The organism is Mucilaginibacter pankratovii, assembly GCF_014773265.1.
Taxonomy (GTDB): Bacteria; Bacteroidota; Bacteroidia; order Sphingobacteriales; family Sphingobacteriaceae; genus Mucilaginibacter; species Mucilaginibacter pankratovii.
In genome coordinates, this window is the sequence record NZ_JACWMY010000007.1 from 173,014 (window position 1) to 288,356 (window position 115,343).

Here is a 115,343-nt window from a genome sequence, read left to right on the forward strand (position 1 = left end):
TAAATATTTAAGCCACGCAGACCTGAGGTCGCTTGAAGGGCATACCAATAAACCGTTAGGCATTTTGCAACAAAACACTGCCGACCTGCGCCAACTGCGTGAAGAAGGCCAACTGGATGTTTTCAGCCATGTGCAATTAAACAACACCATGGTAAACTTTACCAATTGGATGGGTATGGCCGAACGTATTAAAAGCACGGTGTTCCCGGTTACTTACAGGCTGTTTCTGCACACGATCATCTATGTGTTTATTATAGCGCTTTCTATATCATTGCGTAACGTGGCCGGTTATTTCGAGATCCCGTTGTTGCTTATTATCGCATCATTCTTCTTCCTGCTGGAGCGCACTGCTACGCATCTGCAAGATCCGTTTAGCAACAAACCAACCGATACGGCCATGACGGCTATCGCCACCACTATAGAGATCAATATTAAACAATTGCTGAAGGAGACAGATGTACCAAACCCGCATCCGGCTAACGAGTTTTATTTGATGTAAACAACCTTAATTAAGATGAGAAACTGGCTTGGCCTTAAAACCTAAATCCTACGGTGATGTAGCTTAAATACCCATCAGAGCTTTTACCCAGAACGGCCTGCAGCAGGAAGGCGTTGTAAGGGGTGAGGAAGATGCCGCCGCCGTAGGTATCATGTATGGTATTGGAGTTTTCGCCTTTGAGCCACACGCGCCCGGCATCGTTAAAGGCTACCAGGCCGAACGATGAGGCTAATACATAGGCATTGAAATTGAATAGTTTGGCGCGCAGCTCCAGGTTATTATAGGCCACCGTGTGCCCTATAAAACGGCTGGTGTGAAAGCCCTGCAAGGTTAGCCCGCCCAGGTTCATCATCTGGAAGAACTCGCCATTGCCCACAATATGCCCGGCGCCGGTGCGGTTGGCCAGCACAATGGTAGAGTCTTTTATCGGAACAAAAAAGCTAAAGGTAGATAGGATGGAAGCGCTGCTATGCCCGCCCACGTTGAGCCCGGTAAGGCCGTTTACCGTGGTGCGCCATGTTACGCCTTTGCTGGGGAAGGTTTGGTTGTTACGCGTATCGTAAACAGCCCCGCCAATAACGCCCTCGTACAGTTTGGCGTTGAAGAGGCGTTCTTCGGGGTGTTCCTGGTCGTACTGTTTAAAAAAGTGATCGGAGTTATGCGCGCGCGATGCGGTATAGAACTCGGTGATAAGACCGCCGCTTAGCTGCCATTTATCAAATTTATGCGCCAGGCGAACGTCGGCAACCGCATAATCGTAGCGGTTGCGGTAGTAGTAAAATTCCTGGTGGTCGTCATATTCGCCCACGTTGCCCAGGCCGAAGAAGTTGTTGGTGTTGCGCGGGCCGCGTTCGGTAACGTTTACCAGCAGATCTGTTTTGCCCCAAACGCTTTTAAAAATGCCGCTATAGGCCACAATGAACGATTTCTTACTGAGCGTATAGTTCACCTTCAGTTGCTGTGTGTTGCGGTAAGGATCCTTACGGAAACTGTATTGCGTAAGCCCAAGGCCGCCTACCAGTTGCAGGCCATCCTCGGTACTGTAACCAATGCCCACAATGGGCGTGTAGGTGGTGTACTTGTTTTCGGGGCGTTTGTAAGCGTTTATGGCGGTATCGTTAGATAATTTAAGGTGCGCTTCGCTGGATGTTGGCAGGCTGTTGCCCGGGCCGCGCAGATCGTAAACGTAAAGGTTTCTGCGGTTGTTCAGCGCGGTATCTATATGGTAAGTGTCGGTATCGGTGCCGCCTATCATGCGCACCTTAATGGGCGTTGGGTTACTGCCGGTAACGTCAAAACTGTTTTTACCGCCTAACCCATACAGGCGCACATCCCTGGTAACCTTATCTTTAAATGTGCGCTGGTAAATAACCTTGCCAGTGCTGCCATCCTTTTTTATCTTGTTAATGGTGACTTCTACATCGCCATCCTTTTGGGTGTTAATGGTAAAATGCTCGTCCTTGTCCGATGCGGGTACATCCACTATCTGCGCCAAAAAACGGTAGTACTTCATGGCGTATTTTTTAATACCGTCGCGCCGTTTAAAAAATGTTTTAAGGATGCGCGGGCCCGATACTGCATACACATTGGCCGGCATCAGCTTTACGGCGCGGGTAACCAGGCTATCGGTAAGCGTTTTTTGCACGTAGGCTATCTCGTCCTCCCAGTCCTTCTGATTCAGCTGGTTCAAAAAATACAGGTCGAAGCTAACGGTGTTATAGTTCCACAGGTCCACCCGGCGGATATGATCGGTATAGGGTTGCAGGTTGGGTTTGGCCAGGGCCATTACAGTAAAGATGGCGCCACCGGTGGTGTAAAAAACCTTGTCGCGGTCGCCGGGGGTGGGCTCGTAAATGTTTTTGGCAGAGTCGTTGCCCCTGGTCCATTTCCACTGGCCGCCGTGGCGGTCCCAATCGCCCATGATCATATCCAGGATCCGTGCGCGGAGGATGAGTTTCTGGTCGGCTTTTTTATCGTTATCCTCTTCCAGTTTCTCCTGTACTTTTTCGGTTTTATAATCTTTGCTGCCATCTGCAGGGCCATGTTCTTCAAACATGTAAATATGGTTGGCAAACTCGTTGCGGTATTTGCCTAATTGCGGGTCATCGCCCAGGTAAACCATGCGCGGGTTGCTATGGTTAATGCCCAGCGCCTGCGCCATAGGCGGTACCGCCAGTGCCGACCATGGGTGGCCGATGGAGCCGGCATCCAGCATAATATCCTCTACCAGGGTGTTCTTGTAGATCTTTGGCTGATCGCGCGAGGTGGTTTTGTTGGCCGACCGCAGCACCCATTTGCGGCCCGATGAATCCTCCAGTTGTAACGAAGTAGTTTGGTTGCCGCCGCCAGTACCGGTGATTTTTAAGCCGCCTTTTTCTTTATCGAGGTGGAACACCGGCATCTTTACCTGCTGCGCCCAAACCTTGCGGTAATTGGTACCCAGGAAGAACCGCGTTACTTTGCCGGCTTTATCAAATTTGGGGTTAATGGCGATGGTGATACTATCCGGCAGGGCTACCTGCTGCGAAAAGGCAAGATGCGTTAATAACAAAAACAGGGCGCTTACAAATAGCCGTTTATAAGTCATAGGTAATACGGGGGCGTTTAGGAACTAAAGGCAGGCTACATAATATACGCTATGCGCGTTTGTTATGTAACCTTGGTAAAGGTACAATTTTGTTACGGGAAGGTAAAGGGAGTATTAAGTCTGGAGTATTAAGTCAAAAGTTCGGAGTATCGCATAAAAAAAGCCCCAAAACATTTTAACAGACCCCGTAAATCCATTATATTTAAAACGTTAAACTAACCTTATTGCATGAAAAAACTTTACGCCCTCATTGTTTTCTTAGGCCTTTGTATAAATGCTTCCCTGGCGCAGGATAGCACGGCCCTGAAGATCGCTGCCCTCGAAAAATCATTCACCTATCAGCATGGCACCATCAAAATTGGCGATGGCATTGCCACGGTAACCGTTCCAAAAGGGTTTAAATACCTCGATTCGGTACAGTCGCTAAGGGTACTTACCGAAATTTGGGGCAACCCCAAATCGCCCAACATGACCTTAGGCTTCATCCTGCCCGAGGCGCAGGGTGTTGTGGCCGGCGGCTATGTATTCAACATTCAATATGATGCCATCGGCTACGTAAAAGACGACGATGCCAAAGACGTTGATTATGATGAGATGCTTACCAACCTGAAAACGGAGACCGTTGAAGAAAACGCCGAGCGCCAGAAAGCCGGGTACGAGCCTATCACCATTGTTGGCTGGGCCGCCAAGCCGTTTTATGATGCCGATAAGCACATCCTGCATTGGGCCAAAGAAGTTAAATTTGGTACCGATAGCTTAAATACCCTCAACTATAACGTGCGGGTATTGGGCCGCAAGGGCGTGCTGGTATTAAACGCCATAGCCACCATGAACGAAATAGCACCCGTAAAAGCCGATGTGCCGCACGTGCTTACCATGGTTGCATTTACCGATGGCAACAAATACACCAACTTCGATTCGGGTATTGATAAGGTAGCCGCCTGGACCATTGGTGGCCTGGTTGCCGGTAAAATACTGGCCAAGGTTGGCTTTTTTGCCCTTGCTGTTAAATTTTGGAAGCTGATAGCTCTGGCTTTTGTGGCGGTGGGCGGTGCCATCAAAAAATTCTTCACCGGCAAGAAAAATGCAGCGCCCCTTACTCCGGACGAGGAAGAAAAAGAACCCGTAGCCGCGTTTGAATCGCTTGGCGACGACGCGGAAGAGAAAAAGGAAGAAGATAAACCGGTAGTATAATCATATCTGTTTTAAATAACATGCCCGGGTTTTGCAGAAAAGCCCGGGCTTTTTTGTAAAAATATTGAGGGTTAAGCAAACCCGGGAGATTGGGCATGTGGTAACTCAAAACTAAATCCTAATTTTAGGGTATCTAATTCGTATATCATTAAACACCTATACTATGCTACCGGTATCCTGTAAAAAACTTTTATTAAGCTTTGGCGTGTTATCGGCTATGGCAGTTACACCTGCTGTTGCCCAGCAAGCGGGCGCACCTGTAGAGACCAAATCGCCCAATAGTGACTATAAATCGGCTGTTGCCGGGCAAACCCGCGCACCGGGCGTAAAAACCCAAACTGCCATAACCGCAACCGTTTTGGCCAGCGACCTGAAAAGTCCATGGGGCATCTGCGTGCTGCCCGACGGGCGTTTCCTCATTTCCGAAAAGGTAGGCACCATGCGCATCCTGAAGGCCGATGGCAAACCCGATAAAAAAATAACAAACCTGCCTGCCGTAGTGGCGCAGGGGCAAGGCGGTTTACTGGATGTGAACATCGATCCGGATTTTGCCAAAAACCGCATGATATTTTGGGACTACGCCGAAGCCGGTACCGACGGCAATGTATTGGCCATAGCCAAAGGCAAATTAGCTGCCGACGAAAGTTCGATAGAAGATATCCAGGTGATATACCGCGCGCGCCCGGCCTACCGGGGCACGCTGCAATATGGCTCGCGCATTTTGTTTGATAAGCAGGGTAACCTGTTTGTAAGCACCGGCGAACGCTCGGGTGCCGATATCCGCATGAAAGCGCAGGACCTGGATGCCGCCATTGGCAAGGTGATCCACATTACTAAAAACGGCTTGGCTGTTGCCGGTGGCCCTTTTGCCAGCAAACCCGATGCCCTGCCCGAGATCTTCGCCTACGGTTTCCGTAACCCCGAAGGCATGACGTGGAACCCTGTTACCGGCGAATTGTGGGAAGCCGAGTTTGGCCCGCGCGGCGGAGATGAGATCAATATCATCCGTGCAGGAAAGAATTATGGCTGGCCTGTGATTACTTATGGTATAGAATACAGCGGCGATAAAGTTGGCGACGGCATCCAGCAAAAAGAAGGCATGACCCAGCCCATTTACTACTGGGATCCAAGCATCTCGCCGGCAGGTATCGCCTTTTATACCGGCACCGCCATCCCAGAGTGGAAGAATAACCTTTTTGTAGGCGGTTTAGGTGGTTCGCACATTGCCCGCCTGCTAATAGTCGATAATAAAGTAACCGGCGAAGAACGCCTCTTCCGCGATAAGAAAGAACGCTGGCGCGCCATTACCAACGGCACGGATGGTGCCTTGTACGCCGTAACTGATAGCGGGAAGCTGTACAGGATTGGGAAGTAGGTTGGTGAGTGGTGAAGGGGGAGTAGTTTCTCTACCATCCGTATTTAGATATAAAAATAATGAGATACTTATTAATTTTCTTCGTCCTTTCTTCAACCGCCTCTTTGGCGCAGGATCATAAAATACAAATAGCGGCTTTCCGCGAAAAGTATAAGGCTGATTTTTTGGAGGATAAAAACTCGCCGCTGAAAAATGAGGACCTGCAATACCTGCGCTTTTACGATGCCGACAGCACCTACCGCGTGGAAGCCAAAGCACTGGTAGTGGCCAGCGCGCCCACTTTTGTAATGCCCGTTTTTGCAGGTACCGGCAGCGAGTATGTAAAATACGCGACGCTAAGCATGCAGGTAAACGGCAAGCCGGTAACACTATCAGTTTATCGCAACACCCAGCTCGCGAAGATCCCCGCTTACGCCGACTACCTTTTTCTGCCTTTTACCGATGAAACCAACGGACAGGAAACCTACGGCGGCGGCCGCTATATCGACCTTCGCGAAGGGGATTTTAAAAACGGTAGCGTAATTATCGATTTTAACAAGGCATACAACCCGTATTGCGCCTTTGCAGGCGGCTACTCCTGCCCCAAACCACCTGATGAAAATCAACTAAAAATTGCGATAGCCGCAGGGGAGAAGAAGTTTGCTAAGGAGGTTGGGCATTAAGCAGTTAGCCTCACTAAGCTATCGCTATCGTATATTTAGCTATCATGTTTCCTTTTTCATCGTGCGATATCTGCATCAGCAGCGTATCGCGCCGGTGGCTGTCTTTATCGCCTCTTAGTTCAAAATCCTGCGCCAGGGTAACCGGGTTTGGGCCCCTGGGGTAAAGCGGGTGCTGGTAAACTTTATCTTCTACCTCTTTAGGGAAGAAAAAGTTGGTGGTAAGCGGAGCCTTGCCCTCAACACGTACCTTGGCGTGCAGGTGGGTAAGGCGACCATTGTACCAGCCGGGAAATATGGCATCAAACCGAACTTTGCCCTTCTTATCTGTTACCTGGTAACCTCGTAGCCAGGTTTCGCCAAGTGTTTTTTCCTGCTGATAATCTGAGTAATGGCCGTTATTGTCGCACTGCCAAATATCTACTATGGCGCCGGCTATGGGCTTGCAGTTGCTATCTTCCACCTTAAACAGGTAGGTAACGGGCAGTCCTTCTTTATGCTCGGCAATGTTGGGGCGGTTTAGTTTTTCGTCTTTATAGTAAGGCCCTTCGGGTACTGTTGGAGTGATAGGGTCGCCGCAATCGGTTAAAATAGCCGCCTTTTTTGATGACGAGAACACTGCGCCTAAAAACGTTAGTCCCAAAGCGGCTAAGAAGTTTGCTCTTTTCATGATCGGGAATTAGGGGGTAAATGGGTTGCCCTAATTTAAACATGTTTGCCGGAAATAAAAGGGGGGATAGATATTTAACAGGAGGGGAGGGCGCGCGTTCTTTATTCATTTGTAACGACAAATAAACCAATGGTTAATATTAATATTAAATTAATGTCTTTTTGGTTAATTTGCGACACAAAACCATCTTACATGAAAAAACAACTTATTAGCAACTACTTAGTTTTAGCATTATGCCTGGTGTTCTCTGTTAACGCCCGTGCCCAATTTGGTGGCCTTGGAAAAAAACTGCTGGATAAAGGCACCGAGGTAGTCTCCGGCGGCGGACTGAACAAAATATTGAAACAGCCGCAAGCCATCACCACCAATTTTCAGGACGTTGATAAGAAAGGCTCCAAGCCGCCTTCATTCACCGAAGGGCAACAACCACAGCCTTTGTACCTGTTACCTAAAGCCCCAACCGGCGGCTTTAAACTTTGCGAAGGCTTTTACGAAATGACCAACAAAAGCTATTGCCTGCACGCCGGTACCCGCGGCCCCAGCAGCGGCGATGGTTATATGCTGGCACCTGTATTGGGCCCCAAAAAGGATGTGGTTATCCTGATCCTGAAAAATGCAGAGAAGCACCCCGAGGTTACCCAACACAGCATCCAGGTATTGCTTTGGGCCATTATTGCCCGCACGCGCTTTGTTGATATGGGTAACGATATAAAACTCACCGCAAGCGCCCTGCTTACCCCTCAGCAACTGCTGATGCTGGAAGGCGGTGCACTTGGCGTATTGCCGGCAAGCCTGATGGATAAAGCCAAGGACCAACTGCCACCGGCGGTGCAAGCTGTATTTGAAGCGGAGAATAACATCCGCAGGCTTGCGGCATCGGGTTCGTCATCGTACGAGGAAATGGAAAAATACGCCATCATTGCCGGCCTGGCCCCGCAGCCCGACCCGGAGGTTCCATCGGGTATATGGAGCCTGCACCCGGATGGGTATTATATCCGCTTTATCCCCAGCGGCTACTCGGTTACCAAAACACAAATTTATGTGCCCAAAGAGCTTGTGGCCAGCAAACCAGACCTGGTGTACGATGCCCCCAACGGCATTGCATGCCCCGCAAATGTAGGTTCGCAGCGCCTCGCGCAAACCAACGAACCCCTGCACCCCGATTACACCCAAAAGCTAAAAACTGTTTGCTTTAGTAAATAAGCATAACCGCCGGGCAGTGATGAGCTGCCCGGCGGTTTGTTTTTTATGCGATTAAGCTGAAAGCTTAAATATTTTAGGTCGAAGTTGCGCTGCGCTAAACTTCGACCAGTAGGAGCTACTGTTTCTTCATTTTCGAAATGCTGCTGTTTTTCAATTGAGCTGCCTGTTTCCGCATATCGTCTAAGGAAAGTTTGGGTTTTTTTGAGTTAGCTGTTTGTGCTAGTTTGTTCATCTCTGAGAATGATATCCTGTAATTCATCCTTGATGGTTTTCATTTAAACAATATTCAAATATAGGCTTTTGGAAACATTTAATAAATAGCGAGATCTATAGGTTTGTACGTCGCTTTTAAGCCAGGTGTGGGTACTTGCGTCAAAGTTATGCTGCGCTAAACTTAGCCCAGTGGGATAAACTACCTGATGAATTTACAAGTCAACACTTTTCAAAGCGAAAGTTGACTTATCAATCTGCATTTTTTTGAATCTTATCCATTTATGTCGTGCTTTTTTTACCGCCTTTATTTGCTTTTCTATATCCTTATCTTTTACCTTACAACCGAAGACAATTTCTTTCAGCTGTTCTGATTCAAAACTAACCTTGTCTGGCAAATCCCGACCAATTGCTCTTATTTCAGATTCATATTCCCAGCAAATTGATTTCCTCGTCAGCCAATAATGAAACATTTGATCGGTGGGGATTAGCCCATCAAGCTTTTCGATTTTTGAAATATAATTGACAGGATATATATTATATTGATCAGACATTAACGGTAACTCAAAACCGCAACAGATACCACGATGCATATCTCCATAATGTGACCACATAAGCGTGTCGGCATTCTTAGTGGAAAAACAACATATTTTGAATTTCTTCTTTTCTAACTTTAAGACCTCGGCGTACGAATATTTCTTTTTCGCGGTTCTTACTAGCTCTCTGCGTTGTCGGCGATTAAATTCTCTCCCTGTATTTTTGGCATATTCATCCAAACGAGCCGGATCTATATTGATGTTTAATATTTCTTCATTGCAATCGAATGGGTCATTGAAATCCAATGGGTTAGTGAACTTTAATGTCTTTTCCTCTATAATATATTTTGCGGCAGTTGAGAAACTGGCATACTTATATAATAATTTTTGATTCAATGCAGATTGTAAATTCTGCCTTGAAATAACTTTCAAATCCTCAGATACAAGTTTTTCCATATTTATAAAATTAAATTCAACTATCGCTTTTTCTTTCGATATTAGAAAACCATAACTAAAATAATTCACAAAAGGCTATTCATGATTTGTTACGACTGGACAAAATTTAGGAATTCTACCATTTATCAAGATATACTTAATACTTGGGAAAAGATGCTTAACAACACTAAGTTAAAAGAACAGGATTATCAATACTATCTACAAAACCATCCCGCAGTTTTTTTGACAGTAGCCGAATCCTATCTTGTGATATCAAGATTAAAACTTAGCTCTAATTACGAAACTGACTTTGTAGTTGTTAAAGAAGGTTACAGCAATGGTACAGAATATGAACTTGTTGAAATTGAAAGCCCTCATACAAAGTTATTTGACAAAGCCGGTAAACCTTCCGCAAAATTTAATGCAGCACTTCAACAAATACGAGATTGGAAAAGGCTTTTGATAAATGACAAGCCGCTTTTTTACAGAACCTTTCCGACAGACAACGCCAAAATTATTCGAGATAGTAAACTTAGTTTCAAAATAATCATTGGGCGCAGAACAAATGACCTGGAAGAGCTGGAAAAAAGACGACAGATAGCGGAAGAGAACGGTATTGAAATTTTGTCTTTTGATCGACTGACAGATATTGCTCAATGGCGCGTACATTATTTTGATCAGGCCCGAATTTATTCCGGTCAAATGGATTACGAACCTTTCTATAAAAGAAATGCTTTGGGTAACCCGTTTTTTAAATGTATGACCGATGCTGAATGGCGACTAATATGCAGAAAAGGGCATCATCATTTTTATTCAGGACTTTTAGACGAAATACTGCAATGCCGAAGTTATAATGAACACTTCGATCGGTTTAAAGAACTGGGGCACGATTTTATTAGCATTTAATCCCCACTCACTGGTCGAAGGTTGTAACTTCGAATAAAAACATAGGCTTCCAGCTTAACCTCCCTAAACCCGATAGCAGCGTAAAGCCCGCTTCTATCAGCGGCTTGCAGCGAATAGCGGGGCAGAACCTAACCTAAGTATTGCTGCCCCTGCTTTTCTAAACAATAAACACACATACAGCCTTGTATAGTGGATAACCTCTCCCTGCCTTTGCGCTCCCTTCGACAGGCTCAGGATGACAACCCGTGCCCTCCCCGGGGAGGGATTTTAGCTGCGACGGCGACTACCAGGCTAATCCCGTGTGCAAACTGCCAACCGCCCACTGCAAACTGCTCATCAATCCTCCGGCTTCTCCCTTGGGTCCGCCATCCTTACAATACGTGGCTGGAAGCTGGCCAGCACTTCCACCAGGTCCTGCTGCGCGGCCATTACCGCGTGGATATCTTTGTAGGCCATTGGGGCCTCGTCCACGTCGCTGCCCATCAGGGTAATGCGCTTGTCGATGAGGTTGGCAGCAATGGCTTCCCTGTCCAGCGTTTTAATGGCGGCGCTCCGGCTCATTAAACGGCCCGCGCCATGGCTTGCCGAGTTGATGCTGGTGGCATCGCCTTTACCGCGCACCACAAAGCCGGGGGTGCTCATGCTGCCGGGGATAATGCCCAGCACACCTTCGCCCGCGGGGGTTGCACCCTTGCGGTGTACCATCACTTCGGTGCCGTCGGCCAGTTGTTCCTGCCAGGCAAAGTTGTGGTGGTTCTCTATCATCATTACCGGCGCACGGTTAAGCGCGCAGGCAATTTTATTGTGGATCTCGTGGTGATTGGCACTGGCGTATTCGCCGGCCAGGTTCATGGCAATCCAGTATTCCTGCCCTTCGTCCTTATCCAGGTCCAGCCAGGCCAGGTGTTTAGCCTCGGGCGGCAACTTGGTTTTGGTCATGGCTATTTTGCTGTAGTAGTCGGCCACGCTGCCGCCAAACCCGCGCGAGCCGGAGTGGGAGAGCAGCGCCAGGTACGTACCCGCCGGGATGCCGTTTAAAACGCCGTCGGCAATGGTCAGTTCGCCCCATTCCACAAAGTGGTTGCCGGTGCCGCTGGTACCCAGCTGCGCGTAAGCTTTATCCTTCAGGTTGCGGATCACCTTGGTTTCGCCCCATGTTTTGCTGTCGAACAGCGAACTGTCATGGTGCGTTTTGGTGGTGCAGCCAATCCCGAAGTAAGTGTTTTTCAGCAACAGGCTTTTCAGCAGGTCGGTTTCAAAATCTATCATGCTGGCGGGCAGATCAAAAATGCTAAGGCACATCCGGCAGGCAATATCCACACCCACTGCAAAGGGGATAATGGTATTGGCCGTGGTGGCCAGCACGCCGCCAATAGGCAGGCCGTAGCCCTGGTGTGCATCGGGCATCAGCGCGCCGGCGACAGCTATGGGCAATTGGATAGCTGTTTTCATCTGTGCCAGCGCGCCTACCTCAATATGTTCTATCCCAAAAACCGGGAACGTTGCGATCTCTTCTTTCAGCTTAAAAACGGTACGGCTTTGTTTTAAAAACTTGCCTTCCTTGCGCAGCTGTACCACGGTTTCGGCCAGGTTTTTAAACTTGCCGCCTTTTTTAAGCGCGTAGGGCATAGGGTCGTCTATCAGCGCTTCCAGGTTAGCCAGGATCTGGGTTTTATCCATCACGCCGTGTTTAAGCAAGCCGTTAGCTACGCGGCTAAAATTTTCTAATATTTTAACATCATTAATGCCTAAGGCCTTTAATTCGTTGTTGCTTACTTTTTCTTTTTCCATTGTATCAAATTCGTTAATCTACTCACCCCGGCAACGCTCCGCTGGCCGACCCTCTCTGCTCCGCAAAGAGGGTGTTAGCTGCTTTTTGCTCCTCTCTTTACGAAGTAGAGAGGGGGTGGGGGTGAGTTGACAGTACAAAGAAATATACGCACTGCGCAATCTATTTGCGCAGTAGAAAATAAATTGATAATATTATAAAAAAATGTTTGCCGAACCCGGATGATATAAATCCGAAATCGAACATCCGAAATCCGAAATCAAAAGATGCCTGTAAACCGCAACGCCCTTATCCGCTACCGCACCATCGACCATTGCCTGCAGAACCGCCGCCGCAAATGGACGCTGGAGGACCTTATCGACGCCTGTGCCGACGCTTTGTACGAGTACCAGGGCATCAATACCGGGGTGAGCCGCCGCACCATACAGGCTGATATTGAGATGATGCGCAGCAATAAGCTGGGTTACGAAGCACCCATCGTGGTGGTGGATAAGAAGTATTATACCTATGAAGATAAGAACTACAGCATTACCAACAGCCCTTTAAACCAACAGGACATGCAGGTACTTACCGAGGTGTCGGATTTGCTGAAGCAGTTTAAGGGCTTCGGGCATTTTGCGGATATCAACGAGATGGTGAGCAAGCTGGAGGACAAGATCTACACCCAGAAAACCCAGAGCCCACCGGTGATCGATTTCGAAAAGAACGATAACCTGAAGGGTTTGGAATGGATAGAGGTGATCCGCAAGGCTATTGTGGCTAAGCAAACGCTGTGCATTACCTACCAGTCGTTTAAGGCGCGGGATGCCAGTACCTTTTGCTTCAGTGCGTATTTACTGAAAGAGTACCGCAACCGCTGGTTTGTGCTGGGGCAGTCGCACGCACGTAACTCGCCCATGCTTACGCTGGCTTTAGACAGGATAAAAACCGTTGAAGAACACGAAGAGGGCTACCGCGAAAACACCCGTATAGACCTCGCCACCTATTATAACGATGTGCTGGGCGTTACCAAAAGCCCCGGCCAGCGCGATAACGAGGTGGTATTTTGGGTAGACGATGCCAACGCGCCATATGTAGTCACCAAGCCACTGCATCACACCCAAAAGCTGCTGAAGGAGCAGGACGGCGGCAAGATCTTCAGCATCCGTGTTATTATGAACTTTGAGCTGGAGCGCGAGCTGCTGGGTTTCGGCGCTAAGCTGCGTGTATTAGGTCCGCGTACGTTGGTTAGGCAGATAAAGTCGCAGTTAAGCAAGGCGCTGGATCGATACACCATCGAACACAGATCGCCGGCTGCTGAGCCCGACGATCAGTCGAGATCGTAGGAGAGGTAATACTCGCCAGGTGTAGAGCTTGTGCGGATGCTGATGGTGATCATGTGTTTTATTTGGGTGATGGCCTGCATGGGGTCGACATCAAAGGGGAGTTCGCCGGATTCGGTAAAAACTACGCCGCGGACAAAATGCTCCTTCGTTTTGCCCGAGAAATTGTCCGCCCTGTTCACCCCTCGCGCATATTCTGCCGGTAAAGTGCTGCGGGTAGCGGCTTCCAGCTCATCAAATTTTTTGTTTGCCGCGGTAAGGTCGGTATAGGCAGGGAAATTGCAGGCATAGGTAGAAGAGCCGCTCATTACACTTATTTTGCATTCGGCCTCGTTAAACAATTTAACCGTTGGCACAAAGCTGGCGCCCATAAAGCTGTTTGTCTGGCTCAGTTTTACAAATTCATACCCCAGGAATTTTTGCCCAAGAAGGTACTTCAATTTATCGCTAAAGTTGGTAGTGGCTGTGTTGCGCACCCTGTCGGCACCTTTTCGGTATAGGTACAGGTCGAGCGAGAATTTGCCGGTAGCGCCTTTTTCTTTGGTAGAAAATATGAAGTTGTACTTTCCTTTAAATGGTGGGCGAAAAGGTAGTTTAAGCATGCTGCCTTTGGTTTTGCTAAAAACCCGCTCATCTTGTTTAAGAGAAATTCTGCCCAAAGAATCCTGCACGCCAAGCAGCACAACAAAATCATTGGAGCGATAAACGATGAAAGCCGCGTCCCCGGCCTCGAACGGCGCGGCCAACGATTGAAAGTATTTACCATCGCCAGTTTGGGTGGATGCGGCGGTGAATTCGGCATCAAAGCGCTGGTGCAAAAATGGCTGGTTTGGCGCCTGGCCAAAAGCGAGGCTTGCAAAACAAAGCAGGATGGGGAGCAGGGATATTTTCATGTGCTTAGGGGTGAGGGTTGTTAAGCTAAAGATACCCTGATAAGGACAATATGGCAATAGTACAGATGTAGTATTTGTAGGGCTGTACAGGGAGTAGTCCCTGAAAAGATTTGTGAAGTGTGCCCAGAACGAGATTCGAACTCGTACATCCTTGCGAATGCCACCCCCTCAAGATGGTGCGTCTACCAATTTCGCCACCTGGGCATTTTAAAAAAGATTTGAGATGTGAGATTTTAGATATGAGATAAGCTTGTAATTAAGCACTATATCTTATAAGACCAAACGATCAATATGAGATGTAAGTGATGAGCAAAACTCATATCTTACATCTCATATCTCACATCTAAAAAAATGGATGTGCCCGAAGAGAGACTCGAACTCTCAAGAGACAATTCTCAACGGCTTCTGAGACCGCAACGTTTACCAATTTCGCCATCCGGGCAATAGAACGATTTTCCCGTTAAATGTGTGCAGGCTTGCGGCCCTTAACACATTGCGGGCTGCAAATATAAAAGAATACACCATCCAAATAAAAATAAATGCAAAATAACAGGGAAATCGTTTTTGGAACTTTTAGAGGCTTATTTAGAGGTGATCCATTTTAAATTACGCTTGTTCGGGCTTGTTCGGGCTGTTCGGGCTCCATGTCGAACGCGAACAAGCCTGAAATTATTGCCAAAACCCATTCTGTTGGTGGTTCTGTTTTAAAGCGATTCTCTGCAAAATAAGCTGCGTTTTGCAAATACAATGGTAAAACCTACCTTCGGACTAACCAATTATTACACTACATGATCAAAAGAACTTGCATGGCGCTGCTGTTTACCATGGTATGCGCGCTTACCGCTTCGGCACAAAAAGCCGACGCTATTTTAGGCAAATGGATAAACCCAAGTGGCGAAGGCCAGGTGCTTATCTTTAAAAAAGGGGATAAATATTATGGCAAACTTGCCTGGATGAAAGAGCCAAACGATGCCAGCGGCAACCCCAAGCTGGATGGCCTGAACCCGGATAAGGCCCTGCAATCGCGCCCAAAACTGGGGATAGAACTATTGAAGAACTTTACCTTCGATGGCGACGACGTTTATGAGGGCGGCACCATCTACGATCCCAAATCGGGCAAAACCTATAGCTGTAAAATGACAATAAAGGGCGATATTCTCAAAATTCGTGGCTATATTGGCATTTCGCTATTTGGGCGAAGCGAAAACTGGGCACGTGTAAAATGAAACTGAAAACTATCCTTTGCGCCGCACTGCCGGCATTGCTGTTCATCGGCACAAATTTAAAAGCGCAAACCATTAAGCTGGTACACGAGGGTACCCGCATTAGTATGCGCGGCCTATCCGTGGTAGACGATAGTACCGCCTGGGTAAGCGGCAGCAGCGGCAACGTGGGCATTAGTAACGACGGTGGTAAAACATGGGCATTTCAGCAGCTGAAAGGTTACGAGAAATTCGATTTTAGGGATATCGAGGCCTTTAACGCCAAAGAAGCAGTGATCATGAGCTCGGGTACGCCGGCGGTTATCTTAAAAACCGTTGATGGCGGTGCCACCTGGCAGGAGAAATACCGCAAAACCGATAGCGTATACTTTTTAGATGCCATGGATTTTGCAGATAAAAAACACGGCTTTATTATGGGCGACCCAATAACAGACAAATTCCTGCTGCTGGAAACCAAAGATGGCGGCGAAACCTGGGCCGAAATGCCAAACGCTCCAGCCGCTTTGAAGGGTGAAGCTGCCTTTGCTGCGAGCGGCACCTGTTTGCGGGTGGATAAAAAAGGTATCTCTATTGTTACCGGCGGTGCTGCCAGTCGTGAGTTGACTTTTAATTACAAAACACCCAACATGTGGGTAGCCCGCGACCTTAAAGTATTGCACGGCCAACAAAGCCAGGGCGCTTTTTCTGTTGCTAATGGAACGGGCCGGGTTATCGTGGGCGGCGATTATGCAAAGCCCGCCCGTACCGATTCGATAGCGGAATATTATGGGACAAACAATGGCTATCCTGGGACTCAATGGAAACTCTCTGCTACAAACCCCGTGGGCTTTCAGTCGTCGGTGGAGTATATAAAGGGTGATACTTTTCTGTCTACCGGCACACCGGGAAGCTGTATAAGTACCGATGGCGGCAAAACATGGGTTAAAATTGACGATAAAAGCTACAACGTTTGCCGCAAAGCAAAGAAGGGTAACCTTGTTTTATTTGCCGGCGATAGGGGCAAAATAGGAATTTACACCCCTTAAATACTGATAATGAAAGCCTTATTTTTTACTTGAAAATAATTTTAAAATAGACTTGCAGGCAATGTATTATCGGCGTATATTTGCACCACTTAAAACGGAAACGCTTACAGTAGCGAAACAAGTTGAAAAGATGATTCCGTAGCTCAGCTGGTAGAGCATAACACTTTTAATGTTGGGGTCCTGGGTTCGAATCCCAGCGGGATCACGAATGTAACACCCTGTAAATCAAGCATTTACAGGGTGTTTTCGTTTAAAATCAACCACTAATAAATGCCCTTATTATTGCTCAATAAGTCCATTTTCACCTTCAAATAGCCGCTTTTTTAATAAAAAAAAGCGTGATCCCATCCATTTTTAACCTCTTTAAAATCACATTTCAAAAACTACTTAAATATCTAAAAATCAAATACTTATTTCTAAAAATCTGATTATTTATTTATGATCCCGTGTGATCCCGGTGGGATCACGTCCTTTCGAAAAAAGACCTGTCCAAAACGGACCTTTTCTGTCCAAAATATGATTTACAAAAAATCAAATCTGACTAAATCATGTCAAATCAATTTTTATCCATTTGGTTGAGTATAAATCGCCATCACTTTTGGGCACCAGTTAAGTAAAAAAGTGGTTATGAAATGATAGTTATTACAATATTACCTCCCCTATTTCTATCCCGATTAACCGAATTTGTTGGTTATGTTTCGGCTGAACATGAAAAACAATCAAAATATATCTTTGCTTTTTTGGCATAGAAAATCAAAACAAGATAAGAATGGCTACGCTCCAATTATATGTCGAATCAGTATTAAAGGCGGACCTAAAGCGGAGATTGCGATCGGTAAAAAAGCACATTTTGATGAATGGGATCTAGACAACAAGAAAGCTAAAGGCAAAGACAAGGAAACCAAGGAAATAAATCTTAAAATCAGCGAATTGACGGTTGATTTAAATCGGTATTTTATATTTCTACAAGGTCGGTACGAGAAAATCACAGCATTAATGCTTAAGAATGTTTACTTGGGTAAACCAGCGAAACAGCAGAAAGTAGTTAACAAAAGCGAAAAACTTATAGAAAAGAAATCATCAATCCCCACCCTTTTGCAAACGGTCAATATACATATTACAAATTTTGAAAAGATGGTTGAAAAGGGACTGCGGTCTAAGGAAACGCTAAAACAATGGAACTCAACGAGAACGAAATTGCAAGAGTTTTTGCAATTTAGATATGGCGCCTTTGACATGAACCTCGACAAAATCAGACATGCTTTCGCCTTCGATTTTTACCTGTATTTAACCACCGAACAGAAAAAAGTAATTAGGGATGCATCGGCCAAAAATCACATCAAAAAAACAAAAAGCGTATTGAACTTTGCGGAACGAAGTAACTGGATTAATAAAAACCCACTCCTACAGTTTAAGTGCAGAACCGAGGAAAACGAAATTGAACCATTGGAGATTGTAGAGGTAGAAAAGATATGGAGGAAAAAGATTCCTATACGTCGCCTGGCTGAAGTGAGGGATGCTTTTATCTTTCAGTGTTTCACAGGATTTGCTTTTCAGGACGTATATGCACTAACACCTGGAAATATAACCGTGGTAGGTGTAGCCAGAGAACGTTGGTTGATTAAAGACAGAGGGAAAACCGGAGTTATCGAGATGGTGCCAATCATGCCGATTATCGAAGAAATACTTTCGCGTTATGAAAATCATCTCTGCAGAACCGAGCACGGACGGCTAATACCGATAAATAGTAATTATCGTTACAACTGCTATTTAAAAGAACTTGCAACGATTTGTGGCATAAACAGGGATCTCAACACACACCTTGCAAGACACACTTTCGCTGATATCATGTTAAATATATTGGAATTTTCGCTGGCAGAAGTGAGCAGAATGCTCGGTCATAAAACAATCCGGACAACCCAACGCTACGCACGTGTTGGGAAACAATTGATTAGTAGAACTTATGCTAACCGGAGAAAAATTTTATTTACAAAAGATGGGCAACTGAGACAAATAGGTTCATTGAAGCGATAAAATTAATTGGTTAATAACTAAGCAGTCTGCAGTGTGTTCGAAGGCTATTTTGATATCTTCCCGTCGTCATGCTATTATATAATAGTTGAGGCTGCTGTACAGCAAACCTTTTTATATTTCCGCCAATAAGTACCGTAAACCCAAAACGTCCAAACCAACGGCAAGCAAATAAATAGGCTGATGTACCAGTATTCGCCAAAATAATAAAGACTCGCCTTATGCAATGCAAAGATCAGAGAGCCAAGTAAAAGAAGCTGGATCAGCGCCATGGCATAAACGAACATTCGGTTAAATTCCGGTAGAAATACGTAAATGGACTTGTTTCTCGGGTCGAAGGACTTATTACCGAAAATACGGAGGTGGAATACATCGCCCAGGTACTCCTGCCGGATATTAAAGATCACCATCTGGTCACGCCGGAAACCATATCCGATATTCAGGATCAGCGTGATAAGCAGCCCCAAAATGATTTCAGCGATGAGGAAGGACCCGAGCAAATGCAAAATCGCGTAACTCTGCAAAGTGGTTGTCTTTGGAAATACGGTTACATTAAAAAAATCTGCATTACTTGCGGTATTTGCATAAACGTAACCATACCCGGCCAATATCACCAATACAGCCGAAAGGAACTGTATAAAAACCGTTTGGAGATGATTTTGGTTCTCCGAGAACTGTTGGTGAAAAGAGGTCAGCAATTCTTCAGTTATTTCTTTTTTGTTTGCCATGGTTATCAGTTAACTAGTTCAAATTTTACTTAAAAATTCATCATTCTATTCACCCGGCCAGGGTAATACCTTATTATAAGTCAATAAACCTAACAATTCATATGATTCTTCTTCGATCCATTGATCATCCTGAATTAATTCTTCGATCAGTTTCCTTTCTTCTATCGTAAACAACTCCGGCTTGAAGCCGGAAAAAGGCTTATCGTGAAGCCATTTGCTTTTATGATTTGGCATTACAACCGGGAGCCGCAAATCGCTGTTCTCCGGAAATAAAAGCGTAAGATCACAGCCTTTGCTTTTCAGTTTCTCTTTGATCATTAAATAGATGCGGATACCATGGTGGTCCCAATCACAGGAATAATAGATGGGCAGCTTTAGGTTATCTTCGCTGATAAAATCGATGATAGCCGTGTTGTTACCCCCGACATACCAGAGCTCTACCTGGTTTTCCCTTGCGGTCCAGGGCACTTTGAGAAAATCAAGGTTTTCGCATAACACCACAGCACGAGGGGCCGTACAGTCCACTACCAGCCGCCATTGTAAAGTTTTAGGATCTTTTTCCGGGAATTCAGTAATGTCGAGCAATTTACATACCGCCAGCTGTAAACCCGGGTGCTGACCTAAGTATTTGGAGCCATGGCCTTTAAAAATAAGATTGGAGAACTTCCTGATCGTAGTGAGGCCGGCTTTCAGAGTTGACCTGTTTTCTGCAATAAACATCAGGGTCAACAGGTCCTGCGCAGAATATTTTTGGCGGGCATCATCATTCAGGTTGTGATCATTAAGGAACTTTTCAAAACGTTCATACGTTGTTTTAAACTCCTTTTCATAAAAAGCCTTAAAGGCCGGCTGGGCTTCCAAAATTTTGATATTGCCGGCTTTAGGCTTGATCAGTTTTTTCTGTTTGATCAGAACAGCATTAATATAGGCGTTCTTGGTAATTTTCGCCAGTGTCCGCCCCTTAGTATAAAGTTCGTTCAGCGCTTTGTAATGCCGCCAGACAAGATTTTGATTCGCTTTCATTTAATATCCCGGTCAAAAAAGACAGCCATCGGGCGGTAGTTTACCGGCGCCTCGACCTCCATATTTTTGTGTAACATATAGATATATTGATCCCCTTCACGGAACTTCCCTACCGGATTGATCGACATTGAAATGATCTGATAATCGTATTCACGGGCAATTTCATAAAGCATATCGTAATTGGAACCCAAACCTTCGGCTTCGTCAATAGGCATCACCCTTACTGCCTTGCCGAAGTTTTTACCCTCCTCCCGGCTCATCACAGATAACCGCGCTATACAAAGCAAAGCGATGGCCGCGTAAGTTTGCCCGGTACTCCCCTTATTGATCCTGCCGGACGCCGATTCCATGGTAAAGTTAAGATCATAATACATTGCCGGGTCCAGTAACTTATTGATGGTCATTTCCTGGCCTTTGACGCCCCCGCAGAAATAAAAGGCGGCGATCATCATTTCGGACAGACTGACTTTATGGGCTAAATTAGCCGTCAGGCCGTCTGTCGGGGCAAAAAGGCCGATTTCCTGCTCCACCTTTTGTTTGAAATTATCCATCCATTCCTTGGGATATCCCCCGGCAAAGTTCCTTTTAAGCCTTGCATGGTAGCCCCCGGTAATATTATGCCCGGTTTTCAGAAAGTTATCGATCCGGCGGACGATCTCCATCTGGGCAGTGATGGTGTTGTCGACTTCATCAAGCAGGTCCTTGATCTTCTGAATTTTGCGGTTATTCAGCTGCCTGTTTTTTTCGTTGATACGGATGAGATAGCGCTGTACGGTTTCAATCACCGTCGCCTCCGCGTCAGTGGTCACCAGCTCAGCGAAGGCTTCGGGTAACAGGCTTTTACTCAACGCAAAGAAATTGTCATCATCCTGAAGTTTAAAGGCCTCTGTTGGAATATAAAGGCTAATGATATTATTATAAGTCAGGATATAGGTTTGTTCTGCTTTGTGATAGGCTTCTGTAACCGATTTGGGGTCCCCTGCCATAAACTCCGGATCGGGCTCCCATAATTTGTCCGGGTACGCTTTTGTAAATTGCGTACTGATTTTCTCCAACTCGGTTTCGGCGGCACGAAGGGAAGCCAACTGATCCGCCCATTTATCCGTCTGCCGGACGCTGTTCTCCATTTGCCGCAACTGCTCTTTAATCAACGCCTTATCGAAATCAGTACCGATCGATGGCAGGACAACTTCGTTTTTGGGAACATAGGCGGCAACAGGCGCTGAAACCGTTAGCTGGCTGATCCTGGACTTTAGAATTGTTAACTGACCTGAAGCATCCTGCAATTCGGATTGCAGGGTTTTATGCGCAATAAGTTGATCGGACGCCGTGTTTTTCTGCTCATCCAGGGACTTGAAATCTTCCTTGATCTGGTCCTTCCTCCGGTAACACGCAACACTGTCCTCAAAATCCTGGCGGGACATCGCTAATTCAGTTACGGGTTTGAAATCTGCAAGGCTTTGCCGGCGTTGGTACGCGTCCAGTATGGCGTTGGTATTTTCAAAAGAAAGCCAGGTTTCTTTTAATTTTTTTAGCAGATCGACATCTGCTGTCAATGTGGAAATATATTGGGCCGTAGTCTGGCTCACCCCGGCAAAGTATGACCGGATCTTCTCCGGGTCATAGGCGGTCAATATTTGTTCTTTTACGTAGGGTATATATTTTCTTAAGCCATTTAAATTCAGCCAGAACCCGTTATCGTCACGGTCAGTAATTTGAAGGCGGCCAAACAATTCTTCCGGATCGGGTAAATAATCTTTGTTCAGCGGCGGTTTATTCCGGGGCAGTTCCTGCAATTTCAGGATGACACTTTCCTCATCTTTAGAGAATCCCCTTTCCTGCGAAAAGGCCCAGTTCGTCAGCGAATCCGGGTCATCGATATCGATATATTTTTTTAGCAGGTTTTTCTCGGCAAGGCTATCAGACTTGGTATTAATTTCCTCATCGAGATGATCCAGCAATTCCTTGGAATTCGTATAGGAGCCGGCTATATTTTTAAAAACATCAAGTATCCCCTCCGATTTCAGCTTATTGATAACGGTCTGTAACAGGCGCTGCCTGGCCGTGTTTTCCTGGTTCTCGCGGTAGAATCCTTCCAATTCAACCAGGCTGCAATCTAAGGTAAGCAGCAAGGATTCCATGGCTTCCACTTTTTGGTTTTCCGGGGCGAGCCTGATCATCCGGCTGTCCAGCTGTTTCACGGTTTGCTGCAGTGCAGGTAATTCTTCCTGGGCAGCCGCTACCGCAATTTCGATGGCCGATCCGATCAAACCGGACTGATGTTCAGCGATCTTAAAATCACGGAAAGTGGTTTCTAGTTCCTGCAAATAATTCTCCGTCTCCTGGTGATAAAAGGCCATACTTTTATATAGATACTCCCGCTCAGATTTATCCAGGTCCTCCTTTTTCTGTTTCAGGTCGATCAGCGCCTTTTGCTTTTGCGTAACCCGTTCAATTTCTTTTAGGTTATTCCCGTATTCTCCGATGGTCGCTTCCATTTCCACCACGGCCTGCTTAAATTTATCATAAATATCCACCGCCTTATCACGGCCGAATAAAAAGTCCTTGATACTGCTGCCTTTTTGCGTATCAAGCGTTTTTCCCCTGGAAAAAGATTGGAGGATGCTGGCATAGTCTTTTAGCAAGCGGTCGTTTGCAGCCAGGTCCAGGGGTAAAATATTTTCCTTAAACAGAATTTCATGATACTTTTTAGGCTTCTGCCAGGACTCGCAGAACAGTCCTTTTTCACTCATATGGTCTTTTAGCAGGTCAATAGGCAGAATCTCCTCCGCTTTTAACAGATCCTCGTAAGTTAAGGGTGCTGTAAGATAAGTGATCGGTTCATAGTCAAATCCTGCCTGTATAATAAAGCTGTGCGTATTCCGGTTGCCCGATTCGATACAAACGCCGATCACGAGATATTGCTGCGGCCCGGTTTCGATGTTGAGAAAGGCATAGCCAATACTATTGGATTTGCCTTTACCGCTTTCTTCCAGTACCATCCCGGCCGGCTTTCGTTCCCCCGTAGCCTTGGTTGCGGACTCAAAGGCGTCGGAACCGACAAAGATCAATTGCAGCAAATCGGCGATCATACTCTTACCGGCCCCGCTTTCACCCACAAAATCGGTGCGGAACGGGTGGAATTGATAGTTATATTCCTGGTGATGGATCAAACCGAGCGTGGAGAGGCTGTATATTCTGGGATATTTTTTCATGCGTTATGCTCTTTAAACCACTCATCCAGGTTATGAATATAGTCGCTGTAGATGTTGGGTAACCGGTGGAACGAAGGCATTGTGTCAAATGTCTCCCCCTCGAACATGATCCAGCCGACCTTACTGAATTCCTGCATGGCATCTTCAATAATTTTATCCACTTTTTCACCGTCCATCTTGGTGTTCTTATCCCTCCTGGCTTTAGCCAGGGTCCGGTAGATCCCCGGCTTCAGTTCCTCATAATCCAGGCGGATCATTTTTTGCAGCCGCCCCACAGTATTCAGTTCAATATAACCGTCTATAAAAATGATCTTATAGAGCAGAAAGCCAATGATCACATATTCATTGGGCATGAAATGGCGGTTATCCTCGGGGACATTACCACGCGATTGCGCCAGAAAATTGATATAGAAATACTTATCGACCGACTCTCCGCCGAAGTCCAGCACGATGTTAAAATAATCCCTGTAATATTGCTGCAGGCTGGCCTGGTTTTCATTGATGAACCGAAACAGGTCCGTCTGGTGTTTATAATTCTGAATATGAATGCCGTTCTTTAAGGCATAGTCAACTTTTGCAAATAACCGCCCGGCATCCGGGTGGAGCAGGAAATCGGCTACCACGCTTATCGCTTTTGAATTGTCATTTCCCATAAGGATATTTGGTTATCAGGCTTTGTCGCCAGGTGTGACTGAATGGTTAACTGGTATAAGTTATGCTGTTCAAAAAAACGCATAACGCGGAAGGTCAGGCCGACGGCAAGCGTCAGTTCGGCTTCGCTGCCCTGCCGGACAATCGCAAAGAAATAATCAGAAAAGCGGACACTGCCGGCCTCTCTTAAATCCTTGCTGATTTGGTCGATCCAACCGGAGATCACATCCTGCTGCACAAGCTTTTCTTTAAATCCGCTGAAAGCAATTGCCTTAGCCGCTTCATCTTCTTCCGCGATAAACCGTTTTTTCGCTTTTAACGGAAACAGGTCCTTCTTCCGCTCGAATATGATGAAGTTCATCGGTGGGCCGTGCAATTCTGTCCTGGGTATGCCCGCAGGCAATTCAAGTATTTTTTTACTGCCTTTGGCGACCGTGATCTGGCTGTGTAAAATCAGGTTACCGAGAAAACCCTCGATCCTGCTGTTGAACAAAGGCTTATTTAAATTGGTAAATAATTGCCGGACCTTGGGCTGGATCCGGTCCAGGCGGCTGTCAACCAGCGAAAGTGTTTGCTTCATCTCCTGGAAAAACAAAATGGCATCAAATATCAGGTCGCCGATCCGCTCCTGCTCATTCTGCACCGCGAAAGCTTCCAGTACCCGCCGGATCAGGTCCATTTCACTAAACCCGGCTCTCAGCTCGTTGTTTTGCTTCCGGATCAGATCGAACCGCGCATCGATTTTTTTAAGGATTTCGGTGATATTCCTGTTTTTTAAATTTAGGTTTTGCCGCATCTCTATGACCGAATGATCGATCTGCCGGTCAAGGTGATCGATTTGCTGCCGCAGTACCGGCTGGAACGTTTTAAAATGAATATCAAACCAATCCGTAAGGTCGCCCTTTTCTTTGTAGCTCTCCAGCCGCTCCCGCAGGCTGAAACATATTTTCTCAATAATGGTAGGATCAAAGCTTGCCTTCAGCGTATTATAGGCGTGCCTGCAGAATTCATTGGCATATTCTTTTAACTTGTAAACCTGCCTTGATTCATCATAATATAAAAAGTATTCCTGGAGATCGGCAATAACGCGATTGTACACCTCCCAGGAATAACGCGCATTAACAGCCGTAGTGGTTTGATTGACCGCCTGCAAGGCATCATGAATATCCCCTTCCGTAAATGTCTTATCTAAAAACACCCCGCTTTCTATCCGCTGATATAGCCATACGATCGCAAGCCCGGCTTTTGGGTCGGGAAAGAGTAAATGATAAGTATACCCTTTTGAAATTTCTGACAGGAAATCAAAATTATTATTATCAGGTTTATCCAAGGTTAGGCAACTTTAATAATATTAAATGTACGATTTTAATATTAGTAATATTAAATCAGTTAAGTGACTATATATTTGAAAACGCTGTAATCATGCCGAACGACCATGACCGGGAAATCATTGTCAGCAGAATCACCGAAAAATGCCAGACCCAGATGACGAGGAAAGTATGCAGAAAACGCAGCATAGATTGACGAAAGAAAGGATAGCAGAGCGGATCAGATAACTGTCTGGTTTGAACGAACTGAACAAACTGCTGGTTAATATATATTTGAGTCAATTAAAGTGAGCTTATTTTTAACCTACCACTCAACCTACAGAAAATTTAATTTACATACAAAAGATTGAAAACTGAGACAAATGGGTCACATGCGTTAAAATTTACTGGATAACAACTATTCAGCCTGCAGTGTGTTGGCAACGGATATCTAATATATATTGGTTTATATTTGCGCGATATCTGGCCGGTACTAAAGCCAGACCAACATTGTCCATGTACTTTGTCAATGACTTGTGGATCATTGTTTGTAAAAGATTTTTCGTCACCAAAACGATGGATATTTATAATTAATTTATTGTTTAATTTGGCAATAATTTATTTAAAGGTCAAAGACAGTGTAAGCTGAAAACCCATTTTTTCCTTCCCTTGAAGTAGAAAACAGAAAGAAGAACAATGCTATTCACCTGATTATGTTGTTTAAAACCATTAGCTTTGAAGTTAAATTGGTTCGTTAATACACATGGAAGAAAAAGCTCAGCGCATTGTTGATATTATAAATGACTACGAAAATAACGCGATGACGCCGGAGCATGTTATTGATTGGGTTTCCCAATTTGAACGAGAAGATCAGGAGTTTATACTTGATGAACTGGCTGTTATTTTTGAAAAAACTTATTTTTCAAAAGCCAAATGCAAGGAGATGCTGAGCGGTTACTTAAAGTTTTTAAAAGGTCATTATAAATATGCCGATGTCCCGACATTTTTAAGGGAAACAGTATTTCTTGATTTGCAGCTCGCTGATAAAAGTCAAAGTGAACTTTTGAGTCTTTTAGAGGAAATTATCCAGGAGGAATATCAAATGCCCCTGGCCGATTGTGGGAAGATAGCAAATCATTATCTATATCTCGATGATGTTTTATCTACTGGAAACACGATCTACGGTCAGATCTCAAATTGGTTAAATGAAGATAATGAGATAGATGCGTCGAAGACCAATTTCGCTTATCTTAAAGCCCATAATATCAAGTTGAGCGTTTGTCTGTTGTGCCTTCATCAATGGGGATATAGTAATGTGGAGTATCGCTTGATGATGAATGTAGATGCGGAAACCAAGAAATATATCACGTATTTTCGATTTTATGAAATAGAAAATAATTTAAAGGCTCTTAAACCCGCCTTGAATTTAATGTTACCTGTTGATAGTCAACTCGCAGAGGTAGGAAATTATTTGGCCACTCTGGAAGAGGCCACTGCCAATGCCGACCGGGCTTTTAGGAAAGCAAACCAGCCAGTTGAAGAGAAATTATTTTCTTCGCCAGAAAACAGGACAAGGATTGAAAATATTTTTTTGAAAAAAGGGATAGAAATTTTAGGAAGAGTACAGAATTTGACTGTAAAATCGATAAGACCATTAGGATACACGGTAAAGTCACATAAAACACTCGGACTGGGCACTTTATTTTTTACTTACCGTAATATTCCGAATAATTGTCCCATTGTATTTTGGTGGGGAAACAATAATTGGCGACCTTTATTCGTATTAAAAAACAGAGGGGATCATTAATGCAAAAGGAAAATTCAAAAACCAGGATCTACAATCCCAAAGACAGCATAGTTTTTGGAAAGACAGACGCGCCGTTTGGCGGCCTTTCAAATATGGCTCCTGGCTACCCATTATTTATTAATGACAACATTATTCCGACAACCGAAGCATTATACCAAGCAATGCGGTACCCTTTATTCCCGGACATTCAACATGAAATCATTACCCAGAACAGTCCGATGACTGCAAAAATGATAAGTAAGAAATACCGTGAGAAAACCCGCCAGGATTGGGATGATATTAGGGTGAAGATCATGCGCTGGGTTTTGGAAGTGAAGCTTTCGCAAAACTGGACAAAATTTTCAACACTTTTAAAAGACACTGACAACAAGGCTATTATAGAATATTCGGCTAAAGACCAATTTTGGGGAGCGCAAAAGGATGCGGATGGTCAGTTAATAGGCACGAATGCGTTAGGAAGGCTTTTAATGGAAATCAGGCAAAAATATGTTGTTAATGATCATAAACCCGAATGTATATCTCCTGTAAATATTACAGGCTTTATGCTATTTGGCTATGAGATTGAGACGATTTGCAACGAGGATTATTTTGTTACTGACGATAGTTCCAGTGAATTGGAATACGCCTGATTTATAATGTAGTTTTTCAAGCCGGACTATGTACAATTATATAATTGTGAATATAGCGTCATAAAGATTAAAATACAATGTCGGGGATCGATAATAGCCATTATGCTCGTAACCAAGATTGACGCTCATGGCATTCTTACAATCAACGTGCAAATGCCAGTAGGTGATCCCGTCCATCAAGTATTCCCTGAAAATACTGTACAGCATTTCATTAATCAGGCCGGAATGTCGTTCAGGCGTTTCGCCCTCCACCAGAAACTCATAATTAACCGTCATGACATGGGCAGGCGGAGTCGCTATGATCGATTGATGTACTTAATTCGGTTCGACTACATCGCGTACAGTAATTCTTCCATGGTTTGATCAGGCGTTCTTGTTTTTTCAATTATTAGTGACCAATTCCAAAAATCTTTCTCCCTCAGCCGGATCCAAACCTAATTTCCTAACTTTAATTTGCACAAGTTGAGCAAGTTCGTCTCCGGCTAGCAATGGCTCTTCGCTAATATAGCCCTCATCCACTAGATATGTCTCCAACTTTTCCTTACTGTTCGATCTGAAGCCTGAGACGGCGTTTTGGCCAAGTTCACGGATAAGTTCTTCCGGGTTATAAACAACCGCTTTTAACACCTCATAAACTTCCTGGAGATAGCGTTCCGTCACCGCATTAGAACCTTTCAAAACATTCAAATCGATGACCTTTGGCCTTCCCTTTTGATAAAGTTCCTGGAATGCTTCAAGCAGCCTGATTTTCTTTTCTAACTGTTGAAGCCTGTCCTGATCGAAACCAGGTATAATCCCCCCATTTTTGATGTAACTGGTCAACTGCCCATAAGTAGTTATCCGGTTTTCTAGGCAGGTCGCCAGATCCGACAAATCATCCAGTAAATACCACAAGTGGAGCTGAGCCGGATCCTGAGCCATCAATTGAAATCCGGGGATAGCAATCAATTTCCGGTAGCTGTCATGGGTCTGCCCGGCAATCGCGGGAATCTTTTCAAACAGGTTCAGTGAAAAAGGCTCGTCGTTAGCCCCCAGATAATCACTTTTTTCGCTTGCATCACTCTCCAGCACATATATCTTAATTTCAAAACCGACATGCTCATCAGCGTATGACTTCCATTTGGCGATTTCTTCCTTTTGCGCTGTAAAATAAAAGACCTGCCGGCCTTCCATGGCTATCTCCGCCAGCGCTTCAATGATCTGACTGGCGCGCTGATCATCACTGTTCGCTAACAGCTCATCGGCAATAATGGGGATCTGAAATTCCTTCTCCTGACTTTCGATATAAGCCAAACGGATAGAGAGTAATAATTGGATACGTGTCCCGGTGGATAACTGGTTCAGACTTTGCCCCTCATGAAGAATATGATCGTAAGCCAGAAAATCCAGCTGTGCCATATTGTTGATCCTAAGTTCATACCGCCCACTCGTGATCTTGTTAAACAACTGGTTCCCGCGTTTCAGCACATTGGATGAATTACGCTCCCCGCCTTCCTTCTCCAGGTGGCTGATCAACAGGCTGCCAGTCAGGGCGGATAAATTATCATCGTAGACTTGCTGCAGGTTATCAAGTGCGGCTTCCTTTTTAGCCAAGGCATCTTCCAGGTCGTGCCCGCTTTTTTCCCGTTGTATCAGCGCATTCGTACTGATGATTTTATCGTTGAGTCCATCGAATTCAGCGGCCACGGAAGCAAAATCGCTAACAGAGCGTTGTGCGGTCGCCAGATCCATATCCGGCAGTTTATCCTTATAGGACGCATATGTCTCATGATTTTGCTGCAAGCGCTCCATTTCCACGTACAAAATCTTCTTTTCCTGGCAACCGGCTTCGGCTTTTTTGTAATCATCCAGTTGGTCTACCAGTCGGTAGACCTCGTGCTTATCCGGTGTTTCCAGGCCTAACCGTTTATAGATCCCCTCAAGTTTCAGACCAGCCTCTTTAAGCTGTTTTCCCTTTTCATCACCTAATTCAATAAGGCCATCTATGGTCGTTACGGTATTTTTCCGGGCGTTTTCTTTTTCTAATAAATGTTTAACAGTAGCCTTTGCCACTATACCATCTTCTACCGCAAGGCCGAAGTGGTTCAGTAAGCCGTTGATCTTTTTCAATTCAGCATCCCGTTGATTCGCTGCAGCTTTTTCCCTGCCGCGTTTCCCTTTCAGTTCTACGGCAAATTCTGCATACTTACTCAACTGACTGATATACCAAAAAAAAGCGCTGTAATTTTTAAGGTCATCGGAAGGCAGCGCGGGCGCATGCCCCAAGAACCTGATCCAGTCGTCGCGCTGAGCTTCGGTCTTTTGCAACTCGGGCTGCAGGGATTCTAATTCCACTGTCAGCCGGTTCACTTCCTGTTTTTCCAGAGCATAAAGTTCTGCCGCCTGTAGTTGAAGGCATAATTCTTCAAATACGGTACGGACATTCTCCGGTTGCCAGTCAGTCGGCTCCTTTAGCCCCGTTTTTCTGAAGTCTTCACGGCGGACATCAGCTTTCCCATCCGCCTTTTTACCTTGCCCCAATAACGCGAAGGCAATCAGGATAATAACCCCGGCCATTCCCCACCAACCCCATAAAGCAACAGCCAGGGCGACAGCACAAGCGCCCGCCACAAGCAACCACAACCAGTATATTTTTGTCCCGTCGGTTCCCTTTTGTTCGCCAAGCCAGTTGGTCAGTGATTTTATCCCCTCTTTTATTTGACCCGCGTTTTGATTTACGGGAGCCGATTTTTTGCTTAAACTGTCAATCTGGATCTGTATAAATTTCATTTGACTCAACAAACGATGCGCGCCGTCTATAAATTCATCCAACTTCGCTATCTTACTTAGGTCCATCTTAATTTCCTCACCCGGCTCGTAGTCCGGATGTATCTGTAATTTCAAGGCCTCCATGGTCCCAGTCAGGTCTGCAATCGCTATACCCAGCTCTGAAATCGTGCGTTCCGCTTCGATAAGCGCCTCAACGCGGTCCTCCAGTTCCTTCAGCACCGGGGGACTTATCCCCTTTTCCGACAGGCCCAATTCACTGATCGCATCTTTATGTTTTTGAATAGCTTCCCGGTTCGTTTCCAGTCCTATCCGCAGGGCTTCCATCCGGTCCTCTAGTGCAATGATTTCCTCATATTCGTTACCGAACATGACCCTAAGTTGCTGTGGATAAGCCGACAATTTAAGTTCATGGCTCTCTTTGAGTTCCCTGGCTTCCAAACAATTGACCATCGCCTGGTAAAATTCTTTTAATTTACTGGCCTCCGCAGCTTTGTCGCGTGCCGCTATCCAGACAGACAGGGAATTTTCTTTGTCTTTTAAGTCTTGCTGCTTCCCATTGATCTCTGCTACCTGGGCATCGGCGGCTGTAACACCTGTGTAGGCGCCGCTGTTTTTCTTCTTGATATCACTGCTGTATTTTAAGGCGGCAGCCGCGTTGCCTAAATTGTAACCGCCCATTGCTTCCTGGTAGATCTTCCCGGCAAGATCCTTATCATTGATATGCACCAGTTCCTGTAAGGAAAAATTATACCGTACCGATTCATCGCTTGCCGGAATGCCGGGTAATTCACCTGTTATACCATTCCGCTGGGCGCGGAACTGTCCGTAATCCAGCCTGACATCCCAATTGTTATTCCCCGTTTCAATCGCACCCTCCAAATTCATCCTGCCGGATGTTGGTGGCCATAAAAGCTGGTGAATAGCGGTTGCCGTACTGGTCTTCCCGGAAGCATTAGGGCCCGCAATAATATTAACATGTCTGGACAAGCCAGTAATTGGTTTCAAACCATCGGGGAAACCCGGCATTTTGCGGACATGCAGCGAGGTAAAATGTAAAGATTGCTTTTCCATCACTTTTAAGAATTAAGTTGTCCGTTAAGTTCTGCCAATAGGCGGTTACACTCGTTAAGGATGAAATTCATGCCTTCCTGGTCCCCGGGCGGGCCGATCCGCCGTCCGATCAATAAGGGGGTGTACGTTCCGGACTGATAGGCATGGCCGGCTTTAACTTTCCAGTCCGCGATCAACCGACCCAGGAAGGGCGTGACGACACCTTTCCTATGTTCGAGGATTGTATGTGCAAGGACACCGGCGGGCGAATTGGACAATGCAAGTTCCTCGAGTTTTTGTAATGCTGGCCGGAGGCGGCTATAGATCTTCCGGACGCTGATAGTAGTCCTGTTGAGTACCTGGCTATACTGGATAATGTCGCGGGTCCAGCGTTCCACCTCGTTGATTGTGATATGTTCTCCGGTCAGTTTGACCTGGTAAACAATGGACTGCAATTCCGGCATTTCATTTTCCGCGTCCATGCCGTCTTTCACTAGGGCATTGATGATCCGGTCTCTCAGTTCTGTTTCCTCGTCAATGGCGGAAACTGGTATTTCCACGGTACGGTATAAAACAGTTGACAACAACACCTGACTGATGCCGATCATACCGGACCGACTCACCTCCGCCAGGAGTGCCCCATGGCCATCGGGTTCTTTTGCGCTCATGGCCTGCGGGGAGCCTACGTACCAAACTTCCGGGTTTTGCCTCAATCGCTCCGGTTTGTGGATATGACCCAATAGCCAGAGATTCAGCTCACTTTTGACCAGCTCATCCAGTTTAAAAGGATGATATTCGCTCCCCGGCTTGTCAATGTCCCCGTGCAGCAATCCGATGCAGGGATATTTCGAATCATAACCAGGCAGTCCCCAATCTAAAAACGCACTCTCCCTTACCGATCTTGTGGGAAACGACCAACCGACAAATTGGACAATCTGCCCATCTTTTTCAAATTTTTGTACTTCCCACCGGCCTTTAGCTCCGATCAAATGGACATTCGGCAACTTTATATTTCCGGCGATACCGGCCAGCACGTCAAAATCATGATTGCCGGAAACCATATATACGACTATACCATTGCGGTACAGTTCTTCAAAGCCTCTTTGCAGCGCGCCGACTGCTTCAAAGTAACGGTTATCCCAATCCACGATGTCGCCGCAGAGTGCTAAAACATCCACATTGTTTTGAATACAGTAATTGATGATCTTTTGCCAGGTATACTTGGTGGAAGCATGTGATCCGGAAACATCCGCAGAGGATTTACCCAAATGCAAATCCGCAGTCGCGAGTATTTTGATAGACATAAGCCAAAGATTTAGTTCCTCTAAAGTACAGTTTAATCACTTCAATAGTTAAATCTTTCAGGGGCATCTAATATTATTTAATCACAACCCCAGCCCCCCGCATCACTTTATCTCCTTCAACACAAAACGGCTCTCAATATGGGTATTAGCGTGTTTGTCCTAACCGTGTGTATTCTTGCCTCGGGTTTTCCGTGAAATTCAAGGAAAGAAGCTGCTGCTAAATGCTGCCCGCACTGTGTGGAAGCACTGCATAATTAAGGATGGCGGATTTGCGGTAAAATATCGTTAATTTCACTTTAATTATGACTACTGAAACCTTACCCACAATCCAAATAGACTTAACATTGGCACCCGTGATCAATTTTGCTATGCAGCAAAATCATGTTCCGGTGGTAAAACAGCTGATTTTGACCAATGCTGGTGAATTAGATTATGAAGACCTGACAGTGGAAATCAGTTCAGAGCCTGAATTTTCGATTGTTTGGAAAGCGAGCCTTGATCGTTTGAAAATGGGTGAAAGTTATACTTTTGGGGCGGTACCGCTACGTATCTCTGCGGCTTATTTGGCCGGTTTAACCGAGCGGCTCAGCGGTCGCTTGAATTTAAAGATCATGGCTGCTGAACAGGTGATCAGTTCAGCCATTTATGATATAGACTTACTGGCCTATGACCAGTGGAACGGCGCTGGTTCAGTGCCGGAGCTACTCGCTGCTTTTGTAACACCAAATCATCCTGAGATCCCAACGATTATTCGTAATGCCTCGGTTCTATTGCAGCAATGGACGGGGGATCCGTCTTTTAATGCTTATCAGACCCGAAATCCGGATCGGGTAAAAAAACAGATGGCGGCGATCTATGAGGCCATCGCCGATTTGAATTTAATCTATTGTGCTGTTCCAGCCAGCTTTGAAGAGACCGGGCAGCGCGTAAGGCTGAGCGATGCCATTCTTTCTCAACGACTGGCGAATTGTTTAGATCTTTCACTTTTATATGCTGCCTCTTTGGAGGCAGTGAGCATCAACGCGTTGATTGTGATGATCAAGGGACATGCTTTTGCGGGCGCCTGGTTGGTGGACGAATCTTTCCCCGACGCGGTCAATGACGACCCTTCACTGATCACCAAGCGAACCGCGGCTGGCATCAATGATATCGTAGTGGTCGAATCAACGTGCATGAACGCAGGTAATCATCCGCCTTTTGATGAGGCGGTACGTTCAGCGGATGCCAGGATGCTTGAGACGCATAACTTCCAGTTATTCGTGGATATCAAACGTGCGCGTTTTGGTGGCATTCGCCCACTGCCACTCCGAATACCTGGTAATCAGGGCTGGGAGATCAAGTATGACGAAAAATCCCTCACCTCGGGTTATACGCCGGAAGAGGTGTTAGTGGATCACAAACCTTTGCAGGTTGATAAGATCGGTATTTCCAAGCAACAGATCTGGGAGCGCAAACTACTGGATCTTACACTGCGAAATACTTTATTGAATACCCGGATGACCAAGAGCATAATCCAATTCATTAGCATTAACTCCGGCAAACTGGAAGATGCGCTGGCGGCGGGTAAAGAATTCCAAATACTAGCTAAGCCTTCCGACTGGAGCAATTCCCCACGGGATGCAGGCATTTATCAAGCCATAAATACTTCTGATCCAATCTCGGATCTGGTAAATCACGAACTTTCCCATCAGCGATTGCGGACGTACCTAACTGAAACCGAGTTGAACCTGAATTTAACTCATCTATTCCGTTCGTCGCGGTTATCGTTGGAGGAGAATGGTGCGAATACTTTGTTCGTTGGCATTGGCCTGCTCAAATGGTACGAAACGCCGGCAAGTGAACGCCCCCGGTTCGCACCTATTTTATTGATCCCTGTGGAGATCATCCGCAAATCCGCTCAAAAGGGTTTTGTGATCCGCTCTCGGGAAGAAGAAACGATCCTGAATATTACTTTGCTGGAAATGATGCGCCAGGATTTCGGTATCGGCATCGGTGGCCTCGAAACTTTACCCAAGGATGAAAGCGGTGTGGATGTTCGCGGCATTCTGAATACAGTACGGCAGGCCATCATGTCCCAGTCTCGCTGGGATGTGGAAGATCAGGCTTTACTAGGCATTTTTTCGTTTAACAAATTCATTCTGTGGAATGACATCCATAATAATTCAGCGCAGTTAGCAAAAAACAAAGTGGTAGCGAGCCTGATCTCGGGTAAGTTACAGTTAAATAGTTTACCAGTTGTTACTGATCTGGATATTCATCCTGGTGAACTTGCTTTACCGATCAGCACCGATTCTTCGCAATTACAGGCTATTATCAGTTCGGGTAAGGGCGAAAGCTTTGTTTTGCATGGCCCCCCTGGTACGGGTAAGTCCCAAACGATCACGAACATCATAGCTAACGCGCTCTACAACGGCAAAAAGGTGTTGTTCGTTTCGGCAAAAAAAGCGGCGCTGGAAGTTGTTCAGAAAAGGCTCGAGACGATCGGCATTGGCGATTTCTGTCTGGAACTACATTCCAATAAATCCAAAAAGTCCGATGTGTTGGCGCAATTGAAAAAGGCGACTGAGGTTATCAAAAAAGACAGTCCAGAAAATTTCCTAAACACCGCTGAACGGCTTTTAAGCGTGCGGAATGAACTCAATGTTTACGTGCATGCCTTGCACCGCAAACGCCCGGGCGGTTATACACTTTTTGAACTCTTCTGTAAGTATGCAGAGTTGGCCCAAACTCCTTTTACAGTATTTTTTCAGGGCAGCGAGGTTACCCGGTTATCAGCGGCGGACTTAACAACTTGGGATGATCTGGCTGCTGAGTTGGAAACCGTGGCTGCCATTGTTTCCGCACCTGCTCAACATCCCTTAAGAGAGTTGCAGCTATCAAACTATAGTCAGCAATTAAAAACAGATATCCAGCAGACACTGGAAGAAATATTGGAGTTTGCTGCCCAACTGGATCTGACTCGCGCAAGTGTTACCGAAGCTTTGGGCTTTGGCGGCCATTCGGCTGATCAGACCGAAGTGCTAGGCGAAATGATTGGGATTTTACTGAAATTGCCGGATTCACCTGCATCATTTTTAACAAATGAATCGCTGGAGCAGACGCTGGCCCAAGTCATTGGTATCGCTGGTCATGGTCAGCAACGCGATGCCTTACGCACCGACTTGCTTCAAATTTTCAACAAAAGCATTTTGGAATTTCCTGCCGAACAAGTATTGGCAAATTGGGAAATCGCCGCTCAAAAGTGGTTCTTACCCAAGTGGCTGAAGCAGAGAGCCATTATTAAATCGCTTAAATCTAAATCGCCTTCCGGCAATTTTGTCAATGAGGAGATCCCTGGACTTCTAAATAAGATCATCGCCTATCAAGCTGAACAGTCCCTAGTTTCCGGTGCTGTTTATTTACCGGGCTTAACAGGTTTTTTGTGGAACAATGGCAACCCCGATTGGGCGGTAATCATCCAGGTGAGTCAGGCCTATATCGCGCTAAACCGGGCGGCCTCTAAAGGCATCGGCCTGGATGGTTTGAAAAGCTGGCGCGAGCGTTTTGCAGCCAAACTCAACGAAGGAAGTGGCGCTTACCTGCGTATACATGAAGCGGAATTTCGGAATTTTATAGCGTTGGGCGGACGTTTAAAGACCTCTCGTGAAAAAATCCAACTGTTAACAGGTTGCCCGATTACTAATCTTCAGGTTCAAGCAGAACAGTGGCTTCGCAATCTCGATGACTTAAAAGACTGGTTTACTTACACGACCATCAAAAGCCGGCTAACCGCCGGCGGCTTAATTGCCTTGGTGGATGCATTCGAAGATCAAGCTATACCGTCTCATCAACTATTAAATAGCTATAAAAAAGGGCTTTATAGAAGCATTGCCGACCAATTAATCGAAAACAACCCGGCACTTTCTGGTTTTCACGGACAGTTGTTCGAAGGGAAGATCCGCAAGTTCCGCGAACTGAGCGACCAATTCGAAAAACTTACCCGTGAAGAACTCTACGCACGGTTGGCGGCCAGAACGCCTTCATTTACTCAGGAAGCTGCTCAAAGCTCAGAAATTGGGCTTCTGCAACGAACATTGCGCAATAATGGGCGTGCTATGCCACTAAGAAAACTATTCGATTTGATTCCAAATGTATTGCCACGGCTTACGCCTTGCATGCTCATGAGCCCGATCTCGGTCGCCCAGTATTTTGATGCCAGCAGCGCCAAATTCGACCTGGTTGTTTTCGACGAGGCTTCCCAGATGCCAACCTGCGAAGCAGTAGGCGCTATCGCTCGCGGTAACAACGTAATTGTGGTAGGTGACCCTAAACAGATGCCGCCAACCAGTTTCTTTTCGACGAATACTTTTGATGAGGATAATGTCGAACAAGAAGATCTGGAAAGCATTCTTGACGATTGTCTGGCACTATCCATGCCATCTTATCATCTTTTATGGCATTATCGCAGCAAGCATGAAAGCTTGATCGCTTTCAGTAATGCGATGTACTATGATAACAACTTACTGACCTTCCCTTCGACCGATGATCTGGCAACAAAAGTTAAACTGATAAAAGTTAAAGGATTTTATGATCGCGGGAAAACTAAGCAGAACCGGGCGGAAGCTAAAGCTATTGTTGACTATATTATTTACCGCTTATCAACGCCGGCGATCATCAAGCGGTCTATGGGAGTAGTGACTTTCAGTTCAGTCCAGCAGTCGCTGATCGAAGATTTACTAACCGAAACCTTTTTGTTGCGACCGGACCTGGAACGCCTGGCCTACGAAGCAGAAGAGCCCTTGTTTGTCAAAAATCTCGAGAATGTCCAGGGTGATGAGCGCGACATAATTTTATTTTCAATAGGTTACGGGCCTGATGAGACCGGTAAGGTAGGCCTGAATTTTGGGCCGATCAACCGCGAAGGTGGTTGGCGGCGCTTAAATGTGGCTGTTTCGCGGGCACGTTATGAAATGCAAGTTTTTTCTACCTTAAGATCCGATCATATAGACTTGAATCGTACTAATTCTGAAGGGGTGGCGGGTTTAAAAGCTTTCTTAGCTTATGCCGAAAAGGGCAAGCAAGGCCTGCCGACTAATCTGATGAGTGCTAACAAGCATGATCCGGGGCTGGAAGAAATTATAGCCACAGAAATCCGAAAGCATGGCTATCAGGTCAATACCGGGATCGGTTGCTCTGCCTATAAGATAGATATTGGCATAGTGCATCCTGATCATGCTAATCAATATATCTTGGCCATCCTTTGCGACGGGCGCACGTATCAGGCGGCTAAGACACCAGGTGATCGCGAGATCGTTCAGCCGGGTGTACTGAAAAGCCTGGGCTGGAATATGATAAAGGTTTGGTCGGCAGAATGGTGGGAAAAACCGGACAAAGTATTACAGGAAATATTATCCGCAATTCACCATGCTCAGCAAGGCATCAGGATAGAACCGGAAGCTATACCCGAGCCGGCCGCAGAGGAAACCATCCCCTACAATTTTCGGGCGACGAAAGCCACGGCAATACAGACATCTTATTACGAAGCTGCCAATGTTGAGGTGATCCGCAGTATCAATTCTGAAGATTTTTTTCAATATGGATACCGAAATACCATTAAGTCACAGATCCATGATGTATTAGCCGTAGAAGCGCCGGTCAGTAAAAATCTTCTGTGCAAACGCGTCCTTTTAGGCTGGGGCATTGCCAGAATGGGTTCCCGAATCTCGGTGCATTTCGAAATCATCTTCAAGGAACTTGGCCTACAGCAAACCAGCAATAATGGTAATATCATCTTCTGGCAGGCCGATCAACAGCCGGAAACTTATCAGCTTTACCGCCTGCCCCCCAACGAAGTGCTGAAGCGAGACGCCGATGACCTACCCTCACATGAGATTGCGAACGGCATTAAAGCAGTTTTGCAAAACCAGATCAGTCTTACCAAGGAAGATCTGGTCCGAGAAACCGCCAAATTATTTGGTTACGCTCGCCTCGGAACGAACGTGGACATTGCCATGCAACTCGGTATACGTACAGCATTGGCCAAAGGCATTGCAAAAACTGAAGGTCAGCGTATTGTATTGAATGAATAGGGCTAATAGTAAGACTGAATCAGCACTTCCAGAAAAGAACGCATCCTTTTCTTTGGCAGATCAAATTGTTTTCCCGTCTTCATTAACTAATCATCGCATCAAAGTGTTCATGTTTCGTAAATCTTGGCAGGCGCATGTTTCGTTCATAGACCGCGTCTAGTTGCTGTTGGACGGCAGAATTTTTACAGCTGATTTTCATATCCACAGCATAACTGTGTCCTAAGTCTTTGATGACGTGATCGATCTTGATCTCCTCTTTGGGGTTATTAGTATTAATTGCCATGAGATCATTCCATAAATCCATATTAGCACGGTCTACTACTTCCCGGTGTTCTTTGGGCATCAGCAAGGAATTGTATTTTAGGGATTGTTTAAAAGGTTTTGGAATCATAATGGTAAAAATAACAAGAAATGTCCGATAAATTCTTCACCTGCTGTTTCCGACTGGAAGAAGCGGATATCCGTGAACTGGATAAAGCAGATAACGGCCCTATCAATAATGTGATGGCGGGCCTGGCAAAACATTGCTACGGGGTGAATCTCGCGGATGATCAGCTTGGCTTGCTGGCCAAGATCTATTATATCAACGGAGTACGGGAACTAAAGGGAGATATTATCGAACTTGATCCGCGCGATCCGGATTACTTTGAACTGCTCATGCGTTTTTGTATGATGCTGGCTGACGACTACAAGGAGTTAGATGCGATCGATGCGTTTAATACTTTTCAAACCAAATTGCGGGGCTTTCTGGAAAAGCTAGGTTTCCAGACCGTGACCTGTCAGGAACTTGAACAATTCAAAGGACAAAACGCGGTCATGTTCAGTGCCGCTAAGCGCGGGCTTTTTAAATTGACCGTCATTGACAAAAAGGACTTTTACATGGATTTTTTCGGTAACAATCACACCTGCGAAATCGATAAGACCAAGCAGTATGTATACCTGATGGTCAATATCGATACCGCTTTGATCAAAATCGGTAAAAGCAACAACCCGCGCTACCGTGAGCGGACCCTGCACTCCCAGGAACCCGTGGTGCATCTTATCGCGGTTTGGTGCTGTGACTCTAAAATCGAAAAAGAGCTGCACACCAAATTTGCAGCGAAACGGGTACGCGGCGAATGGTTCCGACTTCAAATCTCTGACTTAACGGAAATCGAAATGCACATGAAAGCTATCTAATTTAGGAACCTGGAAATAGATGATTTGTCGATATCCGGCACTTCCGAAATGGAATTTTTGAAAACTATCTCAGCCGGGCTGATTTCATCGATATGCTTGTCTAAAATTTCGATATCTTCAAATGACAGACCATAGCGGAGCATCCAAATAAACCGGGGGCTATCAGTTCCGTATTTAACGTATTTGGCCAGTCTATCTGCGCGCGGGTCGGCCGTTCTTTCGAAATATTTGATAAATGTGGCATAAAAAATGTCACTTAGCTTAAAACCGATCAGCTTATCTATATAATCATAAGTATCATACATTACTAAATCGTAAGACACGTCTTTTGCTTTGGTCCCCAATGGGAACATACTGAAAACGCTCAGAGATTTGTCTGGAATATCTTTACACTGAGTAAAAAAGGCCGCGGGCAGCTCCTCCGCGTTCTGTCCGCCACTTTCGCGTTCATGCGATCGGCTGGCATAGGAGTACCTGTACCAACAGATGTTTTTAAAGGTTTTGCCGTGTATTTTCCATAATATGATCTTGATTGCAGTATCTAATACGTTAATTTCGCCGGCTTCCAATGTTCGCCCTAAATACATGGCATATATTTCCCTGAAATTGGCATATAACGCTAATCGGTAACGCAGATCGGCGCTGATGGTTGAAAGAGAAATCAGCGTATTTTCTTCAAAAGTCGAATTTAAAATATTTTGAATAACCAGATCAATGTTGTTTGCCGTAAGTTTTTCCAAGTCTTTTTCGGAAAGATTATACTCATCGGAATAGGTATCATTTAATATAGCTTCCTTAAACTCATTAAAGTCTTCATCCTGCAGGTCAGTTTTCTCTAAGGAGGATACGTCATCCAGTTCTTCATCTTGGTTCATGATCTTCCGGAAATTGCTAATGTTCGAAGCATTAATGATCACATAGCCAAAATCAAATTTCAGATCAGTTGATGACCTGCCGGCCCTTCCAATGAGGTTTTTCACTGACAGGGGCTTGCTATTTTCCATGCGGTCAAGAAATACTACATCAAAAGGCATATTGATGCCTTGTTCCAGTGTGGATGTAGCAAAGCATATTTTGCAAAGTCCATCTTTAGTAAATTGCTCAATGATCAGGCGGGTCTGCAGTGGTAGTGAACCATGATGGATGACGATGCCTCGTTTAAGCAAGGCGAGCAAAAGTGAGTAGTGACTCTGATTCACCCCTGTATCGCCGCCCGTATATTGTTTAAGGCGCTCTATGTAATCTTCAATTTTTTCACTCTGTACTTCCTTGCATAAGTCGACATACTTACTGAATTTTTTTAAAATGCCGCCATTATATATTTGCGCTTTCGAAACATAAAATAATGCTGTGCCGCCGTCCAATATTGTTTTTTCTATGGGATCAAAATCGGCGCGCTGCTTGGTTTTTCCCATTACTTGGGGATCAATTCCAAAATGATAAAAATTGAAATCTTTGTCTTTACAAAAAAACAACTGCCCTACATTTTTTTGAGTGTACTGTATCGCGGCGGAAGTGTCCTGATTAAAATGATTCTTTGCGATCTGCGAACCCGGATTTTTCACAAATGGGTGAGCAAAAACAAATTTAGCATGGGGAAAAGCTTTTAAGCATCTCCTGACAATACTGTCAAAATATAAACCGCGTTTAGAATCTTCATTGCTGAGCTGCGCTTCGTCGAACAAGAACATGTCTACTGTAAAAGAATCTTTCTGCTTAAATAATTCCCGGCAGCGCTCAGGCGTAACCACAAAAACGTTTTTTCTCGCATGATTTGTATTGATTTTGTCAATAAAGGTCAGAATATTGACGCTTCTATCTGTAATAAGCGTGCTTAACTTCAAATAATATTCGTTAATCAGCGCACGCGAGGGCACTACCACTACAATGTCGTGTTGGCTTTCCTGTATCAAATTCATAAAGACAAAGGATTTGCCCGTACTAGTCGGCGCTGAAAAACTGAAACAGTTGCTGTTAGCTATTCCTTTGATAATATCGGCTTGCACGGGAGTATAGTCCTGATGATAAGTATCCTTGATATAGCGTCGGTATTGTCCGAATACAGCATCTCGGAGTGTGTTGCGGCTGGTTTCTTTGTAATAAACCGCCATATAATTCAAGATGGCATTTTTATGATTTTCAAATGCCTCGGGGCTGTAAAGCGCTAAATATGAAAGGATTTCCATATCAGTAACGGAAACTGGGCCATACTTGTATATGTTGTCCATTACATAAGAAAAGGTCCTTTCAATGCCGGTATTACTTTTGATATTTTTGATCAGGTCCTTCATATATTAACGGCAACACAGATAAGTTCTTTAAATTTAATGGCTTCTTGGTAATCCGTGTTCGCAGTAATGCCTTCGATTAGTTTTTCCGTTGAGGTATTTTTGCTGGCAAAAGCGGCAATGAATCCTTTATGCCCTTTAGCAAAATTATTCTTGGAATTCACACAACAGAACCGGTCAATATCAATAATATCGGAACTATCCTGCTTTTTCTTTTCAAACCTGATGATCTGTTCAAAAGCGAGACCGTAAGCATTTTGGCGTGCATTATATTTGGCTTCGCCGAAAAGAAGGATTTCGTCCTGGTTTTTAGTATAAAAATCAAAACCGTGATTACCGACATCTTTGATCTTTATGAGTTCTGCCAACGGTATATCAAGGTAAGCCAGTTTGTCGACAACAGCTTTCCTGGCAAGTTCGGATATGACATATTCACCGGAACTACTGGTAATACTGTCGTCCGTTGTTTTGATAATATTTTCTGCAATATATTTCACAGATGCTTCCGCTCTAACTTGAAAGCCGTCCCGGAGATATAACTCATCAAAGGCGCTGATCCATGCCAAGTCAGCCAATGAGGCAAAGACCTCTTTTAAAGTCAGCGCAATATCTGTAGGATTGATCCTAATGAAAGTAATATGGCTATCGATCTTTTGATGATCGACGATGGCGTATCCGCTCATGGATTGATAGGTTATGCTTAGGTTTTCTGACGGCCAAGTAATCAATGAAGCACCTGACTCATTATCAGAATAATAATTTTTAAATGTAGCGAATCTCTTTAATAATTCAATAACACAACCATAGCGTTAACAAGCCATGAAATTTATTTAAAATCCGGATACCTCTGTCCACGTCGGCAGTTAGTCTTCAGTTATGCAGTGAGTCTTCCGTTATAGTGAAATATCATTAAGATTAAGCACATTAACAACACCTTTTAATAGTGTCTCATTTTGATAACACAACATTTGTGATTGTCCAATTATAGATTTATCTTTGAATTGGGACAACCGAACGTTCTTAAATTGCATCAAATCGTGTCAATATAACTGTGCCCAAAGTGGTGCCCTGTTTTGATGAAAAAATGATAAAAAGTGCGTTTAAAGCGCCTAATGGCATATAAAACAACTCGTTGAAGGATCACAAATTATCCCAGCGGGATCACAAAGACCACCCAACAGGTCGCAAGTTTTGAAAAAAGAGCCTCTTGAAAAAGTGGCTCTTTTTTTGTTTTTAAGCACCCGGCTTTGGGCTGGCGGTAATATATTTTATCTTTACCGGCAATTTCAATATTTCCATACTGTGATTAATGTAAATAATATTTCCGTTTCATTTGGCGGAACCACCCTGTTTAGCGATGTAACTTTCTCAATCAACGAGAATGACAAGATAGCCCTGATGGGTAAAAATGGTGCAGGCAAATCTACCATCCTCAAAATTATTGCCGATGTAGCCAAACCTACTACCGGTAGTGTAACCGGTCCTAAAGACGCGGTCATCGCTTATTTGCCGCAGCATTTACTAACTCAGGATAAGGTGACCGTTTTTGAAGAGGCCATGAAGGCCTTTGCCGAGGCGAACCAAATGGAAAAGGAACTGGAGGAATTAAATGAGCAGCTGAATATCCGCACCGATTACGAGAGCGATGACTACATGAAGCTGATCGAAAGGGTATCGGAACTTAGTGAGAAAGTTTATACAGTAGAGGGCACTAATTATGATGCAGAGGTTGAAAAAGTGCTCAAAGGTCTGGGATTCGAACGGAAAGATTTTACCCGACAGACCTCAGAATTTTCGGGCGGCTGGCGGATGCGTATTGAGTTGGCGAAAATTTTGTTGAAAAAACCCGATCTGATTTTGCTTGATGAGCCCACCAATCACATGGATATTGAAAGTATACAGTGGCTGGAAGATTTCCTGATCAATTCGGCCAGGGCGGTGATGGTAATCTCGCACGACCGGGCCTTTGTAGATAACATCACCAATCGCACCATTGAGGTTACGATGGGCCGGATATATGATTATAAAGCTAAATACAGCCATTATCTTCAGTTGCGTGCCGACCGCCGCGTGCACCAACTGAAGGCTTATGAAGAGCAGCAGCGCTTCATTGCCGATAATCAGGAATTTATAGACAGGTTTAGGGGAACTTACTCTAAAACCTTACAGGTGCAATCGCGGGTAAAGATGCTGGAAAAGCTCGACGTGATTGAGATCGATGAAGTAGATACTTCGGCATTGCGATTGAAATTCCCCCCTTCACCACGTTCCGGCCAATATCCGGTAATCGTAGAAGATCTGACCAAAACCTACGGTGATCACGTCGTATTCAAGAACGCGTCTATGGTGATCGAGCGGGGCGAAAAGGTAGCTTTCGTAGGGAAGAACGGTGAAGGTAAATCGACCATGATCAAAGCCATCATGAACGAGATCGATTTTGAAGGAAGTTTGAAAGTTGGTCACAATTCCAGGATTGGCTACTTCGCCCAGAACCAGGCCGCATTGCTGGATGGAAATTTAACGGTATTTGAAACTATTGATCAGATACCCTTAAGCGATAGCACGTTGAAGATCAAAGACCTTTTGGGTGCGTTTATGTTCAGCGGTGATGATACTACCAAAAAAGTCAAGGTGCTATCCGGAGGAGAGAAAACCCGTTTAGCGATGATCAAGTTGTTGTTAGAACCCGTGAATTTGTTGATACTGGATGAGCCGACCAACCATTTGGACATGAAGACCAAAGATATTATCAAAGACGCGCTTAGGGCTTTTGACGGCACTTTGATCCTGGTATCTCACGACAGGGATTTCCTGGATGGCCTGGTGCAAAAAGTATTCGAGTTTGGTCATCGGCGGGTACGCGAGCACTTTGAAGATATCAAAGGGTTTTTAGCCTACAAAAAAATGAATAGCTTAAAAGAGATCGAGCAAAGTTAACGGCCATTATCCCTGCCTGTGATCGCCGATCTTTAAATGCGCCGCAGGGCAAGGATACTGACGCAGGAAACACGGTAGATGAGAAACTGGCCAAACTCTGCACCTGATGGCTTCTTGTGTAAACAAGCCATTAACACATTGCTAAGTTTTCAACAGTACGTACGCGTTTGTTTTACTTTTCCTATCTTGTAATTCATCTTTAACACTACGCTATGAAAACAGGAAACGGTTTAACCTTTTTAGGTCGTCTTTTAGACAAAGTATGCGCTGCTGATTTGCTGCACAGTGAACATCGATTGGCTTTAGGTGCACGTATTGAGCATTTGCTTGCGGAAACCGGATTGAACCGTATGCAGTTCGGTAATCATATCCGGGTGGAAATGAATGAACTGCGGGGCTGGTTATCAGGTACCCGCGACCTGACATTGGAAACGCTGACGGAGATATGCGCTTTATTCCACATCAGCATTGGTGACCTGGTGACCGAACAGGCTTGACATAATCAGGTGTTATTAGAAGCGGGTTGTTCTATTTTGGGTGCTCAATTCATATAAAACCGCTTTAACTTGTTTATTTTCAAGAAAGTAAGATATATAAAATCGATCCCGGCTGGATCACAAAGACGTATCAACAGCGCCGAAAGTTTATCAAAAAGCCTCTTGAAAAAGAGGCTTTTTGCGTTTAAGGCTTTTTAAGGCTAAAAACGAAGCTTCAAATCATAACTACCATTTATGCATTAGCAAAGGCTGCTATATCCCTTCGTGCTTTGTTTCCATCGATGCCGCTTTTCTAATATTAAGCCCTGTAAAAATACTAAAATTATTAGCTTTTTATTTATCTTTGAAAAAAGCTTTGAACAATGCAGCAGCTCAAATCAAAAATATTCCTGCGAGACGAGGCGAAAGCCTGGCTGAACCGGCACAACGGCGCCAGTGAAGTGATCAGGGTGGTACCATCTTACGCGCCTGTAGGGCACCAATGTTACGAACTATATACCGCGTATGACCAAAGCGGCGAAAATTTAGGGAGGATCTTATTTGATGCGAATGGTTATTGGATCTACGATGGAGAAGACCTGAATATCATTGAGCAGGAACAGGTAGCCAAATTCATTATCAACTATGTGGAGATACTATGAAAAAGAACATTAATTACCGGCTGACCGGGGAAGAAAAGCAAACGCTGAAAGCCCAAAAGATTAGCCAAAAGATGCTACAGGATCACGCTGCCGACGAGGTTGCAGTACTTTTGCACGCTTCGCCGAAGCGTGCAAAAGAATTGCAAGCCCTTGCGGCGTTTCAAAGTATTCCCTCGTTGGGCATCAACTTTGCAGAGGAACTTATCAGCCAGGGCTACTATTCGCTGGCACAACTGGAAGGGAAAACAGCAGTTGAGCTCTTTGATGCTTTTGAAAGGCAATGCGGTGCCTGGGCCGATCCTTGTGTAGAAGATTCCTACAGGCTGCTCGTCCATTATATCGAAAACAGGGACGATACTAAACGCTGGTGGCATTTTACAGCCGAACGTAAAGCTTACCGCGAACAGCATGGCTTCCCTGCCGACCGGCCGAAAACGCCCTGGTATGAGAGTGAAAAATATCCCAAAATGAATGCCTACAAAAGGGATTAGGCTATCAAACGGATCAATTAACGGTGAACTTTAAGGGCGTTTAATTAATATTTTAGCTGTACCAGCAGACCGCGGACGATCTCCATTATTGCGGACCGGAATTTTTCGGGCTATTTTCCTTCCGATTATTTGCTATCTTAACCTCCAACTATGAGTAGCCAAACCCTGCCAAAAACAGAGGTGAATTTTGATTATTCGCCTGTAATAAATTTCGCGCTGCAGCAAAACCACGTTCCTGTTATCAGAGAACTGGCCATAAAAAACGTATCGGGTTACGATTGGCAGAATGTAACGGTTGAGCTTTCGTCAGAGCCGGATTTTGCGGCGTTATGGAAGCAATCTATTGGGACTTTAAGAGACCAGGAAAGCCACCCTTTTAAAAGCATATCACCGCTTATCTCCTCAAAATACCTGGCCGAGCTTACGGAGCGGGTTTCGGGCAAATTTATATTAACGATTACGGCAGACGAAGAAATTGTATACCAGGAGCATTACGGGGTTGATCTGTTGGCTTACGACCAATGGAACGGCCTTGGCTTGCTGCCCGAAATGCTGGCTGCTTTTATTACGCCAAATCATCCTCAAATTGTAAAGATCATCCTGGCGGCATCAGCCATATTAGAAAAATGGACAGGCAACCCATCTTTCGACGAATACCAAAGCCGTAATCCTAACCGGGTACGTAAACAAATGGCCGCCATTTATGAGGCTATTGCCGCTATGCAGTTTATCTATTGCACCGTGCCGGCAAGTTTTGAAGAAGGGGGCCAGCGGATCCGGCTGGCAGATACCATCTTCACCAACAAACTGGCCAATTGCCTGGATCTGTCGCTACTGTATGCGGCCTGCCTGGAAGCTGTTGGCATACATCCAATTATTACGATGGTTAAGGATCACGCTTTCGCTGGCGGCTGGCTTATAGATGAATCCTTTGCTGATGCGGTGAACGACGACCCATCGCTGATAACCAAGCGGGCAGCAGATGGCATTAACGATATTGTAATGGTAGAAGCCACCTGTATGAACGCGGGCAACAATACATCTTTTGATGATGCGGTGAGCTCTGCCGATCAAAAGCTTCTGCGCATCAGCGATTTTTTGTTGTTTATAGATATTAAGCGTGCGCGGTTCAGCGGCATCAGGCCGTTGCCGCTAAGGGTGCCTACGCCAAACGGCTGGGAGATTGTGGAAGAAGCCAGGCAAACGCGAGAGAACGCTTTGCCCGGTGATATATTTGTTGGACAAAAACTGGTACACAGCGAAAAGATAGACATTTCCAAACAACGCCTTTGGGAGCGTAAGCTGCTCGATCTTACCCTGCGCAACAGCCTGCTAAACATCCGCATCACAAAAAGCGTGATCCAGTTCATCACCATAAATGCCGGTAAACTGGAAGATGCTTTATCTGCCGGGACGGAGTTCCAGGTGCTGGCAAAACCGTCCGACTGGGATAACAACCCGCGCGATACAGGTGTTTACGAAGCCCTGCATCAAACCGACCCCATTGCCGACCTGGTAAAGAATGAACTGGGGCAGCGGCGGCTGCGGACTTACCTGTCCGAAATGGAATTGGGCAACAGCCTTACCAATTTATACCGCTCGTCGCGCCTTTCGATAGAAGAGAACGGTGCCAACACACTTTATGTAGGTTTAGGCTTGCTGAGGTGGTTTGAGACCGACTTGAGCGAGCGCCCGCGATACGCACCTATATTGCTTTTACCGGTAGAGATCATTCGCAAATCGGCGCAAAAAGGGTACGTTATTCGCACCCGCGAAGAAGAAACCATCATGAATATTACCTTGCTGGAAATGATCAGGCAAGATTTTGGCATCACCATTGGCGGCCTGGAGACCCTGCCTAAGGATGAAAGCGGTGTGGATGTAAAACTCATCTTCAACATCATCCGGCAGGCTATCATGACCAAATCGCGATGGGATATTGAGGAGCAGGCGCTGCTGGGCACATTCTCGTTCAGCAAGTTTATTTTATGGAACGATATACATAATAACGCCGATAAACTTGCCCGCAATAAAGTAGTAGCAAGTTTAATATCAGGCAAACTGGAGTGGCAGCCGGAGGAAGATACCTCAGGCATGGCTATTGAAGATGGGCAGCTGCACCCCAAGAATGTAGCGCTGCCCATCAGTTCGGATTCATCGCAGCTTCAGGCCATCCTAACTTCGGGCGAGGGCAAAAGTTTTGTATTGCACGGGCCGCCGGGTACGGGTAAATCGCAAACCATTACCAATATTATAGCAAACGCGCTTTACGCCGGCAAAAAGGTACTGTTTGTAGCGGCTAAGAAGGCCGCGCTGGATGTAGTGGAAAGCCGGCTGGAGGCCATAGGGATCGGCGCGTTTTGTTTGGAGCTGCATTCCAACAAATCAAAAAAATCTGCTGTGCTGGAGCAGCTCAAGGCAGCTACGGAAAAAGTACAGAAGGATGCGCCGGATAATTTTGTTTCGGAAGCGGAGCGCTTGTACAGCCTGCGGAACGAACTAAATGTATATGTTGCCGCCCTGCACGAAAAGTACCCTTTCGGGTATTCTTTGTTCGACCTGTTTACACAATATAGCCAGTTGCCGGAGGCTGAGGACCGTGTGATCTTTCCGTCTGAGTCTATCCAAACCCTCACTCCGGATCATGTTATTGTTTGGCGCGATGTTGCCAACGATCTGCAGGCGGCAGGTGCGTTAATAGGCAGCCCGAAAGGCCACCCGCTTAAGGCCATTAATGTAAAACAGTATACCCTACAGTTAAAACAAGAGGCCGGCAAATTCATAGAGGAACTGTTAGGCTTTCTTAAAACTTTAACCGACCAAACCGATATTGTAAGCGATATTATAAAGGTTGGCGGCTTGGTTAAAAGCAAAGAACAGGAGCTTGGTGGCCTTGCCCAACTGCTTAGCAACACCGCAGACTTCCCCGCTTCGTTAATGCAGGTTGACGCGCCAGAGCAAAACCTTGCCCAGGTGATAGGCATAGCGATACACGGCAAACAACGGGATGCATTGCGGCGCGGATTGCTTGCCCGTTTCCAAAAAGAGATCTTAAACTTCCCGGCTGCCCAAACGCTAAGCGAATGGAATATAGCCGCCGGTAAATGGTTTTTGCCGCGCTGGTTAACACAACGATCGTTGTTAAAAAATCTGTCGAAACTAACCTTGGGTGGGGGTATTGCCAATGACGAAGTGCCCACTGTTTTGCAGCAAATTATGGCTTACCGCGAAGAGCAGGACATTATTGAAAAAGCCACCTGGCTGCCTCTAATGCTGGGCTTTATGTGGCAAAACGGCGAGTGCGATTGGGATAAAATTGAAAGCAGTTGCCAGCAGGTCATCCAAATGAACCGCGCGGCTGCCGGTATAGTGGGCAGCGCCGGTTTAAAAGCATGGCGCTCGGCATTGGCCGCTGAGTTTTCGGAAGGAAGCAAAGCATACGCCACGGAGCATAAAAGACTTCTGGACGATTACCTGCAAACCACCAGTAATATAGCCGAAGTAGAAACAGTGCTGCACAACTTGTTAGGCATTAATTTCAGTTCGATGCAAAACAATGTTGCTGATTGGAAAAGCGAACTTTCTCAAACTGCAGCAGGCTGGCTGCAGCATTTGGATGGACTAAAAGATTGGTACAACTGGCTGGCCGTAAAAGAGCGCGCCCTCGAAACAGACCTGCAGCCGCTGATAGCTGCTTATGAAAATGGCGCGGTGCAAAGCGCGGACCTCGTAATGCAGTTTGAGAAAGGGTTTTATCGCTCTGCGGCCGAATACATTATCGAGCGTACACCGCAGCTGGCAACCTTCAATTCCAGTCTGTTCCAGGAAAAAATAAAACGGTTCAGGGAGATCAGCAGCAATTTTGAAAAGTTGACCAAGCAGGAGCTTTACGCCCGCCTGGCCGCGCGGATCCCATCATTTACGCAGGAGGCATCGCAAAGTTCGGAGATAGGGATGCTGCAGCGTACTATCCGCAACAATGGCAGGGCCATGTCTATCCGCAAGATTTTCGATGCCATTCCAAACCTGCTGCACCGCCTTACGCCCTGTATGCTGATGAGTCCGATCTCGGTGGCCCAATATTTTGATGCAGATAGTGTGAAGTTCGACCTGGTTGTGTTCGACGAGGCGTCGCAAATGCCTACCTGCGAAGCCATTGGCGCCATTGCCCGCGGCACCACCGTAATTGTAGTAGGCGACCCTAAACAAATGCCGCCGACCAACTTCTTCTCCACTAATAATATCGACGAGGAGAATATTGATAAGGAAGACCTGGAAAGCATTTTGGATGATTGCCTGGCCCTATCCATGCCATCGCACCACCTGTTGTGGCATTACCGCAGTAAGCACGAAAGTCTCATCGCTTTCAGCAACGCTAAGTACTATGATAATAAGCTGCTCACATTCCCCTCTACCGACGATATTGTGAGTAAGGTAACTTTTGTAAAGGTGGAGGGCTATTATGATAAAGGCAGGTCGCGACAGAATAAATTTGAAGCAAAGGCCATTGTTGATGAAGTGATCCGCAGGCTCTCAGACCCAGTGCTGGCGTTACGGAGCATGGGTATCGTAACCTTTAGTTCGGTACAACAAATATTGGTAGAGGACCTGCTGACCGATGTATTTAAACTGCGGCCCGACTTGGAACGTATAGCCCTGGAATGCGAGGAACCTATCTTTATCAAAAACCTGGAGAACGTACAGGGAGATGAACGCGATGTTATCCTGTTCTCCATCGGTTACGGCCCCGATGAAAACGGAAAAGTAAGCTTAAACTTTGGCCCGATAAACCGCGAAGGGGGCTGGCGGAGGCTGAATGTGGCTGTATCGCGCGCGCGTTACGAAATGAAGGTATTCTCTACCTTAAACTCCGACCAGATAGACCTCAATCGTTCCGGCTCCGAAGGTGTGGCAGGGCTTAAAGCATTCCTGGCTTATGCCGAAAAGGGGAAAACGGCATTGCCTGTACGGGTTGCTGAAAAAAGCGGGCAGGGGCCATCTTTCGAAAACTTGATAGCTGCCGAGTTGCGGAAGCAGGGGTACGAAGTGCATACACAAATAGGCTGCTCGGCCTACAAAATAGACCTGGGTATTGTTGATAAGGAAAACCCGACGGGGTATATTTTAGGGGTACTTACTGATGGCAAAAGCTACCAAAGCGCCAAAACATCGCGCGACAGGGAGATAGTACAAGTAGATGTGCTGAAACTGCTGGGCTGGAACATTCACAAAATATTCTCTACCGAATGGTGGGAAAAACCGGACAAGGTAATTGGCGGCATTGTAACAGCCATACGCCTTGCCGAAGAAAATAAAAGTAAAACGGCGCAAACACCGATATCGCCACGGCATTAACTAAGAACTTAGCCCCGACGCTTATCGATAGCGATCAGGGCTAATCAATTTGGCTCAACTTAACAAAAATATAATTGGTATCGTGATTTTCTACACAAATTATCGCCGAAAAAGGCCTGTAATTTGCTGTAAATAGCTTTTTTAATAAAAAGTCTATTAATTCTATAGTTTTTATAGTTTATTTAAAATCTTTTATATATTTGCGCCGTAAACAATCGCAATGAAAGCAATTTTACGTTCCCCCGTTTCTACATTCAACCACATACCCATGCATTCTGCAGTGTGTATGTGTTGCTGTTGTTAATCATTCCCAATAATATTCCCGCAAGCAAATAAGGGATACGGTGTGCAAATACCGTAAGCGAATTTCGCACGCAAAAACATTTAATTACCCCAAAAAAATAATAGAAAAGATGACCTGATAAGAAGATCTGTATCAACCGCTAAGGAAGCTTTAACGGTTAGTCGGATGACAGGGCAGCAGTAACGCCAATCATACACCGCCCCTCATCCCCGGTTTTACCAACATAAATATTGACATAAAAAATTTTAAAGATATGGAAATATATCTCCATGCCAAGTACTATTTATATAGATCGGGCACATATATACGAACGGGCACCCTCGCCCTTTTATTGCTGCCTTTAACACTATTTGCACAAACCCCTACTCAGCCAACCATCAACTCTAAGCTGTATGGTAAGGTGATAGATGCCCGCACCAAAGAAACACTGCCGGGCGCAACAGTAAGTATTAAAGGCGTTACCAATACCACAACCACCAACGTCAACGGCGATTTTGAGCTCATCACCGGCCAAAAATTCCCATACACCATTGTGGTGAGTTACGTAAGTTATAAAACGCAGGAGGTATATGTAAACGGAAGCCCCGTTACCGTTGGGCTGGAATATGATGCCCGCCAGCTGAATGATGTGGTTGTAGTAGGCTATGGCACCCAAAAACGTGCCGACGTAACGGGCGCGGTATCATCAGTATCAAAAACCAATTTACAGCAGCCGGTTACTTCTTTCGACCAGGCGCTTAAAGGGGCCGCACCCGGTGTGCAGGCCACCCAAACATCCGGCGAACCGGGTGGCGGGGTGAGTATCCGTATCCGCGGTGGCAGCTCTATCCAGGGTGGTAACGAACCGCTTTATGTGATAGACGGCTTCCCTATTTATAACTCAAATACCACCGCAGGTACCTTAAGCGGTACGCCAACCAACCCGCTCAGCAGCATCAACCCCGGAGATATCGAGAGCATCGACATCTTGAAAGATGCTTCGTCCACCGCTATTTACGGTTCGCGCGGTGCAAATGGCGTGGTTATCGTTACCACCAAAAAAGGCAAGGCCGACAGGAGCAGCATCATTTACGAAGGTACTTTCGGTGTGCAATCGCTTCGTAAAAAGGTGGATGTATTGAACGCTCATGATTTTGCCATTTTAAGGAATGCGGCCCTTTACGATGCTACCCCTGCAAAAGGCGAGTTTCAGTACCAAACACAGGCACAGATAGACCAGTTAGGTGCCGGTATCGACTGGCAGGGAGCAGCTTTCCGCAACGCGCCTACGCAAAACCATAATTTAACCATCAGCGGTGGTAACGTAAAGGTACGCTACCTGATCTCGGGAAATTACCTTAACCAGGACGGGATCATCAAAAACACCGACTTTAGAAGGTATGGTTTGCGTACCAATATAGATGCACAGCCTTTTAGCCGCCTTAAACTGAGCGCCAGCCTGAGCCTCAGTAAAGCGGACGCTAATGTAGCACCGGGAGGTATTGTAGGTTCCCTTCTGATAATGCCGCCTACAGCTACAATTTATGACCCTAACGGTGGGTATACACTGCGCAACCCTTTTGAAAATATTTTTGCTAACCCCATTGCAACCATTACCGAGCAGATCAACAAATCAACCACTAACCGGGTGCTGGGTACCGCCTTTGGCGAATACAAAATTATTGAAGGACTGAACCTGAAAGTGCTGTTTGGTACCGATGTAAACAACATTGCCGAGAAGAGCTATATCCCGAGCACCATTTACGAGGGCAGCCTTACCCATGGCTCGGCAGGTCGCGGCTCGCTCAACAGCTATTCCTGGTTAAATGAAAATACGTTGAGCTACGATAAAGCTTTTGGCAAACACGCCATCAATGTTTTAGCCGGCTTTACGCAGCAAAGCTTCAACAGGGAAAACTTTACGGCGGCGTCGCAAAATTTTGTTACCGATGCGCTTACGTACAACGGGCTTGGTGGTGGTTCTACACTGATTGCGCCTACATCTGATGCTACCAACTGGAACCTGAACTCGTACCTGGGCCGGGTAAATTATAACTACGACCGCCGGTATTACCTTACCGCCAGTCTGCGTGCAGATGGGTCATCCCGTTTTGGAGCAGGTAATAAATGGGGATATTTCCCATCGGCTGCCGCTTCATGGAACATCAGCAATGAGCACTTTTTCGAAAATCTTAACAAAACTATCAGCGACTTTAAGTTGAGGGCCAGCTACGGTAGAACGGGTAATCTGGAGATAGGGGAATACCAGTCGCTGGCTACGCTGGGCACTTATACCTATGTTATTGGCAACAACATCATCACTGGTTTTGCGCCAAACCGTATAAGCAATGATAAGTTGAGCTGGGAAACAACCGACCAGTATAACGCCGGTATCGATATTGGTTTTTGGGATAACCGCTTATTATTTAACCTGGACGCCTACTATAAAAAAACCAGCAACCTGCTGCTGAATGTACAGATCCCATGGACATCGGGCTACGATGCATCGCTGCAAAACTTTGGCTCGGTAGAGAACAAGGGTATTGAATTGGCGGTAGCCACCCGCAACCTCATTGGCGTGTTTAAATGGAACACACAGTTAAACATCTCGTTCAACCGCAATAAAGTTTTGAGTATTGGTAACGGTGCCAGCAGCTATATTTCGGGTAATTACATCATCCGTGTAGGCCAGCCTTTAGGCAGCTTTTATGGCAGCGTAACCGATGGTATCCTGCAAACCGGGGAGGAAGCCGCGAAGGGTAAATACACCGGTAACGCGGTGCCAAAAGCCGGCGACAGGCTTTACAAGGATATTAATGGCGATGGTACGTTTACAACCGCCGCGGATAAGGATATTGTGGGTAATGCGCAGCCCGATTTTCTTTTCGGTGTAACCAACACTTTCTCTTATAAAGGTTTCGACCTGCTGGTATTCCTGCAAGGCTCGTATGGTAACCAGATCCTGAACACCAACCGCCAAAACCTGGAGCTGTTCACCGGCCAGCAAAATGCCGCGGCATCTGCGTTGGATCGCTGGACGCCCACAAACCCCAGCCAAACCATCCCAAGGGCAAAGCTCGACCCTGCACCCGTATTTTCCAGCCGCTTTATCGAGAACGGCTCTTATCTGCGGGTGAAGAACGTAAGCCTGTCGTACAACCTGCCTAAAAACCTCATTAGCAAGGCTGGTTTGGCAAATGCAAGCATCTACGTATCGGGCCAAAACCTGCTTACCTGGACAAAATACACCGGTTTCGACCCGGAAGTTACTTCCGGCAGCAATGTGTCGCCCGGTACCGATTCGGGCATTTACCCGGTTGCGCGTGTGTACAACTTAGGCGTACGGGTTGGCTTTTAATGATCAAACGAAAGGAAAACAAACATGAAAAAATTAATATATATCACATTGCTTGGCACGGCGCTAATGGCCGTTTCCTGCAAAAAACTGGATGAAAAGCCCGAGGCGCTATTGGTATCGGGCGAATTTTACCAGGACCAGGCACAAGCCACCGCAGCGGTTACAGCTGCTTACCGCAAACTTTATGATAGCGGGCAATCATTATACAACAGCTTATTTCAAATAGGCGTAGAGATGGCAACCGACGATTACGAGGCCGGACCGAGGGCACGTAACGCTGCGGTTAGAGCGATCTCGGGCCTTACGCACGATTCGTCTAACGACCGGATGGAGCAGCTTTGGAAACAAAGTTACGACGGGATTAACGTGGCAAATATTGCCGTTGACAAGATAGCGCTGATAGACGCCGCCAAGATTGATGAAGCCGTAAGAGTCCGCCTCATCAACGAAGCGAAGTTTCTGCGGGCGCTGCACTATTTTAATTTGGTACGATGGTTTGGTGGGGTGCCCTTGGTACTGCATCAGCCAGCCGATCTTTCGCCGGATAACCTGTATGTAAGCAAAGCTACCGAAGATGAGGTTTACGCCCAGATCATCACTGATCTGAAAGCCGCCGAGGCCTTGCCGGCGCAATATGCTGCTGTAGATGTGGGCAGGGCCACTTCGGGCGCGGTAAAAAGCCTGCTCTCCAAAGTTTACCTCACGCATAAACAATGGCAATTGGCAGCCGAAAAAAGTAAAGAGGTGATAGACAGTAAGGTGTACCAGCTTTTCACCGATTTTGCCGATGTGTTTAACGTGGCCACTAAAAACGGCAAAGAGCATATCTTTTCCGCCCAGTTTAAAGGTAACTCTGGTTATCAGGGGAATAGTTTAGCCAGCCGCTCGGCACCGGCAGATGTGCCCGGCATCAATGGCGATTATGCAGATGCACTGCACGTTGCGGGTGGTTTGTATGCCTCATACAGTGCCGATGATAAGCGCCGCGCCGTAACTTTTGTTACCCAGATAGTGAGCCCCGTCAACGGTAACCTTTATACGCTGGCTACGCCGCAATTCAATAAATATTACGACCCCGCGGTGGTGGGCAACCAGGGGCAGTCGTCAAAAAACCTGCCTATCATCCGCTATGCGGAGGTACTATTGATCTACGCAGAAGCCTTGAACGAGTGGAAAGGCGCCCCAACCGCAGAAGCCTATGCTGCTATTGATGAGGTGCGCACACGGGCAGGCATCGCTAAACTGCAGGACACAACGCCGGGGCTTAACCAGTCCGATTTTAGGGACGCGGTTTTCCAGGAAAGGCGCAAGGAGTTTGTGTACGAATACCAACGCTGGTTCGATCTGGCACGCCGTGGGCCCGATTATTATATCAAAGTGTTGAAAGCAGCAGGCAAAACGCTGGCCGCACCCCGCCACGTACATTTTCCAACGCCACTGCGCGAAATTAACCTGAATCCCAACCTGAAACAACACCCGGATTGGGTAGGTTTCTGATAGGCTTTCACACAACTAAATAAAAGATCAGATGAAAAAATATTTAAACATTGGCTTTAGCGCAGCGGCAGCAACACTGCTTTTAGCGACCGCGCCAGCGCTTGCACAAAAAGCAAGCCGCCCCAATATCGTGCTGGTATTGGTAGATGACCTTGGTTTCTCGGATATAGGCCCTTACGGCGCCACCGAACTGGAAACCCCCAACCTGGATAAACTTGCCGCGCAAGGTTTGCGCTTAAAGGAGTTTTATAACAACTCTATTTGCGCGCCAACCCGCGCCTCGCTGCTCACCGGGCAGTACCAGCATAAGGCGGGCGTAGGTTACTTTAACGTAAACTTGGGCTTACCGGCTTACCAGGGTTTTTTAAACCACGAATCGCTTACGCTTGCGGAAGTGCTGAAAACGGGAGGATACTCTACCTTAATGGCCGGTAAATGGCACGTTGGCGATGATAAGGACCAGTGGCCAAACCAGCGCGGGTTTGATAAATTCTTTGGCTTTATTGGCGGCGCCAGCAACTATTACGAGATAGGCAGCGAAGAAAAAGCTACCGCACCCCTCGTAAAAAACAATCAGCCGTACTACCTGCAGCCAGGTAAATACCTCACCGAGGAGATCACCAATAACGCGCTCGGCTTTTTAGATGAACAGGATAAAGAGAAGAAACCCTTCTTTTTATACCTGGCCTACAACGCGCCGCACTGGCCGCTGCAAGCCCTGCCCGAAGATATAGCCAAGTATAAAGGCAAATACCAGGTAGGCTGGGATTCGCTGAGGCAGTTGCGGTATCAAAATGCCATCAAAAAAGGATTGATTGATCCAAACCAAAAAATAAGCGCGCACGATCCGCAGTTGAAACCATGGAAAACACTTACTTATGATGAGCAACAATACTGGCAAACCCGCCAGGAAGTGTTCGCGGCGATGATAGACCATGTGGACCAGGGGATAGGCCGGCTGTTAGCCAAACTGAAAGAACTGAAAAAAGATCAGAATACGCTGATCATCTTCATTTCGGATAACGGCGCGCAGGGTGGTAATGGGTTAAGGCCTTATACACAGCGCACCACCGGGCCGGTAGGTACAGCGGGTTCTTACGAAACGCAGAACAGTAACTGGTCGCAAACCGGCAATTCTCCGCTGCGTAACTATAAAGATTCGCCTTACGAGGGTGGTATCAGTGCGCCATTCATTGCCTGGTATCCAAAATTGATCCAACCCAATACTATTCGCCAGGGAACCGCGCACCTGATAGATCTTGCCCCCACTTTTTATGAACTGGCAGGCGTAAAATATCCCGAGGCATATAAAGGTGTAAAAGCTAATACCCTCGCAGGCAAAAGCCTGGTGCCCTTGCTTACCGGTAAAGCCGACCATGTAAACCGTGGCGAACCCCTGTTTTGGGAGCGCAGCGGCAAGCAAGCCGTAAGGGATGGCAAGTGGAAATTAATATTACCGGCAGGCGCCAACCCACAGTACGAATTGTACGACCTGGAGGCCGACCGCGCGGAAAACAACAACCTGGCAGCCGCCAACCCCGAAGTAGTAACCCGTTTGAAAGCAGCCTACAAAGAATGGGCGGCCAAAAACGACGTGGTAGACTATAATAAACTAAGACCGGCACCAGCGGGCCGGTCGGCCGCCGCCCCATCTGGCAGACGTAACAACGATTAATGATCTCAGCTTAACATATCATGAAAAAAGTATTAACGCTATTGCTGATAACCGCCGCCATAAACGGTTATGCGCAAAATAACAACACCAGCAGCAAACCCAATATCATCCTTATTTTGGCGGATGACCTGGGCTATTCAGACATCGGCGCTTATGGCTCCGAAATTAAAACCCCCAACCTGGACAGGCTGGCAACCGAAGGGCTTCGCTTAAAGGAATTTTATAACAACTCCATTTGCGCGCCAACCCGTGCCTCGCTACTTACCGGGCAATACCAGCATAAAGCTGGGGTGGGTTATTTTGCCAACGATTTGGGTTCGCCGGCTTACCAGGGCTATATCAACCAGGAATCGCTAACACTTGCCGAGGTGCTGAAAGGCGCGGGCTACACCACCTTGATGGCTGGCAAGTGGCACGTAAGCGGCAAGGGGCTAAGCTTTCCCTGGCAGCGCGGGTTCGACCATTCATTGCTTTCAGAAAACGGCAGCTACTTTGACCAGGGCGATTACAACGGCGGCCCCAAACGCCCTTACTTTGAGGATGGTAAGCCTTACCCGCTGGAAGCCGGCAAATATTATCAAACGGATGTGATCACCGAGCATGCGGTAAAATACCTGGATGAACAGGGCAAGGATAAAAAGCCATTCTTTTTATACCTGGCCTACACCGCGCCACACTGGCCGCTGCAGGCACTGCCCGAAGACATAGCCAAATACAAAGGCAGGTATGATAAAGGCTGGGACGATTTGCGTAAAGAACGCTTTGCCAAACAGAAGGAATTGGGCATAGTGGGTAAAGACGCCGTGTTATCAAATAAGGATGCCGATATCTACGATTGGAGCCGCCTGTCATACGACCAGAGATCGCAATGGACCGCAAAAATGGAAGTCTTCGCGGCGATGGTTGACCGGATGGACCAGGGCATAGGCCAGGTGCTGGATAAGCTTAAACAAACCGGGCAGGATAAGAACACCCTGGTGATCTTTATCTCGGATAACGGCGCCCCTGCCGAAGATCTGATAAAATGGCATAACGGCGCAACACGTAACACCGGCCCGGTTGGTACCATTGGTTCGTACGAATCGCAAGGGAAAAACTGGTCGTATGCCTCCAATACGCCATTCTTAGCCTTTAAGGATTATGTGTACGAGGGCGGTATCAGCTCGCCATTCATTGCCTGGTATCCATCCAAAATTAAACCGGGAACCATCAGCAAAGGTACCGGCCACCTGATAGACCTGGCACCCACCTTTTATGAGTTAGCCGGTGCCGCTTACCCTAAAAAGTATAAAGATATTGTGCCTAACGCCCTGCCGGGCAAAAGCCTGCTGCCGGTACTGTACGGGCAGGATAATGAAGTGAAACGCGGCGAACCCCTGTTTTGGGAGCGCGCGGGTAACCGTGCTGTGAGAGACGGTAAATGGAAACTGGAATCGCATTACCCATCCTACACCTGGGAACTTTACGATGTGGAGAACGACCGCGGCGAAACCCGTGATGTGGCACGCCAAAATCACGATGTCGTAAGCCGCTTATCGATTGCTTATTTTCAATGGGCCAAAAAAGTTGGTTCGGTTGATTTTAGCACGATTGAAGACCGCGAACCGCAAACGATGAAGGATTACCGCAAAAGCAAGTTGCAGGACGTAGTTGCCCCAGGCGGCCCGGGCTTGCAATAATCACTCAATCTATTTGGTAAAAAATGAAAAGGATCAAAGTATTAAGTTTAGGTATTGTTGCCGCGATAGCGGCAACAAGCCTTGCTTTTGTAGAAAAACCAGCTAAACCAATAACCCCTGCCAGGCCCATAGTAAAGAAAGTTGCGATATGCTGCGAATCGAATATCCCGAAGCGGTTTCCATCGCTTACGGTGAGCGTGACCTCCGCACTGCCTACGGTGAAATCACATAGCGGTATGGTGTGGATAAGCGGCGGCTCGTACGCTATGGGCGCAGATAATAAGCAGGCCGCAGATGACGAATATCCAAAGCATCGCGTAAGCGTAAAGGGCTTTTGGATGGATGTTAGCGAGGTGACCAACGCGCAATTTGAAAATTTTGTGAAAGCCACAGGTTATGTAACTATAGCGCAGCGCAAACCCGACTGGAACGAACTGAAAAAGCAATTACCCCCCGGAACGCCAAAACCAGCCGATGATGTGCTGGTAGCGGCGTCGCTGGTTTTTAAACAACCAAAGGGTGCGGTTCCGTTAAACGATTACAGCCAATGGTGGGATTGGAAAAAAGGTGCCGATTGGAAACATCCGCATGGCCCGGGCAGCGATATAAAAGGCAAAGAGAATTTCCCGGTGGTGCATATCTCCTGGTTTGATGCAGTTGCCTATTGCAAATGGGCAGGCAAGCGCTTACCTACCGAGGCAGAGTGGGAGTGGGCCGCCCGCGGCGGGCGGGACGGTAATGTGTACCCCTGGGGTAATGAACCAGTTGACGAAGGAAAGGCCAAAGCCAATACCTGGCAAGGGGATTTCCCTAATATCAACACGGTGAAGGATAAATTCTTCTACACCGCACCAACGCGGTCTTTTGCCGCCAACGGCTATGGATTGTATGATATGGCCGGCAATGTGTGGGAATGGTGCGCCGATTATTACCGCAACGATTATTATAAAACCACCACAAGGGTAGGAGGCATTGCCGACCCAAAAGGGCCTGCAGACAGCTACGACCCTGCCGAACCTTATACCAAAAAACGCGTGATACGCGGCGGTTCTTTTTTGTGTAACGATAGCTATTGCTCGGGCTACCGCGTGGCAAGGAGGATGAAGAGTACGGAAGACAGCGGTATGGAGCATTTGGGATTTAGATGCGTGGCTGATAATAAATAGGCGTACATATAATAAAGGCGGGGTGGCCGAGTGGTTAGGCGGAGGTCTGCAAAACTTCTTACAGCGGTTCGAATCCGCTCCCACGCCTCATAATATCTTGCATAAAAAAGCCCACCTGTTGGCAGGTGGGCGGTATCGGCTATTTTTAAGGTATCGGCAAATAAAGATCGTTACCGCCCCGAATAAATAACAGTTTAGGGTTTCAGGCCTATTTGTAAACACTGCTTTGGTAACCGTCCTCTGCGCGTTGCGGGGCGCGGTTTACATAAAACTGCCTGTCCTGTGGGGCCCATGTAGCTAAGCCATCCACATAGCGGTTAAACATACAGAAGGACGCGGCTATCAATACCGTATCGTGGATCTCTTTATCTGTAGCGCCTTCTGCCCTGGCGGCAGCAACCTGTTCTTCGGTTACGGCTTTACCGCCTTTCTGCACGCTGGCTGCAATTGCCAGCAGGGTTTTGATTTTGGGCGACAGATCCGCTGAGGTGAAGTCATTTTTAATGGCGTCTATCTCATCTATATTGCATCCCAGGTAATGCCCGGCCAACGCGCCGTGTACATTCTGGCAAAAAAAGCAATCATTTAAGTAAGATACATACGCGCCTATCAGTTCGCGTTCGCCGCGACTAAGCGTGTTATCATCATCGCGAAGCAACACTTCTGCAAGGGCATTCAGCGGAGCTTCGGTTTTAGGGCTGTAAGCCATCAGGCCGCGGATGCCGGGTAATTCGTTCTCTAAATTAATGTGTGCCATTGGCTTAATGTTTAAGTGGTTGCCGGTTTTTGTGGTAGCGCATAACCCTGTATCATGCGTTTACCCATTTCTTTATAAGCTTCGGGATCGGTGGGAGTGAGGCTTGCCAGCCCATCTACGTAGCGGTTAAACATGCTGAAGGCGGCGGCTATCAGCACCGCATCATGGATCTCCTTATCAGTAGCATCCTGCGCTTTCGCGGCATCAATATCTTCCTGTTTTACCTGTGTACCCAGGATCTGCACTTTGCCGGCGATATTGAGTAACGCTTTTAGTTTAGGACTAATTTCTGCGGCGTTCATATCTTTTAAGACATCATCTACCGTGGTATCGTCCTCGCCATACAAACACCTTGCGGCGGCGGCGTGGCTGCTGCTACAAAACACGCACTCGTTGCGTTTAGATACATATGCGGCTATCAGCTCACGGTCGGCCTGCGATATGGGCGATTCTCCGCGCAGCAAAACCTCCGCCAGATCGTACAAATGCTTACCCGTTTCGGGCCTGAACATTACCAGCGATCTGATACCCGGTACGCCTTCGGGAACTTGTATGTGTGCCATAATTTTTTGTTTTTTAATTGTTATAGTTTAGTTTATTATGTTTATAGCTTTCTCCAGCTGTGCATCTTTGCCGTTATTAAAATCGAACGGGGTAATGGTTAGCTTTATATCAGGAGGAAACCCTTTGCTTTCGTAAATAACTTTATCAATATATCTGTAAGTAGCTGATGAGGTGTAGACTTTACAAAATCCGCCCACATCAAATTGCCCGGCGTTGTAAACAATATTATCCGTGAGCGGGCCAGTCGCACCGAAAGTAGTTTCTCCTACTAATTTTACGTTTTTCTGCGTACGCAAAGCCATTGCAATAACTTCTGCTAACGAAATGGTGTAATTGTCCACCAGCACAATCAAGGGAGTGCTTAAATTACTTTTAAGTAAGCCAGGAATGGTCTGTGCCGATATCCAGGGAGTAAACTGTAACCTACCATTTCCGGCTTTATATCTTGTATCGCCAAAATTTATTGGATCATGTGTTAAATGCGATAAGAAATAGTTAAGATCCGAAAGACCTCCTCCTTGATTATTTCTAAGATCGATTATAATGCCTCTGTATTTGGAGATGTTGTTTTCTACTTCATCAAAAAAACGGCTAATTACCGTTTTTAAAGTGTTTGAATTATCTTTTAAAACTGCCTCTTTTAATTCGAAGCCCGAACAAGAAAAAAAGAGAATATTTTTATTTATTGTACCCGTTGTAGCTGTGATCTCAATTTTTGAGTTGGTTAAATAATTACCGGTCGTATATCCTTCATCCAAATAGTGAGGGTCTACCATGGAAAAAAGATACGGTTCGTGAAAGCTGCTTTCAGCTCTTTTTCTATCAATTGCCGGAGTCACCGAAAAATCACTGATGGCTTCCGGAGAAAATAAAATGGTGTAATGTCCGTCAATTAACTCTTTTGAGATTTCTTTGAAATAGGATACCGATTTTTTCAGGTCAACACTGTTGTGAATATCTAACTCATCAAATTTCGGTTTGTATTGATCATGAATCGCGTCCCAATTTGTTTTATCGATATCCCAATACACATAATTAATGTTCATTTCAGCCCAAAAACTATCAAATAGTTCGGTGAAATTTTGTGGATCTTTATGTATGCTAAATCGCTCTGTAGTTTTTTTGCAAGAACAACACAGGGTTAGTAAAAAGACGACTAGGACCGAAAAAATCATACCTTTTTTTACCATTTCTACTTTAATTTAGTGAATAAATCAATGATAAGCATGCCGTGCCTGTGCCATTATAATTAGTATATGTATTGGCCGTATTCACCTTGTAGCGACTTGTGAGCGCCTGATAATATTTTACCGACAACCCTATTTTATACTTCTCATTCAAAGGATAACGTAAACCACACGAGGCCGAAACTCCAAATTCCCATCGGTTATCGAGCGTTGGGTCAAATCGATGAGACTTTTTAAAATACACTAGTGTTAAAGTATCGGAAGTATCGTCTGCCTGTTGAGACGCTGAGAAGATATCTGGTATATTCCCATATTCAGAGCCCGACAGCCAATAAGCAGTATAGATCCCAGGCCCCAAAAAAAACTTTAGTTTATTTCCAAAAACAAAATTCAGTGTCACCGGCAACTGAAGGTAGTTGTTCTCGAATGACAGAAACGCCCCTTTCAATAAACCCGTTCTTGCAAACGAATACTTTTTGCTTACAAAACCAGGTGTTGTCTCTATAAATGTATTATCCGTCAGTTTATATTGTATTATCAAGCCCGTCGTCGCCCCCAATTTTGTGACATTTTTTGTGGAATTGTAACCTATCATTTTAGTAAATAAATGGTTCAAACTAAAGCCGCCCTCGACGCCCAGGCTAACCTGGGCGTTAGAGGTACTGCTATTGATAAACAAACAAATTAGAAGTATTAAAAACCCTTTTAAAGCGTTTGCCATCTCATCTATCAAATTAATAAAATTAATAAATTAATTAACTGTGCAATTTGCCGCAAAGGTTTTTACTATTGTTGTGGCAGGCGTACCGTTGTTGGGCTGTACTTTAAAAGTACATCTAACAGCAGCATTAAAATAAGGAGGCGAGTATGCCGGCCCCCAATATTGATACTGGCTGTAAGATACGCTTGCTCCCGAACGAATTGAATGATTGCTTGCTTGTTCTACCGTACCAGTGGTAAATGTGGTATTTCCCATGTCATATAAAATCACTTCTTTGTTTACCAAAGTCACAGTAGCTAAAGCGGATACTGCAGGATTTACCACCGGCGTAACAGTTGCTACAGTTGCGGTAGCGAAAAAATTATACAATGGAAATCCCCAGCTATTATCATATGAATATCCGGTTACGTGAAAATTCAGTACTGGTTTTGCTGAAAGGTTTACAACGCCCATTGTGCTATTATAAATAGGCGTTAACCCATCAGCAGTTTGGCTATCCGGCTGTCCTGGCATTGTAAGTTTGTAATTCATCAATCCCCCATTGTTCACTGCAGTCCCTGCCATCTCTACGTTAGCGTTCAGCTTTATATTTACCTGTTGGGGCCCCGGGCCACTACTTCCACCCAATAACCCGCTCAGAAAATTTTTAACAGTACCGCCTAAAAGATCGCTTGCTGCCGATAGCAGTTTTTTGATCAAATCAGACCTATTCGCTTCCGGAATTTTTTTTAACTCGGTAACTCCGATCGCAAGTACGCCACCCTTCACCGCAGTTTTTACGGTTCCGTCAAGGTCGAAAGAATTTGCTTCAGTACCAATGGTGCCTGTCGCGGTGCCGTCAATTGTTCCATTGAGCTTTAACTGTGTTATGTTTATATACTTGCCGATCCATCCCAATTGCAAGCTGGTAGAAGCGGTGGTCGCTATAGTTGGATCATATGCCATCTCGTACTGAAATGCAAACCATGTTCCGCCATTGGCGTTTATCTGTTGGTTTAAAACATTGGTGAATGCGGGGACATTTTGGTCAATTATGTCGTCGCCTCCAAAATTCAACATCGAACTATTTGCGCTACCATAAAGGTTTAAACCATGTTGAATAAGAGAAGTATACACCACAGCAGAGGGCTGCCATAAGTAAAGTCTTAAAACACCCCTATATTGGTTATAAAGTGCAAAATAATACCCCATTCCATTTCCCGTAAGCGGTGTTGTAGGTTTAAAAGTATTATATACAAGTTTCCAACCATCGGCTGATTTAAAATCATTTACTATATCGGAATTAATTTGTGTTGTGCCCGAATTCCACGGCATTGGAATTTGGTTGGCCGGACTTGACGGCAGATAGGTTGCGGTTTCCCAGTTGAAATTATAACTGGGAATAGGGGCGTTTATTCCGCTCCCCACTTTAACAGTAGTAACTGGAACTTCTTTTTTACAACCATACGTCAGGGCGATACCCGTCAGTAAGGAAAGCGTGATAAGGTTTCTTAGGTTTTTTGACTTTTTCATGTTTTAAGATGTATTTGTTAAGTATAATTTGATAGACTATTTAACGTTCAGGTTTCTATTACCGATGGGTTCACACTGTATTTATTGTTATTGACTAGTTTCATTTATGACGGAGGCGGGGCTTTCCTTTTTATCTTTCACTACAAATAGTGTCACTATCAACCCTAAAACAAACACCAGCGAAAAGATGAAGATGGCATTGCCATAACCACCCAGTGCAGATACCAGTACACCTATAAACAATACCGCAGTAGCGGTAAACAACCGGCCTACATTAAAGCAAAAGCCCGTTGCGGTTGCCCTGATGCCCGTGTGAAATAGCTGCGGTATATAGGCTGACAGCACGCCTTGGCTTGCGCCAAAGAAAAGCCCCATTATAGCTATTTCCGAATAAACCGCACCCGATATGCTGCTATTGGTTTTGAATAATACGAACGATAACCCGGTGCAAACCGCAAAACAAAGCAGCATGGATTTGCGCAAGCCAAGCAGGTTTACCAGCCAACCGGAGAGGAAGCCTCCTATTAAGCCTCCCATTCCTAAGAATTTTATACTCATGCCGCGTGCTTTTGGCGCATCGGTAGCAATGAGGCTTTGTACCCAGGTGGGCAGCCAGGAGAAAATAGCCCAAAGCCCTATTAACATAGTGCCGAACAGCAATGAACCCACTATAACTTCGCGGCGGTTTAACGGCGAGAAAAGTGCGTTTGATGAACTTGCCGGTTTTTGCTTGTGGCTAAGCCATTGCTCCGACTCTTTTATTACAAAAAGTGCGATAATGCCCATAGCCAGTGGCACGGCGCCTATAAAGAAACCATGACGCCAGTCAGGTACATTATCAGTAATGAATCCGGAAGCAAATATCCCGATAGGAAAAGCTATGGATAGGATGCCAATAATCACCGGTTTATTTTTTTGTGGCCATATCTCGCTAATGAATGTCATCGCGATAACCATTTCCCCGCCAACGCCAAACCCGCTTAAAAAGCGGCAAAGCACAATACCCTCCCATTGGGGCATCAGCCCGGTTAAAATGGTGAAGCTGCCATAGCAGGCAATCGAATAAACCAGCGCCTTTTTGCGGCCAATTTTATCGCTCACCACCCCCCAGCTAAAACCACCTATGGCCCAGCCAAAAATGAAAGTAGCGTTTATATAGCCACTAACGCTATTGAGCTGGCTGGCGGCAACATCTCCCTGTAAATCCTTTACAACTACAGGGAGATAAACCGACATGAGGGTAGATACCGAGCCGCCCAGTACGCTGCTCACAAAGCAAATGATAAAAACAGCCGCCAGGTAGGCGGTGCTTTTTTGTGTGCGTGTGTTTTCTATTTCTATCGTTATCGCATTCATGATGTTATTATTTTAACGGGCTGTCAAAAACAAGCGCTACGTAATAGATACCGCCAATAGCAGGTGAGCCGTACGACTGCGAAATATGCTTGTTGAATATGTTACTTGCGCCAAGCTTAATGGTAGTATGCTGTGCAGGTAATTTTTTGTTCACCTGTGCATCAAACAGCGAATAAGCCGCTATGCGGCCCGGGCGGTTACCGTTAAAGGTACCGTACCAGTCGAACTGGCTTTGCCAGTGCCAGTTGATGTTGAAACCGAAGCCGTTGCTTACATTAGGGTTGCCAAAATTCATGTTGGTACTATACTCGGGCGTATTGTACTGTGCAATGTTGTTGGCGTTTGCGCTGCCCAGGTTAAAGTTCGATTTGGTGATGTTGCCACCTAATACATAACCCCTTTCCAACAGGTAGGTTAGGCCAAGGCTTACACCATGTGCCGATACTTTGTCAGATGCGTTGGTGTATAATTGATAAGCATTAACCGAACGGAGAGCCACCTGGCCCGCAGCAGCAGGGTTAACTTTACCATCGGCACCCAATACCGCGGCTGTTGGCTGTACAACTACGGTATTCAGGATAAAATCGGTGTACGAGCTATGGTAATAGTTTACATCAACCAGCAATTTTTCGTTCACTACGCCTTTGTATCCAATTTCAAATGCTTTTTGCTGCTCTGGCTTGATGTAGGCAACGTTTGATTTTACAAGCAGGTCTTTATTTTGTACCGCCGCTTGCTGAGGTGTTGCTCCACCACCTATAGCTGCACCTACAGCAGCACCAAATGCGTTTGCAGAAGCCGATGTGTAGGAATTCTCGTAAACGTTTAAGCCTTTGCTGTTATTTGGCGCACCACCCAGGATGGTGATAGGCCCTACATTGAGGTGGATGAACTGATCTACCGGGGTTGGGTTACGGAAACCGGTTTGGTACGATGCCCTGAAGTTGTGCATTGGCGTTACCGAATAAACGCCCGAGAAGCGCGGCGTAAAGCTGCCCTTAAAGTTCTGGTTCTTGTCGTAACGGATAGAGGCGGTAAGCTTCAGTTTTTCTTCGAACAGTTTTTTGCCGGCCTGCAGGAAACTGCCCCATTCGGTAATGTTTATACGGTTGGTTTTATCATCAAACAAACTGCCATTGGTAAACATTTTGTACTGGCGAAGGCTTCCACCGGCCAGCAATTCAAATACTTTAATCTGTTTGCTAAAATCGTACTGCCCGTCGGAATGGTAGAATTTGCTGTTGCTAAATACACCGGCACCGCTTAAGCCATAGTTATGGATAGAGGCATCCTTAGCAGCATCATACGCCGAAGTGCCCGGTAAAAGGCGGCCCTGGTCTGCAAAGGTGCGGGCGGCAGTATGGTTATTGCCGCTAACGCCGTTAACATTGCCGTTGAATGCCGATTCGTAACGGGTAAACCAAGTGGCATCTGCACTGGCCGGACTAACGGTTTGTCCGTTCAGGTCTTGCACCCAGGTGCGGTTGATAAACTGCCCCAGCGAGCGGGTGTTGTATGAGTCGTGCGAGTTTTCTTCTACCGAGTAGCCGCGGAAAAAAAAGTTACTGCCCTTCAATTCCAAACGGTGAGTTTGCAGCACAAAGTTATTAAGGTCGAAACGGCTGCTGCCCGTATAGCTTGCGGTACCACGGCCGTAGTTGTATTGGTATATAGCCTCCAGATTATTACTGATGCGGTATTGTAAAGCGCCGTTCAGTTTTAAGCTATAAACGCCGTAGTTCATCAGGTCTTTTTCCTCATAACCGGTGCGCGTTACCAAGCCAGCACCTACTAAAGGTTTTGACACCTCGTCGCCGTAGATGTTTAGGGCATCGCGGGCCGGATCGTTAGGGCCGCGGTTGGCTACAGGCACCAAGGGGTTTATATCGGTGTAATCGTTGGCATACCAATCAGTGCCGGTTAGGTATGATGCGTTTACCTTAAAGGCGAACTTATCGTTAAAAGATTTTGCAAAACGCAGCGCGAAATCGTATAAACCTTTTGTATCGGCAAAGCTTTCACCAACATGGTTAATGCCTGTTTTTACGGCTACTGATAAGCCCTGGTATTTAAAAGCGTCCTTAGTTTTAATAGATAACAAGCCATTGAAGGCAACCGGCCCATATAATGCTGATGCCGCACCTGGGATGATCTCTGCCGATTCTACATCCAGATCTGACGCGCCAAATTGGTTACCTACCGAGAAGTTTAGGCCCGGGGTTTGATTATCCACACCATCCACCAGCTGTAAAAAGCGCGAGTTACCGGTGGTGTTAAAACCACGGGTGTTTATTTGTTTGTATGTGATACTGCTGGTAACCGCTTCAATGCCTTTAAGGTTGATCAACCCATCGTAAAAAGTAAACGATGGGTTCTCCTTAATAGCTTTGGTGGTCATTTTTTCAATACTCACCGGCGACTGCAATATGCTTTGGTTTACACGGGTTGCGGAGGTAACTACCTCGTTAAGCATAGTGGTACGTACAGGTAAAGCCGCGCTTACGGTTTGGCTTGCAGAGTTAATGGTCACTTCCTGCTGATCGTACCCAACGGCGGTAATTATAATGGTGAACGGCAATTTTATTTTGCCTGCCGATAGGGTGAACTGCCCTTTAGAATTGGTAGTTGTACCGGCTATTTTTTCTTTTACGTTGATGGTTGCGCCGCTTAATGGCTCGTTGGTACCGGCGCCCGTTACGGTGCCCGATATTTTTACATCCTGCGCAAATATGCGCGCAGACGAAAGCAAAAGTATAATGAGTAAAAACTTTTTCATTGTTGGTTAATAGTTTAAGGGATTAGGATTTTTATGGACGAGCCATGGATGTAGCACACTCTTTGGGGAGCTACATAGCCCACAACTTTCCACGTGATTTGGGTTTAGCGAATAATTTAAACTGCCTTTTTTAAATGGTCGTAACCTTGCGGAAGCCGTGTGTAGCCATGGTTTACCAGCCTGCCTGCCAATACATCGTAATAACCGGGTTCGGCCGGTAATGATGTTGCCAGCCCGTCCACATAGCGGTTGTAAAGGCAAAACAAGGCAGCTATCAGCACAGTATCATGGATCTCCACGTCGGTTGCACCGGCTTCCTTCGCACGCGCTACAGCTTCAGCCGTTACGCTTTTGCCGCTTTCGCGTGTTTGCGAAGCAATGGTTAAAAGCGCTTTCATCTTATCGCTCACGGGGGCGGTCTCGATGTTTTGCTTTACGCTTGCGGCGGTTTCGGTTTCGCCGGCCAGCAAGTCGGCAGCGGCGGTATGGGCTGTGGTGCAAAAAGTGCATTGGTTACCGTAGGATACCACGGTGGCAATCAGTTCGCGTTCGGCCTCGGTTAGGGTTGATGGGCCGCGCAGTAAAAATTGGGTAAGCTCGCGTATTGGCTGAGCGGTACCCTTGCTATATTCCAATAAGCCGGTTATCCCCGGCAAATGGTCTTCAAGTGCTATATAAGGCATAAAAAGGATATTAAAAGTAAATGGAAAGGGGAATGAAGTACGTATGCAACGCATCAGGTGCCTGCGCGTTAGTTATCGACAGCAGCTATAGGCTCTGCCGGTATTCCCCGTAAAATTCAATTTAAGCTAATATGCCTTGTAGTTCGGGTGGCTGCCCGGGGGTGGACAGGTGAGTTGTTGGGATGAGTTGTTTAAGATCAGTATACGGGTTTTGTAAGGTCGAAGTATTTAATACAAGGTTAAAAAGCGCCACAGGGTAATTGTAGGTATTATCTACGCCCGATTTTTTAGCAACAGGTAAGTGGTTCTTTTTGGCAAGCGGGCTATCGCTTACGTTTTTGGCTGTGATGATATTTTCGCCGATGAGCCTTGTTTTTTCGTAGTTGGGGATACACATCAAAAACATGGTATCCCTTGTCATTTTTATAGCAACATAGTTGTAATCGTTATCACTTAATTTAACCTGACCGGCAATGGCCTGAAAATCGCTTTGTTCCTGTATGTGAGGTAGGTTTACAGGTACCTTTATCTCCACCAGCTCGTCGGGCTTGTACAGGCCCTTGCTAATTTGTTCGTTCGCGTAATCATCGCTATGCTTGATGAAATATTGAAACAACAGCATATACCCGCCTATATTAAATATAAGTACTGTAAGCATCGTTATCGCGAAGAACTTTTTCAATGCAAGAGGTTATGATTGGGTTAAGGTAAAAATAGTAGTTATATATTAAAAAGCAAGTTTATTATAATAATACTTCATAATATACCTTGTGCCTTCAGATTACCACTGTGATACCTAGCCGGATAAGTAGTTGGTGGGAGAAACCGCATGCATATAGCTAATAGTGGGTTAATAGCATGCAAGGCGGCAGATGGGTTTGGTGCGTGTGCAGGAACTTAATTCTTAGCCTTATTCAACCCGTCGGTACTGGATGCATCTTCGGGTTTAATAATGAGGGCCTGTTCAAAATAAACGCGGGCCTGGGCCTTGTTGCCGCTCATGAGGTAAGCCCAGCCAAGCATTTGGTTGCCATCGTAATCAAAGGGATATAGCGTAACCACTTTGGTAAAGTAGCGTGCTGCTGCATCATACTGTTTACGGTTGTAGAAGATAACTCCCGCCCAGTAATTGGCCTGCGTATTTTGCGGGTCGATCTTTAGGATGGCAGCGTATTGGGCAAGCACTTTGTCCCAACTCGCTAATAGTGACAGAGGTTTTACATAGCCGAATTTTGCTTCGAGCGCGTTGGGTTTAATGCGCACTGCTTTAGCGTAATAGCTTTCGGCCGCGGTGTAGTTTTTACTAAGGAAGTACAGCCAGCCCAGGCGCAGGTTGCTTTCGTAATCGCCATCGCTGTAAAAGGGTTTTATATCGTTGATGGCTTCGGCGTAGTTTTTTTTCGCTTCATCAGCGTAGCTGCTTTTGTAGGCGCGCTGCATGGCGGCTTCCGACTGTGCCCTGGCCTGCAACATTGCAAACAGGCAGATTAAAACCGTAAATAATTTTTTTAAAACTTCCATGTAAGTCCCCCGGTTACCGAATGTTGTTTATACTCTTGAATTTTGTAAAAATCTTTCTTTTGCTCAAACGCATAATTCAGGTGCAAAAGTACATGGCCGCTTAGCTGGTAATAAGCCGTTGCACCTGTTTTAAATGTAGCAATATCTATGGCATTATACACGTACAATGCATCTGCATCCAAATAGTTGTTTAACGTACCTATCGTTACATTGGCATCTGCCCAAAAATTACGGAACACTTTTGTGCCGACGGTTTGGCTGAATACAAATTTGGAGCCACCCTGGCGCAGCAAACTTGCCCTCGAAATAAAATATAAATGGATGTTACCCTTAGGATAAAGGCTCAACTGGGCGTTGTATTGCTGGAACGTGGTGTCGCTAATGCGGCCAAAGTTAGCGTCGGCCTGCAGTACTGCGTCGCCTGTGGCATATTTTAATCCGCCAATACCAATGTGGTTGTTATAGGTGCCTACGCTGTATTTGGTGTTGAGGTAATGATAGCCCCCGAAAACGGATAAAGCACTGCTTGCCGAATAGTTGAGTTTACCGTAGTACTCCAGCTGTTGTATGGGGCTGTTTACCAGGCTGCCAAAAAAACGGTGGTAAATATCCTGCCCAAAATAGGCGAAGGATTCGTCCAGAACAAAACGGTAGCCTAAAGTATTGGTGAAACCCAGCCGCATATAGGTGCCATTACCGCGCCGGGGATTTTTGGAAAACTTGCTACCGCCCTCGGCAGATGCGCTGATAAATTTAACCGGCGATGGTTTTGCAGTGTAGGTGCTGTCATCCAACAGGGCAAGGTGGTAGCCTGCGGCATCGGTACGGTTGAGGTACAGGTTGCAGAGGTACGCGTAATAGTTGGCGGTTTGGTTGCGCTGATCTTGCTTCAATACCTCGCGGTACTGGCTTAACGCAGTGGTGTAATTGCCGGTTATGAAATGGGCGTAAGCCATGCGCAAGTGTAGCAAAGGGAAATCCACGCCGTTTTTTAGCGACTGGTTGCCATAGCTGATCAGTTGCTGCCAGTTTCCCGCCAGGTAGAACGAGTAGCTGATGCTATCGGTTTTTGGGTAGCTATCCTGTGCACGGGCTATAGCAGTGCACAATAATAGGGTAGTTATCAGTATGAACTTTATGCCTCCCATTTTGCCTCCGTTTGCCTGCCGTTTATATCAATAGTGAATTCCGAAAGCTTGTTGTTGGTTATCAGCACATCGGCCCGCATAAATTGTTTGCTTTTGCCAAAGCCGGTTTTATAGCCAAAAGCGGTAACCAGTAAGCCATTACCAAGCGTACGGGTATAACTTTGATAAACACGTTTAATGAAATTATAAAAAGGCGATACAAGATCGTAAAGCCAAATCCCCGGGTTACCCGCCGCTATATTTACTGGGTACAGGTCCTGAGCTTTCACGTGGCTTTCTGCCGAGAAGATAACCTTATATGCCGCTAACTGAAACTTGTACAGTACCGAGGCCCGCCCGCCATAAAAGGTGGTAAAATAAAACGCCGTGTCGTTACTTACAAAGTAGGCAATATCACCGCTCTCATGATCGAAAAGATAGGTTTGATTCAATGGATCTGTAAATACTTCCCAGGTTTCGGTATGGCTGCCGGCGCTAACCCGGGCCACATACCCAGGCTGGAAGGCAAAGGCTTGTTTTAAGGCATTTGATGCATCTATATTACTCACTGTGCTTTCTGCAGCCGGCACTTTAAAGCTGGTGAATTGCGTGTTGCCTGCATTGCTTTCTTTAAAGTAAGCGAATGGATAAGCAAGGGTTTTGGAACCCACATAAGGTGTTGCCTGCATCTGGAAATGCAGATGCGGCTCGGGGGATCGGCCACTATTTCCGCATAACGCCAGGATATCACCACGTTTTACAAAATCGCCCGGTTTTACTTTGGCGCTATTTGGTTTTAGGTGCGATACTTTGCTGTACAAACCATCGGCATGTTTTATCACGACAGTGTTGCCCCAGTTTTCGCGGGTGTTTATTTCGCCGATGGAATTGTCCTCCACATGGCTTACCACGGTTTCTACCACGCCATCGGCACAGGCTAAAACGGGTTTGTTGTAGCAATAAAAGTCATAGGGTTTTTCGCCGGGGAGTTTGTAGGTGCGGTTGTCTTCGTCTTTGATCACAAAATCGAGCGCCTGGCCCCATTCTGCATTGTGGGTAATACCGCCCTCGTAGCCCTGCGAAACCGACCAGCCCCCCATAAACGGCAGAGAAAGGTTAAAGTAGCGCAAATCATTCAGGCGTTCCTGCCCATTAAGGTATTGATAGAGGTTTGCCTCGGGCGAGTAATTTTGGTAAACGGTAAGCTGCAATGCACGCGGGTGCTGCCTCAGTTTTAAAAAATACAGGATGCCTATAACAATAAGGCAAAACGGCAGCGAAAGGATAGGCAGGTTCCAATCGTCGAGCAAGCTGGTAAAAGCACCTGTGAGCAGATAAGGCAAGGGGATTATCACGATAGCTAAAAGGTACGACCTTGTAGATGGCACAATAAAAAATCCGCTCAGCGCCATGCCCGTCATCATGAAGTTAACGCCCAAATGGTAATGTCCCAAGCCATCCGGGTAAATATGGGTGAACGAATTGAACAGACATGCCGATACAAAACTCAGAACCAATAAGCTAAAACTGATACGCGAATGAATAAGCAGCCCAATGCTGATCACCAGCCCCGCAAATGCATTATCCTGAAATAAAATAGCACTTACAGCCCTAAAAAACAGCCTAACGTAATAGGGCAGGGGTACCGCGTTTAACGTGCCGAAAAGCTGGTAGGGATGGGCGCTTTCTTTTACTGATAGCTCATTTAGCAGATAGCTTTCTTTAGGTACAAGGCCCATTTGCCCGTAACCATTGGCGGCTAACAATATCAACCAAAAAACAACAACAAAAGGAAGGGATAATGCAGGTAGCCCGCGTTTTGCCAGCGTTGCAGTAAGAATAACCGTCAGCATTACCGTAAGCCCGGTAGCCACCATCAGCCAAACGCAAAATGCCATATTGAAATGGAAGAAGCTGCCAAAGCCCAGCCCGGTGAGGATGGCATTAAAGGTGTACAAACCGGATTGTGTGGTATCGTGCCGGTAACCCGAGAGCTTAAGCAAAGCCAGCGAGCCGCAAACTGCAGCCAGCCCCGCTGCCCCGGCAACCGGATTGAAAAAGGAAGTAACCAGCAGTAGTACCGCCAACACATTATGCTGCGAAAAAAACACAATGGAATAGCTGTTGAGCAATGCCTGTACAAATAAGAGTGTTTGTTTTTTCACAGCGATATTCAATACTATACAGTTTTAACTTGCTGCAAATGCACAGGGGACACCTCGGGCATTTCCAGATACTCCAGCGTTTCCGCTTTGCGGATGAGGTGCGGCTGGCGGTTTTCATCAATCAAAACCACAGCAGGGCGCATGCTAATGAACTGCATCCATTGCGTCATGTTGTAAGCACCTACTTTATGTACCACCACGTTGTCGCCGGGTTCCATCGCAGGCAGGTTTACGCTTTCGCGGATCACGTCGATATTCATGCAAAGCGGGCCGTAAAGCACCACATTGTCGATATGCTGCGAAGCATCCTGCGCGGGACTGATCTTATGATCATACCAAAGGGACGTGAACAACGTGTTGATGCCAAAATCCATAATAAGGGAACGGCGGCCATCGCTTAGGCGTTTGTTGGCAACCACGCTGCCCAGCAGGTAACCGGCATCGTCTATCAGTACCCGGCCGCTTTCCAGTATAAGTAGCGGGAGTTCTTCGTGTTTAAAACCGGCATTGAGTAGGGTGGTGGTGATTACTTCTGCAAAATCATCCACAGAAGGTACGGTATCAACACCGGGCAAATAAGCGCCTTTTAACGTATTAGTTGACGGAAAACCGCCACCAAGGTCGAGGTATTCGATGGGGTTATTCAGCACGGTTTTGCATTGGATGGCCAGTTCGCTCATTTTCGCGGCGGCAATGCCATAAGCCGCAGTGGAGAGCATGAACGTGCCGATATGGCAATGTAAACCCACCAACTGCATTTTGCCCGAATTAATAACTTTTGTGATAGCACTCCAGGCCTGCCCGTTCTCGTAATTAAACCCAAACCTGTCCCAAACGGGGTAAACGCCGGTATCCATATTTACGCGGATAGCCACACGGGGCTTTTTATTTTGTTCTTCGCAAAGCGATATAAGGGTGTACAACTCGTCGAAGTGATCGATGTGAATTAAGGAATTATTATTAATAGCCAGCAACAGGTCATCGGTGCTTTTTTGCGGGCCATTAAAAATAATATGCTCGCCCGTAACACCATTGTTTAGCGCCTTGCGGTATTCAAAGCCAGATACCACCTCCGCCCAGCTACCCTCCTGATGAAAAATACTGCAAACGGCATTTAAGTAATTGGTTTTATAGCTCCACGCAAATTGTACTTTGGGGTAACGCGTTTTAAATGCACGCACTGCCGAGCGATAATTGCGTCGGATCTGTTGTTCGGAAAGTACGAAGAGCGGCGAGCCAAATTCTTTCACCAGGCTTTTTACAGTAACGCCATTAATATCGCGCACTGTTTCCGCCTCGTTCTGTGTACCGAACTTGTTCATCAGCCCGGTATTCATCTTTTTGATGAAAGGGCGTTCGTATTTTAGCTTTTGCGTCATTCCGGTTAAATATTATAGTTCGCCAAAGGCAGAAAATTGCTGAAACTCGCTCACGTCGGCCACATGATCCAGCGCGTAGCGGATAAACATTTTGCCTACTTTGTATTCAGTAAGCGGTTCAACAGCTTCGCCCAATGCCATCTTTACCAAAGCCTCGGGTTGGTTTTGCCCCGCAGCGGCTGTTAAATAAATCCATGCCGGGAACCGGGGGTTTATCTCCATAATAAACAGGTCTCCGGCTTTATCCTGCATCAGTTCAAGCTCAAAACCGCCATTCCATTTGCTTGCGGCGGCAAATTGCTGTGCAATGGCTATTAGCTTGTCTTCGACAATGGTTATACCCGCCCAGGCTTTGCCTTTATCGGTAATATATAGTTTGCGCATCGGTATTACGCTTAAAGCATTGCCTTTGCCATCGGCAAGCCCGGCAACGTTTATTTCTGTGCCTTTTATAAATTGTTGCACAATAATGGGTGTGCCCCACTTGGCGCTGAGGCGATAAAAAGCGTTTTGCGCCTGGCCGGCGGTATGGGCTATTTCCGCCTCGTAAAATTTGCCCTTTATTACCAGCGGAAAGTTCAACTCGTCTCCCGCGTTGTATAATTCGTCCGCATTAAAAATGCTGAGGCTTTTGGGCACATTTAATCCATGCTGCTTGCCAAATACTGCGAGGCTGGGTTTGCTGCATGCTTCCAGTTGATTGTGTGTAGGCAGTACGGTATTTATCCCAATTGTTTTTAATTCGGCCTTTATTTTGATGAAATTATGTAATTCCGCGTCGAAATTGGGAATAATAAGATGCATATTTTCCTTCGCTTGAATGGCTTGTAACCGTTGTGACAATGCTTCAGAACCGGCAGAAGGATAAGGGATGTGGTAAGTTTTATCTACCAAATTGTGCAGGTAAATGCCCGGCTCTAAAGATTCGTAAGCAAGCCCAACAATGCGTACATGCGGGAAAGCATCCTTTAATGCCCGGATGACCGCAATGCCCGGACCGGGGTTTTCGGTTGCGTTTAAGCCGGTAACGCCAATTACCAATGGTGCATCAATTAGCGCAGCCATATTACTTAGCCTCCAAAAGGTTGGCGTCCTTCAATTGCAGCATCCAGTCTTCCCAGTCGCGCTCTAAAGCGGTAGCTTCCACGTCATAGGTATTCAGGATCTCCAGTTTTATCTCAGCGTCGGTTTTACCGGTTTTCATCAATGCCAAAATAAAGGCAGCAATGGGGTTACTGGTGTACGAATCGCCGGTGGCAGGGTTAAATATAAACCCGTTATCACTGGTAGCTATGTTGGCTTTAAGTTTCACGTAAAAAATATATCAAATATACAGTGTTTTAATTTCGGATGTTCGATTTCGGATTTTTAGCTTTTACAGGCCTACGAGTAGTACCTGCAAGGTATATTTGAATTGCAAATCAAATCCTATATCCGCAATCCCAAATCCGAATCAATCTCCCTGCCTCTCCATATTGCGGATAAGCGCCGGTAATTTATTACTAAATATCAGTAATAAGATGGCTGCAAGCGTTAAAATTAATTCGGGTATCCCTAAACCGTACATCTTTATAAGTTTAATACATAAAGGTGATGCAAAATGCCACCTACCCCATGAATGTGTCGGCGAATGGCTTTAATGTATAGATGAATGGGTCAGAAGTTTTTTGCCCACGTGCGGACAGATTCCGTATAACTTTCGCCGATCGGGAGTTCAATATCCGCCAGCTTTAGTTTGCGGTTATGTATGGATTTTACTTTGTTAACGGCTATAACGTAGCTGCGGTGAATGCGCTTAAATTTATCCACGGGCAGTTTTTCCTGTGCTTTTTTTAGCGACATGAGCGTAAGCACCGGCTTTGGCTGCCCCGTTAGATGGATCTTTATGTAATCCTCCATGCTCTCCAGGTATTCTATCTCCGCCGTATTTACCTTCACCATCCGGTATTCCGAGTACACGTAGAAGCTTTCCTCCACCGCGGCTGGGTTAGTGTTGTTCTTATAGTTGTAAAACTCCACCGCCTTTTCTGCCGCCTTGGTAAAACGACTAATATCGATTGGTTTTAGCAGATAATCCAATGCTTCCAACTCAAAACCTTCAAATGCGAAATTTTTATAGGCGGTGGTGAAAATAATGATGGGTTTACTGGCGAGCGAACGCACCAAATCGATACCGGTAATATCGGGCATATTAATGTCTACAAAAAGCAGATCTACCGGGTTGTTTTTGAGGTATTCGGCACCGCTGATGGCATCCTCGAAGGAACGTACCAGTTGCAGGTATGGGAAACGGGAGATATATTCTTCTACCAAACTGAGCGCCAGCGGCTCATCATCAATGGCAATACATTTTAATTTCGTCATGGAGTTTGTTTAGCTCGTTAGTATCAGTTTTACCTTAAAAACGCCATCTGCTTCTTGTATGTTTAAAATATGTTTTTCGGGATACAGGTGCGATAACCTTTGTTTTGTATTGGCAATGCCGATGCCACCAGTGCGGTCTGTTAGTGTGGAGGTGCGCTCGAACACTGCATTTTCGCACTCAAATGTAATGGCATCACCGGCTACGATTATTTTAATGCTGATGGCGCTGTCGGTTTGTTTACTTACGCCGTATTTAAAAGTGTTTTCTACAAAGCTCATTAAAATAAGCGGTGCTATTTTTTGGTTGGTTACTTGGCCTGCTATATTAAAATTGACGGTGGTTTTGCGCCCCAACCGTAGTATTTGCAGGTCTACGTAGTTTTTGATGCAGTCGAGGTCTTGTTGCAGGGGCACGAAATCCTGCGTAACATCATCGGTTACGTAGCGCATAATGTTAGAGAGCTTCATGATGCTTTCTGAGGTATGCGGGCTGTTCATCACAGAGAGCGTGTAGATATTGTTGAGCGTATTGAACAGGAAATGCGGGTTGATCTGCGCTTTGAGGAAGGAGAGTTCGGCGTTCACCTTTTCGGCTTCGGCTTTAATTACCTTTTGCTCGGTAGTTTGCCATTGCTCTACCGTGCGGATAGAGAGCCCCAGCGCGATGATAATGCCAAAGAGAAACAAACTCACAATATCGATATTGCTGGAGTGCTGCCAAATACCGGCAGCAGGGGCGGGCTTAGCCTCGGGCAGCTGCATGCGCAGATCCTGGTGAGGCAGCGGACCGAAAGGGAGAGATTTATCGCCCGGGCCGTGCACAATACTATCTGCATTATGCGAAGGGATAGCCTTAAGTGAATCGGCAGCCTGTTGGCGGGCAATAGCGTCCATTTGTTCCTGGAAACGCGGATTGTGCACCAGTAGTTTATCAAAAGGCTGCAGAAAGTAAACGAACCCGAAAAGTATGATGATAAATAGGCCGTACACCCAACGCCTTTTCTTAAGGAAGAAGGAGGGAATAAGGTACCAGAGATTAAAATAGAATAGGGTAAGGTAAGTGAGGCAGAATAGCCAGTAATAGGGAGAGGAAAGCAAGATCCAGGCACCGCTTTGCTTGCTGCCGGTGCTTAAAAACAACACCGGCAACACCAGGAACAGCAGCCAGCCGGTAACGTGTATAAGGATGTTGTTTAATTTGAAACGCAGCATTGAATTTAGATAACCCCTTGTTTTGGCATTGCTAATTGCCGAAAATAAGTAATAATGTTAATGATTTGCAAATATGCGCATCTGTAAAAGGCGGGTAGGGAGATAATCGGCTAACGGGAGATATGTGTCGATTAATTATTGAGAGGAGGGTAAGGGGAATTAATATCGAACACCGAATGTCCAATATCGAATAATGAAGTTTAAAACCCGGCTCGCGATTAATTACAACGCAGGCAGAGGTTTTTTATCCGGTGATACAAATTGAGTTTTGGCTTTGTCGGAGTAAAGTAATTCATCCGAATAATAATTCGACAAGAACTTTTTGGAGATACCCAGTCCGGCATTAGCGGCTACAAATTCCTGCCAGCTTTTGTGGGCTTTATGCTGCATTAGTGCTGCTATTTTATTGGCAAATACCACGGTGATAGTGTGGTGGAACTTCATCCCGCCGGCGTATTTGGCATCGATGCCTTTGATAGCTGTGCTAATGTGTTGCAGGGCCATCTCCTGGTTAAACCCATTCAAATACAACCACGCCATGCGGATATGTGCCTCGTGGGTAAACAATTCCGGGTTGATGGTGACGGTTTCTATTTGATGGAGAAATTGGCTGTTGCTTAAGTCTGCGTGGTGCATAGTTCGGTTTTCAGGGATGCAAAGGTAAATATCAGGTGCCTCTTTCACAACAGAATGAACTAGGCGATGTCCTTAGATCAGCTTATTACTCACCGCTATTTTCACCAGCGCAGCCGTGTTTTTTACTTTGTATTTGGAGAGCATGTTTTTGCGGTGAAATCAATAGTGGTAACATCCACAAAGAGGGTCTCGGTGATCTTCCAGTTGGTGTTGCCTCAGACGATAAGTTCGAGCACTTCCACGGCGCGTGCGGGTGGGATGGCTGGCAGGAAATTCGGGGTTGCCGAATATTTATACTGAGTGACTAAAAATGGGTTTTGCCTTTCGTTGGGGCTTTTACGTATTTAAGAGTTGGACCTAAAGTGTTTATATCGCAGCTGATAATACCATTCAACAATGCAAACACCATCACTCCAGCTTAATTTACCGTCGGCGGCTAATTGCGAGATCAATACAGAGAGATTATGCAAATAAGCATTTTTGATTTCACCATCCAGATTCTGCAGCGCTTTAATGGCGCATTTGGTGATTTCCTGCTGGTTGGTTGAAGAATTGCAATTCTCAGTCAGTTTTAAATTGGTTAACAGTATTGGGAGCGCCGTGCGCAATGCTTGTTTTATTTTGTCGTCGGTATCACCAGGGATAATCTCTGTTAATACATCCGCCAAGGGCGAATCAACAAAGTTCTTGATGTTTTCGGTGATAATTACACCCAGGTGTACGGCTATTTTAATTGTAGGCGGCAGTTTATTAAATAAAGAACGGATGCTATTCCAAAGTCTGGCTAAAAAGGAGATGATGCTCATTGTTTGCCTGATTTAATGTTTTCAACTTCGCGCTGCAAAAGTGCAACCCAAAATTCCGCATTGGGGTTATAATCGATAAAAATCCGTTTGCTGGTGCGCAGGGCAAGTTCGTTGTATACTTCCCAATCTATGCCATTAGCTTCATTTACAAACAGGTAATCCCGCTTGCCCGATTTAGCGTCCTGGGCGTCCCCGTAGCTTTTAAATTCAATAATACTTTCATTAGTAAACTCAAACACGCGGTCGGTTTTATTATAGTTCTTCACACTGCGCATAAACACCGCAGAGGTTTTATGAATCTTTAAGGCATCGCGCAGGGCACCGGCTTTCAGGTTAGGGATATCCTGCCCTACCACGGTTATCACCAATGTTTCGGCGGCAGCAAGCGCAAACAGCACCTGCAAAATTGAATAGGTTTTACCAGAACTTGTGCCACCCTGGTTTACAATTACGTGTGAAGTAGCCGTATAATTATTTTTAAATATAGCGGTTGTTCTCATTTTAGGGTATTTACTTGCTGGCATAGTTTAACAGTTTGAGGTTATATGATTACGTCCTTTTCGTTACCCGATACTTGCGGGCCGGCATTAAGCACTTCTATCCGTAATTTTTTTGGCGGGGGAGCAGCTTGCTGTGCGTTGGCAGTATCGGCCCAGCCCATGCAGCGCAGGGCAAACATGGCCCCCGTGGGGGCGGCATGGTGCAGTTTTTTCTCGTACTCGGCCTCGATCCTAAGGCGCGCTTTACGCAGAATTTTTCTGTGCTTTCCCTTTTGTTCGTAAGCAACAAAATCATCCATACTGGTAAAGCCTATAAAAAGCGCCATCCCGGTTAGCAGGGCAGGTTCGGGCTGCCTGTCCCACACCACCTGAGAGGTTATGCTTGTCTCGGTTTTTTTGATTTTTGCTGGTGTTGCAGCTTCAAGGTGGTACTCGCCCTGTATATGGCGGAAATAGCCCTCAATGCGATCAGTTAGATCGCTAACATTGAATAAAAATAGCATGAGTTTTAATTTTATGAATGAAATGCCGATTGGCATAAATCATATACAAATATAGCGAATTGATTTTACAATTGCTAATAATTTTAGAAATAAAAATATTTTAAGTTATCCGGCATGAGCGAATTTTCAGTTATGAGGGTTTAGGGTTGCAATTTTTTTATCATCTGCAAATTCGCACAACTTAAATATACCCCTTGTCACTTACTCGCTCCTTAAACTTTTTACCGGGTTGGCTATGGCTGCTTTAATGGCCTGGTAGCTGATGGTACTTATCGCGATAACAACGGCGATGGCTCCTCCGGATACAAATATCCACCAGCTCAATTCTATCCGGTAGGCAAAAGACTGGATCCATTTACTCATCACAAAGAATGCAACGGGTGAGGCGATAAGGATGGCGATAAACACCAGGTTCACAAAATCCCTGGATAACAAGGCGGCTATCTGCGTAACCGATGCTCCCACAACTTTACGGATGCCGATCTCCTTAGTACGTTGTTTTACACTGAATAGCGCCAGGCCGAATAAACCGAAACAGGCAATAGTGATGGCCAGAGTAGTGAAAACCGCGAACAACTGCCCGAATTTGATCTCGGCATCATACTGCTGGTTAAAGCGCTCGTTTAAAAAGGAATATTCCAGCGGCCGCTGCGGTACCATATTCTTCCATAGCTTTTCAATATCGGCAACGGTTTGTTGCACGTTGGCGGTGTTCATTTCAACAGAAAACAACCTGAAATTGCCCGGTAATACGCGTATGGCCAGGGGCTCGATGGGCTTTTGTAACGATTGGAAATGGAAATCTTTATAGACACCAATAATACGTCCGTCGGTAGGGTACATGCCAACTTTTACGCCTATAGCCTCGCTGGCATTGTTAAAACCAAGCTTGCGCAGCGCAGTTTCATTAATGATCATCGACTCCGAAGTATCGGCAGCAAACTGTTCTGATAAACCGCGACCGGCTATCATCGGGATGTTATACTGTTTCATGAAGCTGAAGTCGGTTAAAAATATGGGCAATTCGGCATGGATGGTATCACCTGTTCTTTTGGCAAAATCCATCGACCATCCCCCCGGATTGGTTACTCCCGGTACGTTTGATGATGCTGAGACCGATCTTACGCAGTTTACCCGCATCAGTTCGTTCTTCAGCAAGCGGTATTGTTTCTGTACCGTGTTATCGCCTTCAAAATTAATCACCATGGTTTGGGATGGCTTAAAACCAAGGTCGTGCTTTTGCATGTACTGCAATTGGGTGTACACCACTATGCTGCTGATGATGAGGATGATGGATATAGAGAATTGGAAAACAACCAAGCCTTTACGGATAAATACACTCCAGGCCGATGATTTTAAATTGCCCTTTAACGCCGTAATGGGATTAAAGCCCGAAAGGATAAAGGCCGGGTAACTGCCGGATAATAAGCCTACCACTAAAAAGATAGCACATAACGCCAGTATATGCGCCGGGGTGAAGAATTCAAATGCGATAAGCTTGCCCGCAAACTGGTTGAATGTTGGCAGTAACATGAACGATATAAAAACGGCGATGCCCAGCGCAATGCCGGTCATCAAAAACGATTCAATAAAAAATTGAGTTACTAACTGGCTGCGGGTTACACCGTTCACCTTTTTTACTGCCACCTCTTTGGCCCGTTCGGCTGCACGGGCAGTTGACAGGTTGATAAAGTTGATACACGCTATCAGCAGGATGAATACCGCAATGGCGCTAAATACATAAAGGCTGCTGATGCTGCCGGTTTTACCTACCTGGCCATCGCGGTCGCTGTGCAGATAAATATCTGTTAGCTTTTCTAAACTGTAATGATGTTTGGTAGTTGCGGTGTTGGCCTTGTGGCGATTGGCAAAAGCATCAAACTGGCTGGCCAGCTGATCTGCATTGTAGTTATCTGGCAGCAGGATATATGTCCAGAAGTTGTTGGAATACCAGTTGCTGAAAAGCCAATCGTACCCCGAATCTTTTTTCTGGGCGGTTGCCATGGATATCAGGATATCAAAATTAAAATGCGAGTTTGCAGGCACATCCCGCATAACGCCTGTAACGCGAAAGCCCTTCCCATCAAACAATAGGGTTTTACCGATGGCATCGGCCTGTCCGAAATATTTGGTTGCAGTTTTTTGAGTGATCACCACACTCATAGGCGTGCTCAAAGCAGTTTGGCTATCACCATTTATCATACCCAGATCAAATACATTAAATATGCCGGCATCCGCAAAAAACACATTCCGTTCTTCAAAAAGCTTGTTCTCATATTTAACCAGGCTTTCGGCATTAATAAACCTTACGGCTTGCTTTACCTGCGGAAAATCGTTAAGCAGGGCGGGGGCTATAGGGCCGGCGGAGCCGGCGCCATGCTGCATTAAAGCATTAGTTTGCTTATCATCCACCACGCGGTAAATGTTGCCGGCCTTGGTGTTAAACTTATCGTAGCTTAACTCATTTTGAATGTACAGCGCCATTAGTACAAAAGCCGTTAAGCTTACCGCCAGTCCGCCAATGTTTATTGCCGAAAATGTTTTGGTACGCACCAGGTTACAAAAGGCGAATTTTAAGTGGTTGGCAATCATGGTTTTGTGTTTGTTGTTAAGCGTTATAAAAGATAGAGCCAACTTTATGCCATGTTGTAAGTGTTTGTTTTGTAAGTAGTTGTGTAATTAACTATGTTAAATATGTTCGGTTACGTTACACTTTGTGTGCGTGGCCGATACACCCAATTAGGAATATAAATAAAATAACGGCTCGGGTTTTTTTTAACCATTTGGTAATCAATAAAAATAGGTGTAAAAAACACACCAATAAAGCAAACCTTTTGTTTGCCATATACGTTTACATAAATAGTTAAAAAGTGTTAAACTTTTTTGTGCGGGCGATTCGCTGAGGGCTTTTTTCAAAAATATTTTTTTACTTTTAGGGCATCAATTTACCTATGTACTCAAAACGGTTTACCAACTGGTGTGTTTCGTGCGTTTTGTTCCTTGCGTTTATGGCAACTTCATGCCAGAAAGACCAGGGCGATAAAAGCGTGGAGCAAAAAAAAGCCGTAGCTGCTGCCGATAGCGCCCTTGCCGCCACCCCCGCTACCAATTTTTTAGCATCAAGCGGTACTTTAACTTTAAACGTTCAGGATTCTACCTACACTTTTAATGCCGCCGAAGACTCTGTAGCATTTGTAAATATCAGCGTTGGCGAAAACAGGTACTTTGGCATTACTGCAATAAATAAGGCACACACCATGAGCTTTGCTATCAGCAGTAAAGGCACTGCAGCTGCCGATGTTACCAAGGGAGTAGAAGGCAGCCAGTTGCTGTTGCGCCCGGATGCCTTGCACATAAAGCAATATAGCCTTACCCAATTTACCGAATCCGGTGATGCCGGGGTTTTAGACCTGCAACGCTACCGCCAGGATAGCGTGCTCGCCAAAGGCACCTTTTTTACCTTTTTGGCGCACGATGATAAAGCCGATTCGCCTTTTTATCGTGTTGAAGGCAGCTTTAATCTGAAGCTTAAACAATAATAAACTTCCAAAAATTTTTCGGACGAGCAATGTGAAAGCACTGTTGCGTCATATTGACACCTTATTGTAAAAAACAAGCTACACCGCTATTTAACACCACTCAAGGCTTTAAAAAGCGCCCTTTTTTGCGTACATTTGTAAAAACAAAGGAGATTAATGAAAGTATTTATTGGAGGCCTTCCATTAGAAGTAAATGAGGCCGAACTAAATGCGGTTTTTGGCGATTTTGGGCCGGTTAAGTCCCTCAGGATAGTTAAAGATCGTGAAACAAAAGAGAGCAGGGGTTTTGGGTTTGTTGAGATGGTGAACGAGGATGAAGCTAAAGAAGCTATAAGATGCATGAACGGGCAAAGCTATTACGGCAAACGCATTACAGTTAACATAGCCGAGGACAAAGGTCCGGGTTTTAACGGTGGCGGTGGCCGCGGCGGGTTTAGCCGTAATTAAGCACCCCTAAAATATTTTTCTTTTTAAAAGCCGGCATTGCCCGGCTTTTTTTGTGGAGTTGTGCGGAGAATACCGCTGCCAATATCCGCACCTTTGCGGATATAATTGTATCTGCGGAGAAGTGATAGCTACCCGCCAGATAATAAAGCCATTAACCGATACTTTAAAATAACGAACCTTCCTTATATTTATATCCTAAAGTTTAATGGTTGCGGCGTTCGCCCGTTAAAATATTATTGTTAATCTTGCGTACTCCAAATAATAACATAATTTGAGCCTTTTAGGAAATATAAATAAGCTTTGGATCAGGATAACGGGTTCAACGGCAGAATTTCCGCTGGAGGTGAGGATATTCCACTCGGTTTGCATTCTTACCCTTGCCGCGCTTGCCTATAACATTCCGTTTAACTTTTTAATCGGTCTGCCGGTTATCGCGCTGCTTAGTGCGGTTACACTATTTGTATTTTCGTTTTTGTACTACTGGTCGCGCTACCGGGGCCATACCGGGCTTGCTATAACAATATTTTGCCTTTTTGGGTATTTGTTATTCGCCGTCAACTTTATTTATAATTCGGGCACATATGGGCCAACGGACCTTTTTATGGGGCTTTGCGTGCTGCTGATGCTATGTATCGCCCCAAAAAGGCAGCACCGCCTTTGGGTAGCTGCAAATGTGATTATCGTTATTGGCTTGCATGCACTTGAGTATTATAGCCCGAAGCAAATTCCTTATACTTATTTAAGCCGCGAGAGTCGTTTTTTTGATATCACATCGGCTTATATAGTTGCTGTGATCATAGTGTATTACACCATTGGCTATCTGCGCCGTAATTACGACCATGAAAAGCGCTCGGCCGGCGAAAAAGCAAATTCTATCGAGCGAAAGAATCAGCAGATCATGCAGCAGAACCAGGAACTGGAGCGCATTAACCAGGAGCGTAATAAACTCATGTCTATCATAGCACATGATCTGCGCTCGCCCCTGAGCAATATCCAGAATTACCTTGAATTGGTTACCGAATACGAACTGGATACCGAAGAGCGCCGCATGGTAGAGGGAGACCTGCTAAAGGTTACCCGCCGCACCATTGACATGCTTGGTAAACTGCTGGTATGGAGCAAAGGCCAAATGGACGGCGTAAACGTAAAACTGGGCTATGTAACCCTGCGCAGCGCCCTTTTTAATACATTAGAACTGGAACGCTCTATTGCGCTAAAAAAGGGCATTACATTAACTACCGACCTGGATTGGGACATTAAAATAGTTGCTGATAATGATATGCTGCAGTTGGTGATACGCAATCTCATCAACAACGCCATAAAATTCACCAATATAGGCGGCGAAATTACCTTTAAAGCCAAACAAATTGGCGGTGAGTGCTGGCTCATTGTTCGCGATAACGGCATTGGGATCACGGAGGAAAAGCAAAGCGAACTTTTCTCATTGCGTGCCGGCGCAACCTTTGGCACCAATAACGAAAAAGGGGTAGGCCTTGGACTGCTGCTTTGCAAAGAGTTTACCGAGCTGCAAGGCGGTCGTATCTGGCTGGAAAGCAATCCGGGCGAGGGTACGGCCTTTTATGTTTCGATGCCGGCGGGCAATTAGCAATTAATAGCAAGGCGTTTAAAGGAAAAGAATAATACAGTATGCTTAAGCTTAAAATCACGATATTCGCATTGCTTATTTGTTTTACCACAGCATCAGTTGCACAGGTCACTAATCACATTGTTGAACCGACCGGGGTATATAAGGATATCAATGTAGCTGCTGACAATAACTTAGTGCAGGATTTAGCGAATGCGAAAAAAGATAAGCAGGCAAAACTGATCCAACAGATAATTGCCGAGCCCAATAAGCATAATCCGGTTGTTTTGTATGCTTTGTCAGCAGTGCTTTTTAAAGCCGATAGAAAGGATGAAGCCTCCTTTTGGTTTTATGTTGCACAATTGCGTACCCGATACGATTTTAACCGTTGTACTGACAAAACAACGGCAGGGCCGGTTGCTCAAGTAAACGCAACCTTTGGCCCCGATATAAATAACTACGCCTTTAAAAATCTTGACACATTAGAAAAAACCGTTGGCAAGGTAGTAGACTTTGTGCGAAGCAATAAAGAAGAGTACGACCAGCGCTGGCTTAATTTAACTGGCATGGGCGCATTTGACCAAGTTTCTGTTGGTAAGGAGGGGAAGCCTTTAAGTTTACCAGCAAATGAATGGGCAGCTATAAAAGCCAAAACTATAGATGACTATTACAACGACTTTAAAGAAGCTCTTGCCGGGATGCGTGCAAAAAGAAAATAATCATGCGGTTAGAAAAGCAGAATTAGCCAACCCATTTATTGCGAAACAATTACTTTAGAATTTCTTAAATTTGCCTGTTATGAAGCCAGGTGATAAGGTAATATGCATTAACGATAAAATAGATCCGGATAAGAACGAGGAAATACGGCGCGATTTTGAGATCTGGATAACCAAAGACAAAGAGTACACCGTACGCGAGATACTGGACAATAATGGCATAGTGCCCGGCATCCTGCTTGATGAGGTGCACAACTTCCCCAAGTTTTTTAAACTGATCAACCGTTTTCAGGAACCCGCGTTCGCCATATGGCGTTTCCGTAAACTTAATTACAATACCAAACCTGCCGAGGCTTTAAGCGAAACCGATGAGTTGGTGGAAGTAGACGCTGGCGAATTGGTTAAGGTTAAAGAAAAATAGCCCTGTCCAGTTAATTTCCCGTTCAAATACCGTTAAAACACGGTTGCCCGGCAGCAAGTGTTTCACAAGCTTTGTATCATCAATCTATACCATGCTTATGAAATCATTTATCTTGCTATTCCTGCTGTTTTTGGGCCTGTGTTTATTTGCAAACGCGTTGTTATCTTAACACGCAGATCCGGCATTGTTTTTAAGGCCTGCACCTTTTTTGCCCGCATATTTTATGCAGGAATGAAATCCCCCGCTTTTTTCCGGAAGAATTACGCTAACGTGATGCCATAGTGCATCACGAAAAAGGCATACTTAATTATATGAATTATATGCTTTTTGGCATACTTCATTGTAAATTATCGCCAGCTGTTTCGGTTTCAACCAGTTGCGTTAGAATGCTTTTTAGCATGGCCTCGCGTGCCCAGGTTTGCTCAATAGGGGCGGCATCTTCGCGATACCATTTTATCGGCGTGCTGATCTCGATACGGGTTTTGTAAACGTATTGCTTATTAGGGTGCAGCTTGTTGCCCTCGTAGCTGTTCAGGTTTTCGGTTTTTATTAACTTGGCGAATTGCTTTACAGGTACATCCAGTTGCAGGCACTCATCCAGGCTGTTCTTAAAATCGTGCTTATCTTCCAGCCAAAGGGTAAGGGTTTCATCGCCCAGATCATGGTCGGCAATGCTGATGCGGCTGTAATCATAATCTACCGATATGATCATCCACCAAAGTTCGTCTTTTAGTTTTTGGGTTAGTTTCATTGTTTTAATGGTGAGTTGTGAATAGTAATTGTTGTTTAAATAATGTCGCAAGAGCAGGGTTACCCTTTTGCCTCAAATAAAGGCAACCACCCGGGCAAATATTTTTGTATAGCAGCTATTTCCTGGTGGTACTTTTGGCACGTGTTGCGGTAAGCTTCAATGCGCTGTTGTAATTCGTTATCCTTAAGTTGGGTTTTACCGTTTTTGGCGGTGGTGCGCAAAGCGCTATGGGCTAAATACATATTGCAGGGCAAAAAAAGTGATTGATTTTTACATACTTTGATAGTTTATACCCGTTAACCAGCCCGGCATCGTTGTAAAGTTGTTTCTGTAGTTTCTTGATGCATGATATTGATATTTTAAAATTTATACGTACCTTTATAGAATAACGACCCGACAAATATAAAGAATAATCTTTATTAAATAAAGAAATAAATAAAAATATTTTTCTGCCATGGAAGACCAGTCAAAACCCAATAAGATAAAAACCATTCGCCCAGAAACGCTGGAGTTTATTATCCTCTATAACCAATTGCGGGGTAAAGCCTTTAATAATAATAGCGAACTGGCCGAAGCGCTTGGTTTTAACAATGCGAGCAGCATTACCGAGATCATCAAGAGCCGTCAAAATATAGATCCTGAAAAATTAAAGATATTTAAAGAAAAGTACAGAGAATTATTAGGAGGAAAAAAAACTACGGATAAAACTGTATACGCACGCACAGGTGAAGGAATCCCTATGTATGAAATTACGGCTACGGCATCCGGCGTTGAAGTTTACAATGATATAAATGATGCGCATCCGGTAGGCCGCATGAATTTTCCGGGGATAGAAGAATGTGATTTTGCCTTACCTGTTTGGGGGCATTCGATGTATCCATACCTGGAGAACGGCTGCTGGGTGGCATTAAAAATCATCAGCGATAAAAAAATATTACCCGGCGAGGTGTACTACATTGAATGGGGCGACTACCGCATGTACAAACGCCTGCTGGTAAGCGATAACCCCGAAGAAGTGATAGCACACTCGGATAACGTTACCGAACTGATCAACAATCGGCTTAAGTACGCGCCGTTCCCCATCCGGATAGATGAAATAAAAAAGCTATGCCTGGTAAAGGATATTCATAAAAAACATAATCATTAAGTAGATATGCAGATGAGAGGATTTCAGATGTGCAGATGAAAACTCCAAATTAATAGACTTTTAGATTTATTACTTCCAACTATTAACTTTCTATGAACATCCGCCGTGCCACCCTTGCCGATATACCTGCCATTATGTTAATTGTAAAGGAAGCGGTGCCGTTATGCAGGCAACGGGCAATTTTCAATGGAACGATACCTACCCAAACCCCGAAGCTTTTTCGCAGGATATAGCATTAAACCAGTTGTGGGTTGCAGAAATGAACAATGTGGTAGTTGGTGCATCCGCTATTACTACCGAACAATATCCCGAATATGCGCAGGCCGGGCTTGACATTAATGAGCCCGCTATTGTAACCCATCGCCTGGTGGTTAGCCCTAAACATCGCGGGCATGGCATTGCAGAAGCACTGCTATTGGAAGCTGAATACGAAGCAATCCGCCAAAATATCTCCCTGCTACGTATCGATACTAATAAAGAAAACGCTGCAGCCCAAAAACTTTTCATGAAGCTTGGGTATGTGTTCGCCGGCGAAATTGGTCTCGCGTTCAGACCCGGGATGCGATTTGTTTGCCTCGAAAAAAAGTTAAGCTAAACAGTCTGAAGTTATACTCCAATAAACCTGTAAACGTTATTGTAATTGCTTAATGCAAAATGAATATTGGCTTAATCATTACTTAAAACAGTAAGAAAAAATATTCTTATAAGTTGTGAATTAACTTTTGCTTAATTATTTTTGTTCTACAATTTCTCAATTATAAATTGAGTGTTAATTTTGGAGTACCAATTATACATCACCTGTAATGTTACCAAAGTTGTTGGTGTTTGAGTTTCAACACTTAAGTGTAGGCAGCGCTTTGCAAAATTTTGCTGTTTATTCGCTTATTGTTTTTATGCTGATGATTGTCCTGGTACAACTAAATGTTGATACGGAAACCGGTATGCGCAGGTTTATTATTACTCGTGCCTCATGGCTGGCCCATATGATGCAACCCGGATACCGCGCGCTTTGTTTTAAAGTGAAGCAGCTATTTATAAGTAGGCACTAACCTGTACTTAACATCGGCTAAAAACATTTATGTTATTGGCATGATATAAAATTAAGATCCTATCACCGAGATTTGAAGTATGGCGGGGGCGATCCTGCAGATACAATAAAAATTCACATTTACTATGGAATACAGACAATTAGGAGGCTCGGGATTACAAGTGCCCGTATTGAGCTTTGGTACCGCGACCTTTGGGGGCGCCGGCGAATTTTTTAAGGCCTGGGGCCAAACCCAATTAGACGACGCGAAAAAACTGGTGCACCTGTGTATGGACGCCGGCGTAAACTTTTTTGATACCGCTGATGTATACTCGGGCGGTGTGGCCGAAGAAATTTTAGGTAAAGCACTGCTGGGGATCCGTAACGAGGTGCTGGTATCTACCAAGGCAACCTTTAAAATGGGCGACGACCCAAATTATGGCTCCTCGCGTTTTCACCTCATCCGTTCGGTAGAAAATAGCCTTCGCCGTTTACAAACAGATCATATCGACATTTACCACATGCACGGTTTTGATGGCAATACGCCTGTTGAAGAAACCCTGCACGCGCTTGATGATCTGGTAAGCAGCGGTAAAATAAGATACATCGCCTGCTCCAATTTTTCAGGCTGGCACCTGATGAAATCACTTTCGGTGTCAGAACGTTATGGCTGGGCCAAATATATTGCCCACCAGGCTTATTATTCACTGTTAGACAGGGAATTTGAATGGGAATTGATGCCGCTTGGTATCGACCAAAAAGTAGGCACTATTGTATGGAGCCCTTTGGCATCCGGCCAGTTGGGTGGTAAATTCAGGCGCGGGCAGCCTATCCCTGCGGATAACCGCCGCAGCCAGGGTGGCAGCCACGGCCCCGAAACTGATTTTGAACGCCTGTATACTATAGTAGATGCATTGGATGAGGTTGCTGAGGAAGTAGGCAAATCGGTAGCACAGGTAGCTATTAACTGGCTGTTGCAACGCCCAACCGTAGCCAATATTATTATAGGTGCCCGCAACGAGGAGCAGCTAAAGCAGAACCTCGCCGCCGTAGGCTGGAACCTAACCACCGAACAAGTGAAAAAGCTTGATGCCGCCAGCGAGGTAGCGCCAATTTATCCGTACTGGCACCAAAGGCAGGATACGAAGTTAATTCCATTGCCGAAGTTTTATTAAGCAAAAATGGCCGCTCAATTGGGCGGCCATTTTGTTTGTGTGATAGCAAGGATTAAGCCTTCAGCATTTTCATTTTTTCAGGGTCCCAAAACATGGGGGCGTTTTTAAAATAGCTATCGTTACACAGCAGGGCAGGGGCGGCCGCACGATAACCAAAAATGGCATCCTCGGTAACCTTGCCGCCATTGCGAATAGCGATGATAAAGTTGTTCATGTGATCGTACGGGCCACCTAAATATCCCTTTTCGGCGTCGTAAGTGATCTGTTCGGGCGGTAGCATCATTTTACGGCCGCTGTTTGTTTGGCCCATAGCCTTCATTTTTTCGATGTAGAAGGGGTCGTTATTATCAATGGTTTTGTTGCGTTTTAGGGTGACGCTATCCCAGGTAATATCCATAGAGCCTTCGCTGCCTACCAGTTTAAGATAGGTTGTACCACTGGTGCCATCCACAAAGTTGCAGCGTAGCGACAGGTTGAACGCCGGGTGTGTAGCTGCCTTGGCATAATCAAAGGTGCCTAATAAAACATCGGGCACTTCGCGGCCATCGTTCCAGTAGCGCAAACCACCCGATGCATATATTTTATTCGGCCCCATCGAGCTGGTGATAAAATGCAGGCTGCTAAACAGGTGAACAAACAAGTCGCCCGCCATGCCGGTGCCGTAATCCGTATAGTTTCTCCAGCGGAAAAATCTTTTGGAATCGAACGGGCGTTTTGGCGCGTTGCTGATATAAGTTTCCCAATCTACTGTTTGAGTTGAAGCATCCTCGGGGATGGGGTATTGCCAAACCTCCACTGCGCCGCGGCGTGCCCAAAAACCTTCGGCATAATTCAGTTCGCCAATAGCGCCGCTTTTTAAAAGTTCCTTTGCTTTCTCGTTACCAAGCGAAGAAACGCCCTGGCTGCCCACCTGGAACACCTTGCCGGTTTCCTGCTGCGCTTTGATCACCGCCGGGCCTTCCATCACGGAGTGTACCATCGGCTTTTCGCAATAAACATGCTTACCGGCATGCATGGCGTCCACAGAGATCTGCTGGTGCCAATGATCGGGCGTGGCAATGATAACCGCGTCAACATCCTTGCGGTTCAATATCTCTTTGTAAACTTTAGTGGTGAAAATGTCGGCACCCCAGCGGGTTTTGGCCTCTTTCAGGCGGCCATCGTACAGGTCACACACGGCAACCAGTTTTACACCCGGTATTTGCAGGGCGGTTTGGGTATCAGAGGTACCCATGCCACCGGCGCCTATCAGGGCAATGTTCACCTGGTCGTTAGCGCCAATGCTGTTGTATTGCTGTTTAAGGTAATGAAAGCTGCCAATATTATCGGCTGCCATTAAATTACTGCCAACGGTAGCCGCAGCTGCGGTAGTGGCCAGTTTTTTAAGAAATCCTCTGCGCGATGCTTCGTTATTTTCCTTCATTTTTTGAAACGATAAGTATGGTTTTGTGGTTTGAGATACGGAATGTGAAAGGTATAAAATTTATTTAATTAGTTCATAGCCGTTGCTAGGGGAGTTATTTTAATGATTGTTAATTTAGCCTTTTTTGGCTAATATTAGCAAAATTAGCCTTTTGGGGCTAATAAGTTAATAATTAGCCTTTTTTGGCTAATTTGTTTGATGTTAGCCTATTTATGCTAATATTTGCTTTGCCAAGTGCTTATGACGTTATTATGAGAGCAATACTTACAGCCGATATTGTTAATTCATCATTTTTAACAACGGCATTCGATAAGCTAATAGATGATTTGAAACAGTTTTTCGATGACGAAAAAACCGACTTTTACAATGGAGATAGCTTCCGGGTGCTTATTATCAAGCCGGAAACAGCATTATTGAAATGTATAAAAAGCAGGCTTCTGGCTATAACATATGCAGAAAAGCATACCATAGATATACGGGTAAGCATAAATATAGGGCATTTGAGATCTGACGATATCGATCTGCGATCGAGCATGGATGAGCTTTTGGTGGCTTCGGGGCGAAGCTTTGCCAAATTGCAGGGTACACCACGGCGACTATATATCAATAGCGGCAATGCAGAAAAAGACTTTACTTACGAAATAATAGCCGAATATACAGATAGCCTGGTGGCGCAGATAACCGCAAAACAGGCAAAAGTTATCTATCAATTGCTTTCGGGTAAATCGCAGGTAGAAACCGCAGCTTTTTTAGGCTTATCAACCGCCACGGTAAGTAAGCAGGTAAAGGCGGGCCGTTACGAAGAGATCAGGAGCGTGCTTAATAAATTCGAAACATTAACAAACCAACTGCAAAATGGAAATTAGTATCATATGGCTCGTTAAGTTGTTGCTGGCGCATTTGGTAAGCGATTTTTGGTGGCAACCATCAAAATGGGTGGAGGACAGGCAACAACGGAAAATAAGATCTAAGTACCTTTATCTGCATATCCTGGTTACCGGCGCAACGGCTATTTTATTTGTTGGGTTTAATTATTGGAAGGTAGTTTTGTTTATCACCGTCCTGCACGGCGTAATAGATCTTGCTAAATCGTACACCAGGGCGAATTTCACCTATTTTATAATAGACCAATTACTGCATTTATTGGTGATCCTAATAAGCTGGATGATGGTTTTTGACCAGCATAAACTTGATATGCAAACCTTAACCGGCTTTTACGAAAACAGCAAGTTTTGGGTAGTTGCTACCGTTGCATTTTTCTTAACTCTTCCTACATCTATCATCATAGCTTACGCCACCAAACATTGGGCTGTGCAGCCCGGATTGAAAAATGCCGGGAAATATATCGGGATAATTGAGCGGCTCATCATCTGCGTATTGGTGTACCAGGGACAGTACGAGGCAATAGGCTTACTAATTACCGGGAAAAGCATTTTAAGGTATAACAGCGCTAACGAAGAAGCCAAAACCGAATACCTGCTGATAGGTACCCTCTTAAGTATTTTTATAGCATTTGCAGCAGGTTTTGCATTAAAGCTCGTTTTGAAGTAGCTCTTAGTTCATGGTAATGTAAGTTTATGGTACGATTGATATGCGGCGATCACTTATACCATCAACCAGGAGCTCCTCCCATGAACTATCATCTATGAACCATGAACCCAAACACCTATCTTTGCCCGCACAACGTATATGAGCAAAATTGTAACACCGTACCAGGATCAACAGGGCACCAAAAAAGAACAGGTGGCCGATATGTTCAACAATATCTCCAAAACCTACGATTTTTTAAATCACTTTATGTCGCTGGGGATAGATATCATCTGGCGCAAAAAAGCCATCAACGAACTCCAGGTCGATAAGCCCCAGCTGATATTGGATGTGGCCACCGGCACCGGCGATTTCGCTTTCGAGGCGCTATCTATTTTAAAACCGAAAAAAATTATCGGGGTTGATATTTCGCAGGGGATGCTGGATATCGCGAAGCAAAAAATAGCTAAACGGGGCCTTTCTGATAAATTCGAGGTAAAGCTGGGCGACTCGGAAAAACTACCGTTCGGGGCAAATGAGTTTGATGCTGTTACCGTGGCTTACGGCGTACGTAATTTTGAAAACCTTGCCGATGGATTGGCCGATATATTCCGGGTATTAAAACCGGGTGGCAAAGCGGTGGTATTAGAGTTTTCTAAACCCAAAGCATTCCCCATAAAACAACTATACGCGTTTTACTTTAACTACGTTACGCCTGGTATTGGTAAGCTGTTCAGTAAAGATGCCCGCGCTTATACCTACCTGCCCGAGTCGGTTGCCGCCTTCCCGGATGGCGAAGCATTTACCGGTATGATGGCAAAGGCTGGTTTTAAAAATACCAAAAGCCGGCCTTTGGCGTTTGGTATCTGTTCAATTTATACCGGCATTAAATGATAAAACGTTACCTGGCCATCTTACTGGTACTATTGTGCTGCAGCACTTTACTGCGCGCACAGCAGTTTTCGCCAGCATGGGGTGGGGGTGCTGACCAAACCGACCTCAGCTTCGGTTTTAGTTTTTCGTACGTATCCAGCGATTTTAAAATAGTAAAACAACCCAACTGGCGCGCGCCTTATTTTGATGCTGACTCCCGCACTTACGTAACCGATTCACTTAACAGTATCGGTTCAAAAAATACGCCTGGTTTTGCTGTGGGTTTCATAACCCGCTACCGCTTAACCGACCACCTTGAGGTACGCACTACGCCCTCGTTGGTGTTTTCTGATAAAAAACTGCGCTATACCTACGCCAACACTGCCGAACCTATTGATAAACAGGTGCAAACAACGACGGTAGATTTCCCTTTGTCGCTTAAGTTAAAAAGCGACAGGGTCGGTAATTTGCGTGCCTACTTGCTTGGCGGCGTTAAATTTTCTACTGCCATAGGCGGAAAAAAAGATGGAGACAACACCGCCCCTTTAGAGCGACTACTTAAGAATAGCAAAAGCTATTCCTCCTATGAAGCCGGTTTCGGTTTCGATATCTACTTCGAGTATTTCAAGCTCTCGCCCGAAATAAAGGTGACCAACACTTTCGGCAACCTGCTCATCCAAGAGAATCACCCCTTCTCTGCACCCATCAGTAAGTTATCGCTGCATACCATTATGTTTAGTCTGTATTTCGAATAGAATCGTCTGAACCGGTATTTTTAATTTGATGATTTGTTTTTTAAATGTGTTCAAGAGGGCTTCGCCGGGTAAGCAGATTTATGCGATGTTTTGAATTTTGATTTGCGGCTTGATTATTAGTTAATTATCCTGCTGGCAAACCCAAAACATTACAACCTTTCAACATTAAAACCTTTCAACCTCAATATTATCCCAACATAAAAACATAATTTCGCTGCCGATAGTTACACTACCTATGGCTAAGATCGCATTAATAACAGGTGCTACCGCGGGGATAGGCGAGGCCTGTGCCCACACATTTGCCCGCGAGGGTTACAATTTGATACTTACCGGCCGCCGGATGCAGCGTTTAGAACGACTCGCTGAGGTGCTGAATGATAAATACAACATAGAGGTTGCCATCTCCTGTTTCGATGTACGCAGTAAGGCGCAGGTAATTGAAAACTTGCAGGGCCTGCCCGAAGAGTGGAAACACGTGGATGTATTAGTAAATAACGCCGGGCTAAGCCAAGGGTTGGATCCTATTGATAAAGGCAGCTACGATGATTGGGAAACCATGATTGATACCAATATTAAAGGCCTGCTTTACGTAAGCCGCGTGGTAAGCAACTGGATGATCGATAACGGTTTCGGGCATATTATCAACCTGGGGTCGATAGCCGGGAAAGAGGTTTACCCTAACGGGAACGTATATTGTGCTACCAAACACGCTGTGGATGCATTAAATAAAGGTATGCGGCTTGATCTGCTCAGCCACGGCATAAAAGTTACCGCTGTACATCCCGGCGCGGTAGAAACTGAATTTAGCGAGGTGCGCTTTAAAGGCGATAAAGAACGAGCTAAAAAAGTGTACGATGGCTTTGAGCCGCTGGTAGCCCAGGATGTTGCCGAAACCATTTGGTTTGTAGCATCGCGCCCGGCACATGTAAACATCAACGACATAGTAATTATGCCAACCGCACAGGCAGCAGCAACAAATATATTCAGAAAGTAGGGTAGATGTGCAGATTTCAGATTTCAAATGTGCAGATGAAAAAAAATAATTCCGAAATCGAACATCCGAAATCCGAAATAAAAATCCACTCATTCACAAAATCACTCATTCACAATTAACATATGTCACTCATTACACAAATAGACCAGGATATCAAACAAGCGATGCTATCCAAACAACCCGACCGTTTGCGCGGGCTGCGTGCCATAAAATCGGCTTTGCTGCTGGCTAAAACAGAAAAAGGCGCCGCCGAGGAATTAACTAAGGAAGCAGAGATTAAAGTGCTTCAAAAGCTTATTAAGCAGCGTAAAGAATCGGCAGACATCTATAAAGCGCAAAACCGGGAAGATCTATACGAGGTGGAAATGGCCGAGATGTATGTTATTGAACCCTATTTGCCACAGCAAATGACCCGTTTTGAAATTGAAGGTTACATACAGGAGGTAATTGGCCGCCTGGGCGTAACATCGGTAAAAGACATGGGCAGGGTAATGGGCGTTGCCAATAAAGAACTTGCCGGCCAGGCCGATGGCAAAACAGTATCAGAAGTGGTTAAACAACTGTTAGGATAATTTAATTGTTAAAATTGTTGTAGGTATACCCTAATAAACTAAATTTACCGTAGTAACTACAACTTTTCAGACTAAAACGTAAAACGGTCTGCACCAGTTTAAAGCTGCATTTGAACAAGGAACTATGAATTTTGTACTGAAAGAAGAGAAGGGTTTTACATACGTAGAAGAAGGCCAGGGCGAACCACTACTGCTTTTGCACGGCCTGATGGGCGCGCTGAGCAACTGGGAGAAAGTGATAGAGGAATTTAGTCCGCATTACCGGGTTATCATCCCTATTTTGCCTATTTACGATATGCCCATATTAACCACCGGCGTACGCGCGCTTTCTAAATTTGTACATAAATTCATCAAGTTTAAAAAACTGACGAAGATTACCATGCTGGGTAATTCGCTTGGTGGGCATGTTGGGTTAATATATGTATTGTCACATCCGGGGTATGTAAAAGCGTTGGTATTAACCGGTAGCTCTGGCTTGTACGAGAATGCTTTTGGTGGTTCGTTCCCGCGCCGCGAGAATTACGAGTTTGTGAAAGGAAAAGTAGAATATACCTTTTACGACCCTGCCGTGGCATCAAAGGAAATGGTTGACGAGGTGTACGCCAATATTAACGACCGCGCCAAGGTGATACGCATATTGGCCATGGCAAAATCAGCTATTCGTCACAATATGAAGGGCGACCTGCGCAAGATAACGATGCCCGTTGCGTTAATATGGGGCAGGGACGATAAAATTACCCCGCCGGAGGTAGCTGTTGAATTTAATCAGTTGTTGCCAAATTCGTACCTGTACTGGATAGATAAATGCGGGCACGCCCCAATGATGGAGCACCCGGAGGAGTTTAACAAGTACCTAAATGTGTTTTTAGATAAATTAAAACAATAAAAATATGCTTGCAGTTGAGCTGATCTCGGATGCCGTCCCCCCGGTGCACACTTCTGATTCGATACAGAAAGTGTTCGATCGTATGGCGGAGTTCCGGGTACGCCACCTGCCTATAGTGAACGAAGAACAATTTTTGGGCCTGCTGTGCGAAGATGACCTAATAGAAGAACCCGACTATAACACCCAGATAGGGGCGCTCGCGCTGTCGCTTGTGAACCCTTATGTGTTGGAGGAGCAGCATATTTATGATGTGATCCGCCTGTTTTACGAGCAAAATCTAAGTGTGGTGCCCGTGCTCGATATCAAAAAGGATTACCAGGGGCTTATCTCTATTAATACCATGAACGAGTACTTTGCCAAGCTTACTTCGGTAAGCGAACCGGGAGGCATCATCGTATTGGAGATCAGCAATAAGAATAATTCGCTGGCCCATATGTCGCAGATTGTAGAGTCGGACAATGCGCAGATTTTAAGTTCTTACACCCGTACCTTCCCCGAAAGCACCCGTATGGAGGTAACGCTGAAGGTGAATAAGCAGGATATTTCCAACATTATAGCCACCTTTCTGCGGTACGAATACGATGTAAAAGCTACCTTCAACTTCACCGATCATAACGACAATGCTAAAGACAGGTTCGATTCGTTTATGAATTATTTGAATTTGTAGTAGCCACGCTGGTAAAGGCAACTAATTGACTCATAAGGTTATGCAGGTGTCTAGTTTTTAAAAGATAGACACCCTGAACGCACCTGGACACCATTGGACACACACTTGAACACCCCGCGAAGGGGCATTTGCGCCAAGTTTGATTTTGCACTAAAAAAAAAGCTTTTTTTTGCGCTTTTCACGCTTTTTTAAGATAAACCTGCTGCTTTTTACAAAATGCATCATTATGCATCTCAGGGATCTATTCGTACTTTACCAATAAGTGTCTGTTGAAAACCCCTTGTCTAAAAAACTCAAACTTTTCTCCGCTACCCAACCTATTTTTATAGCTTTGCAGCCCCTACTACGCTAACCACGCCCATGAAAAATCTTTTTTTCCTGTTTCTGATCTCTGTTTTGGCCATATCGTGTACCAAAAATGCTGATAAGCCCGAAACCAAACTCCTCAATAAATACGCTGCCGAATACGTGCGGCTTGGGCTAACTATTGGCGAGTACGATAAAGATTTTGTAGATGCTTATTATGGCCCCGACTCGTTAAAACCAAAAGCGGTTGAAGGCGAGGAGTTCCCGCGCGACAGTCTGCTGGCATCGGTAAACAGCCTGATGAATGATGTTAAGCTGTTGGCTACCTCTGCCGAAGTGGATTCCAATAAAATGCGCGCCAACTGGCTTTACGATCAGTTAGCTTCTTTCAGCGGGCGTATCAAGATCTTCTCGGGCGAGTACAGTACGTTCGACCAGGAATCGAAGCAACTGTTCGGAGTAACCGCGCCTGTAAACACCGAGGACTATTTTAAAGCCCAATTAGTGTTATTAGATAGTTTGCTGCCGGGTAAAGGCAACGTAAACGACCGCTTTCAGAAACTGGCCAATAAATTCATCATCCCTAAAGATAAGCTTGACCCGGTGATCAAAGCCGCCATAGCCGAATCGCGCAAGCGTACACTGGCACACTATAAATTGCCTGCAGGAGAATCTTTTACGCTGGAATTTGTTACCGATAAGCCTTGGAACGGCTATAATTGGTATAAGGGCAATTACCAAAGCGTAGTACAAATAAATACCGATATTAAGATATTTATTGATCGCGCGATTGATGTGGGCAGCCACGAAAGTTACCCCGGCCACCATGTATACAATACGCTGCTGGAGAAAAATCTTTATCATGATAGGGGATATGTAGAGCTTTCGATGTACCCCTTGTTTAGTCCGCAATCGCTTATTGCCGAGGGCAGCGGTAATTATGGTATAGAAATGGCTTTTCCTGGCAATGAAAAGATAAAGTTTGCTAAGAACGTATTGCTGCCGCTTGCCGGTTTAGATACTGCAGGGGCTGATGCTTATTTTAGAGCTCTCACTATTAAAGGTAACCTTAACTATGCACGTAACGAGGCCGCGCGCGGGTTGATAGACGATAACTGGAGCCAGAGCAAAGCCCGCACCTACCTTAAAAAGTATTGCCTGATGAACGATGAAACCGCAGAAAAATCGGTAAGCTTTATAAAAAAATACCGGGCGTACGTGATCAACTATAATTATGGGCTCGACCTGGTGAAGCATCACATCGAAAAAAATGGCGGAACCGCTAAAGACCCTGCCAAACGCTGGGAGTTGTTTGGTACCCTTTTGAGTAACGAGGTTACGATGGACGAGCTGGCCAAATAGGCATTCCTAAAGAGGTCGCCTTATACCAGGTTATAAGCCTGCGCAAATTTAACCGCGTCGTAATTGTTTTTAAGGTTTAGTTTGCTGCGGATATTGCGGCGGTGGGTATCTGCCGTAGCGGGTGATATAAAAAGCGCCTCAGCTATCTCGCCAGAATTATTGCCCACTGCCATACATTTAAGCACCTCCTTTTCGCGCTTTGTAAGTGTTAAAAACAAAGGGTTGTTGTTTCGCAGAAAATTTATCTCCTCCATTACCCGGTTTACTTTCGAGGTAATATGATGAACCGGGTCTATCAAGCCTGCCGTAGTAATGAGGTGGGTGGTTTCACCAGCCTCGTTACGCGCAAAAACCTTTGTATTGCTTACAAATAGCTGCCAATCGGTATTCTGCGGTACCCTTACCTGCTGAAAATAAGATACCTGCTCATTCGATTGGCTACGCATAATGTGCATTATTTTAGGCACATAATCATTACTGTCTTCGGTATTAAAGTATTTCACATAGTACAGGTCAGGGCCGAGCGCCTGCAAATCCTCCAGCGTGGTGCCCAATATGTTAAGGCCGGTGCTGTTCATATATACAATTTCCAGTGTATCAGCGCGGTGAATGATCAGTGCAGAGGGTAACTCGTCTGCGAATAGGCGGATATTATTGAGCCTTTGGGCGAAATTTTGATCCATAGCGATACTAAACAGGTTAATTAATTGATGGGGGTATTAATTATGGTTGTTAAAATACCTAATGTTAGGTATTTTTTTCAGTCTTTAATAGGTAGATATTCGCATGGCCGATGTAAGTATTTAAACGTTAATTAATTAAAGTAAAAAAAATATTCGTCCCGATGTTTTTAAACTTTAAACATATCGCCTCAATAAAATAAATAATTGTGGTAGTAAAACATCTAAACAGGTGTTTGGAAGATTTCAGAAACGGGGCAGCTAACGCGGTTAAAGGAACAGATTTATGAGCAAACTTCGGGGGCAGTTAGCATCATAAACCTAAACCATGCCGTTAAAGGCATTAGCCGTATTGTTGCCTCCGCTTTTGTTTCTTCCGAACACTTGTTGATGATATTAAGCACAAGCAAGGCACCCCCCTGCGTCAATTACTTTTCCCACGTATTTTAGTATATTGCTGCAGAATCATTCCCATGAAATACATTTTCTTATTAATAGCGGCGGTAGTACTATCGGCTGGATTTTCTTACGGGCAGCAACAGCCTGCCGGAAAGAAACTATATAACCCCATGTTTAAATGGCGGATAACCATCCCCGAAGGTTTTGAAAACATGAGCCCGCAGGAGTATGCCGGGATGCAGAAAAAAGGGGCGGACGCCATCGAAAAAACATACGATAGTAAGGTGGTCAATCAATCGAAACCAATTTTGTATTCAAAAGCGACCAGATGCATTACTTTGAATCTAACTACCAGCCATTTAATATAAAAACAGACGGAAGCTATGCGGCCAGTTGTAAAAATGTGGGGGATGTGCTTTACGCCACTTTTGCCAAACAAATACCCGGTGTTAAAATGGATACCACATACTCAACGGAGGTGGTAGATAAGCTTAGCTTCAGAGTTTTTAAACTGGATATTTTTTTACCCAACGATAACGTGCTTACCTGTTACATGTTTAGCAGGCTCTTTGGCAACCGCGATTTTTCTGTTGTGGTGATGTTTGTGGATAGGCTAAAGGGCGAAGGGATGCTTAATTCTTTCCGCAGTTCCACATTCGCCAAAAACTAAGTATAATGCTGCTTCGCCGACGCCGAAGGTCGCGATCTCAGGATTTTGAGATTTACTGCGGCTTTTCACATTCAAAGTTCGATATTCGTTTTTTTATTTGAATGAAGATAGCAGTTTACGGGAGGCAGTTTAACGATCCGCAGGTATTTCCTTACATACGGCAGGTGTTTGATAGCCTGGTGCTGCATCAGGTGGATGTTTATGTGCATCACCAGTTTAATGAATATCTGCAGGGCAATGTAGATACTACCGCCTACAACGTGCTCAAACCGGGCGACATCATTAAAGATTTCATTGATATCTTTATCACCATTGGTGGCGATGGCACTTTGCTGGATATGGTAACGGTTATCCGCGATAGCGGTGTGCCGGTTATAGGCATCAACTTTGGCAGGCTGGGCTTTTTGGCCAGTATCAACAAAAACGATATAGCAGCTGCCATGCATGCGGTAGTGAACAAAGAATATACGCTTGATTGCCGCGAGTTGTTGGTCATAGATTCGGACAAGAAGATCTTTGGCGACGATAACTTCGCGCTGAACGATGTCACCATCCATAAGCGCGATGATTCGGCCATGATCACCACCCATGTTTCGCTGAATGATGAGTTTTTAAACTCCTATTGGGGCGATGGTATCATTATCTCCACCTCTACAGGGTCTACAGCTTATTCGTTGAGTTGCGGTGGTCCCATTATCTTCCCGCAGTCGAACAGTATTGCCCTCACACCCGTATCGCCGCATAACTTAAACGTAAGGCCAATTATTTTGCCCGATACCAGCAAGCTCTCCTTCGAGGTAGAATGCCGGGGAACGAATTACATCGTATCGTGCGATAGCCGCACCGCGGTGATTGATAAAACCATGCAATTCAGGGTATATAAGGCGGATTTTAAACTCAATTTGATCCGGATGAATAATGAAAGCTACTTGCAAACGTTAAGGACTAAATTGTTATGGGGCTTAGATGCCCGTAATTATTAAATTTAACGGATGCTAAAATTTTCCGCTGCCTTATTCTTCTTTATACTTAGTTATACGGTACAAGCCCAAACCTGGGAAATTGGCGGCGCTTTAGGCGGTGCAGGTTACATTGGCGACCTTAACCCAAGTCCGTTTAAACCAAGCGGTGGCTCTGCAGGTCTGTTTGTGAAGCGAAACTTTAATGGCTATCTCTCGGCAAGGCTAAATTACCAGGTTGGCAAAATAGCGGGCGCGGATAGTACATCATCCAGCCAGCAGTTGCGCAACCGCAACTTAAGCTTCACCGATGGTTTGAAGGAGCTGAGCCTGATGGCCGAGTTTAACTTTATGAAATACATACCCGATGCCGGTAAGAACAAATACACACCCTACATTTATTTAGGCATCGGCACAACGGCGTTCGCGCCGCGTACCATATACAACGGTACCGAAATATCTCTGCGGGCGCTCCGTACCGAAGGGCAAGCATCCGAATATAAAACCAGCACTATTGTTATCCCTTATGGGGCGGGCATTAAATACAACATCGGCGGTAAGTGGACGGTAGCCGCCGAGTTAGGCTATCGCTACACCCGATCCGATTTTTTAGACGATGTAAGCGGCCTTTATGCGCCGCATAGCCAGCTACCCAGCCCCTTATCTGTTGCACTTGCCGACCGAAGCGGCGAACGTACAGGCGTTTACACCGGCAGCCCCGGCTCCCAGCGTGGCGACTTGCGGACTACCGACATTTACGGCTTCTTCGGCTTTACACTATCCTACACCTTCGTAACTGCGAAGTGCTATTACGAGGAGTAAATTTCTGAACCATGATTTTCTTGATTAACGGATTGCTTGATTTTTAAATCGGGGGTATTCTTAAATCCTATTCATTATAGTTGAGACAATCTTCGTATCACATAACTAACCTGGCCGCTAATGGTAAATAACGATGTTAAGTGTGGATTAATGATATTATATTCTGTATTTATAAAATAAAACAAAATATAATTTGTTAAATTGAAATAATGCATTACTTTTATACGTTGAATTATTCGAAACCAATTATTTAACTCTAAACGTATAAAGCCATGGCCGAATTAAACACCGCTCCCGAAAAACAAGGCAAAAAAGTACGCACCAAAAAACAAGCCCTGCGGGTAGATCTTACCGCAATGGTAGATCTTGCCTTTTTGCTCATTACCTTTTTTATGCTGACCACAACGCTCAGCCTGCCAAAAGTTATGAATGTGGCCATGCCCGACAGTACAAACGACCCCGAGCCACAGGCAGCGTCCCGCACGATGACTATCTGCCTCGGCAAGGACAACCATGTGATGTATTACCTTGGAGAAGCTAAAAATCCTATTATGTCGGCAACGCTAACCAACTATAGTAAAAGCGGGCTGCGCCATGCCATAATGGATGTGCGCCAAAAAGTATTGGCTGCAACCAGCAAAAGTATGATGGTGATCATTAAACCCGGTGACACATCTGTTTATGAAAACCTGGTAAGCGCGCTTGATGAAATGAAGATAACCGATGTGCAGCAGTATGCCATCGCCGATATCGATACCAAAGACATCAGTATGCTAAAGGATAAACAAGCCTATTAACACGCACCTAAACCTCATCAATAAATTAGTAATGTTTACCCTCTTCTGCTTCGGCAGGGAGGGTTTTTTAATTTGGGGATTCAAATAAAAACCAACGCACTCACTTTCAATAGTTACCCAAAAAATCCTTTTTATTTCTTTTTCACTCCATACTAAAATAATACAAAGTAAGTTTTACCTTTGTCACCTTAAAAAAGAAGCGTATTTATATAAAACTTTGCTTAAAACAGGGTTTGTTTTAGTAAAGCTATGTATTTAACAGCCCTGTTTTGGCTGGTAAATTGCCCCGAAAAATGAGTTTAAAGGATCAGATAGATTTGCAAAGATTGCCCCGCCACGTAGCTGTTATAATGGATGGTAACGGCCGTTGGGCAAAAGGCAAAGGCAAATTAAGGGTGTTTGGCCATCATAACGGTGTGCTATCTGTACGCGATGTAGTGGAAGGCGCAGGCATCCTGGGCATCCAATACCTTACCCTTTACACCTTCAGCGCCGAAAACTGGAACCGCCCAACGTTTGAAGTGAACGCCATTATGGAGCTCCTCATCAGCACTATTAATAAAGAAATTAATAAGCTGATGCAAAACAACGTACGCCTTAACGCCATTGGCGACCTGGGCCAGCTCCCCGCCAAATGCCACAAAGAACTTAACAACGCAATAAATAAAACATCGGTAAATACCGGGTTGGTGCTTACACTTGCTTTAAGCTACAGCAGCCGCCGCGAAATTGTACACGCTGCCAAATCATTGGCAGTTAAGGTGCAGAACGGCGAACTAAAGCCCGAGGATATTGATGAAACTATGTTTGAAGATAATTTATATACCGGCGGCATCCCCAATCCCGAGCTTTTGATAAGAACGAGCGGGGAGTACCGTATAAGTAACTACCTGCTTTGGCAAATTGCTTATGCCGAACTGTACTTCACCACAAAACTATGGCCCGATTTCAGGCGCGAAGACTTGTATGAAGCTATACTGGATTACCAGAAACGCGAGCGCCGTTTTGGGATGACAAGCGAGCAGGTAAACTAAATTTTTTCTTTTAACAAAATTTAACAACTGTATAAATTATTTTTAGCCCACTAAAATATTCGGATGAATAAAGTCTTTTTTGCTATTCTTTTCTCTCTTATAAGCACAGCTGCCATTGCCCAGATACCCGGCCAAAGGCGGTCTACGCTTACGAAAACCATCCCTGCCGATAGTTTGAGCTACCTTAATCCCAAAGATTATATCATTGGCGGCATAACCATTAGTGGCGCCAAATACCTCGATAAAGATGTATTGCTGCAAATATCAAAACTAAACAAGGGCGATAGGATAAACCTGCCCGGCGAGGCCAACGCCAACGTGATAAAAGACTTGTACAAACAGGGCCTTTTTGATGATATCCACTTAAACGTAACCGGTATTAACATGGATACCATTTACCTGGAAATTGCTGTTGTGGAACGCCCGCGCCTCTCCAGGCTAAAAATAACCGGCATCCGCAAAGGCGAAGTAGAGGATGTTACTAAAAAGCTAAGCGATAAAACCGGCAAAATTGTAAACGAAAATTTGCTGAGCACCACTACCGCTATTATTAAAAAGCACTTTAACGAAAAAGGCTACCTGAATACAACCGTTACCATTACCCAGGTTAAGGATCCGGGCGACCCGAACAGTGTGATACTGAATGTGGCGGTCGACAAAAAATCGAAGGTGATGATCAACGACGTAACCTTTGAGGGCAATAAAGATTTTTCGCAGGCAAAACTGCGTAAATACCTTAGCAAAACCCGCAAGCGCCGTTGGTATAACCTGTTCGGTTCAAAAAAATTCAAGCAGGATAAATACGACGAGGATAAGCAAAACCTGGTTGATAAAATGCAGGCTGCCGGTTACCGCGATGCAGAAATAATAAGCGACAGTGTAACCCGCCACGATGATAAAACAGTTAATGTAAAAATTAAGGTTTACGAAGGGCATAAGTATTACTTCGGTGATATCAAGTTTTCGGGCAACGCGCGTTACCCCGCCGAAATTCTTACCCGTGTACTATCTATCGAAAAAGGCTCTGTATTCAGCGAAGATGAATTGAGCAAACGCTTAAGTGGCCCTACGCCGAACGATGATGATGTTTCATCGCTTTACCTTAACGATGGTTATTTAACTTTTAATGCCGACCCGGTGCAAACCCGCATTCATAACGATACCGTTGATCTGGATGTAAGGATCTACGAAGGGCCGCAGTATACCATTAACCGCGTAATATTAAAAGGTAACGATGTTACCAACGATAAAGTAGTAATGCGCGAGATCCGTACCAAGCCAGGGCAAAAATTCAATAAAGCACTGTTGATACGCAGCGCCCGCGAAATTGGCCAACTGGGTAACTTTGATGAGCAAAAAACAGAACCACGCCCAACCAACATCAACCCTTCCGAAGGTACGGTTGACCTGGTTTACAACGTGGTTGAAAAGCCATCAGATCAGATAGAGCTTTCGGGCGGTTTCGGTGGCGGGCAGCTGGTGGGTACACTGGGTTTAACGTTCAACAACTTCTCGTTACGTAACCTGTTCAACGGTAAGGCATACCGTCCGTTGCCAAAGGGCGACGGGCAGAAATTGAGCTTAAGGGGCCAGTCGAGCGGCCGTACTTACCAAAACTTTTCGTTCACCTTTAGCGAACCATGGTTAGGTGGTAAAAAACCTATTTACTTTGCGCTATCGGCTTATACACAAGGTAGCTCAACCGGGCAATACTACCCAAAAACAAGCCCCAACTATAACAACTTGCGTATAAACGGTGTAGGTATTACCTTGGGTAAACGTTTAAACTGGCCCGATAACTACTTCCAGTTAAACTACTCGTTAAACTTCGACCATTATAACCTGGATAATTACGGAGGCTACCTGTTCAACAATGGTACTTCGTACAACATCAAATTAACACAAGAGTTTAGCCGTAACTCGGTAGACGTTCCTTTATATCCTACTTCAGGTTCAAACATCAAGTTAACCTTACAGGGTACGCCGCCATACTCGTTGTTTAACCATACCAACTACAATATTGCCACGCCAGAAGAGCGTTACCATTTTGTAGAGTACTACAAAATTAAGTTTGATGCACAATGGTTCACAAAAATTACCGGCAAGCTGGTATTAATGAGCCAGGCAAGGTTTGGCTACCTTGGCCAGTACAACAGTAAGGTGGGCCCTTCGCCGTTCGAGCGCTTTAAATTGGGTGGCGATGGTATGCAGAGCTACCAGTTTTTACAGGGTACAGATATTATTGGTATGAGGGGTTATGAAAACTACTCGGTAGTGCCGGTAGGTTCAAGCTTCAACGCCAATACCAACCAGGGTAACGCTATCTACAATAAGTACACTTTTGAGCTAAGGCACCCGGTAATAGCCAGCCAATCGGCAACTATTTATATGCTTGCATTTGCAGAAGGTGGTAACGTTTGGGATAATATAAGCCAGGTAAATCCGTTTAACGTACGTCGTTCGGTAGGTTTGGGCGCAAGGATATTTTTACCGATATTTGGTTTGCTTGGGCTTGATTACGGTTACGGTTTTGATAAATTACCAGGCCAGCCCGACGCTAACAAGGGGCATATCCACTTTACAATTTCACAAAGTTTAAGCGGCGGATTTAACTAAATTTGAACAGGAATTTCATGAAGAAGATAATTTTAGTACTTTTTTTTACGTTCACAGCATTTACAGCAGCAATAGCACAACGCTTTGCCTATGTAGATTCGGACTATATTTTGAAACATATACCCGAGTATGCTTCATCGCAAAAGCAACTGGCAGCACTGTCTGACCAATGGCAAAAGGAAGTTGATGGCCGTTTTCAGGAGATCGACCGCCTTTACAAAGCCTACCAGGCCGATCAGGTGCTGATGACGCCCGATATGCGCAAGCGCCGCGAAGCGGAAATTGTGGATAAAGAGAAGATAGCCAAGGACTTTCAACGGGAAAAATTTGGCCCCGATGGCGAACTGGCAAAGAAAAGCACAACACTGATTAAACCTATACAGGATAAAGTGTCAAAAGCAGTACAAGCCGTTGCCGAGAGCGACAACCTTGATATGATATTTGACAAAAACAGCGAGGTGATCATGCTTTATGCAAGCCCCCGTTACGATAAAAGTGCCGACGTAATAACTAAGTTAGGCCTTAAACCCGGAGTTTTCGCCAAATAAAAAAAATACATAAATTCGCGAACTATTTAATTTAAACACCAGAACAGAACAAAAAACAATGAAAAAACTATTTAAAGTTGCTTTAGTTGCAGCAGGAATGTTATTTGCAGGCAACTTTGCCCAGGCCCAAACGAAAATAGGCCATATTAATTTTGAGCAGTTAGTAGGCCTGATGCCAGAAACTAAAACACTTTCTGCACAGATAGATGCTTACAAGCAAACATTTGTTACCCAGCTTACGGCTATGAACACTGAGTTGCAGGCGAAAGGTAAAGATTTTCAGGACAAAGGTGCAACCATGACTGATGCTGTTAAGGTTGCTAAACAGAATGAATTGCAGGATCTGAGCAAACGTTTCCAGGATTACCAGGCTACCGCTCAACAACAAGTTGAAGCAAAAGGTAACGAATTAACCAAACCATTGGTTGATAAAGCCCGCGCTGCAATTGCCGCCGTAGCAAAAGAAAAAGGTTACACCTACGTTTTAAACTCATCACAAACAGACCTGATCGTATCACCTGATGCTGATGACCTGATGGCTGCTGTGAAAATTAAATTAGCTTTGAAATAAGCTTTTTAAACAATTAAATTATTACAAAAAAGCGCCCTCACTACGGGGCGCTTTTTTTAGTTTTGAGGCATATATGGCAAAAGGCAACCCAATAGGCGTATTTGATTCGGGCATAGGCGGCTTAACCGTTTTTCGCTCCATTGTGGAGGCTTTGCCCGGTTACGATTATATTTACCTGGGCGATAACGGCCGCGCACCCTACGGTAACCGCTCGTTTAAAACCATTCACCAATATACCTGGGAGTGTGTGCAGTGGATGTTTAAGCAGGGTTGCCCGCTGGTTATCCTGGCCTGCAACACGGCATCTGCAAAGGCGTTGCGCACCATACAGCAGCAGGATTTGCCCAATGGGTATGCTGATAAACGTGTGCTGGGGGTTATCCGCCCTACGGCAGAGGTTATTGCCGATTACACCAAAACAAAGGAGATTGGCGTACTGGGTACCAAGGGTACCGTTCAAAGCGGATCGTACCTGTTAGAGATAGAGCATTTTGCTCCCGAATTAAAAGTACACCAGCAGGCGGCGCCGCTTTGGGTACCGCTGATAGAGAACGGCGAATATGATAAACCCGGCGCCGATTATTATGTAAAAATGTACCTGGATCAATTAATGGCACAATCGCCAAATATTGATACCGTATTACTGGCCTGCACGCATTACCCCTTGCTGGCCGATAAAATAAAGGCGCACTTACCGGGCAATGTAAATGTAGTAGCCCAGGGCGATATTGTGGCCGCCAGCTTGGTGGATTATTTGCAGCGCCACCCGGAAATGGAGCAAAATCTTAGCAAAACCGGCAAGCGCCAGTTTTACACCACCATAGACGACACCGCCGACTTCGACCACCATGCGTCCCAATTCTTCAACGATGAGGTAAAGAGTGAGTTTGTTGATATAAGGGAAGGGTGTGAGTAGAGATGTGCAGACGTGCAGATTTCAGATGTGCAGATTGTCTGAACCTTGATTCACCTGATTATAGGATGACCTGATTTTTGAAATCAAGACTATCCTTAAATCCTATAAATCAAGGTTCAAAAAATAATCGGTGTAATCATCCTCCATCGGTGAAATCCCACTTAAAAAACAACTACCAAAACAGTCAACTATCCTCCGCATTTATTAAGTTTGCAGCCAAAGCAAGCGCCCTTGAATTTTTATCTTACATATTTTATTGTTGCCTTTGGTTTATTTGCTTTTGTGGGGCTGTTTACCATGATCGGCGTGTACGCCGAGCGTAAGGTGAGCGCCTTCATCCAAAACCGTTTGGGCCCTACCGAAACGGGCAAATTTGGCTGGCTGCAGGTACCCGCCGATATGCTGAAGATGGTGCAAAAGGAATTTATCATCCCCGCCGCTGCCGATAAAATATTGTTCCTGATGGCGCCGGCAGTTATTTTTATAGGTGTTTATCTTGGTTTTGCAGCGTTGCCATGGGCGGCCGGCATTGTACCGGCCAATATCAACATAGGGTTGTATTATGTGTTCGCTATTATTTCTATCGAAACCCTTGGCATCCTGATGGCGGGCTGGGGCTCCAACAATAAATATTCTATACTGGGTGCTATGCGCTCCGCCGCGCAAATTATCTCTTACGAGATCCCGGCAGGCTTCGCATTGATAGCCGTAGTAATGATAGCACAAACCCTCAATCTGCAGGAAATTTCGATGCAGCAAGGTGTACTGGCGGCCGAAAAAATAAAGTTTTTAGGCATTTTGGATGTAACCAACGTAGGCGGCATTTTATCGTGGAATGTGTTCCGCGCGCCGCATTTGTTAGTGGCATTTGTCATTTATTTCATCGCGTCGCTGGCCGAGAGCAACCGTGCGCCCTTTGATATCCCCGAGGCAGATTCGGAACTGGTATCGGGTTTTCATACCGAGTTTACCGGCCTGCAGTTTGCACTGGTGTTTTTGGCGGAGTACAGCATGATGTACCTCGTATCTATGGTAGGGGTGATATTGTTCCTCGGTGCCTGGAATACGCCGCTGCCCAATATGGGCGCGGTAAGACTGGCCGACTGGACAACCAGCACCGCTTGGGGCATCATCTGGATCCTGGTAAAAACAGTAGCCCTGGTAGGCGTGCAAATGTGGATTCGCTGGACACTGCCCCGCTTACGGGTAGACCAACTGATGAACCTCTGCTGGAA

Annotated in this window: 93 protein-coding genes and 4 tRNA genes (2 of these 97 only partly in view); 54 read left to right on the top strand and 43 right to left on the bottom strand. The window is 45.4% G+C overall.

What is annotated here, in order from left to right; genetic code table 11:
* Nucleotides 1–499 carry the 3' portion of a bestrophin family protein gene (locus tag IDJ77_RS14985; RefSeq protein ID WP_191189779.1) on the top strand. It extends 395 nt beyond the left edge of the window, so only the last 499 of its 894 coding nucleotides appear in the window; the start codon falls outside the window, past its left edge; it ends in the stop codon at nucleotides 497–499.
* Between the two features lie 34 nt (nucleotides 500–533).
* Here the strand turns inward: IDJ77_RS14985 and IDJ77_RS14990 are convergent, their stop codons facing one another.
* Complete coding sequence (locus IDJ77_RS14990; protein ID WP_191189780.1) at nucleotides 534–3,086, bottom strand: BamA/TamA family outer membrane protein; 2,553 nt, start codon at nucleotides 3,084–3,086, stop codon at nucleotides 534–536.
* A 228-nt stretch (nucleotides 3,087–3,314) separates the two neighbouring features.
* On the opposite strand from IDJ77_RS14990, the gene IDJ77_RS14995 reads away from it, so the two are divergent.
* From IDJ77_RS14995 to IDJ77_RS15005, 3 genes are all read left to right on the top strand, one after another.
* A complete protein-coding gene (locus IDJ77_RS14995; protein WP_191189781.1) occupies nucleotides 3,315–4,280 on the top strand; it encodes a DUF2167 domain-containing protein in 966 nt (321 codons plus the stop codon).
* A 163-nt stretch (nucleotides 4,281–4,443) separates the two neighbouring features.
* Complete coding sequence (locus IDJ77_RS15000) at nucleotides 4,444–5,655, top strand: PQQ-dependent sugar dehydrogenase (RefSeq protein WP_191189782.1); 1,212 nt, start codon at nucleotides 4,444–4,446, stop codon at nucleotides 5,653–5,655.
* A 59-nt stretch (nucleotides 5,656–5,714) separates the two neighbouring features.
* Nucleotides 5,715–6,317 (top strand): DUF1684 domain-containing protein, encoded by a 603-nt coding sequence (locus IDJ77_RS15005; RefSeq protein WP_191189783.1) that lies wholly within the window; start codon nucleotides 5,715–5,717, stop codon nucleotides 6,315–6,317.
* 13 nt (nucleotides 6,318–6,330) lie between these two features.
* Here the strand turns inward: IDJ77_RS15005 and IDJ77_RS15010 are convergent, their stop codons facing one another.
* Nucleotides 6,331–6,984 (bottom strand): dioxygenase family protein, encoded by a 654-nt coding sequence (locus IDJ77_RS15010; RefSeq protein WP_191189784.1) that lies wholly within the window; start codon nucleotides 6,982–6,984, stop codon nucleotides 6,331–6,333.
* Between the two features lie 192 nt (nucleotides 6,985–7,176).
* Between IDJ77_RS15010 and IDJ77_RS15015 the strand changes: the two genes are divergently transcribed.
* The gene (locus tag IDJ77_RS15015) at nucleotides 7,177–8,187 is read left to right on the top strand and encodes a hypothetical protein (RefSeq protein WP_191189785.1); all 1,011 of its coding nucleotides are present in this window, start codon (nucleotides 7,177–7,179) and stop codon (nucleotides 8,185–8,187) included.
* Between the two features lie 425 nt (nucleotides 8,188–8,612).
* On the opposite strand, the gene IDJ77_RS15020 is transcribed toward IDJ77_RS15015, so the two are convergent.
* Entirely contained in the window at nucleotides 8,613–9,389 is a 777-nt protein-coding gene (locus IDJ77_RS15020) for a DUF2971 domain-containing protein (RefSeq protein WP_191189786.1), read from the bottom strand.
* Nucleotides 9,390–9,542: 153 nt separating this feature from the next.
* Between IDJ77_RS15020 and IDJ77_RS15025 the strand changes: the two genes are divergently transcribed.
* On the top strand, nucleotides 9,543–10,274 hold the full coding sequence (locus IDJ77_RS15025; protein ID WP_191189787.1) for a Shedu anti-phage system protein SduA domain-containing protein: 732 nt from the start codon (nucleotides 9,543–9,545) through the stop codon (nucleotides 10,272–10,274).
* Between the two features lie 336 nt (nucleotides 10,275–10,610).
* Here IDJ77_RS15025 and IDJ77_RS15030 read toward each other — a convergent pair whose 3' ends face one another.
* Complete coding sequence (locus IDJ77_RS15030) at nucleotides 10,611–12,065, bottom strand: RtcB family protein (protein WP_191189788.1); 1,455 nt, start codon at nucleotides 12,063–12,065, stop codon at nucleotides 10,611–10,613.
* A gap of 264 nt (nucleotides 12,066–12,329) precedes the next feature.
* Here IDJ77_RS15030 and IDJ77_RS15035 point away from each other — a divergent pair, with 264 nt between their 5' ends.
* Nucleotides 12,330–13,388, top strand: a complete 1,059-nt coding sequence (locus tag IDJ77_RS15035) for a helix-turn-helix transcriptional regulator (RefSeq protein ID WP_191189789.1) — start codon at nucleotides 12,330–12,332, stop codon at nucleotides 13,386–13,388.
* On the opposite strand, the gene IDJ77_RS15040 is transcribed toward IDJ77_RS15035, so the two are convergent.
* From IDJ77_RS15040 to IDJ77_RS15050, 3 genes are all read right to left on the bottom strand, one after another.
* Nucleotides 13,373–14,278: a hypothetical protein gene (locus IDJ77_RS15040; RefSeq protein ID WP_191189790.1), complete on the bottom strand. Its 906-nt coding sequence runs from the start codon at nucleotides 14,276–14,278 to the stop codon at nucleotides 13,373–13,375. The genes IDJ77_RS15035 and IDJ77_RS15040 overlap by 16 nt on opposite strands.
* Before the next feature lie 120 nt (nucleotides 14,279–14,398).
* Nucleotides 14,399–14,482: transfer RNA gene (locus tag IDJ77_RS15045), tRNA-Leu, on the bottom strand.
* Nucleotides 14,483–14,636: 154 nt separating this feature from the next.
* A tRNA-Leu gene (locus IDJ77_RS15050) sits at nucleotides 14,637–14,720 on the bottom strand.
* A 346-nt stretch (nucleotides 14,721–15,066) separates the two neighbouring features.
* Here IDJ77_RS15050 and IDJ77_RS15055 point away from each other — a divergent pair.
* The 4 genes from IDJ77_RS15055 (at nucleotide 15,067) to IDJ77_RS15070 (ending at nucleotide 18,560) form a co-directional block, all read left to right on the top strand.
* The gene (locus IDJ77_RS15055) at nucleotides 15,067–15,504 is read left to right on the top strand and encodes a DUF2147 domain-containing protein (RefSeq protein WP_191189791.1); all 438 of its coding nucleotides are present in this window, start codon (nucleotides 15,067–15,069) and stop codon (nucleotides 15,502–15,504) included.
* Nucleotides 15,501–16,526: a WD40/YVTN/BNR-like repeat-containing protein gene (locus IDJ77_RS15060; protein WP_191189792.1), complete on the top strand. Its 1,026-nt coding sequence runs from the start codon at nucleotides 15,501–15,503 to the stop codon at nucleotides 16,524–16,526. Before IDJ77_RS15055 ends, IDJ77_RS15060 begins: the two co-directional genes overlap by 4 nt.
* 132 nt (nucleotides 16,527–16,658) lie before the next feature.
* A tRNA-Lys gene (locus IDJ77_RS15065) sits at nucleotides 16,659–16,731 on the top strand.
* Between the two features lie 503 nt (nucleotides 16,732–17,234).
* Complete coding sequence (locus IDJ77_RS15070; protein ID WP_191189793.1) at nucleotides 17,235–18,560, top strand: site-specific integrase; 1,326 nt, start codon at nucleotides 17,235–17,237, stop codon at nucleotides 18,558–18,560.
* A 74-nt stretch (nucleotides 18,561–18,634) separates the two neighbouring features.
* Here IDJ77_RS15070 and IDJ77_RS15075 read toward each other — a convergent pair whose 3' ends face one another.
* The 5 genes from IDJ77_RS15075 to IDJ77_RS15095 are packed head-to-tail and all read right to left on the bottom strand — an operon-like array spanning nucleotide 18,635 to nucleotide 25,504.
* The gene (locus IDJ77_RS15075) at nucleotides 18,635–19,285 is read right to left on the bottom strand and encodes a hypothetical protein (protein WP_191189794.1); all 651 of its coding nucleotides are present in this window, start codon (nucleotides 19,283–19,285) and stop codon (nucleotides 18,635–18,637) included.
* A gap of 45 nt (nucleotides 19,286–19,330) precedes the next feature.
* On the bottom strand, nucleotides 19,331–20,308 hold the full coding sequence (locus IDJ77_RS15080) for a toprim domain-containing protein (RefSeq protein WP_191189795.1): 978 nt from the start codon (nucleotides 20,306–20,308) through the stop codon (nucleotides 19,331–19,333).
* Complete coding sequence (locus IDJ77_RS15085) at nucleotides 20,305–23,523, bottom strand: hypothetical protein (RefSeq protein ID WP_191189796.1); 3,219 nt, start codon at nucleotides 23,521–23,523, stop codon at nucleotides 20,305–20,307. The genes IDJ77_RS15080 and IDJ77_RS15085 overlap by 4 nt, the downstream gene beginning before the upstream one ends.
* On the bottom strand, nucleotides 23,520–24,176 hold the full coding sequence (locus IDJ77_RS15090; protein WP_191189797.1) for a condensin complex protein MksE: 657 nt from the start codon (nucleotides 24,174–24,176) through the stop codon (nucleotides 23,520–23,522). The genes IDJ77_RS15085 and IDJ77_RS15090 overlap by 4 nt, the downstream gene beginning before the upstream one ends.
* The gene (locus tag IDJ77_RS15095) at nucleotides 24,149–25,504 is read right to left on the bottom strand and encodes a hypothetical protein (protein ID WP_191189798.1); all 1,356 of its coding nucleotides are present in this window, start codon (nucleotides 25,502–25,504) and stop codon (nucleotides 24,149–24,151) included. The genes IDJ77_RS15090 and IDJ77_RS15095 overlap by 28 nt, the downstream gene beginning before the upstream one ends.
* Nucleotides 25,505–26,244: 740 nt before the next feature.
* Here IDJ77_RS15095 and IDJ77_RS15100 point away from each other — a divergent pair.
* Together IDJ77_RS15100 and IDJ77_RS15105 are read left to right on the top strand one after the other, a co-directional pair.
* Complete coding sequence (locus tag IDJ77_RS15100; protein WP_191189799.1) at nucleotides 26,245–27,288, top strand: phosphoribosyltransferase-like protein; 1,044 nt, start codon at nucleotides 26,245–26,247, stop codon at nucleotides 27,286–27,288.
* Entirely contained in the window at nucleotides 27,288–27,917 is a 630-nt protein-coding gene (locus IDJ77_RS15105) for an NADAR family protein (RefSeq protein ID WP_191189800.1), read from the top strand. The genes IDJ77_RS15100 and IDJ77_RS15105 overlap by 1 nt, the downstream gene beginning before the upstream one ends.
* 381 nt (nucleotides 27,918–28,298) lie before the next feature.
* Here the strand turns inward: IDJ77_RS15105 and IDJ77_RS15110 are convergent, their stop codons facing one another.
* Both IDJ77_RS15110 and IDJ77_RS15115 read right to left on the bottom strand, forming a co-directional pair.
* Nucleotides 28,299–31,757 carry an ATP-binding protein gene (locus IDJ77_RS15110; protein WP_191189801.1) on the bottom strand — a complete coding sequence of 1,153 codons (3,459 nt, stop codon included), beginning with the start codon at nucleotides 31,755–31,757 and terminating at the stop codon, nucleotides 28,299–28,301.
* A gap of 5 nt (nucleotides 31,758–31,762) precedes the next feature.
* On the bottom strand, nucleotides 31,763–33,040 hold the full coding sequence (locus IDJ77_RS15115; RefSeq protein ID WP_191189802.1) for a metallophosphoesterase family protein: 1,278 nt from the start codon (nucleotides 33,038–33,040) through the stop codon (nucleotides 31,763–31,765).
* A 302-nt stretch (nucleotides 33,041–33,342) separates the two neighbouring features.
* Here IDJ77_RS15115 and IDJ77_RS15120 point away from each other — a divergent pair, with 302 nt between their 5' ends.
* Complete coding sequence (locus IDJ77_RS15120; RefSeq protein ID WP_191189803.1) at nucleotides 33,343–39,108, top strand: DUF3320 domain-containing protein; 5,766 nt, start codon at nucleotides 33,343–33,345, stop codon at nucleotides 39,106–39,108.
* A gap of 82 nt (nucleotides 39,109–39,190) precedes the next feature.
* Here the strand turns inward: IDJ77_RS15120 and IDJ77_RS15125 are convergent, their stop codons facing one another.
* The gene (locus IDJ77_RS15125; protein WP_191189804.1) at nucleotides 39,191–39,499 is read right to left on the bottom strand and encodes a hypothetical protein; all 309 of its coding nucleotides are present in this window, start codon (nucleotides 39,497–39,499) and stop codon (nucleotides 39,191–39,193) included.
* Between the two features lie 20 nt (nucleotides 39,500–39,519).
* Here IDJ77_RS15125 and IDJ77_RS15130 point away from each other — a divergent pair, with 20 nt between their 5' ends.
* Nucleotides 39,520–40,287 (top strand): GIY-YIG nuclease family protein, encoded by a 768-nt coding sequence (locus IDJ77_RS15130; RefSeq protein ID WP_191189805.1) that lies wholly within the window; start codon nucleotides 39,520–39,522, stop codon nucleotides 40,285–40,287.
* Here the strand turns inward: IDJ77_RS15130 and IDJ77_RS15135 are convergent.
* Both IDJ77_RS15135 and IDJ77_RS15140 read right to left on the bottom strand, forming a co-directional pair.
* Nucleotides 40,284–42,578 carry a DEAD/DEAH box helicase gene (locus tag IDJ77_RS15135; protein ID WP_191189806.1) on the bottom strand — a complete coding sequence of 765 codons (2,295 nt, stop codon included), beginning with the start codon at nucleotides 42,576–42,578 and terminating at the stop codon, nucleotides 40,284–40,286. The two genes, IDJ77_RS15130 and IDJ77_RS15135, sit on opposite strands and share 4 nt — an antisense overlap.
* Complete coding sequence (locus tag IDJ77_RS15140) at nucleotides 42,575–43,258, bottom strand: hypothetical protein (protein ID WP_191189807.1); 684 nt, start codon at nucleotides 43,256–43,258, stop codon at nucleotides 42,575–42,577. Before IDJ77_RS15140 ends, IDJ77_RS15135 begins: the two co-directional genes overlap by 4 nt.
* Nucleotides 43,259–43,877: 619 nt before the next feature.
* Here IDJ77_RS15140 and IDJ77_RS15145 point away from each other — a divergent pair.
* The 11 genes from IDJ77_RS15145 (at nucleotide 43,878) to IDJ77_RS15195 (ending at nucleotide 62,242) form a co-directional block, all read left to right on the top strand.
* On the top strand, nucleotides 43,878–45,512 hold the full coding sequence (locus tag IDJ77_RS15145; protein ID WP_191189808.1) for an ABC-F family ATP-binding cassette domain-containing protein: 1,635 nt from the start codon (nucleotides 43,878–43,880) through the stop codon (nucleotides 45,510–45,512).
* A 212-nt stretch (nucleotides 45,513–45,724) separates the two neighbouring features.
* Nucleotides 45,725–46,009: a helix-turn-helix domain-containing protein gene (locus IDJ77_RS15150; RefSeq protein ID WP_191189809.1), complete on the top strand. Its 285-nt coding sequence runs from the start codon at nucleotides 45,725–45,727 to the stop codon at nucleotides 46,007–46,009.
* A gap of 362 nt (nucleotides 46,010–46,371) precedes the next feature.
* Nucleotides 46,372–46,650, top strand: coding sequence for an SNARE-associated domain-containing protein (locus IDJ77_RS15155; RefSeq protein WP_191189810.1), 279 nt, complete (start codon nucleotides 46,372–46,374; stop codon nucleotides 46,648–46,650).
* Nucleotides 46,647–47,141: a helix-hairpin-helix domain-containing protein gene (locus IDJ77_RS15160; protein ID WP_191189811.1), complete on the top strand. Its 495-nt coding sequence runs from the start codon at nucleotides 46,647–46,649 to the stop codon at nucleotides 47,139–47,141. Before IDJ77_RS15155 ends, IDJ77_RS15160 begins: the two co-directional genes overlap by 4 nt.
* Nucleotides 47,142–47,291: 150 nt before the next feature.
* Entirely contained in the window at nucleotides 47,292–52,496 is a 5,205-nt protein-coding gene (locus tag IDJ77_RS15165) for a DUF4011 domain-containing protein (protein ID WP_191189812.1), read from the top strand.
* 557 nt (nucleotides 52,497–53,053) lie between these two features.
* Nucleotides 53,054–56,137 (top strand): SusC/RagA family TonB-linked outer membrane protein, encoded by a 3,084-nt coding sequence (locus tag IDJ77_RS15170; protein ID WP_191189813.1) that lies wholly within the window; start codon nucleotides 53,054–53,056, stop codon nucleotides 56,135–56,137.
* 24 nt (nucleotides 56,138–56,161) lie between these two features.
* Nucleotides 56,162–57,634 carry a RagB/SusD family nutrient uptake outer membrane protein gene (locus IDJ77_RS15175; RefSeq protein ID WP_191189814.1) on the top strand — a complete coding sequence of 491 codons (1,473 nt, stop codon included), beginning with the start codon at nucleotides 56,162–56,164 and terminating at the stop codon, nucleotides 57,632–57,634.
* A gap of 31 nt (nucleotides 57,635–57,665) precedes the next feature.
* Nucleotides 57,666–59,309 carry an arylsulfatase gene (locus IDJ77_RS15180; RefSeq protein ID WP_191189815.1) on the top strand — a complete coding sequence of 548 codons (1,644 nt, stop codon included), beginning with the start codon at nucleotides 57,666–57,668 and terminating at the stop codon, nucleotides 59,307–59,309.
* A 20-nt stretch (nucleotides 59,310–59,329) separates the two neighbouring features.
* Nucleotides 59,330–60,988, top strand: coding sequence for an arylsulfatase (locus tag IDJ77_RS15185; RefSeq protein ID WP_191189816.1), 1,659 nt, complete (start codon nucleotides 59,330–59,332; stop codon nucleotides 60,986–60,988).
* A gap of 23 nt (nucleotides 60,989–61,011) precedes the next feature.
* On the top strand, nucleotides 61,012–62,154 hold the full coding sequence (locus IDJ77_RS15190; RefSeq protein WP_191189817.1) for a formylglycine-generating enzyme family protein: 1,143 nt from the start codon (nucleotides 61,012–61,014) through the stop codon (nucleotides 62,152–62,154).
* Nucleotides 62,155–62,170: 16 nt separating this feature from the next.
* Nucleotides 62,171–62,242: transfer RNA gene (locus IDJ77_RS15195), tRNA-Cys, on the top strand.
* A gap of 120 nt (nucleotides 62,243–62,362) precedes the next feature.
* Here the strand turns inward: IDJ77_RS15195 and IDJ77_RS15200 are convergent.
* The 22 genes from IDJ77_RS15200 to IDJ77_RS15305 all read right to left on the bottom strand — a co-directional run bounded on the left by IDJ77_RS15200 (nucleotide 62,363) and on the right by IDJ77_RS15305 (nucleotide 86,515).
* On the bottom strand, nucleotides 62,363–62,911 hold the full coding sequence (locus tag IDJ77_RS15200) for a carboxymuconolactone decarboxylase family protein (protein WP_191189818.1): 549 nt from the start codon (nucleotides 62,909–62,911) through the stop codon (nucleotides 62,363–62,365).
* A gap of 11 nt (nucleotides 62,912–62,922) precedes the next feature.
* Complete coding sequence (locus IDJ77_RS15205; protein ID WP_317174348.1) at nucleotides 62,923–63,498, bottom strand: carboxymuconolactone decarboxylase family protein; 576 nt, start codon at nucleotides 63,496–63,498, stop codon at nucleotides 62,923–62,925.
* A 3-nt stretch (nucleotides 63,499–63,501) separates the two neighbouring features.
* The gene (locus IDJ77_RS15210) at nucleotides 63,502–64,665 is read right to left on the bottom strand and encodes a S41 family peptidase (protein WP_191189820.1); all 1,164 of its coding nucleotides are present in this window, start codon (nucleotides 64,663–64,665) and stop codon (nucleotides 63,502–63,504) included.
* 7 nt (nucleotides 64,666–64,672) lie between these two features.
* Nucleotides 64,673–65,383 (bottom strand): outer membrane beta-barrel protein, encoded by a 711-nt coding sequence (locus tag IDJ77_RS15215; protein WP_191189821.1) that lies wholly within the window; start codon nucleotides 65,381–65,383, stop codon nucleotides 64,673–64,675.
* 30 nt (nucleotides 65,384–65,413) lie between these two features.
* Nucleotides 65,414–66,895 (bottom strand): hypothetical protein, encoded by a 1,482-nt coding sequence (locus IDJ77_RS15220; RefSeq protein WP_191189822.1) that lies wholly within the window; start codon nucleotides 66,893–66,895, stop codon nucleotides 65,414–65,416.
* An 87-nt stretch (nucleotides 66,896–66,982) separates the two neighbouring features.
* Nucleotides 66,983–68,251: an MFS transporter gene (locus IDJ77_RS15225; protein ID WP_191189823.1), complete on the bottom strand. Its 1,269-nt coding sequence runs from the start codon at nucleotides 68,249–68,251 to the stop codon at nucleotides 66,983–66,985.
* A gap of 7 nt (nucleotides 68,252–68,258) precedes the next feature.
* Nucleotides 68,259–71,027, bottom strand: coding sequence for a TonB-dependent receptor (locus IDJ77_RS15230; protein WP_191189824.1), 2,769 nt, complete (start codon nucleotides 71,025–71,027; stop codon nucleotides 68,259–68,261).
* A 116-nt stretch (nucleotides 71,028–71,143) separates the two neighbouring features.
* Complete coding sequence (locus IDJ77_RS15235) at nucleotides 71,144–71,710, bottom strand: carboxymuconolactone decarboxylase family protein (RefSeq protein WP_191189825.1); 567 nt, start codon at nucleotides 71,708–71,710, stop codon at nucleotides 71,144–71,146.
* 121 nt (nucleotides 71,711–71,831) lie between these two features.
* Nucleotides 71,832–72,392 carry a hypothetical protein gene (locus tag IDJ77_RS15240; RefSeq protein ID WP_191189826.1) on the bottom strand — a complete coding sequence of 187 codons (561 nt, stop codon included), beginning with the start codon at nucleotides 72,390–72,392 and terminating at the stop codon, nucleotides 71,832–71,834.
* Between the two features lie 215 nt (nucleotides 72,393–72,607).
* Nucleotides 72,608–73,231, bottom strand: coding sequence for a tetratricopeptide repeat protein (locus IDJ77_RS15245; protein ID WP_191189827.1), 624 nt, complete (start codon nucleotides 73,229–73,231; stop codon nucleotides 72,608–72,610).
* Nucleotides 73,219–74,340: a tetratricopeptide repeat protein gene (locus tag IDJ77_RS15250; protein ID WP_191189828.1), complete on the bottom strand. Its 1,122-nt coding sequence runs from the start codon at nucleotides 74,338–74,340 to the stop codon at nucleotides 73,219–73,221. Before IDJ77_RS15250 ends, IDJ77_RS15245 begins: the two co-directional genes overlap by 13 nt.
* 26 nt (nucleotides 74,341–74,366) lie before the next feature.
* Nucleotides 74,367–76,523 carry an urea transporter gene (locus tag IDJ77_RS15255; RefSeq protein WP_191189829.1) on the bottom strand — a complete coding sequence of 719 codons (2,157 nt, stop codon included), beginning with the start codon at nucleotides 76,521–76,523 and terminating at the stop codon, nucleotides 74,367–74,369.
* Between the two features lie 14 nt (nucleotides 76,524–76,537).
* The gene (locus tag IDJ77_RS15260; protein WP_191189830.1) at nucleotides 76,538–77,902 is read right to left on the bottom strand and encodes a type III PLP-dependent enzyme domain-containing protein; all 1,365 of its coding nucleotides are present in this window, start codon (nucleotides 77,900–77,902) and stop codon (nucleotides 76,538–76,540) included.
* A gap of 12 nt (nucleotides 77,903–77,914) precedes the next feature.
* Nucleotides 77,915–78,967 carry an ATP-grasp domain-containing protein gene (locus IDJ77_RS15265; protein WP_191189831.1) on the bottom strand — a complete coding sequence of 351 codons (1,053 nt, stop codon included), beginning with the start codon at nucleotides 78,965–78,967 and terminating at the stop codon, nucleotides 77,915–77,917.
* 1 nt (nucleotide 78,968) lies between these two features.
* The gene (locus IDJ77_RS27670) at nucleotides 78,969–79,214 is read right to left on the bottom strand and encodes a PqqD family protein (RefSeq protein WP_191189832.1); all 246 of its coding nucleotides are present in this window, start codon (nucleotides 79,212–79,214) and stop codon (nucleotides 78,969–78,971) included.
* Nucleotides 79,215–79,558: 344 nt separating this feature from the next.
* Nucleotides 79,559–80,266: a LytR/AlgR family response regulator transcription factor gene (locus IDJ77_RS15275; protein ID WP_191189833.1), complete on the bottom strand. Its 708-nt coding sequence runs from the start codon at nucleotides 80,264–80,266 to the stop codon at nucleotides 79,559–79,561.
* Between the two features lie 9 nt (nucleotides 80,267–80,275).
* Nucleotides 80,276–81,478 carry a sensor histidine kinase gene (locus tag IDJ77_RS15280; RefSeq protein ID WP_191189834.1) on the bottom strand — a complete coding sequence of 401 codons (1,203 nt, stop codon included), beginning with the start codon at nucleotides 81,476–81,478 and terminating at the stop codon, nucleotides 80,276–80,278.
* Nucleotides 81,479–81,700: 222 nt separating this feature from the next.
* A complete protein-coding gene (locus IDJ77_RS15285; RefSeq protein ID WP_191189835.1) occupies nucleotides 81,701–82,114 on the bottom strand; it encodes a hypothetical protein in 414 nt (137 codons plus the stop codon).
* A gap of 344 nt (nucleotides 82,115–82,458) precedes the next feature.
* Nucleotides 82,459–82,920: a hypothetical protein gene (locus IDJ77_RS15290; RefSeq protein ID WP_191189836.1), complete on the bottom strand. Its 462-nt coding sequence runs from the start codon at nucleotides 82,918–82,920 to the stop codon at nucleotides 82,459–82,461.
* Nucleotides 82,917–83,420, bottom strand: coding sequence for a P-loop NTPase family protein (locus IDJ77_RS15295; protein ID WP_191189837.1), 504 nt, complete (start codon nucleotides 83,418–83,420; stop codon nucleotides 82,917–82,919). Before IDJ77_RS15295 ends, IDJ77_RS15290 begins: the two co-directional genes overlap by 4 nt.
* A gap of 41 nt (nucleotides 83,421–83,461) precedes the next feature.
* Entirely contained in the window at nucleotides 83,462–83,923 is a 462-nt protein-coding gene (locus IDJ77_RS15300; protein ID WP_191189838.1) for a terminase small subunit, read from the bottom strand.
* A gap of 201 nt (nucleotides 83,924–84,124) precedes the next feature.
* Nucleotides 84,125–86,515, bottom strand: coding sequence for an ABC transporter permease (locus IDJ77_RS15305; protein WP_191189839.1), 2,391 nt, complete (start codon nucleotides 86,513–86,515; stop codon nucleotides 84,125–84,127).
* Between the two features lie 416 nt (nucleotides 86,516–86,931).
* Here IDJ77_RS15305 and IDJ77_RS15310 point away from each other — a divergent pair, with 416 nt between their 5' ends.
* From IDJ77_RS15310 to IDJ77_RS15330, 5 genes are all read left to right on the top strand, one after another.
* Nucleotides 86,932–87,462: a hypothetical protein gene (locus IDJ77_RS15310; protein WP_191189840.1), complete on the top strand. Its 531-nt coding sequence runs from the start codon at nucleotides 86,932–86,934 to the stop codon at nucleotides 87,460–87,462.
* A gap of 156 nt (nucleotides 87,463–87,618) precedes the next feature.
* Nucleotides 87,619–87,909 carry an RNA recognition motif domain-containing protein gene (locus IDJ77_RS15315; RefSeq protein WP_128534602.1) on the top strand — a complete coding sequence of 97 codons (291 nt, stop codon included), beginning with the start codon at nucleotides 87,619–87,621 and terminating at the stop codon, nucleotides 87,907–87,909.
* Nucleotides 87,910–88,180: 271 nt separating this feature from the next.
* Entirely contained in the window at nucleotides 88,181–89,515 is a 1,335-nt protein-coding gene (locus IDJ77_RS15320) for a sensor histidine kinase (protein ID WP_191189841.1), read from the top strand.
* A 41-nt stretch (nucleotides 89,516–89,556) separates the two neighbouring features.
* Nucleotides 89,557–90,213 (top strand): hypothetical protein, encoded by a 657-nt coding sequence (locus tag IDJ77_RS15325; protein ID WP_191189842.1) that lies wholly within the window; start codon nucleotides 89,557–89,559, stop codon nucleotides 90,211–90,213.
* A gap of 79 nt (nucleotides 90,214–90,292) precedes the next feature.
* Nucleotides 90,293–90,631 (top strand): hypothetical protein, encoded by a 339-nt coding sequence (locus IDJ77_RS15330; RefSeq protein ID WP_191189843.1) that lies wholly within the window; start codon nucleotides 90,293–90,295, stop codon nucleotides 90,629–90,631.
* Between the two features lie 337 nt (nucleotides 90,632–90,968).
* On the opposite strand, the gene IDJ77_RS15335 is transcribed toward IDJ77_RS15330, so the two are convergent.
* Both IDJ77_RS15335 and IDJ77_RS15340 read right to left on the bottom strand, forming a co-directional pair.
* Nucleotides 90,969–91,382, bottom strand: a complete 414-nt coding sequence (locus IDJ77_RS15335) for a hypothetical protein (RefSeq protein WP_191189844.1) — start codon at nucleotides 91,380–91,382, stop codon at nucleotides 90,969–90,971.
* Nucleotides 91,383–91,441: 59 nt separating this feature from the next.
* Nucleotides 91,442–91,624, bottom strand: a complete 183-nt coding sequence (locus IDJ77_RS15340; RefSeq protein WP_191189845.1) for a hypothetical protein — start codon at nucleotides 91,622–91,624, stop codon at nucleotides 91,442–91,444.
* 212 nt (nucleotides 91,625–91,836) lie between these two features.
* Here IDJ77_RS15340 and IDJ77_RS15345 point away from each other — a divergent pair, with 212 nt between their 5' ends.
* From IDJ77_RS15345 to IDJ77_RS15355, 3 genes are all read left to right on the top strand, one after another.
* Nucleotides 91,837–92,529 carry a S24 family peptidase gene (locus tag IDJ77_RS15345; RefSeq protein ID WP_191189846.1) on the top strand — a complete coding sequence of 231 codons (693 nt, stop codon included), beginning with the start codon at nucleotides 91,837–91,839 and terminating at the stop codon, nucleotides 92,527–92,529.
* 163 nt (nucleotides 92,530–92,692) lie between these two features.
* A complete protein-coding gene (locus IDJ77_RS15350) occupies nucleotides 92,693–93,124 on the top strand; it encodes a GNAT family N-acetyltransferase (RefSeq protein WP_224751114.1) in 432 nt (143 codons plus the stop codon).
* Between the two features lie 578 nt (nucleotides 93,125–93,702).
* Nucleotides 93,703–94,731: an aldo/keto reductase gene (locus IDJ77_RS15355; protein ID WP_191189847.1), complete on the top strand. Its 1,029-nt coding sequence runs from the start codon at nucleotides 93,703–93,705 to the stop codon at nucleotides 94,729–94,731.
* A 52-nt stretch (nucleotides 94,732–94,783) separates the two neighbouring features.
* On the opposite strand, the gene IDJ77_RS15360 is transcribed toward IDJ77_RS15355, so the two are convergent.
* Nucleotides 94,784–96,154, bottom strand: a complete 1,371-nt coding sequence (locus IDJ77_RS15360) for a Gfo/Idh/MocA family protein (protein WP_191189848.1) — start codon at nucleotides 96,152–96,154, stop codon at nucleotides 94,784–94,786.
* A gap of 251 nt (nucleotides 96,155–96,405) precedes the next feature.
* Here IDJ77_RS15360 and IDJ77_RS15365 point away from each other — a divergent pair, with 251 nt between their 5' ends.
* The 9 genes from IDJ77_RS15365 (at nucleotide 96,406) to IDJ77_RS15405 (ending at nucleotide 104,096) form a co-directional block, all read left to right on the top strand.
* Entirely contained in the window at nucleotides 96,406–97,020 is a 615-nt protein-coding gene (locus IDJ77_RS15365; protein WP_191189849.1) for a hypothetical protein, read from the top strand.
* Nucleotides 97,010–97,705 carry a DUF3307 domain-containing protein gene (locus IDJ77_RS15370; RefSeq protein WP_191189850.1) on the top strand — a complete coding sequence of 232 codons (696 nt, stop codon included), beginning with the start codon at nucleotides 97,010–97,012 and terminating at the stop codon, nucleotides 97,703–97,705. The genes IDJ77_RS15365 and IDJ77_RS15370 overlap by 11 nt, the downstream gene beginning before the upstream one ends.
* A gap of 138 nt (nucleotides 97,706–97,843) precedes the next feature.
* Nucleotides 97,844–98,575, top strand: coding sequence for a bifunctional demethylmenaquinone methyltransferase/2-methoxy-6-polyprenyl-1,4-benzoquinol methylase UbiE (ubiE, locus tag IDJ77_RS15375; RefSeq protein ID WP_191189851.1), 732 nt, complete (start codon nucleotides 97,844–97,846; stop codon nucleotides 98,573–98,575).
* A complete protein-coding gene (porT, locus tag IDJ77_RS15380) occupies nucleotides 98,572–99,309 on the top strand; it encodes a type IX secretion/gliding motility protein PorT/SprT (protein ID WP_191189852.1) in 738 nt (245 codons plus the stop codon). The genes ubiE and porT overlap by 4 nt, the downstream gene beginning before the upstream one ends.
* A 235-nt stretch (nucleotides 99,310–99,544) precedes the next feature.
* Nucleotides 99,545–100,303, top strand: coding sequence for an SDR family NAD(P)-dependent oxidoreductase (locus IDJ77_RS15385; protein ID WP_191189853.1), 759 nt, complete (start codon nucleotides 99,545–99,547; stop codon nucleotides 100,301–100,303).
* A gap of 122 nt (nucleotides 100,304–100,425) precedes the next feature.
* Nucleotides 100,426–100,875, top strand: a complete 450-nt coding sequence (locus IDJ77_RS15390) for a GatB/YqeY domain-containing protein (RefSeq protein WP_191189854.1) — start codon at nucleotides 100,426–100,428, stop codon at nucleotides 100,873–100,875.
* A 124-nt stretch (nucleotides 100,876–100,999) separates the two neighbouring features.
* The gene (locus IDJ77_RS15395) at nucleotides 101,000–101,761 is read left to right on the top strand and encodes an alpha/beta fold hydrolase (protein ID WP_191189855.1); all 762 of its coding nucleotides are present in this window, start codon (nucleotides 101,000–101,002) and stop codon (nucleotides 101,759–101,761) included.
* A gap of 4 nt (nucleotides 101,762–101,765) precedes the next feature.
* Nucleotides 101,766–102,428: a CBS domain-containing protein gene (locus IDJ77_RS15400; RefSeq protein WP_191189856.1), complete on the top strand. Its 663-nt coding sequence runs from the start codon at nucleotides 101,766–101,768 to the stop codon at nucleotides 102,426–102,428.
* Nucleotides 102,429–102,788: 360 nt separating this feature from the next.
* The gene (locus tag IDJ77_RS15405; RefSeq protein WP_191189857.1) at nucleotides 102,789–104,096 is read left to right on the top strand and encodes a hypothetical protein; all 1,308 of its coding nucleotides are present in this window, start codon (nucleotides 102,789–102,791) and stop codon (nucleotides 104,094–104,096) included.
* Between the two features lie 20 nt (nucleotides 104,097–104,116).
* Here the strand turns inward: IDJ77_RS15405 and IDJ77_RS15410 are convergent, their stop codons facing one another.
* Nucleotides 104,117–104,779, bottom strand: a complete 663-nt coding sequence (locus IDJ77_RS15410) for a response regulator transcription factor (protein ID WP_191189858.1) — start codon at nucleotides 104,777–104,779, stop codon at nucleotides 104,117–104,119.
* Nucleotides 104,780–105,249: 470 nt separating this feature from the next.
* Here IDJ77_RS15410 and IDJ77_RS15415 point away from each other — a divergent pair, with 470 nt between their 5' ends.
* The 11 genes from IDJ77_RS15415 to IDJ77_RS15465 form a co-directional block, all read left to right on the top strand.
* Entirely contained in the window at nucleotides 105,250–105,543 is a 294-nt protein-coding gene (locus tag IDJ77_RS15415) for a hypothetical protein (RefSeq protein ID WP_191189859.1), read from the top strand.
* Nucleotides 105,504–105,845, top strand: a complete 342-nt coding sequence (locus tag IDJ77_RS15420) for a hypothetical protein (protein ID WP_191189860.1) — start codon at nucleotides 105,504–105,506, stop codon at nucleotides 105,843–105,845. Before IDJ77_RS15415 ends, IDJ77_RS15420 begins: the two co-directional genes overlap by 40 nt.
* Nucleotides 105,846–105,946: 101 nt before the next feature.
* Complete coding sequence (locus tag IDJ77_RS15425; RefSeq protein ID WP_191189861.1) at nucleotides 105,947–106,828, top strand: NAD kinase; 882 nt, start codon at nucleotides 105,947–105,949, stop codon at nucleotides 106,826–106,828.
* A 9-nt stretch (nucleotides 106,829–106,837) separates the two neighbouring features.
* Complete coding sequence (gene porG / locus IDJ77_RS15430; protein WP_191189862.1) at nucleotides 106,838–107,626, top strand: type IX secretion system protein PorG; 789 nt, start codon at nucleotides 106,838–106,840, stop codon at nucleotides 107,624–107,626.
* A 272-nt stretch (nucleotides 107,627–107,898) separates the two neighbouring features.
* Nucleotides 107,899–108,423: an ExbD/TolR family protein gene (locus IDJ77_RS15435; RefSeq protein WP_191189863.1), complete on the top strand. Its 525-nt coding sequence runs from the start codon at nucleotides 107,899–107,901 to the stop codon at nucleotides 108,421–108,423.
* A gap of 293 nt (nucleotides 108,424–108,716) precedes the next feature.
* Nucleotides 108,717–109,457, top strand: coding sequence for an isoprenyl transferase (locus tag IDJ77_RS15440; protein ID WP_191189864.1), 741 nt, complete (start codon nucleotides 108,717–108,719; stop codon nucleotides 109,455–109,457).
* Between the two features lie 63 nt (nucleotides 109,458–109,520).
* Nucleotides 109,521–112,073, top strand: coding sequence for an outer membrane protein assembly factor BamA (bamA, locus tag IDJ77_RS15445; RefSeq protein ID WP_191189865.1), 2,553 nt, complete (start codon nucleotides 109,521–109,523; stop codon nucleotides 112,071–112,073).
* A gap of 17 nt (nucleotides 112,074–112,090) precedes the next feature.
* Nucleotides 112,091–112,621 (top strand): OmpH family outer membrane protein, encoded by a 531-nt coding sequence (locus tag IDJ77_RS15450; RefSeq protein WP_191189866.1) that lies wholly within the window; start codon nucleotides 112,091–112,093, stop codon nucleotides 112,619–112,621.
* A gap of 58 nt (nucleotides 112,622–112,679) precedes the next feature.
* Complete coding sequence (locus IDJ77_RS15455; protein WP_191189867.1) at nucleotides 112,680–113,192, top strand: OmpH family outer membrane protein; 513 nt, start codon at nucleotides 112,680–112,682, stop codon at nucleotides 113,190–113,192.
* Nucleotides 113,193–113,265: 73 nt separating this feature from the next.
* Nucleotides 113,266–114,108 carry a glutamate racemase gene (murI, locus tag IDJ77_RS15460; RefSeq protein WP_191189868.1) on the top strand — a complete coding sequence of 281 codons (843 nt, stop codon included), beginning with the start codon at nucleotides 113,266–113,268 and terminating at the stop codon, nucleotides 114,106–114,108.
* Between the two features lie 231 nt (nucleotides 114,109–114,339).
* A protein-coding gene (locus IDJ77_RS15465) for a complex I subunit 1/NuoH family protein (RefSeq protein WP_191189869.1) crosses the window boundary here: on the top strand, nucleotides 114,340–115,343 show its 5' portion. It continues 67 nt past the right edge of the window; the window shows 1,004 of its 1,071 coding nt (coding positions 1–1,004); its start codon is at nucleotides 114,340–114,342; its stop codon lies beyond the right edge, outside the window.

Bases quoted from the DNA above. Each gene is read 5' to 3' on its own strand.
- IDJ77_RS14990 (WP_191189780.1), bottom strand. From the start codon at position 3,086: ATGACTTATAAACGGCTATTTGTAAGCGCCCTGTTTTTGTTATTAACG.
- IDJ77_RS14995 (WP_191189781.1), top strand. From the start codon at position 3,315: ATGAAAAAACTTTACGCCCTCATTGTTTTCTTAGGCCTTTGTATAAAT.
- IDJ77_RS15000 (WP_191189782.1), top strand. From the start codon at position 4,444: ATGCTACCGGTATCCTGTAAAAAACTTTTATTAAGCTTTGGCGTGTTA.
- IDJ77_RS15005 (WP_191189783.1), top strand. From the start codon at position 5,715: ATGAGATACTTATTAATTTTCTTCGTCCTTTCTTCAACCGCCTCTTTG.
- IDJ77_RS15010 (WP_191189784.1), bottom strand. From the start codon at position 6,984: ATGAAAAGAGCAAACTTCTTAGCCGCTTTGGGACTAACGTTTTTAGGC.
- IDJ77_RS15015 (WP_191189785.1), top strand. From the start codon at position 7,177: ATGAAAAAACAACTTATTAGCAACTACTTAGTTTTAGCATTATGCCTG.
- IDJ77_RS15020 (WP_191189786.1), bottom strand. From the start codon at position 9,389: ATGGAAAAACTTGTATCTGAGGATTTGAAAGTTATTTCAAGGCAGAAT.
- IDJ77_RS15025 (WP_191189787.1), top strand. From the start codon at position 9,543: ATGCTTAACAACACTAAGTTAAAAGAACAGGATTATCAATACTATCTA.
- IDJ77_RS15030 (WP_191189788.1), bottom strand. From the start codon at position 12,065: ATGGAAAAAGAAAAAGTAAGCAACAACGAATTAAAGGCCTTAGGCATT.
- IDJ77_RS15035 (WP_191189789.1), top strand. From the start codon at position 12,330: ATGCCTGTAAACCGCAACGCCCTTATCCGCTACCGCACCATCGACCAT.
- IDJ77_RS15040 (WP_191189790.1), bottom strand. From the start codon at position 14,278: ATGAAAATATCCCTGCTCCCCATCCTGCTTTGTTTTGCAAGCCTCGCT.
- IDJ77_RS15055 (WP_191189791.1), top strand. From the start codon at position 15,067: ATGATCAAAAGAACTTGCATGGCGCTGCTGTTTACCATGGTATGCGCG.
- IDJ77_RS15060 (WP_191189792.1), top strand. From the start codon at position 15,501: ATGAAACTGAAAACTATCCTTTGCGCCGCACTGCCGGCATTGCTGTTC.
- IDJ77_RS15070 (WP_191189793.1), top strand. From the start codon at position 17,235: ATGAAAAACAATCAAAATATATCTTTGCTTTTTTGGCATAGAAAATCA.
- IDJ77_RS15075 (WP_191189794.1), bottom strand. From the start codon at position 19,285: ATGGCAAACAAAAAAGAAATAACTGAAGAATTGCTGACCTCTTTTCAC.
- IDJ77_RS15080 (WP_191189795.1), bottom strand. From the start codon at position 20,308: ATGAAAGCGAATCAAAATCTTGTCTGGCGGCATTACAAAGCGCTGAAC.
- IDJ77_RS15085 (WP_191189796.1), bottom strand. From the start codon at position 23,523: ATGAAAAAATATCCCAGAATATACAGCCTCTCCACGCTCGGTTTGATC.
- IDJ77_RS15090 (WP_191189797.1), bottom strand. From the start codon at position 24,176: ATGGGAAATGACAATTCAAAAGCGATAAGCGTGGTAGCCGATTTCCTG.
- IDJ77_RS15100 (WP_191189799.1), top strand. From the start codon at position 26,245: ATGGAAGAAAAAGCTCAGCGCATTGTTGATATTATAAATGACTACGAA.
- IDJ77_RS15105 (WP_191189800.1), top strand. From the start codon at position 27,288: ATGCAAAAGGAAAATTCAAAAACCAGGATCTACAATCCCAAAGACAGC.
- IDJ77_RS15110 (WP_191189801.1), bottom strand. From the start codon at position 31,757: ATGGAAAAGCAATCTTTACATTTTACCTCGCTGCATGTCCGCAAAATG.
- IDJ77_RS15115 (WP_191189802.1), bottom strand. From the start codon at position 33,040: ATGTCTATCAAAATACTCGCGACTGCGGATTTGCATTTGGGTAAATCC.
- IDJ77_RS15120 (WP_191189803.1), top strand. From the start codon at position 33,343: ATGACTACTGAAACCTTACCCACAATCCAAATAGACTTAACATTGGCA.
- IDJ77_RS15125 (WP_191189804.1), bottom strand. From the start codon at position 39,499: ATGATTCCAAAACCTTTTAAACAATCCCTAAAATACAATTCCTTGCTG.
- IDJ77_RS15130 (WP_191189805.1), top strand. From the start codon at position 39,520: ATGTCCGATAAATTCTTCACCTGCTGTTTCCGACTGGAAGAAGCGGAT.
- IDJ77_RS15135 (WP_191189806.1), bottom strand. From the start codon at position 42,578: ATGAAGGACCTGATCAAAAATATCAAAAGTAATACCGGCATTGAAAGG.
- IDJ77_RS15140 (WP_191189807.1), bottom strand. From the start codon at position 43,258: ATGAGCGGATACGCCATCGTCGATCATCAAAAGATCGATAGCCATATT.
- IDJ77_RS15150 (WP_191189809.1), top strand. From the start codon at position 45,725: ATGAAAACAGGAAACGGTTTAACCTTTTTAGGTCGTCTTTTAGACAAA.
- IDJ77_RS15155 (WP_191189810.1), top strand. From the start codon at position 46,372: ATGCAGCAGCTCAAATCAAAAATATTCCTGCGAGACGAGGCGAAAGCC.
- IDJ77_RS15160 (WP_191189811.1), top strand. From the start codon at position 46,647: ATGAAAAAGAACATTAATTACCGGCTGACCGGGGAAGAAAAGCAAACG.
- IDJ77_RS15165 (WP_191189812.1), top strand. From the start codon at position 47,292: ATGAGTAGCCAAACCCTGCCAAAAACAGAGGTGAATTTTGATTATTCG.
- IDJ77_RS15170 (WP_191189813.1), top strand. From the start codon at position 53,054: ATGGAAATATATCTCCATGCCAAGTACTATTTATATAGATCGGGCACA.
- IDJ77_RS15175 (WP_191189814.1), top strand. From the start codon at position 56,162: ATGAAAAAATTAATATATATCACATTGCTTGGCACGGCGCTAATGGCC.
- IDJ77_RS15180 (WP_191189815.1), top strand. From the start codon at position 57,666: ATGAAAAAATATTTAAACATTGGCTTTAGCGCAGCGGCAGCAACACTG.
- IDJ77_RS15185 (WP_191189816.1), top strand. From the start codon at position 59,330: ATGAAAAAAGTATTAACGCTATTGCTGATAACCGCCGCCATAAACGGT.
- IDJ77_RS15190 (WP_191189817.1), top strand. From the start codon at position 61,012: ATGAAAAGGATCAAAGTATTAAGTTTAGGTATTGTTGCCGCGATAGCG.
- IDJ77_RS15200 (WP_191189818.1), bottom strand. From the start codon at position 62,911: ATGGCACACATTAATTTAGAGAACGAATTACCCGGCATCCGCGGCCTG.
- IDJ77_RS15210 (WP_191189820.1), bottom strand. From the start codon at position 64,665: ATGGTAAAAAAAGGTATGATTTTTTCGGTCCTAGTCGTCTTTTTACTA.
- IDJ77_RS15215 (WP_191189821.1), bottom strand. From the start codon at position 65,383: ATGGCAAACGCTTTAAAAGGGTTTTTAATACTTCTAATTTGTTTGTTT.
- IDJ77_RS15220 (WP_191189822.1), bottom strand. From the start codon at position 66,895: ATGAAAAAGTCAAAAAACCTAAGAAACCTTATCACGCTTTCCTTACTG.
- IDJ77_RS15225 (WP_191189823.1), bottom strand. From the start codon at position 68,251: ATGAATGCGATAACGATAGAAATAGAAAACACACGCACACAAAAAAGC.
- IDJ77_RS15230 (WP_191189824.1), bottom strand. From the start codon at position 71,027: ATGAAAAAGTTTTTACTCATTATACTTTTGCTTTCGTCTGCGCGCATA.
- IDJ77_RS15235 (WP_191189825.1), bottom strand. From the start codon at position 71,710: ATGCCTTATATAGCACTTGAAGACCATTTGCCGGGGATAACCGGCTTA.
- IDJ77_RS15245 (WP_191189827.1), bottom strand. From the start codon at position 73,231: ATGGAAGTTTTAAAAAAATTATTTACGGTTTTAATCTGCCTGTTTGCA.
- IDJ77_RS15260 (WP_191189830.1), bottom strand. From the start codon at position 77,902: ATGACGCAAAAGCTAAAATACGAACGCCCTTTCATCAAAAAGATGAAT.
- IDJ77_RS15265 (WP_191189831.1), bottom strand. From the start codon at position 78,967: ATGGCTGCGCTAATTGATGCACCATTGGTAATTGGCGTTACCGGCTTA.
- IDJ77_RS15275 (WP_191189833.1), bottom strand. From the start codon at position 80,266: ATGACGAAATTAAAATGTATTGCCATTGATGATGAGCCGCTGGCGCTC.
- IDJ77_RS15280 (WP_191189834.1), bottom strand. From the start codon at position 81,478: ATGCTGCGTTTCAAATTAAACAACATCCTTATACACGTTACCGGCTGG.
- IDJ77_RS15285 (WP_191189835.1), bottom strand. From the start codon at position 82,114: ATGCACCACGCAGACTTAAGCAACAGCCAATTTCTCCATCAAATAGAA.
- IDJ77_RS15290 (WP_191189836.1), bottom strand. From the start codon at position 82,920: ATGAGCATCATCTCCTTTTTAGCCAGACTTTGGAATAGCATCCGTTCT.
- IDJ77_RS15295 (WP_191189837.1), bottom strand. From the start codon at position 83,420: ATGAGAACAACCGCTATATTTAAAAATAATTATACGGCTACTTCACAC.
- IDJ77_RS15300 (WP_191189838.1), bottom strand. From the start codon at position 83,923: ATGCTATTTTTATTCAATGTTAGCGATCTAACTGATCGCATTGAGGGC.
- IDJ77_RS15305 (WP_191189839.1), bottom strand. From the start codon at position 86,515: ATGATTGCCAACCACTTAAAATTCGCCTTTTGTAACCTGGTGCGTACC.
- IDJ77_RS15310 (WP_191189840.1), top strand. From the start codon at position 86,932: ATGGCAACTTCATGCCAGAAAGACCAGGGCGATAAAAGCGTGGAGCAA.
- IDJ77_RS15315 (WP_128534602.1), top strand. From the start codon at position 87,619: ATGAAAGTATTTATTGGAGGCCTTCCATTAGAAGTAAATGAGGCCGAA.
- IDJ77_RS15325 (WP_191189842.1), top strand. From the start codon at position 89,557: ATGCTTAAGCTTAAAATCACGATATTCGCATTGCTTATTTGTTTTACC.
- IDJ77_RS15330 (WP_191189843.1), top strand. From the start codon at position 90,293: ATGAAGCCAGGTGATAAGGTAATATGCATTAACGATAAAATAGATCCG.
- IDJ77_RS15335 (WP_191189844.1), bottom strand. From the start codon at position 91,382: ATGAAACTAACCCAAAAACTAAAAGACGAACTTTGGTGGATGATCATA.
- IDJ77_RS15340 (WP_191189845.1), bottom strand. From the start codon at position 91,624: ATGTATTTAGCCCATAGCGCTTTGCGCACCACCGCCAAAAACGGTAAA.
- IDJ77_RS15345 (WP_191189846.1), top strand. From the start codon at position 91,837: ATGGAAGACCAGTCAAAACCCAATAAGATAAAAACCATTCGCCCAGAA.
- IDJ77_RS15350 (WP_224751114.1), top strand. From the start codon at position 92,693: ATGCAGGCAACGGGCAATTTTCAATGGAACGATACCTACCCAAACCCC.
- IDJ77_RS15355 (WP_191189847.1), top strand. From the start codon at position 93,703: ATGGAATACAGACAATTAGGAGGCTCGGGATTACAAGTGCCCGTATTG.
- IDJ77_RS15360 (WP_191189848.1), bottom strand. From the start codon at position 96,154: ATGAAGGAAAATAACGAAGCATCGCGCAGAGGATTTCTTAAAAAACTG.
- IDJ77_RS15365 (WP_191189849.1), top strand. From the start codon at position 96,406: ATGAGAGCAATACTTACAGCCGATATTGTTAATTCATCATTTTTAACA.
- IDJ77_RS15370 (WP_191189850.1), top strand. From the start codon at position 97,010: ATGGAAATTAGTATCATATGGCTCGTTAAGTTGTTGCTGGCGCATTTG.
- ubiE (WP_191189851.1), top strand. From the start codon at position 97,844: ATGAGCAAAATTGTAACACCGTACCAGGATCAACAGGGCACCAAAAAA.
- porT (WP_191189852.1), top strand. From the start codon at position 98,572: ATGATAAAACGTTACCTGGCCATCTTACTGGTACTATTGTGCTGCAGC.
- IDJ77_RS15385 (WP_191189853.1), top strand. From the start codon at position 99,545: ATGGCTAAGATCGCATTAATAACAGGTGCTACCGCGGGGATAGGCGAG.
- IDJ77_RS15390 (WP_191189854.1), top strand. From the start codon at position 100,426: ATGTCACTCATTACACAAATAGACCAGGATATCAAACAAGCGATGCTA.
- IDJ77_RS15395 (WP_191189855.1), top strand. From the start codon at position 101,000: ATGAATTTTGTACTGAAAGAAGAGAAGGGTTTTACATACGTAGAAGAA.
- IDJ77_RS15400 (WP_191189856.1), top strand. From the start codon at position 101,766: ATGCTTGCAGTTGAGCTGATCTCGGATGCCGTCCCCCCGGTGCACACT.
- IDJ77_RS15405 (WP_191189857.1), top strand. From the start codon at position 102,789: ATGAAAAATCTTTTTTTCCTGTTTCTGATCTCTGTTTTGGCCATATCG.
- IDJ77_RS15410 (WP_191189858.1), bottom strand. From the start codon at position 104,779: ATGGATCAAAATTTCGCCCAAAGGCTCAATAATATCCGCCTATTCGCA.
- IDJ77_RS15415 (WP_191189859.1), top strand. From the start codon at position 105,250: ATGAAATACATTTTCTTATTAATAGCGGCGGTAGTACTATCGGCTGGA.
- IDJ77_RS15420 (WP_191189860.1), top strand. From the start codon at position 105,504: ATGCATTACTTTGAATCTAACTACCAGCCATTTAATATAAAAACAGAC.
- IDJ77_RS15425 (WP_191189861.1), top strand. From the start codon at position 105,947: ATGAAGATAGCAGTTTACGGGAGGCAGTTTAACGATCCGCAGGTATTT.
- porG (WP_191189862.1), top strand. From the start codon at position 106,838: ATGCTAAAATTTTCCGCTGCCTTATTCTTCTTTATACTTAGTTATACG.
- IDJ77_RS15435 (WP_191189863.1), top strand. From the start codon at position 107,899: ATGGCCGAATTAAACACCGCTCCCGAAAAACAAGGCAAAAAAGTACGC.
- IDJ77_RS15440 (WP_191189864.1), top strand. From the start codon at position 108,717: ATGAGTTTAAAGGATCAGATAGATTTGCAAAGATTGCCCCGCCACGTA.
- bamA (WP_191189865.1), top strand. From the start codon at position 109,521: ATGAATAAAGTCTTTTTTGCTATTCTTTTCTCTCTTATAAGCACAGCT.
- IDJ77_RS15450 (WP_191189866.1), top strand. From the start codon at position 112,091: ATGAAGAAGATAATTTTAGTACTTTTTTTTACGTTCACAGCATTTACA.
- IDJ77_RS15455 (WP_191189867.1), top strand. From the start codon at position 112,680: ATGAAAAAACTATTTAAAGTTGCTTTAGTTGCAGCAGGAATGTTATTT.
- murI (WP_191189868.1), top strand. From the start codon at position 113,266: ATGGCAAAAGGCAACCCAATAGGCGTATTTGATTCGGGCATAGGCGGC.